Raw genomic sequence first — 110,353 nt, 5'->3', positions numbered from 1 at the left:
GGCGGGCGCTCCACGGCGGGCCTGCTGGGCCGCAACCTGGCGGGCGCGGTGGTCGGCGTGCGGGGGCAGTGGGGCAAGCTGAGCTATGACTTCTTCGCCGGCGCGCCGATCCGAAAGCCCGAGGGCTATCGCACGGCCAGGGTCACGCTGGGGTTCAACCTGAATGCAAGCTTCTGAGGGGCCAAATGCCGCATTCGATTCTCGATCGCTCATGCCTAGACTGATTCGCCGACCGCCCGCGCCTTACGGCATCAACGCGACATAAACGATGACTAGCCAGAACGAAACAGTAGTGAAGTCCGACCCCGCTTCAATGGGTTCTATTTCACCGATGCGCGTGTGCTTTTTGCCCCCGCGTGACACTTCATGGGGCGCTCTCGTGCGCGGCTTGTTGTTCTCTGAGGTGTACAGCATAGCGGCCGTCGTTCTCATGCTCTACACCGTGTTCAGGATACAGGGGCCGTGGTTCTATGCCGCGCTGCTTGCGCAGCTGGTACTGCATTTCTACATGACAACAGAGATCCTGATCAGCAACGATGAGATTGAACGCCTTACCGGCTATGGATTGATACGGCGCGAAGGGGTACTGCGGTTCTGCGGATATGTCCCGCGACGGCGTCGCTTGCGCACCCTTGGCTTCCCGATCCGGGCGATCGAGGAAATTGGCTCAGCTGCTGTTCTTGTTCATCTGTACGACGGCACCCAGGTCCAACTTCCCAAGCTGAGTCTGGAAGGTCAGCGCTTGTTCAAGAGCGTCTTTGAATCAATGAGTGCAGGAGCGGATGCCGAGGCGTTGAAAAAGCAATACGCGAGTCTTGCGCCCGGGATTCTTGTCACCTTGGAGTACAAGGAATCGCCGCAACTGCCGAAGTGGCGATATTGGACGTCAATGATCTTGCTGGTTCCCGGCCTCTATGTCGGATGGAAACTGTATGGGCTGTTGTTCCGGTGACGGTAGGGGAAAAGTGGGATTGGACCCGCCTCGACAATGCAGCACATCGGTGTTCAGAGGAACTTGGTCCAATGAGAGCGCACTCCATCCCGGCCACGACATCCCGACATTCCATGTCGGCGTAGATCGTATGGAGATATGGCCGCAGATGAAGGTGGAGAAGCGTCTGAGGAACGGGCCGGAGGACAACGTGTGGCATTACTTTCAGCTCACGGTTCAGAAACTTGCTGCGCGGTGAAGGCAAGAACTGCTTGGTTCCCGTCAATCCTGCGAGCGATATGGCCGGGGTCGCGCCGGGGTTCGACTTGAATGCGAATTTTTGATTAAGGGAGGATTCCAATGAAGGCAACGAAAGCAAAAATCTCCGCGAATGCGGCTGCCCTTCGATGTGGCGCACTCGGCATCGCCCTTCTCCTATCGGCATGCGTCACCCATCCACCGCTGACCGCAACGCAGCCGGAGGAAGCCGCAGTCTCGGCGCCACCGCTTAGCAGCTACGCCGCGGCCGATGGCCTCGTGCCAGTGGGCACGACGAGGATGCGTCTGAATTCGTATCCTGGCGGCCTTGAGCAGTTGCGCGTCGTGCGCCGTGATCACACGGGCCGGGCCGTGGCGTCGCAGGTGGCGCTCAACGTGGGTCTTGCAGTGGCAACAGGCGGGAGGGGAGGATTCGTGCAAAGCTTCTCCAAGGACGAGCTGATCGGCGACGCCGTCCCAGAACTGGCGGGGCAATCATGGGCCAGCAATCCCGGTCTGAAGGAGCTGCCGCAGGCGCTCGGCGAGATCGCCACCCGTGTCTATGCGGCCCGGGCGTGGAAGGAGCTGGAGCGGGGCCGAAAAGAAGGCGGATGGACGCGCGAAGACATGCTTGCTGCCGCGCAGCTGCCGGCCGAGGCCGACGCGCCGGTCAACCCCGGCGTGTGGCGGCTTGTCTATGAAAACCTGTCGGGACAAGACGAACTTTACCGCCTGCAGTTCAGTGCGGGGCTGGGCCTGGCAAGCCTGCGTTTTGGCCTGCCGCCCATGCCCGCCAACTGTTTCTACCAGTCCGAGCCGGTGACATGGACTGCTTGGCAAGCCGACGGCTGGCAGCGTTTGCGCGAGGAACGCCCCAAGGCCTTGGCCCAGTGCATCGAGACACTGGGGCAAACCAAAAGGCGCCTGTGGTGACGGATGGTTCTTCGCAGGAAGGAACTGCCCACGGGCGTGCGGCACCGGCGCCGTTTATGGAGTGTGGGGTGTTCCAGTCGGTGCATGAAACGATGCCATGGGAAGCGGGTCGTTGATGGCTGGCCGTACAGTGCAAGCCCCCGTCGAAATTCAGAAGCGCCGGCGCGTCCATGGCGGTGAATCGCAGGTGCGGCAATCCCACGCGATCGAGACAGTTAAGGGCCTCGGAGGTCGGGCTTCGGGCACTCGCAGCTGGCGATCGACACTCGTCGGGGCTCTGATCGGCCTCCTGGTCGCCCTGATGTTGCTCATGAAGTGGCTCGTGGGGTTCCAAGTCGAGGCGGCGGCGGAGCGCCGAGCGAAGGAAGCAGGCACACGCGCGGAGTTGGCTCGATGCTTCGAGCTGGCGTCACAGCGTGCGATTGAAACCTGTCGAACTGGGAAAGGTGCCGAGGCAAACCTCGACCCCAGATCGATCAAGAGCGATCGGCAATGAAGCAAGGGAAAGAAGTCAGCATGAATAAAAACTTCAAGGCCCTGGTGACTCTCGCATTGACCGCCGCGATGCTCGCGGGCTGCGCCGCCGCACCGTATCGCCTTCCCGGTACGGAGACGCAACCGTTGTCCAGCCTCGCCATCGTCGAGTCCGGGCCGCGCGCCGCGACGTATTTGGCTTCGATAGATGGGAAACAGGTCCCGCATGTACTCCGTCCGGTCGTCCGGTGGGAGCTCTCGCCCGGCGAGCACTCGGTAACAGTCGGACTCAGGACGCACCCGCAGTTCCGGGCCGACCACATCCGCCTGAAATTCGTGGCGCTTCCTGGTCGAACGTACGTGATCCAGTACGAGGTCAAAGCCTCATGGGGTCGCGGCACATGGCGTGGCTGGATCGAAGATGAAACCGGGGCTACCGTCTCCGTCCTGGACACCGATAAGTCAAGGTCGTGAAGAAAGAGAACGGGAAGACGTTGTTGCCCCGAATACACCGGCAATCCAGCGGATCGGTTTGAACGGTTCAGATTCTCAACTGGGCCACTTTTAAGGGCAGTTTTTTGTGAAGGAAAAGACGACCGTTGGCGGCTTCAACGCGGGGGTGTCCGGATTTCTGTGTGTGAGGCGGCTGGCCGGTTTTGACCGATTTCTCTAAGCCTTGTCGCGCGCTACGTGCGCAGTGGCTGGTTGATATCGCCGGCGCGCGGCGTCCACATGCGCAAGGGCGGGCGCCTGCAATGGGAGGGGTGATCCGCAGCCTAGGGGTGCGCAACGACACGCTGGATGGTGGCGCCGGCAACGCCACCGTCGGTTGCCTCGGCGGGATGACACGTATATCGATGGCGCAGGCAACGATACGCTGACCGGAAAGGGCACCACCTCGTCGGACGTGCATTCGCGAATTGATTCATCGCCTCTTCCAGTTGTGCGCCGCTCGCCGACCATCGGCCGTGGTGTGCGTTGATGGAGGTCTTGCGGAATCGCGGCTAGGCCACCCGGAGCGTTGGGACTTGCGCGTTTCGGGCAAGTTGGCCCAGGTAGTCCGCCCAGCGCTGCATCATGTCCTTGCGCTTGTCCATGAACTCTGCGCGATCGTAGGCCGTACCCAGCGGCCCGCTCTTGCCGTGAGCAAGCTGTGCCTCGATGACGTCGGGCGAAATGCCGTGAAGTTGCTCCGCCATGACCGTGCGGGCCATCGCACGAAAGCCGTGGGCGGTCATCTCGTCGTTGGTGTACCCCAGCCTTCGCAACGCGGCGTTCACGGTGTTTTCGCTCATGGGGCGTTCTCCCGTGCGGATGCTGGGGAACACGTACCGGCCATGTCCGGTCAGCGGCGCGATTTCCTCCAGCGTCTGCAGTGCCTGCGTCGCCAGCGGCACGAAGTGGGGACGGCCGTTGAGCTTTTCATGCCGTCGGCGCTTCATGTCCTGCGCCGGGATGGTCAGCATCGCCTTTTCGAGGTCGATCCAGGCCCATTCCATCGCACGGATGTTGCCGGGACGCTGGAAGAGCAGGGCGGACAGGAGGAGGGCCGCGCGGGTGATCGGCTGCCCGCTGTAGCCGTAGATGGCGCGCATCAACTCGCCGACCTTCTGCGGCTCCAGAACGGCGGCCATGCTCTTGGTAAGCACAGGTCGGAGCGCGCCGTGCAGGTCCGGGGCCGGATTGCTCGCGCACCGGCCGGTCTGCACACCGTAGCGGAACACCTGTCCGGCGCACTGGCGCAGGGTGTGGGCGGTCTCGATGACGCCCCGGCCCTCGGTGCGCTTGAGCGCGTGCAGAAGATCCCTGGCCTGGATCGAGGCAATCGGCAGCTTGCCGATGTAGGGGAACAGGTCCTTGTCCATGATGCGCAGCCAGCGCTCCGAATAGGACGTGCTCCAGCTGCTGGCCTTGGTGGCGTGGAATTCCCGCGCCAACGCCTCGAAGGTGTTGGCTGCTTCCACCGCCCGGGACAGTTTCTCTGCCCGCTTCGCGAGGCCGGGATCGACGTTGTCGGCAAGCAGCTCGCGGGCCTTGTCGCGCCGTTGCCGGGCCTTCGCAAGCGAGACCGCAGGGTAGACGCCCAAGGCCAGGGTCTTCGCCTTGCCGTTGAACCGGTAGTCCATGCGCCAGTACTTGCCTGCTGCCTTGACGCGCAGGTACATGCCGCCTCCGTCCGCGTAGCGCTCGCCGATCTCATTGCCCTTGTGCTTCACTTGCCTCACGAAAGTGTCTGTCAGCATTGGATTTTTCTCCTTGCTGTCGGTACCTGGCTTTGGCGGCAGCGCAGATACCTGCAGAAGTACCGACAAAGTACCGACAAGACATGCTATGCCCCGATCCGTCTCGGAGCAAAGAAAAACCCGCTTCTCCTCGAAGGAGAGCGGGTTTCAGGATGGTTCTGAGCTAATTGAAACTGGAAATTGGCCTGCCCGGAGGGGATCGAACCCCCGACAACCTGCTTAGAAGGCAGGTGCTCTATCCAACTGAGCTACGGGCAGATTCCGGGCCGAACGGAGCCCCGGATTCTACCCACATCCACCCTGGTGCCCGGGGTGCCGGAGGGCGCTCAGATCTGGACGAAATCGCCGACCGGCTCGAAGTTCTCGACGGCCCATGCGCGGAGCAGATCGAGTGTCTGCGCTTCCGACGGTCCGAAGGTCTGGTGCTGTGCCAGCGGCGTGGAATTGATCTCTTCCGTGGCAAGCAAGGGGCGGCGGCGGGGCATCCAGTACAGGGTGGCGGTGTGCGAGACGAGATCCTGTGTGACCTGGACCAGGCCGGTCTGGTTGCCGATCTTCAGTTCGTAGTAGGACACGGCCAACCCCGGTCGGTGATGATGTTGAATTCGACTGTACGCGAGGAATTCGCCGCCGGGATTGTTTTTGGCGCAGGCTGAAAAACAAGATGCCTGCAACAACGTGAGTCATTGCAGGCATTCGTATTTTTCTTGGTCGGGGCGAAAGGATTCGAACCTTCGACCCTCTGGTCCCAAACCAGATGCGCTACCAGGCTGCGCTACACCCCGACAAGCCTTCTATTCTAGCCCGAATATCCGGGCGCTCAGCGCTTCTCGTATTGGGTCTTGCCGAAAAGGATCTCGCGCTCCTTGTCGCCAGTGATCGGCTGGCGCAGATCGGCCAGCACTTTCACGCCGCGCTGCACGGCGGGGCGCGCGGCAATGCCGTCGAACCAGTCCTTCAGATGCGGATAGTCGGTGAGCGTGATGCCCTGGTTTTCCCAGCTGCGCAGCCACGGGAAGATCGCGATGTCGGCAATCGAATAGGTCTTGCCGGCAATGAACCGGTTCTTCGACAGCTGCTTGTCGATCACGCCATAGAGGCGCTTGGCTTCGTTGCTGTAGCGCTCGATGGCGTAGCCGATCTTTTCGGGGGCATACATGCGGAAGTGATGCGCCTGGCCGAGCATGGGGCCGACGCCGCCCATCTGGAACATGAGCCACTGCAGGACGTCGTAGCGCTCGCGGTCAGTCCTGGGCAGCAGCTTGCCGGTCTTGCCGGCCAGGTAGACGAGGATGGCGCCCGATTCGAACAGCGAGATCGGCTTGCCGTCCGGACCATCCGGGTCGGTGATGGCGGGGATCTTGTTGTTGGGGCTGATCTGGAGGAACTCGGGCGCGAACTGGTCGCCCTTGCCGATGTTGATCGGGCGGGCGTTGTACGGCAGGCCGCACTCCTCCAGCATGATGTGAATCTTGTGGCCGTTGGGCGTGGGCCAGGAATAGACCTCGATGGGCGATGCAGGCATGTCGCGGGCTCTCCGGTGTTGGGGTTGGTCGTGATGCGAGGCAGGCAGCATATACGCGGCCATCCGCACGCGTGCAGCGCCGGGAATTACGGACGCAGCACGGTCACGCGACGGCCGAGTTGGACGACAGGTGCTGGTGGATCAGCGCGACCACGGCCGCGCCTTCGCCGATGGCGCCGCCCACGCGCTTGACCGACCCCGAGCGCACGTCACCCACGGCAAAGACGCCCTGCACGCTGGATTCGAGCGCGGTGGAGGGCCGCGCCGGAAAGCCGCTGCTGGCCGCATCGCCGGTCAGCACGAAGCCGTGCTTGTCGACCGAGACGCCGCAGCCATCGAGCCAGCTGGTCTCGGGCTCGGCGCCCACGAAGAGGAAGATGTTGCGCGCGTCGCAGTCGTGTTCGTTGCCCGTGGTCTGGCAGCGCCAGGTTGCACCCGTCAGGCCTTCGCCGGAATCGCCGTTGAGCTTCACCAGTTGCGTATGGGGATGCAGCTCGATGTTGGGTGTGGCCTCGATGCGGTCGATCAGGTAGCGCGACATGCTGGCCGCGAGCGACGGGCCGCGCACCAGCACGTTGACCTTGGCCGCATGGCGCGACAGGAACACCGCGGCCTGTCCGGCCGAGTTGCCGCCGCCGACCAGCGCAACCTCCTGCTGCGCGCAGAGCTTGGCCTCGATGGCCGACGCCCAGTACCAGATGCCGCGGCCCTCGAACTCGGACAGCCTCGGCACATCGGGCCGCCGGTAGCGTGCGCCGCTTGCAATCACCACCGTGCGCGCGTTGATGGCGCGGCCGTCGGCCAGCATGATGCGCAGGGCGCCCATGGGGTTGTCGCGCGAGCAGTCCAGGGACATCACCTTGGCCGGGATCAGCATCTCGACGCCGAACTTCTGGGCCTGCACGAAGGCCCGGCCCGCGAGCGCCTGGCCCGAGATGCCGGTGGGAAAGCCCAGGTAGTTTTCGATGCGCGCGCTCGCGCCGGCCTGTCCGCCGAAGGCGCGGCAGTCGAGCACGATCACGCGCAGCCCTTCGGAGGCGGCGTACACCGCGGTCGCGAGGCCGGCGGGGCCGGCCCCGACCACCGCCACGTCGAAAAGCTCGTTGCGCTCCGCGGTGTCGACCATGCCCAGGCAGCGGGCCAGCGCGTCTTCGGCAGGGTTGACCAGCACCGAACCGTCGGGGCACACGGCCAGCAGCTTGCAGGTGCCGTACTGCTCCAGCAGCGCCGCGGCGCCGGGGTCTTCGGCCGCGTCGACCAGATGGTAGGGATGCCCGTTGCGGCGCAGGAAGTTCTCCAGCCGCGCCATGTCGGGCGACTCCGGCCGGCCGATCAGCACCGGCCCGCTGGCGCCGGATTCGATCAGCGCCACGCGCCGCAGGATCAGCGCGCGGGTGATGCGCTCGCCAAGGTCGGCTTCCGCCACCAGCAGCGCACGCAGCTGCGCGGGCGGCACGATCAGCGCTTCCACTTCTTCCTCGGCATGGCCGTCGACCAGGGCAGGGCGGCCGCTCAGCTGGCCGACTTCGGCAAGGAACTCGCCGGGGCCCTGGCGCACGATCGGCACCACGTGCCCGAGCCCGTCGCGCTGCGTGACCGCCACCACGCCCTTGAGCAGGACGAACATGCCGGGGCTGGTTTCGCCGGCGGTGAACAGCCGCTCCCCGCGGGCGAAGCGCTGCACGGTCCCGAAGTGCGCAATGCGCGCGATTTCGGTATCGCTCAGGACGGGAAAGGTCTGGTGAAGGCGGTTGTCGAAATTGCTGCTTGCGGCTGTGGCCATTGAGAAAACTCCATGTCGCGGACCCACCGCATTAGACATCCAGGCAGCCCCAAAACACGCGGTAACACCGTCATGCAAATGCAATGGGGCTGACATACCCGTTTCACCGCGGGTGCTGAGACTCCCTCAGCAGAAAGGGTCCCCATGAAAGAACTGCCCAACCCGACGTTCCCGCTGTCGCAGCTCGGATTGCGCGCCGCCCTGTGGCCCGCCCCTGCAACCACGCCCGCATCGGTGCCCGCTGCCGTGCTGGTGCCGCCGGTCATCGTCGATGCCAGGCAAGGCATCACCGTGAGCTGGGCCCGCCACCTGGACGACGTGCGCGCCGCGCAGCGCCTGCGCTACCAGGTGTTCGTCGGCGAAATGGGCGCCCGCGTGAGCACGCCGCTGGCCGGCCACGACATCGACCTGTTCGACGACTTCTGCGAGCACCTGCTGGTGCGCGAGGAACAGACCCAGCAGGTGATCGGCACCTACCGCGTGCTCACGCCTGCCCAGGCGCGGCGCGTGGGCAGCACTTACAGCGACACCGAGTTCGACCTGACCCGGCTGCGCGACCTGCGCGAGCGCATGGTCGAGCTGGGCCGCAGCTGCGTGCATCCCGACCACCGGCAGGGCGGGGTGATCCTTGCACTGTGGGGTGCCCTGGCGGGCTTCATGCACCGCAACAAGCTCGACACCATGATCGGCTGCGCGAGCATTCCGATGTCGCACAACGGCGTGACCAGCGGCGATGCGGCGGCCAGCATCTGGCGGCAGCTGTCGGCCAGCCACATGGCGCCGATCCAGTACCAGGTGCAGCCGCGCCTGCCGCTGCCGGTGGAGCGGCTCGATGGCGCGCTCGACGTCGAGCCACCCGCGCTCATCAAGGGCTACCTGCGCCTGGGTGCCAAGGTGCTGGGCGCCCCGGCCTGGGACCCGGATTTCAACACGGCGGACCTGCCGATGCTGATGCGCATCGACGACCTGCCGCCGCGTTACCGCAAGCACTTTCTCGGCGCATGAAGCCGGCGGCCGCCCGGCCCGGTGCCGGGCCGCCCGCCTCTTCGCCCGGCACGGGGCTGCCAAAAGGCGGTCCGCAGGCGTCACAAGACAGTCACGAAAACGTCACAAACGAGGGCGACACTGTCATATTTCAGCCTACATGTGCTCCCGTGCCGCTTGCTCCAGAATCAGTGCCCATGCAACCAGCTCCCGCTGACCGGACGTCCACGGTCGCGGCAACGGCCCTCGCGCTGCTCGACCGCGACCACAGCATCCTGTCCTTCAACGAGCGCGTGCTCGACTGGGCCCACAGGCCCGAAGTGCCGCTGGTCGAGCGCCTTCGCTATCTCTGCATCGTTTCATCGAACCTCGACGAGTTCTTCGAAGTCCGTGCCGCGCCGCACCTGATTGCCAGCAGCGCCGGCGACCAGAAGGGCGCCTACACGATCGAGTCGTTTGAGCGGCTGGCCGAGGCCGCCCACACGCTGGTGGCGCGGCAGTACGCGCTCTACAACGACGAGCTGATGCCGACCTTTGCAAAGCACGGCATCCACATCATTTCGCACGGCGAACGCAATCCGGCGCAGCGCAAATGGGTCAGCGAATATTTCGAGCGTGAAGTGCGCCCGCTGCTGATCCCTGTCGGGCTGGACCCGGCGCACCCGTTTCCGCAGGTGGCCAACAAGTCGCTCAACTTCATCGTGCGGCTCGGCGGCAAGGATGCCTTCGGGCGCGAGAACCCGATCCAGATCGTGAAAGTGCCGCGCGTGCTGCCGCGCGTGATCCGCATGCCGGCCAAGGTGTCGGACGGCAAGACGCTGTTCGTGGCGTTGTCGAGCGTGGTGCGCGCCCATCTGTCGAGCATGTTCCCGGGGCGCGAGGTGGGCGATTTCTCGCAGTTCCGCGTCACGCGGCATTCCGACCTTGCGGTCGACGAGGAAGACGTCAAGAACCTGCGCACCGCATTGCGCCAGGGGCTGCAGCACCGGCACTACGGGCAGGCCGTGCGGCTCGAGGTGTCGGCCAGCTGCGCGGAGTCGCTCGCGAGCTTCCTGCTCGCGCAATTCAACCTGCCGCAGCAGGCGCTCTACCGCGTGCACGGCCCCGTCAACCTGGCCCGGCTGACCCAGCTGATCGATCTGCTGGAGGAGCCGCAGCTGCTGTTTCCGCCGTACTCGGCTTCCTACCCGGTCACGCTGTCGCCGGCGCAGTCGTTCTTCGAGCGGCTGCAGCACGGCGACGTGCTGATCCACCAGCCCTTCGAGAGCTTCGACGGCGTGCTCGCGTTCCTGCGCGAGGCCGTGCAAGACCCGCAGGTGCTGGCCATCAAGCAGACCATCTACCGCACGGGCACCGATTCGGAGCTGATGGACCTGCTGCGCGAAGCCGTGCGCCGCGGCAAGGAAGTGACGGTGGTGGTGGAGCTCAAGGCCCGCTTCGACGAAGAGGCCAACATCAACTGGGCCGAAATGCTCGAGTCGATCGGCGCGCAGGTGGTGTATGGCGTGGTGGGCCTGAAGACGCACGCCAAGATGCTGCTGGTGACGCGTCGCGAGGGCAAGCAGATGCGCCGCTACGGCCATCTTTCCACCGGCAACTACAACCCGCGCACCGCCAGGCTCTACACCGACATCAGCCACCTGACGGCCGATCCGCTGCTCACGGCCGACATGGAAGCCGTGTTCGTGCACCTGGCAAGCCAGAGCCGGCTGCCCAAGCTCAACCGCATGTGGCTCGCGCCCTTCGACCTGCACAAGAACCTCGTCGCGCAGATCGACGCGCTGGGCCTGGCCGCCGCCGCTGGCGAGCCGACCCGCATCGTCGCCAAGATGAATGCGCTGACCGACGACGCGCTGGTGGCCGCGCTGATGCGCGCCGGCCAGAACGGCGTGAAGATCGACCTCATCGTGCGCGGCGCCTGCACGCTGCCCGCGCAGGTGCCGGGGCTGACCGACAACATCCGCGTGCGCTCGGTGATCGGGCGTTTTCTCGAGCACTCGCGCGTCTTCTACTTCCGCAATGGCGAGGACGAGTCGCTCTACCTGTCAAGCGCCGACTGGATGAACCGCAACATGATGCGGCGCATCGAGCTGGCCTGGCCGGTGACCGACCCCGGCCTTCGCCAGCGCCTGATCGACGAATGCCTGGTCGCCTACCTGCATGACGGCCGCGACGCCTGGGACCTGGGCGGCGACGGCATCTACACGCGCGTCGACCACGACACCCACTCCGGCGAAGCGGGTGCCTCGCGCATCGTCGAGGCGCACGGCGCGCAGGCCGCACTCATGAACAGGTATGCATCGCGAGGCCATCACCTCGATACACCCAGTGCATCCAGCAACTGACGATCGAAAGACGATAACCATGGACTTGATCTTCTGGCGCCATGCCGAAGCCGAGGACTGGACCGAGGGCTGCGACGACCTGCAGCGTTCCCTGACCGCGCGCGGCGAGAAGCAGGCCAAGCGCATGGCCAGCTGGCTCGACCGGCAGCTGCCGGATGGCACGCGCATCATCTGCAGCCCCGCGCGGCGCTGCGAGCAGACCGCGCTTGCACTCGGCCGCAAATACAAGCTGCGCGCCGAACTCGCCCCCGACACCACCGCCGAGGCCATGCTGGCCGCGGCCGGCTGGCCCAACGGCAAGTCGGTGGTGCTGATGATCGGGCACCAGCCTTCGGTGGGGCAGGCGATTTCGCTTCTTCTCGGCCTGAAGCAGGACAGCTGTCCGGTGCGCAAGGGTTCGCTCTGGTGGATCCGTACGCGCGAACGCGATGGCGACGTGCAGACCGTCGTGGTGACGGTGCAATCGCCCGAGCTCCTCTGAGCTGAAGGGATCCGCGGGCTGAAAATTTGCCCGAATCTGTAAACTAATTGACGAATTCGATGGGGCGTGGCAGTGCCATATAGGCACAATGATTGCATGAGATGCATTTGGACACAAATAGCATCTTTAACTTACATTCGCCTCCCCATGAAGACGCTTGTTTCGCTGCTGATCTCCGCAGCTCTGCTGGCCGGCTGCGCCACGAGCACACCCGAACCCGCGCCGCAGGTTCGCCACGACGCAACGCGGTCGATCACGAAGATCGAACTCGTCTACAACGAGCAGGACCAGCTGTCCGTGATGGATGGCGGCGGCTCCGCAATCATGGGCTGGGCCGGGATTTTCGGGCCTGTCGGCACGCTGGTGGCCCTTGGCGTCGAGGTCGGTACCCGGGTGACGCTGGCCAGCCGCATCGAGCGGCGCAGCAAGGAGTTCACGGCCGCCGTGAAAAGCAGCGGCGCGATGCCGCTCAACAGGCAGTTCGCCGAGCAACTGGCAGCGCGCCTGCGGACTGGGGGCCGGGAAGTGAAGCTGACACCCGCCGCGCGCATGGACGGCGAGCTCGCCCAGATGCAGGCGGCTGGATTCGAACCCACCCCGGGCTACAGCACCTTGCTCGTGCGGGTCACCACGACCTACGGAGCTCCCGACATGACGTCGAGCTTCAAGCCCTTCGTGGCGATCGAGCAGTCGCTGCAGGACGAGGAGCAGGTCGTTCTCCACCAGACCACCCACACCTCCGACCTGGAGGAGCCGGCCTACCTGGCATACGACGGCCTGCTGCAGGACTCGGCCAGGGCCCAGGACGGCCTGCGGCAAGGCCTTTCCCGGATCGTCCAGCCTGCCTATGCCGGCATGTTCGGCGAAGACGGGCCGCCGCGCCTCGGCAGTTCGGAAACCACCCGGACCGCCAGCCTCCACGCCAGGTGAAACGGCCGGGATAGCCGCATCCCGCGCTTGCGGGCAGGCGCTTTGTCATGGCCGCGGACAGAGGTGGCGGGGCGCTTGTCTCCCTGGAGAAGGTGCGCACCGCTCATGTGCGCAGGCGGCGCGATTCCTACAGTGACTCCATATCGGCCACATCACTGGGGAACACGCATGAAACTGCCCAACCCGCTGCCAAGAAGCTTCATGGACCTGCTGCGCCTGGACGCGGGCATGTCGTTGCAGAAGCTGACGTTCCTGCTCGTCGCCACCGCCCTGCTGGCGGGGTGTGCGGCCGATGCGTCCAAACCCACGCTGCAGGCCCGCCAGGAAGCCACCCGGTCGGCCGCGAAGGTCGAACTCATCTACAACGAGGAAGACCAGCTGATCGTCACGGATGGCGGCGGTTCGGGGCTGACGGGCTTTGCCGGACTTCTTCTGGGGCCCATCGGCGCGCTGGTGGCTCTCACCATCGACACCAACAGCCGGATGACCATGGCTGCCCGGACCGACCAGCGCAGCAAGGAATTCACGGCCGCGGTGAGGAACAGCGGCACGACCATGGCGCTCAACAGGCAGTTCGCGGAGCAGCTGGCAGCGCGCCTGCGGGAGAGCGGCCGCGAAGTGAAGCTGACGCCCTTCATGCGCGCCACCGGAGCGGCCAGCGAGATGAAGGTGCCGGAGCTCCAGCCCACGCCCGGCTACAGCACCTTGATCCTGCGGATCACCACGGCGTACGGCGCAGCCGATGCGACCTCGAGCTTCAAGCCCTTCATCTCGGTGGAGCAGCTGCTCAGGGACGAACGGCAATCCGTCGTGCACCAGACGGCCCATACCGCCGATGTGAGCGAGCCCACCTATTTCAGCTACGACGGCCTGCTCAAGGACACCGCGGTGGCCCACCAGGGGCTGAAGCAGGGGCTGGACCGGGTCGTGCAGCCCGCCTACGCCGGCATGTTCGGGGGCGACCAGCCGCACCCGGTTCCTGCGGAAACCACCCGCACTGCCGGCCTCGACGCGAAGTAACGCGAAGTGACGCGGCTCAGGCCCCGCTGAGCTCCACGCGCCAGTTGCTGGTCTTCTGCCAGGCCAGCACTTCTTCGCGCAGCAGGTGCGCGGATTGCGGATAGGCCTCGGCCCAGTCGGGCGCGCAGGCGATCGTGAAGGCTCTGGCGCCCAGCGCCGCAAGATGCAGCGCCTGCGGATCGGGATCGCGGCGCGCATGGCACAGGATCACCGCCAGGCGCAGCGACAGCAGCTGCATCACGAAGGTCTCGTCGTCGAGCGCGGCGTCGAGCTTGCGCAGCTTTCCGCGCTGGCCCAGCACCAGTTGGCCGAGCGCGTGCAGTTCGTTGACGGCAAAGCCGGGGGCGTCGGTGTTGTCCAGGATGTAGGCGCCATGCTTGTGATAGTCGCTGTGCGAGACCAGCATGCCGATCTCGTGCAGCTGCGCCGCCCAGCCGAGCTTGCGCAGCGCCCGCCCGGGGCGGCTGCCGGGGCTGCCGCCGCGCGCTGCGGGAGTGAGTTGCACAAACAGCGCCGCCGCGGTTTCGCCCACCCGCCTGGCCTGCGCCGCATCGACCGCGAACCGGCTCGCCAGCCGCGCCACGGTGGCCGTGCGCATGTCGGCCACGCTCTCGTCGCGCTCCAGCAGTTCATAGAGCACGCCGTGGCGGAGCGCACCCTGGGCGACTCTCATTTCCTCGATGTCGAGCAGGTCGAACACCGCGCGCAGCACGCTCACGCCGCCGCCGATGACGGGCTTGCGGTCTTCGCGCATGCCGTCGATGCGCAGCTTGTCGGTGCTGCCGGCCTTCAGGAGCCGGTCGACCAGCCAGTCGAGGCCGTCGCGGGTGATGAGCCCGGGCTCGCCGCCCGCGGCTGCCAGCACGTCGCCCACGGCGCCGATGGTGCCGGACGCGCCATAGGCCACGTCCCACTGGTCGCGGGTGTAGCTCGACAGCGCGTCGTCGAGCACTGCCTTGGCGGCCACCTCGGCGGCGCGGAATGCGCTCTGGGTGAAGAGGCCTTCCGCAAAATGCTTCATCGACCAGGCGACGCTGCCCACCCGGTACGACTCCATCAGCTCGGCGTCGAGCGCGCGGCCGATGATCATTTCGGTGGAGCGGCCGCCGATGTCCACCACCAGGCGGCGCTCGCGGTCGGAGGCGTCGGTGTGCGGCAGCATGTGCGACACGCCCTGGTAGATGAGGCGGGCTTCTTCCCGGCCCGGGATCACGTCGATGCCGAAGCCCAGGATGGTGCGTGCGCGCAGCAGGAATTCTTCGCGGTTACGTGCCTCGCGAAGTGTCTGGGTGGCGACGGCGCGCACCTGCGAGCGCTTGAAACCGGCCAACCGCTCGCCAAAACGGGCAAGCGCATCCCAGCCCCGCTGCATGGCCTCGGCCGTGAGATTGCGGGCGCTGTCCAGGCCGTTGCCCTGGCGGACCGTTTCCTTCAGGTATTCGGTGCGGTGGATCTGGCCGTGGTCGACCTGTCCGATTTCGAGCCTGAAGCTGTTCGATCCGAGATCGACTGCGGCGAGGCGGGTGCCGTTTTGCATGTAGTTGTCGTGGAAGAAGGCGGGTGACTTCGATCGTAGCGCCGTGGCGGGCGCGCGGCCTTCCGAATCGCCGGTGGCGAGGCTCGCAAGGCTAGGCGCGGCGAATGACGGTTGTGTGACAACGTCACACAAGCCATGGGAGAAACAGCGGCATTTTCCCTCGACAGCGGGGTGTCACACCGATGTCACACAAGCTTTCTAGAGTCCGTTCCAAGCCCGAAAGGGACTACTTCTTACTTCTAAAGGAAGCCTTATGAAAACGACTTTCAAATTTGCAGCTGCCGGCCTCGTGGCCGCGGTCTTCGCCCAAGTTCCTGCCTTCGCACAAGACGTGACCGGCGCTGGCGCCAGCTTCCCGGCGCCGCTGTACGCCAAGTGGGCCTCCGATTTCAACAAGGCCACCGGCGTCAAGATCAACTACCAGTCGGTCGGCTCGGGCGCCGGTCTCAAGCAGATCGAAGCCAAGACGGTCGATTTCGGCGCTTCCGACGCGCCCCTGAAGGACGAAGAACTCCAGGCCAAGGGCCTGATGCAGTTCCCCACCGTCATCGGCGGCGTGATTCCCGTGGTGAACATTCCCGGCATCAAGCCCGGCGAGCTGAAGCTCAACGGCCAGGTCCTGGGCGACATCTACCTGGGCAAGATCACCAAGTGGAACGACCCCGCCATCAAGGCGCTGAACGGCTCGCTGGCTTTGCCTGACGCCGCCATTGCACCGGTTCGTCGCGCCGACGGCTCGGGCACCAGCTTCCTGTTCACCAACTACCTGAGCAAGGTCAACGCCGAGTGGAAGACCAAGGTCGGCGAAGGCACGGCCGTGAACTGGCCCACCGGCGCGGGTGGCAAGGGCAACGAAGGCGTCGCAGCCTTCGTGAACCGCCTGCCCAACTCGATCGGCTACGTCGAGTACGCCTATGTCAAGCAGAACAAGATGACCTACGCCCAGCTGCAGAACGCGGCCGGAAACTTCGTCTCGCCCGAAGACACGGCCTTCAAGGCTGCAGCCGCCGCCGCCGACTGGAACAAGAGCTTCTACCAGGTGCTGACCAACCAGGCCGACAAGGGCGCATGGCCCATCACCGGTGCGACCTTCATCCTGATGCACAAGGTGCAGGACAAGCCCGCCAACGCGACCACCGTGCTCAAGTTCTTCGACTGGGCCTACAAGGGCGGCGACAAGACGGCCGACGAGCTCGACTACGTGCCGATGCCCGATGCCGTGAAGGCCACGATCGCCAAGGCATGGGGCGAAGTGAAGGACGCATCGGGCAAGCCGGTCGCGTTCAAGTAAGCAACCCCATCAAGCCCAGGACGGCGCAGCCATGAGCAGTACTTCGCTCGAGGATGCGCCGCTTTCGTCATTGCCGGAGCGACCCGTGTCATCCACCTATCCTGCCTCCGCATCCACGCTCGACCTCGCGGCCGAACGCGGCCGCGCCACCGCACCACCGCCCGCCAAGGCACCGCGTTCGGGCCCCATGGCCGACCGCCTGTTCGGCTGGGCCGCCAAGGGCGCCGCGCTGCTCACACTCGCGATGCTGATCGGCATCCTGCTGTCGCTGATTGCCGGCGCATGGCCCGCCATCTCGAAGTACGGCCTCGGCTTTCTGACCAGCAGCGTCTGGGACCCGGTGCAGAACGAGTACGGCGGCCTGGTCATGATCTACGGCACGCTGGCCACCTCGATCATCGCGCTGGTGATCGCGGTGCCGGTGAGCTTCGGCATTGCGCTGTTCCTGACCGAACTCTCGCCCAACTGGCTCAAGCGCCCGCTGGGCACGGCCATCGAACTGCTCGCCGCCGTGCCGTCGATCGTGTACGGCATGTGGGGCCTGCTGGTGTTCGGCCCGATTCTTTCCACCTGGGTGCAGCAGCCGCTGCAGAAGCTGCTTGCCGGCGTGCCTTACCTTGGCGCGCTGGTGTCGGGCCCGCCGGTGGGCATCGGCATTCTCTCGGCCGGCATCATCCTCGCGATCATGATCATTCCGTTCATCGCCTCGGTGATGCGCGACGTGTTCGAAGTGACGCCGCCGCTGCTCAAGGAGTCGGCCTACGGCCTTGGCTCCACCACCTGGGAAGTGGTGTCGAAGGTCGTGCTGCCCTACACCAAGGCCGGCGTGATCGGCGGCATCATGCTCGGCCTGGGCCGCGCGCTGGGCGAGACGATGGCGGTCACCTTCGTGATCGGCAACATGAACCAGCTCAACTCGCTTTCCGTGTTCGAGGCGGCCAACAGCATCACCTCGGCACTCGCCAATGAATTTGCCGAAGCCGGCGCGGGCCTGCACCAGGCCGCGCTGATGTACCTCGGCCTGGTGCTGTTCTTCATCACCTTCGTCGTGCTGACGCTCTCGAAGGTGCTGCTGGCCCAGATGAAGAAGAGCGAAGGAACCAAGTCATGAGTACGGCTCAAAACCTGCTGAGCGCCAAGGCGCTTGCCGAAGCGCGCCAGGCCAAGTTTGCCGCGCGCAACCGCGTCAACAAGATCGCGCTCACGCTGTCGCTCGCGGCGATGGTGTTCGGCGTGTTCTGGCTCGTCTGGATCCTGTGGGAAACACTGCGCCTGGGCCTGGGCGGCCTGGCGCTCGCCACCTTCACCGAGATGACGCCGCCGCCCAACGAGGTGGGCGGCATTGCCAACGCGATCTTCGGTTCGTTCGTGATGGTGGCGCTGGCCACCTTCGTGGGCACGCCGATCGGCATCATGGCCGGCATCTACCTGGCGGAGTACAACCCCAAGGGCTGGCTCTCGTCGGTGACGCGCTTCGTCAACGACATCCTGCTGTCGGCGCCGTCGATCGTGATCGGCCTGTTCGTCTATGCCGTGGTGGTGGCGTACTTCAAGACCTTCTCGGGCCTGGCGGGGGCGCTGTCGCTCGCGCTGATCGTGATTCCGGTGGTCATCCGCACCACCGAGAACATGCTGCAGCTGGTGCCGCCGGGACTGCGCGAAGCGGCCTATGCGCTCGGCACGCCGAAGTGGAAGGTCATCCTGAGCATCACGCTGCGCGCCGCGCGCGCCGGTGTGGTCACGGGCGTGCTGCTGGCGGTGGCGCGCATCGCGGGCGAAACCGCGCCGCTGCTCTTCACCGCGCTGAACAACCAGTTCTGGACCGCCGACATCAGCCAGCCGATGGCCAGCCTGCCGGTGACGATCTTCAAGTTCGCGATGAGCCCGTACGAAAACTGGCAGCAGCTGGCCTGGGCCGGCGTGTTCCTGATCACCGTGGCCGTGCTCGCCCTCAACATCCTGGCGCGAGTCCTCACGCGCAACAAACTCTGATTCAAGAAGAAGTAGCAACCATGCCAAATACCGTCGCACAACCGTCGCGCTCGAAGATCTCGGTCAAGGACCTGAACTTCTACTATGGCAAGTTCCATGCGCTCAAGGGCATCAACCTCGAGATTCCCGAGAACAAGGTGACGGCCTTCATCGGCCCGTCGGGCTGCGGCAAGTCGACGCTGCTGCGCACCTTCAACCGCATGTTCGAGCTCTACCCCGAGCAGCGCGCCGAGGGCACCATCGCGCTGGACGGCGAGAACCTGCTCACCTCCAAGCAGGACGTGGCGCTGATCCGCGCCAAGGTCGGCATGGTGTTCCAGAAGCCCACGCCGTTCCCGATGTCGATCTACGACAACATCGCGTTCGGCGTGAAGCTGTTCGAGAACCTGAGCGCGAGCGAAATGGACGACCGCGTGGAGTGGGCGCTCAAGAAGGCGGCGCTCTGGACCGAAGTGCGCGACAAGCTGCAGCAAAGCGGCTCGGGCCTCTCGGGCGGCCAGCAGCAGCGCCTGTGCATCGCACGCGGTATTGCCATCAAGCCCGAAGTGCTGCTGCTCGACGAACCCTGCTCCGCGCTCGATCCGATCTCGACCGCAAAGATCGAAGAGTTGATCGCCGAGCTGAAAAACGAGTACACCGTGGTCATCGTGACGCACAACATGCAGCAGGCTGCACGGTGCAGCGACTACACCGCCTACATGTACCTGGGCGACCTGATCGAATTCGGCGCGACGGAACAGATGTTCTTCAAGCCGCAGCGCAAGGAGACCGAGGACTACATTACCGGCCGTTTCGGCTGATGCCAAGGAGGCACATATGACTGAAAAACATCTCTCCAGCCAGTTCGACAGCGAACTCAACGGCGTGTCGTCGCGCGTGATGGAGCTCGGCGGCATGGTCGAGGCGCAGATCCACCAGGCGGTCTACGCACTGCTGCAGTTCGATCCCGACGCCGCCGACCGCGTGATGGAAACCGAGACGCGCGTCAATGCCATGGAGATCGAGATCGACCGCGAGCTGTCGTCGATCATCGCGCGGCGCCAGCCCACGGCGCGCGACCTGCGCCTCCTGATCGCCATCTCCAAGACCACGGCCAACCTGGAGCGCGTGGGCGACGAGGCCAACAAGATCGCGCGCATGGTCAAGTCGATCATCGAGAGCGGCTCGGCCCGCGCGCTGCCCTCGAACGAACTGCGCATCGCGGCCGACCTGGCCTCGGGCCTGCTGCGCACCGCGCTGGACGCGTTCGCGCGGCTGGACACGGCCGCGGCGCTGTCGATCCTGAAGGACGACGACCTGATCGACAAGGAGTTCGACGGCTTCGTGCGCAAGCTGGTCACCTACATGATGGAAGACCCGCGCACGATCTCGGCCAGCCTCGACCTGCTGTTCCTGGCCAAGGCCATCGAACGCATCGGCGACCACGCCAAGAACATCGCCGAATTCATCATCTACATCGTCAAGGGCGCCGATGTGCGGCACACTTCGATGCAAGAGATCGAATCGGCGCTGCAGTAACAGAGCGAGCGCAAGTCTCCAAGAAAGCATGAAGAAACCCCGAGTCCTGATCGTCGAAGACGAGTCCTCGATCGCCGAGCTGATCGCCGTCAACCTGCGCCACAACGGCTTCGAGCCGATCTGGTCGGAGGACGGCGCGGCAGCGCAACGCGAGATCGACGCCTTCCTGCCGGACCTGATCCTGCTCGACTGGATGCTGCCCGGCCAGAGCGGCCTGCAGCTCGCGCGCCAGTGGCGCAAGGACCCGCGCACCAAGGCCGTTCCGATCCTGATGCTCACCGCGCGCGGCGACGAGCCCGACAAGGTGGCCGGCCTCGATGCGGGCGCCGACGACTACATCACCAAGCCCTTCTCGACACAGGAAATGCTCGCGCGCATCCGCGCCGTGCTGCGCCGCCGCGCGCCCGAAGTGGTGACCGAACGCGTGGAAATCGGCGAGCTCGCACTCGACACCGCCACGCACCGCGTCACCTGGCAGGGCAATGCGCTCAAGGTGGGGCCGACCGAGTTCAAGCTGCTGGCCTATTTGATGCAGCACGCCGAGCGCGTGCACAGCCGGGCGCAATTGCTCGACAAGGTCTGGGGCGACCACGTCTACATCGAGGAACGCACGGTCGACGTGCACGTCAAGCGCCTGCGCGAATCGCTGGGTGCCGCCTCGCCGATGGTCGAGACGGTGCGCGGCGCGGGTTATCGCCTGACGGCCCAAGTCACAGTTTGAGCCGCGCTGCTTTCATGGGCCGCGGGCGCGGATAATCGCCCGCCATGCCTTTCCGTATTGCTACTTTTCTAATAGCGTCCCTCGTAATAGGAGCGGGTGCTGCAGCCATTTTCGGCTGGAAGTTCGGATGGCTGGGCGCCTGGCTGGGCGCCGTGCTGTGGCTCGCGCTCGATGCGTGGCGGGCCGAACGGCTGCTGCAGGTGCTGCGCAACAACGCGGCGGGCCTGCCGACCCGCGGTGCCGGTGTGTGGGGCGAGCTCTCGGAGCGCATCCGCAAGCTGCTGCGCGACCGCGAACAGCAGACCCGGCAGGCCGAAGACCGCCTGCAGGAATTCCTGGCCGCCATCCAGGCCTCTCCCAACGGCGTGATCCTGCTCGACGAGCAGGGCCGCATCGAGTGGTGCAACCAGACGGCGGCCGGCCAGTTCGGCATCGATGCCGAGCGCGATCTGCTGCAGCATCTTGCAAACCTGGTCCGCGACCCCGCCTTCGTGGCCTACCTGGCTTCGTGGAACTACAGCCGCGATGTGGTCATCGATGCCTCCGGCCCGGGGCAGGGGCACCAGCGCAGCCATCCGGTGCGCCTGTCGGTGCAGGTGCATCCCTATGCGGGCAACCGCCGCATGCTGCTGACGCGCGACATCACGGCGGTCGAGCAGGCCGAAGCGATGCGGCGCGACTTCGTCGCCAACGTTTCGCATGAGATCCGGACGCCGCTCACCGTGCTTGCGGGCTTTGTGGAAACGCTGCAGAACCTGCCGCTCGATGCGGACGAGCGCGCGCGCTACCTCTCGCTCATGAGCCAGCAGTCGCACCGCATGGAAACCCTGGTCAACGACCTGCTGACGCTCTCGCGGCTCGAGGGCAGCGCTGCGCCATCGGGCAACCAGTGGATCCGCATCCGTGCGCTGCTCGCCCAATGCGAAGACGAGGGACGGGGGCTGTCTGGCCGGCTCGTGCCGCAGGGGCACCGCCTTTCCTTCACGATCGAGGCCGAATCCGAGATTTCGGGCGCACCGACCGAACTGCAAAGCGCCATGTCGAACCTGCTGAGCAACGCCATCCGCTACACGCCGGGCGGCGGCGAGGTGGCGGTGAGCTGGCGGCTGCTGCCCGACGGGCGCGGCGAATACGCGGTGCGCGATACCGGCCCCGGCATTGCCGCCGAGCACATTCCGCGCTTGACCGAGCGCTTCTACCGCATCGACCGCAGCCGCTCGCGCGAAACCGGCGGCACCGGCCTGGGCTTGGCCATCGTGAAGCACATCGCGCAGCGGCATGGCGCCGAACTGCGGATCCAGAGCACGGTGGGCAAGGGCTCGCGTTTTGCGCTGGTGTTCCCGGCAACCCGCGTGCGGGAAGCGCGGCTGCTAGCGAAGTGAGCGGCGCATCGTCCAGCGCAGCAGCGCGCCGAACAGCAGGGCCGTGACCGCGAGCGCGCCCGCGCTCATGAGCCAGAACGCCAGCGGCGACTGCATTGCGGGCCACGGCCCCAGGCCGCGATAGGCCAGCAGGTAGCTGCCGCCCAGGCCGAAGCCCCAGAGCAGCGTGCAATAGACGACCAGCGGCACCAGTGTGACGCGGTAGCTGCGCAGCACGAACACGCACAGCGTCTGCAGCGCATCGGCAAAGTGATAGGCCGCCACCACCAGCAGCAGCGCCGCGGCCAGCGCGATGACAGCCGGGTTGTCGGAATACACGTGGGCCAGCCTGAAGCGCAGCGCCACCATGGCACCCGCGAAGAACAATGCGCAAAGGGCGGTGAGTTCGAAGCCCATGCGGCAGGCGCGGCGGGCCTTGACCGCATTCCCGGCGCCGAGCCAGAAGCTCACGCGCGCGCTGGTGGCAATGGCCAGCGAGAGCGGCACCATGTAGGCCACCGCAAGCAGGTTCGAGGCGATCTGGTGCGCGGCGGCCGCGGCCGTGCCCAGGCGCGCAATGAACAGCGCCATCAGGGTGAACGAGGTCACTTCCACCAGCACGGCCAGGCCGCCGGGAATGCCCAGGCTAGCGAACTGGCGGATCTGGCGCCAGTCGGGCGCTTCGATGCGTTCCCAGAGCCGGTAGTCGCGGTAGAAGGTGCTGCTGCGCAGCAGCCACACGGCGCAGGCCAGCATGGCCCAGTTCACGCACAGCGTGGCCCAGGCGCAGCCCACCAGGCCCATGGCCGGCAGGCCCGCGCCGCCGAAGGCAAACCAGATCGACAGCGGCAGCTTCACGCACAGCGAGCCCAGTTGGAGCCAGGTCACCACCTGCGGCTTGCCCAGGCTCTGGTTCAGGGTGCTGAACAGGCGGAACAGCAGGGCGGGAGGCAAGGCGAAGGCAAGCACCGCCAGGTAGGTTTCCACTTCGCCGCGCATCGCGGGCGGCACCTGGGTCCAGCGCAGCACCGCGCCCGGCAGCAGCAGCACGGCCATGCCGATCGCGATGGTGATGGCACTCAGGTAGAGCGACTGCCGCACCGAGCGGCCGACTTCGCTTCTCCGGTCCGCGCCGTGCAGCTCCGCCCAGACCGGCAGCAGCGCCTGCAGCACGCCCATCAGCGAGACGAACACGCTGATGAAGACGGCCGCGCCCACCGACAGCGCGGCGAGCGCGTTCTCGGAATAGCGGCCGGCCACGATGGTGTCCGTCACGCCGAACGCCATCACGGCCAGCTGGCCCACCAGCACCGTGCCGGCGTGCCGGGCAATCAGGCCTCGTTCTCCGATCACGTGCTACGGCGCAATCTTCTGGTAGAGCAACAGGTCATCGGTCGCGCTGCTGGGCCGCCGCAGCGTGCCGCTGAAACGCCAGTGCTCCAGGCGAATGATGGTGTGCAGCCGCTCGATGGTTTCGGGGCTGACCAGCAGCCAGGGGCAATCGGTGCCGAGCAGTAGCGGCTGCAGGTTGAACTGGCCATGATGCCGCAGCGCCGCGATGTGGGCGCGGCTCAGCGCGAGCTCGGCAATGCAGCTCGGCTGCCCGACGCGCTCGGCCACCGCACGCACCTGCGGGGCATAGCTGCGCGCATAGTCGATGGAAGGCAGCCACAGCGTCATCAGCAGCATCCAGCACAGCGCGGTGCCGCCGGCCGGCAGCACCAGCGTTTTCCAGAGCGCCGCGCGGTGGCGCCCAGTGCGCCAGCGCACCACCCAGCACCAGGTGATGGTGGCGGCCAGCGCGAGGACGAAGGGGACGGCCGAAAACTCGGGCACGAAGCCCGGCACCAGCCGCGCCACGCTGGCCGCCGGCTTGGGCGGCACGCCGGTCTGCATCGCGATCCAGTAGATCCATCCCAGCACGGCCAGTCCGCTGAAGAACAGCACGTTGAACCAGTCGATCAGCGCCGCCGCGCTGCGCCGGAAGGTCGGCAGGGCGAAGGCGGCCAGCGTAGCGAGTGCGGGCAGCGCCAGCAGCAGCGAACGGTCGGAATAGTCGGTGGTCCAGGTCGCGGCCAGCGGCACCAGCGCGAACCAGAACGGCAGCGCCACATGGCGCGCGGTGAGCTGGCGGCGCCAGCGCCACAGCGTCCAGATCGCGAGCGGCCAGACCGGCCAGGTGAACCACACCAGAAGCTTGGCCTGGCTGCGCACGTCGCTCAGCACCGAGGTGCTGCTCGGATGATGGCCCGGCAGCTGGATCTTCCATTGCAGCAGGCCCAGCCCGAGCGCCAGCGCCGCGGCCACCAGCGCGGCCGCGATCATCGTGGCGAGCGCACCACGCGTATAGCCGGGGCTTTCGTCGGAAGCGGCGTCGGCGGTGCGCCGCTCGTAGGCAATGAACAGCGCACTGCCCGCCGCCAGCGCCAGGCCGACCGTGGGACCGCCGCTCAAGGTCATGCCGATGGTGCCGACCAGCAATGCGATGACCGGGCCGATGCGGCGGTAGGGCAGTGCCGCCACGCCATAGAACAGATGCGACGCGAAATACAGCTGCGCCAGCGCGGGCGTGGTTTCATGGCCCAGCTGGGCGAGGCCGAGGCAGGCGATCAGCGCCAGCAGTCCGCCGTCGGCAATAGCGCGGGCGTAGTCGGTGGGCCGTGCCTCGCCGCCGAAGGCGAAGGCCACCGGCTGGGCCCGCGAGGTGCGCGCGAGGTAGTAGACGGCATACCACGTGGCGGTGAAAGTGCCCCAGAGCAGCAGCGCGAAGGCGATGCGCACCGCCAGGTCGGGGTGCACCCACGACGGCGCGATCTTGATGGCCCAGGCACCGATCCAGTACGGAATGAGTGCCGGCGTTTCGGGCCGCAGGCCCAGCAGCAGGGGGTCGAACCAGCGGGCGATGCCTTCGGTGTTGCGCGCCAGTTCGGCCATGTAGCCGAAGGAGGTGATGTCGGCGCTCTTCCAGGGGCCGCGACCCACCAGGCCCGGCAGGAGGTAGGCGGCGCACAGCAGCAGCAGTGCCAGGCGCGGCAGCCGGCGCACGGCGCTCTGGGCAACGATCGCGGGGGTGGGCTGATTCACAGGATGGGAACGAACGTCGGTCTTGGGAAAGAAAAAAAGGGCAGCGCGGTAAACCGGGCTGCCCTCGATGCGAAAGCGCGTGCTTTACTTGGAAGCAGCGCCGGTGGTCTTGCCGAAGCGGTTGCGGAACTTCTCGACGCGACCGCCCATGTTGTCGACCGACTTTTGCGTGCCCGTGTAGAACGGATGCGATTCGCTCGTGGTGTCGAGCTTGAACAGCGGCAGCTCGCGGCCGTCGTCGGTCTTGCCCATTTCCTTGGTGTTCGCGCACGAACGGGTCACGAACTTGAAGCCGTTCGACATGTCGACGAACAGGATTTCGCGGTAGTTCGGGTGGATGCCTTCTTTTGCCATGGTCTTTCCTTTGGGGTCGATGCGAGAGCCACAAGCGTGCCCAAGAGGGGCGCGCCGTTCCGGGGAGGGAAATCGCAGGGCAAGACGCCCGGCTGCACTTTTCGCGGAGCCAGCGATTATCGCATACTGTCTCGATTTGAGCGAAGGACGGCCCTCCAGATGACCCCCAGAACCCTGCGTGCCGGCCTCGTCGGCTATGGCTTTGCCGGCCAGACCTTCCATGCGCCGGTGCTTTCGGCCGTGCCGGGCCTCGAACTGGCGGCCGTGGCAAGCTCCCGCCCGCACAAGGTCCACGCCGACTGGCCCGGCGTGGCCGTGGTGCCCGATGCGGCCGCGCTCGTGGGCCGGCCGGACATCGACCTGGTGGTGGTGGCCACCCCCAACGCCCAGCACCACCCGATCGCCAAGGCGGCGCTGGAGGCCGGCAAGCACGTGGTGGTGGACAAGCCGTTCACGCTCGACGTGGCCGAGGCCAGGGAGCTCGAATTGTTGGCTCGGCGCAACAATCGCGTGCTGGCGGTCTACCAGAACCGGCGCTTCGACGCCGACTACCTCACGCTCAAGGACCTGCTGGCGAGCGGAGAACTCGGCCGGCTGGTGTACCTGGAATCGCATTTCGACCGCTTTCGCCCCGAGGTGCGCGACCGCTGGCGCGAACAGAAGGTCCCGGGCGCGGGCCTCTGGGTCGACCTGGGCTCCCATCTGGTCGACCAGGCGGTCCAGCTGTTCGGAACGCCCGACACGCTGCAACTCGACACCGCGGCCTTGCGTGACGGCGCGCAGGTCGAGGACTATTTCCACGCCGTGCTGCGCTACGAAAGCGGCCCGCATGCACCGCTGCGCGTGGTGCTGCACGCCACCACGCTCGCGGCCCATGCCGCGCCGCGTTACATCGTTCATGGCACGCGCGGCAGCTACATCAAGCACGGCGTCGATCCGCAGGAAGACGCGCTGCGCGCCGGCCAGCGGCCGCCGATGGCGGGGTGGGGTGCCGATCCGCAAGACGGCGAACTCGTGCTGCCCGCCAGCGACGGCGGCGAGCCGCAGCGCCGGGTCTGGCCCACGCGGGCCGGCAACTACCTCGAGTACTACGCCGCGGTGCGCGATGCGATCCTCGGCAACGGCCCGAACCCGGTGCCGCCCGAGCAGGCCGTCGCGCTGATGGAGCTGCTGGATCTCGGTGCGCGCAGTGCCGCTGAGGGCAAAGCGTTGCGCACATGAAAAATGCCCGCCAAAGGCGGGCATTCGTTCGTGGGGTGCCACCGATCCGGCTTTGCCGGTCGGTCAGCACCGCCCCCGGTAGGGGGAGGGCGTAGCGACACGAAGTGTCGCGCAGCCTGGGGGCGAGCAATAGTTACCCGCCGCGACGCATCATGTCGAAGAACTCGACATTGGTCTTGGTCGCCTTCATGTTCTTGAGCATGAGCTCCATCGACTCGATCTCGTCCATGTTGTACATGAGCTGGCGCAGGATGCGGGTCTTCTGCAGGATCTCGGGTGCCAGCAGCAACTCTTCGCGGCGGGTGCCGCTGCGGTTGAGCTGGATCGAGGGGAACACGCGCTTTTCGTACAGGCGGCGGTCCAGGTGGATTTCGGAATTGCCGGTGCCCTTGAACTCTTCGAAGATCACTTCGTCCATGCGGCTGCCGGTGTCGATCAGCGCGGTGCCGATGATGGTGAGCGAGCCGCCTTCTTCGACGTTGCGCGCGGCGCCCAGGAAGCGCTTGGGGCGCTGCAGCGCGTTGGAATCGACGCCGCCGGTCAGCACCTTGCCCGACGAGGGCACGACGTTGTTGTAGGCGCGGGCGAGGCGGGTGATCGAGTCGAGCAGGATCACCACGTCCTTCTTGAGCTCGACCAGGCGCTTGGCGCGCTCGATCACCATTTCGGCCACGTGCACGTGGCGCGCAGCGGGCTCGTCGAAGGTCGAGGCAATGACCTCGCCCTTCACGGTGCGCTGCATTTCGGTCACTTCTTCAGGCCGCTCGTCCACCAGCAGCACCATCATGTGCACTTCGGGGTAGTTGGCGCTGATGGCGTGGGCGATGTGCTGCATCATCACCGTCTTGCCGCTCTTGGGCGGTGCCACCAGCAGGGCGCGCTGGCCCTTGCCGATGGGGGCGATGATGTCGATGATCCGGCCCGTGATGTTCTCGTCGCTCTTGACGCCGTCGCGTTCCAGCTTCATCTGTTCCTTGGGGAACAGCGGCGTCAGGTTCTCGAACATCACCTTGTGCTTGTTCTGCTCGGGCGGACCGTCGTTGACCTTGTCGAGCTTGGTCAGCGCGAAGTAGCGCTCGCCATCCTTGGGCGTGCGCACTTCGCCTTCGATCATGTCGCCGGTGTGCAGGTTGAAGCGGCGCACCTGGCTCGGCGAGATGTAGATGTCGTCCGTGCTGGCCGTGAAGCTGGTGTCGGGGCTGCGCAGGAAGCCGAAGCCGTCGGGCAGGATTTCGAGCACACCGTCGGCAAAGACCTGTTCGCCGGCCTTGGCGCGCTTCTTGATGATCGCGAACATCAGCTCCTGCTTGCGCATGCGGCCGACGTTTTCGATCTCAAGCGCTTCAGCCTGCTTGAGGACTTCAGACACGTGGAGTGCCTTGAGTTCGTTTAAGTGCATGGAATGACCCCTTGCGGGGCAATCGATCGGAAAAACGGGGGGAGGTTTGATGTGAGGCGAGAGCTGCCTCACAAACCGGGGAACTCGAACCGGTTACCTCGAAGGGGCCGGTGATCTGTGGGAGATTATGACAGCAAAAAACCGTCCGGCCAACGCATTGCGCGCTGGCCGGGTGAAATGCCTCAGGCGAGCTGCTGGTCGATGAAGGCCGTGAGCTGCGCCTTGCTCATGGCGCCGACCTTGGTGGCGGCCAGCTGGCCGTCCTTGAACAGCATGAGCGTGGGAATGCCGCGGATGCCGAACTTGGCCGGGATGTCGCGGTTCTCGTCGACGTTGAGCTTGGCGATCTGCAGCTTGCCTTCGTAGGCGGTCGACACTTCGTCGAGGATGGGTGCGATCATCTTGCAGGGGCCGCACCATTCGGCCCAGTAGTCGACCAGCACGGGCTGGCTGGACTTGAGCACGTCGGCTTCGAAGGAAGAATCGGAGATGTGTTTGATCAGGTCGCTGGCCATGTGATGTGTCCTTGTGCGCAGAGAGTTTCGGTGCAGCTAAAGTGCTGGTCATTGTGACAGAAACCAAGGGGTGGGGTGCCATGCGGGAACGCTATGGCGCCGATAGCAAAAGCCCTTTGCGCGTTGCGCCTCCACGCCCTCCAACCCCTCGATAGAACATGAACGAAGGCCACCCCGTCCAGGCCCTGTGGTGCGACCCCGCCGACGGCGTCGTCGCGCGCATTGCCGGCGCCATTGCGCAGCACGGGCTGCATGCGGCGCGCACCGTGGTGCTGGTGCCGTATGCGCAATTGATGGGTGTGGCCCACGGCATGTGGTCGCGCTGCGGCAGCCCGGGCTTCGCGCCGCGCTTCGAAACCACGCGCAACTGGGCGCGCAGCGCGGGCGGCTTCCTGCCCACGGGCTATGACATCGCATTCGACATGGCGCGCGACCTGGTCACGGCGCAGGCGCTGCTGTCGCAGGCCGGCTTTGCCGCCGAACGCTTCGCGCTGGCCGGGCGCGTGGTCGAGCTGGCTTACCAGCTGGCCCCCCTGGCGGCCGCCGCGCTGCCCGAGGTGCGCGGCAGCGAATGGGCACAGCGCGCGGCCCACGTCGCCGAAGCGGGCAGCGAGTCGGAATGGTTCCGCATCGAGAGCGCACTGATCCGCGTCGCGGTGGCCTGGGCCGCCAATTCGGGCTACGCGACCGACGTACTGCTGCGCGACGCCGTCCGCGCGCAGGTCGATGCGCTGATTGTGCTCGAAGGCTTCCAGGCCGATCCGCTCACGCAGACGCTCTGTACCTTGTGGGGTGATCGCGCGATCCATCTCTCGCTGGTGCCGACAAGCCCTGCGGCCACCACGGCAGGCGCGCATGTCGCCGCCGACCCCGAGGACGAAGCCGAGCTGGCGGCCGCCTGCGTGCTGCGGCACCTGGCCGAGGGCCGTGCGCCGGTAGCGCTGATAGCGACCGACCGTGCGCTTACGAGGCGCATCGGCGCGCAGCTCCAGGCGCAGGGTGTCACGGCGCACGACGAAACCGGCTGGAAGCTCTCCACCACGCGCGCCGCCGCCACCGTGATGAGCGCGCTGCGCGCCTGTGCGCACGATGCCGGCAGCGACCAGGTGCTCGAATGGCTCAAGAGCGGCGCCGACGGCGATGCGCTCGCCACCCAGGCGCTCGAAGCCCGGCTGCGGCGCGAAGGCGTGCGCGAGTGGTCCGCCTGGTGCGGCCAGGCCGCGCGCAGCGAGAAGCCGCAGGACATCGCGCTGCTGCCTTTCACCGAAGCCGTCGAAGGCCGCCGCATGGCCATGGCCCGCTCGCGGCCCCTGGCCGACTGGCTGCGCGCGCTGCGCGAACTGCTCGAGGCCGGCGAGCAATGGGAGCCGCTCGCAACCGACATGGCCGGCGCCAAGGTGATCGGCGCCCTGTGGCTCGATGCGGATGCCCACGGCGACGACGACGAATTTCCCGGCGGACGCCACACCCTGGCCGAGTTCACGGCCTGGGTGCGCGACGTGCTGGAGGACGCGAGCTTCGTGCCGCCCGCCGGCAGCGAGGCGCCGCAGGTGGTGGTGCTACCGCTGCACCAACAGCTCGGCCGCGCGTTCGGCGCCGTGGTCATTCCCGGGTGCGACGACCGGCGCCTGCCCGCATCGCCCGAGCCGCCTGGCAACTGGAGCGCCGCCCAGCGCGCCGAACTGGGCCTGCCCGCGCGCGAGACGCTCGAGGCCGCGCAACGCTCGGCCTGGGCCGCGGCCTTGTGCAACCCGTGCTGCGAAGTGCTGTGGCGCCAATCCGATGCGAGCGGCGAGCCGGTGCGCCCCAGCCCGCTGGTGCAGGCGCTGCAGCTCGACCACGCCCTCCAAATGACGGCGGACCCGCGCACGCCGCGCGAGGTGGCGCTGCAGCCGACCGCCTACCCCACGCCGTCAGGCGCGCTGCTGCCACTGCGCAACATCTCCACCAGCGTCTACGAAGACCTGCGCCGCTGCCCCTACCGCTTCTTCGCGCTGCGACAACTGGGCCTGCGCAGCGCCGACGAACTCGATGCCGAGGTCGACAAGCGCGACTTCGGCAACTGGCTGCATGCCGTGCTGGGCCATTTCCACGAGGCGCTGAAAGAGAAGCCAACCAGCGATGCCGCCGAGCGCGTGGCGTACATCAGCGCGGCGGCCGAGCGCGCCACGCGCGAGTTCGGACTGTCCGATGCCGAGTTCCTGCCGTTCGCCGCGGCGTGGCCCGCAGTGCGCGACGGCTACCTTCAATGGCTTGCCGGACACGAGGCGAGCGGTGCCGTCTTCGCCGAATCCGAGCCCTGGATGGAGCAGCCGCTGGGCAGCCTGCAGCTGGTCGGCCGGCTGGATCGCATCGACCGCATGCCGGACGGCCAGGCCTTCGTGATCGACTACAAGACCGAATCGGCTGCGGTGACCAAGGAGCGCGTGAAGGATCCGACCGAGGACACGCAGCTCGCCTTCTATGCCGCGCTGGTGGCCGACGACACGCTGCGCGCGGCCTACGTCAACGTCGGCGAGAAGTCGTCCGGCACGCAGACCGTCGAGCAACCCGTGGTGGTGGAGGCGCGCGATGCGCTGGTGGCAGGCATCCTCGACGACTTCACCCGCATCGCCCAGGGCGCGGCGCTGCCGCCGCTGGGAGAGGGTGCCATCTGCGACTACTGCGCAGCGCGCGGGCTTTGCAGAAAAGATTTCTGGGAGATCGAACAGCCTGTACTTTCGTCTCCGACCGAGGGAGGGCCTGCGAAATGAACGGCGCCGCCTACGAACACAACGGCCGGCACGTCACGCGCGAGGCCTTCTACACCGTCGCCTGCGATCCGCGGCGCTCGGTGGCCGTCGAAGCCTGCGCCGGCGCGGGCAAGACCTGGATGCTGGTGTCGCGCATCCTGCGTGCGCTGCTCGAAGAGGGCGAATCCGCCTGCGAGCCGCACGAGATCCTGGCCATCACCTTCACCAAGAAGGCCGCCGGCGAAATGCGCGAGCGGCTCGACCAATGGCTCGAGCAGTTCGCCGAGCGCAGCCCCGAAGAGCTGGTGCGCGAACTCGTCGTTCGCGGTGTCGAACCCGCCGCCGCGCTCGCTGCCGTACCGCGCCTGCAGGGCCTCTACAGGCGCCTGCTCGAAGGCGGCCGGCCGGTGCAGTTCCGCACCTTCCACGCCTGGTTCGCCGGCCTGCTGCGCAATGCGCCGCTGGCGGTGCTGCGCGAACTCGGCCTGCCCGCGAACTACGAGCTGCTCGAGGACGATGCCGAGGCGCGCTCGCGCACCTGGCGCCCCTTCTTCGAAGCGGTGACGGCCGACAAGGAGGCGCTGGCCGACTACTACGCCGTCGTTGCCACTTATGGCCGGTCGCAGACCGCCAAGGCGCTGGGCGAAGCGCTCACGCGCCGGGTCGAATTCTCGCTGTCCGACCCGGCGTCGGCGGTGCAGCATTTCGGCGCACTTCATCCGTCGCTCGAGGGACTCGATCAGCCCACAGAAGCGCTGCGCGGTGAGCAGGCCAGGCGGCGCTGGCTCGACCGTGCCGCCGCACTCGGCCGCGAAGCCAACAAGACGCCGCAGAAAGCGGCCGATGCGATCATCGACGTGTTCGGCACCGGCGAGCCAGCGCGGGAATCGCTCGCGGCCGCACTCGCGCACCTGCGCAAGAATTTCTTCGTCGCCACCGAAGACCGGCTCAACAAGAACCTGCAGAAATACCCCGCCGCGCAGGAAGCAGAGGCCGAGCTCCAGACGCTCTGCGCCGCGCAGGCCCAGCACGCCGCTTGGCTGTACCAGCAGCGCATGACGCGCCTCACGCGCCTTCTGATCTCCGCCTTCGCCGAGGTCAAGCGCGCCCATGGCTGGGTCGACATGAACGACGTCGAACAGGCCGCGCAATTGCTGCTGGGCCAGTCGGCGCTGTCGGGCTGGGTGCAGGAACGGCTCGATGCACGCATCGCGCATCTGCTGATCGACGAATTCCAGGACACCAATCCGCTGCAATGGCAGGCGCTCTACGGCTGGCTCAGCGCCTACACCGGCGCGGGCGGGCGCGCACCGCGTGTCTTCATCGTGGGCGACCCGAAGCAGAGCATCTACCGCTTCCGCCGCGCCGAGCCGCAGGTGTTCATCGCCGCGAAGAAATTCGTGCGTGAAGGGCTGGGCGGCGAGCTGCTCAATTGCGACCACACCCACCGCAACGCGCGTGCGGTGGTCGGCCTCGTCAACCAGGCGATGCTGGCCGCGCAGGACGCCGGCGAGTTCGACGGCTACCGCGCGCACACCACCGAACGCAACGACCAGGGCGGGCTGCTCAAGCTCCCGCCCATCGATCGCGGCGCCCTCGATACGGCGGCCGAGGCCGCGCCCGCCGACGACGGCATGCTGCACTGGCGCGACAGCCTCGTCACGCCGCGGGTGCTGCCCGAAGAGCAGCTGCTGCAGAAGGAGTGCGAGCAGGCCGCGCGCTGGGTCGCGCAGCGCATTGCCGATGGCACGCCGCCGCGACAGATCATGGTGCTGGCGCGCCGCCGCAACCGGCTGTCTGCCATGCAGGACGCGCTGCGCCAGCGCCACATTCCCGTGCAGCAGCCCGAGAAGAACGAACTGCACGACGCCCCCGAAGTGCAGGACGTGGTGGCGCTGATCGATGCGCTGGTGTCGCCCGCGCACGACCTTTCTCTGGCGCGCGCGCTCAAGTCGCCGCTGTTCGGCATCGGCGACGATGCGCTGGTGCAGCTGGCGCTGCGCCAGCGCGAGCATCCCTCGTCGAGCTGGTTCGCGCTGATCCAGAAAGGCGAGGGCCTGCCGGCGGAACTGGTCGCGGCCGGCGCCAGGCTCAGGCAATGGCAGCGCTGGCTCGCTGCATTGCCGCCGCACGATGCGCTCGATGCGATCTTTCACGATGGCGACGTGCTGGCCAGGTTTGGCGCCGCCATGCCTTCGGCCATGCGACAGAGCGCCCTGGCCAATCTGCGCGGGCTGCTGGCGGCCTCGCTCGAGATCGAAGGTGCGCGCTTCGCCACGCCCTATGCGCTGGTGCGCGCGTTGCGCGCCGGCGGTGTCAGGGCGCCGTCCGTCGCCGTGCCTGATGCAGTGCAACTGCTCACCGTGCACGGCGCCAAGGGCCTCGAGGCCGACACCGTGCTCATGCTCGACTGCGACGCGCCGCCGCCGCGCGCCCAGACCATGGGCGTGCTGGTCGAATGGAAAGGCAGCGACAGCGCACCCACGCGCTTCGTGTTCCTGGCGAGCGAAAAAACGCCGCCGGGCTGCGCGGCCACGCTGCTCGAGGAAGAGCAGCGCGCGCGCCATCGCGAGGAGCTCAACGGCCTCTACGTCGCGACCACGCGGGCGCGCGAACACCTCGTGCTGTCGTCGGTGCAGCCGGCCCGGGCCAACGAGGGCAGCTGGTGGTCGCGGCTCGAATCGATGTGCGAGCCCGTCGAAGCCGATGAGCCGCTGCTCGCGCTGCCGGTGGAGACCGGGGCCGGCAGTTTCTCGATGAAGAAGATGCCCGTCCTCGCCCCTGCGGCCAAGGAACTTCCAGCCACCAGGAAAGCCGCCGGCGGTACCGTCGATGCACGGGCAGCCGCCTTCGGCCAGGCGATGCACCGGCTGCTCGAATGGGCCCTGCCGGGCGAGGCGCTGCCGCCCGCGCATGTGCGCGCCGCGGCCCGCGAATTCATGCTCGACGCGCAACAGGCGCGTGGCGCCGCGGTGCTGGCAGAGCGCATTCGCGCGGGCGCCGGCGCCTGGGCGTGGGATGAGCGCATGATCGACTGGCACGGCAACGAAGTGACGCTGGTCCACGAAGGCGAGACGCTGCGCATCGACCGGCTGGTGCGCGAGCGAGCCAGCGGTGCCTGGTGGATCCTCGACTACAAATCCGCTGCGCGCCCCGAACGGGACGCGGAATTGATCGCACAGATGCAGCGCTACCGCGCGGCCGTGCAACATGCCTATCCCGGTACCTTGGTGCGCGCCGCGTTCCTGACCGGGCAGGGCGAACTGGTAACTCTCGAATGACTCTTTCCCAAACCGTCGCCGTGATCGGCGGCGGACCGGCCGGCCTGATGGCGGCCGAAGTCCTGAGCGCGTCCGGCGTGCAGGTGCACGTCTACGACGCGATGCCCTCGGTGGGCCGCAAGTTCCTGCTGGCCGGCCGCGGCGGGCTGAACCTCACGCACTCGGAGCCCTTCGACGTGTTCATGACCCGCTTCGGCGAGCGCCGTGCGCAGCTCGAACCGATGCTCGCGCGCTTCGGTCCGCAGCAGGTGCGCGAATGGGCGGCCGGCCTCGGCATCGAGACCTTCGTCGGCACCTCGGGCCGCGTGTTTCCGACCGACATGAAGGCTGCGCCGCTTTTGCGCGCCTGGCTGCACCGGCTGCGTGCGGCGGGCGTGCAGTTTCATATGCGCCACCGCTGGCTTGGCGACTCATCGCTCGACACCGCCTCGCTGCGCTTCGCCACTTCGGCGGGCGAGGCCATCGTAAAGGCCGATGCGGTGGTGCTTGCGCTCGGCGGTGCGAGCTGGGCGCGGCTGGGCTCCGATGGCGCATGGGCGCCATGGCTGCAGGCGCGCGGTATCGACATTGCGCCGCTGCTGCCCGCCAACTGCGGCTTCGACGGGGCAGGGTGGAGCGAGCATTTCGCGAGCCGTTTCGCGGGCCAGCCCTTCAAGTCGGTCGCGATTTCGTTCACCGATAGCCAGGGCCGCCGCTTCGCGCGCAAGGGCGAATTCGTTGCCACCGCTACCGGCATCGAGGGCAGCCTGATCTATGCGGCGTCGGCCCTGCTGCGCGACGAGATCGCCGCGCACGGCAGCGCGACGCTGCTGCTCGATCTGCTGCCCGACCGCAGTGCCGAGCAGGTGCTGGCCGCCGTGAAGCATCCGCGCGGCGCCCGCTCGCTCAGCAGCCATCTGAAGAGCCGGCTCGGACTGGAAGGCATCAAGGCCGGCGTGCTGCACGAGGCGCTGAGCCGCGAAGCCATGCAGGACCCCGTGCAGCTGGCGGCGACGATCAAGGCCGTGCCGCTGCGGCTGGTCGCAACCCGGCCCATCGACGAAGCCATCAGCACCGCAGGCGGCGTGCGCTTCGAGACGCTCGACGAGCGGCTCATGGCAAGCGCGGTGCCGGGCGTGTTCGTGGCGGGGGAAATGCTCGACTGGGAGGCGCCGACCGGCGGCTACCTGCTGACGGCGTCGATGGCGAGCGGGGCGGCCGCGGCGCACGGAGCGATCAAGCAGCTGGGCTTTTGAAGGCATAACTGAATACTTTTGTATTGTTTATTGCACGCGCAAGGAATAAGCTGCGATCAGACAAAAAATAAAGGAGCAGCGATGACCAGCGTTCCATCGCCGCGCGCTGCGCGCGGGCTTGCTTATGCATCCCTGGTGTTCCTGGTTTGGTCCGGCGGTGACGCAGGAGGCGGCGCCCGCGCGCAGGGCGCAAATCCGACGCTGGCGGGCACGTCCGCATCGGCAAGCAAGCCGGCGCCACCAGACGGACAGCCGGCGTCCCTCATCAGTCCGTCCCCCGGCACCAAGTTCGCCAGCCGCAGCGCGACCTTCGTCTGGAACAACACGGGTGCCAACCAGTACGGCTTGACGATCCTGTCGGCCTCTTCGACGACACCCGTGGTGGACACATCGACAAGTGCGACAACGCTGACGGTGACAAACCTTCCCATCGACGGCGCGGGGCTCGTCGTCCGGCTGCGCTCCCGATTCAAGGGGAAGTGGCTGCCGGCCAACGAGTACCTGTTCACGGCAGCCGGATACACCGCGGCGCAATCGACCGCCGCGGTGAAGCCCTGGTCCGATCTGATCGCGCTGCCACTCGTGCCCGCATCGGCCGCCAACCTCCCCGACGGCAAGCTGCTGCTGTGGGCAGCCCGCTCGCCCACGAGCTTCAGCACGAGCAGCAGCGAGGCATACACCTACACCTCGGTGTTCGACCCCGTCACGCGAAGCGCCAGCCCGCTGGTGGTCACGGCCACCGGCCACCAGATGTTCTGCCCTGGCCTGAGCATGCTGGCCGATGGCAGCGTGCTGGTCAGCGGCGGCAGCGATGCGACGAAGACCTCGATCTACGACCCGGCGCTGGGCGGCTGGGTGACGGGTGCGCAACTCGGCATTGCACGTGCCTACCAGTCGAGCACGACAATGTCCGACGGCTCCGTGTTCACAGTCGGCGGGTCGTGGAATGGCGGGCAGGGCGGCAAGTACGGCGAGGTGTGGTCGGCCGACACCAAGACCTGGCGCACGCTGTCCGGCGTACCGGCCCACATGCCCGATGCGAGCAATGTCTCGAACCCGCCGCTGGCCGGACCGGACGCGGCCGGGGTCTACCGGGGCGACAACCACATGTGGCTGTTCGGCGCCGCCAACGGCTGGGTATTCCACGCCGGGCCTGCTGCCGCAATGCATTGGATCGACACGCGCGGCAGCGGCGCCATCCTGCAGGCCGGGCCACGCAGCGACGACCCCTACGCCATGACCGCCAGCGCCGTGATGTACGACATCGGCAAGATCCTCAAGCTCGGCGGCGCGCCCAACCACGACAGCGGCAACGCCTTCAAGACCGCCTACATCATCGACATCAGCGCGGGCGCGCCGACGCCACCCACGGTGCGCAAGCTTTCGCCGATGGCCTATGGCCGCACCTTTGTCAACAGCGTGGTGCTGCCCAACGGCGAGGTGTTCGTGATAGGCGGCCAGACGCAGCCCGTTCCGTTTTCCGACTCCTACAGTGTGCTGGCGGCCGAACTGTGGAGCCCGGCGCTGGAGAGCTTCATCACGGTGCCGCCGATGCAGAAGCCGCGCAACTATCACAGCGTGGCCCTGCTGCTGCCGGACGGACGCGTGCTGGCGGGCGGCGGCGGGCTGTGCGACTGTGCGGGCGACCACCCGGATGCGGAGATCTACACGCCCCCGTACCTGCTGGCGAGCGACGGTTCGCCGGCGTCCCGTCCGGGCATCACGGCCGCGCCGGCCAGCGCCACATGGGGGAGCCAGATCGCCGTGGCGACCGACCGCGCGGCGGCCCGCTTCGCGCTGGTGCGCATGGCATCGGCCACTCACTCGGTCAACACCGATCAGCGCCGCATCCCGCTGTCGTTCACGGGCACGGCGGGCAACTACCAGTTGAGCATTCCGACCGATCGCGGGACGGTGCTGCCGGGCAACTACATGCTGTTCGCGCTCGACAGCAGCGGCGTGCCGAGCGTGGCGCGCACCATCAACATCCGGTAGCGGCCGGCGTGCTCGCGAAGCCGAGGCTTTCGATGATGACGCTGGCGCTGGCGCTCGGAACCGCACTGGCCGCTGGCCCGGCGTGGTCCGGAAAGTCTGAAGCCGCCGTGCCTTCCTCGGTGGCGCGTGGCGCGCGCCTGTTCGATGGCACCGAGCCACTCGCCGGCACGCTGTCCGGCCACAGCGCACCGCTGCCGGGCGCAGCGACGCGCTGCATCCAGTGCCACGCGGGCCCCGGCAAGTCCACTGCCGCTGTCTCCGGTTTCGCGCCGCCGCTCGACCGGCGCCAATTGCGCGAAGTCCTCCCGCGCCGCGGCGGCCCGCCCGTCGCGTACGAGCGCGCATCCTTCTGCCGCACGCTGCGCACCGGCGTCGACCCGGCCCACGTCACGCTGCCCCGAGCCATGCCGCGCTTCGACGCCGACGAAGGCCAGTGCGCGGCGTTGTGGGACTACCTGACGCAAGCCCTTTCTCAATGAACCCAATGAACCCAATGAACGCGCGGGCCCCCTTCATATCCTTGCGGGTTGCATCCCGCGGGCGCCGGCGCCTGATTGCCGCCGGTGCACTGGCGTGGCTGGGTGTACCTGCGGCCCGCGCAAACAGCAGCATTGGCCCGGTGCTGCCGGCGGTGCCGGCTCCGGCCCTGCCGCTGCGGCGCCACGACGGCGCCACACCCATGCTCGCGGCGCAGTTGCGAGGCGCCCCAACCGCCGTTCAATTGATGTTTACCGGATGCAGCACGGTCTGCCCGATCCAGGGGGCCTTGTTCTCGACGCTGCAGGCGGCATTGCTGTCGGAGCGCAACACGGCGGTGCACCTGCTGTCGCTGAGCATCGACCCGCTGTCCGACGACCCTGTTGCACTGAGCGCCTGGTTGCGGCGCTTCGGCGCACGGCCAACGTGGAGCGCGGCGGCGCCAGCCCCCGAGGCACTCGAGACAATGCTCTCGCTGTTCACGGGAGGCGCGGCAGCGGGCGACCGCCATACTGGCCAGGTTTATCTGTTCGATCGCCACGCCCGGCTGGTCTGGCGAACCAGCGAGTTGCCGCCGACCGAAGAGGTCATGGCCGGACTGCGGCAGATTGGTTAGTTGGATGCAGCGGCTGCGGCGGGGAAGGCCTCAGAGCCGCGCTGCGACCCGGGTGTCGGCGAAAACGCTGCGCCCGAGCCAGCGCCAGAGGTCGCGGGTATCGGATTCCGTGCCGATGACGCGCAGGCGCCGCTCGAGCAACGCAGCCTCGGCGTCGAGATCGCCGGTCCAGATCTCGGTCAGCGTCCGCACGGTCGATTCGACGATCAGCGTCGGTTCCTCGCCGGGGTTGTCGCGGCAGAGGTCGGCGCTGCCCTGGTCGACCACCAGCCACCAGCGCCGCTCGCCCTCGGCTGCGTCGGTGAAGCGGAAGTGGATCACGATGCAGCGCGCGCGAGGACACTCGTCGATCCGCACGAAGCGGCGGACGTCCCACATCAGGAAGCCGGCATCCAACTGGTCGCGCTTGAGCCGGCTGCCGATCCAGCGCGCGCCCCAATGGCCCAGCGCCATCACGATCGGGCGCAATTCCTCGCCCGCTGCGGTCAGGTGGTATTCGGCCGTGCTGCCATCGCCCTGCACCCGCTTGACGACACCTACGTCCTCGAGCTTGCGCAGGCGCTGCGCAAGCAGCGAGCCCGACATGCGCGGCACGCCGCGCCGGATGTCGTTGAAGCGCGTGCTGCCGCACAGCAGTTCGCGCACCACCAGGGGCGTCCAGCGCTCGCAAAGCACCTCGGCGCCGCGCGCCACGGTACAGAACTGGCCGTAGTCGATCATGGTGCCAATTTAGTCCTTGAGGCGAGCCGAGGCCAGTACAAATTCTGGACTGGCGAACCTCGGGCTGCGCTGCCATTCTTGAGACTCCCTCACTCGATGGAGACCCATCATGACCACCGTCACAGCCCCGCCGGCATTCAACGCTGCCGCCTTCAAGACCACCACCCGGGCTCAGTGGCAAGCTGCCGCCGAGGCCTGGCATCGCTGGGGGCCGTTTCTCGGCCGCTGGCTGGGCGATGCAACGGAAACGATGTTCGACCTGGCCCGCATCGGGCCCGGCAGCCGGGTGCTCGACGTCGCGGCTGGTGCAGGAGAGCAGTCGATCGGTGCTGCGCGGCGCGCGGGCGCCAGCGGCCACGTGCTCGCGACCGACATCGCGCCGGCCTTGCTCGAGCGCGCGGCGGCGGATGCCAAGGCCGCGGGACTGTCGAACCTCGAGACCCTGGAACTCGACGGCGAGGCGCTCGACACGCTGCCCGCCGGCAGCTTCGACGCGGCAATCAGCCGCGTGGGCCTGATCTACTTTCCCGACCAGCAGCGCGCGCTCGCCGGCATGCGGCGGGCCTTGCGTCCGGGCGGGCGGGTGTCGGCGGTCGTCTACTCGACTCCCGAGCGCAATGCCTTCTTCTCGATTCCCGTAAAGATCATCCGCGAACGGGCGCGGCTTCCCGCGCCGCTGCCGGGCCAGCCCGGGCCCTTTTCGCTCGGTGCCGAGGGTGCGCTCGAGGCCGCGTTTGCCAAAGCGGGTTTGCGCGACATCGAGGTGCGCCGGGTGCCGTCGCCGGTGCGGCTGGCGAGCGCAGCCGAATGCGTGCGCTTCGAGCGCGAGTCCTTCGGAGCGCTGCACCAGATGATGGTCGGACTCGACGAGGCCGAGCGTGCGCGCACCTGGGATTCCATTGAAGAGGCGCTGCGGCAGTTCGAAAGCAGCGAAGGCTTCGTCGGACCCTGCGAGATGCTGGTCGGTGCCGCAAGCACGTGAAGGTGGGAGCAGGGCTCGCAGCCCTTCTTTCAGCGCGTGAATTCTTGCCTTGAGAACTCACGGCTTTTCGATGTTAGGTTGACGAGCCTTACCCCTGGCACTGACTACGCAGTTAGGGCTGCTTGGTTCCCCACCTGACCCGGTTGGCCACTTCACCATGCAGGGAGGCCCGTCAGCACTTATTGTAACCCCCCAGGCTGCGCGCACTTCGTGTCGCTTCGCCCACCCCCTGCTGGGGGCGACACCAGAGGCCCGGCAAAGCCGGTTCCTCGGTGTCCCACGAAAAAGAGGGGGCCATTTTGATTGCGGGGTGAGGGCAAGGGGCACCGCCGCGCCTTTTAGAATGCCCGCAATGTCTTATCTCGTGCTCGCTCGCAAGTTCCGTCCGAAAACCTTCGGTGAGATGGTCGGTCAGGGGCACGTGGTGCAGGCGCTCGAGAACGCGTTGACCACGCAGCGCCTGCATCACGCCTATCTTTTCACCGGGACGCGGGGCGTGGGCAAGACCACCGTCTCGCGCATCCTGGCCAAGTCGCTCAACTGCCAGGGGCCGGACGGGCAGGGCGGCATCACGGCCACGCCTTGCGGGGTGTGCCAGGCCTGCAAGGACATCGATTCGGGCCGTTTCGTCGACTACACCGAACTCGACGCGGCATCGAACCGCGGCGTGGACGAGGTGCAGTCGCTGCTCGAGCAGGCGGTCTACAAGCCGGTGCAGGGGCGCTTCAAGGTCTTCATGATCGACGAAGTGCACATGCTCACCAACACCGCGTTCAACGCGATGCTGAAGACGCTCGAGGAGCCGCCGGAATACCTCAAGTTCGTGCTCGCGACCACCGATCCGCAGAAGGTGCCGGTCACGGTGCTGTCGCGCTGCCTCCAGTTCAACCTGCGGCCGATGGCGCCCGAGACGGTGCTGGAGCACCTCACGGGCGTGCTGCAGGCCGAACAGGTGCCGGCCGAGCCGCAGGCGCTGCGCCTGCTGGCGCGCGCCGCACGCGGCTCGATGCGCGATGCGCTGTCGCTCACCGACCAGGCCATTGCGTTCGGCAACGGCGAACTGCTCGAAAACGGCGTGCGCCAGATGCTCGGCAGCGTGGACCGCGGCCATGTGTTCAAGCTGATCGAGGCGCTCGCGCAGGGCGACGGCCGGACGGTGGTCGACACTTCCGAGGCGCTGCGGCGCGACGGCATGTCCGCCGCGTCCACGCTGGAAGAAATGACCGCGGTGCTGCAGGCCATGGCCGTGCTGCAGGCGGTGCCGTCGCGGGCGGAATCAGCCGATTCGGCGACCGACCCCGATGCGGCCGATACGGCGCGCCTCGCGTCGCTGATGCCGGCCGACGAAACCCAGTTGCTCTATAGCCTGTGCCTGCACGGGCGCGGCGAACTGGGGCTGGCGCCTGACGAGTACGCGGCGCTGACCATGGTGCTGCTCAGGCTTCTGGCCTTCAAGCCTTCCAACGCGGCCGCTTCTTCGGCCTCCGCGGAAAAAAAAACTCTGAATGAAGCCGCCCGGGCGGTTTCGGTCCCTGCGCCCGTAGCGCCGGCTCATCAAGACACGGCGGCGATCGCCGCGCCGCCAGCGTCGATTTCCGTCGCTGCGCCGGTGCCACGGTCCAACCCGGTACCGGCCGGCCAGCGCCTGGCCGTGGTCAGCGAGCCCGTGCGGCCAAACGGGCCCCGGCCTTCCGCCGAGGCCGAACCCTCGGCGGCTGCCGAGGCGCCCCGGGTGCTTGCCGTTCCCATGCGCGTGCAGCCGCCGCCGAGCCAACGGGACGTGCCGCGCTCCGACGAGCAGCGCGGACCGGCGCCGCCGATTCCACCGAGCGAGGACGGCGACTTCTGGCACGCCACGGTCACGCAGATGATCGCGGCCGAGAGCATCAGCGCGCTGGCGCGCGAACTCGCGCTGCAGTCGCAGCTGGTGGCGCGCGACGTCGACCAGTGGATACTTCGCGTCGAGCGCGAACTGCTCAACCAGCCTTCGGCCCGCGAGAAGCTCACGGATGCACTGGCCGCGCTGGGCCACGGCGTTAAGCTCGCAATCGAGATCGGCGGCGTGGTCGACAGCCCCGCGCGCCGCAACAAGCAGGCGGCCGACGAGCGCCAGCGCGTGGCCGAAGAGGCCATCCGCAGCGATCCCGAAGTGCAGATGCTGATGCGCGAATTCGATGCGAAGATCGTGCCTGGAACACTCAAGCCCGCCTGACGGACGCCACTGAAAAACCGTGCCGGCTCTTGCGGCATTCGGCATCGGCCGCCATCTCTCTTATCCTTCCCCCATTCCAACCAATCAGGACCAACGATGTTCAACAAAGGACAACTGGCCGGCCTCATGAAGCAGGCGCAGGCAATGCAGGACAACCTCAAGAAGGCCCAGGAAGAACTGGCCACCATCGAGGTCGAAGGCGAGTCGGGCGCGGGCCTCGTCAAGGTCGTGATGACCTGCAAGCACGACGTCAAGCGCATCACCATCGACCCGAGCCTTTTGGCCGACGACAAGGACATGCTCGAAGACCTCGTGGCTGCCGCCTTCAATGCCGCGGTGCGCAAGGCCGAGGAAACCAGCGAGCAGAAGATGGGCAAGCTCACCGCGGGCATGCCGGGCCTCCCGCCCGGCATGAAGCTGCCGTTCTGAGCCATTGATGGCCGACGCCAGTTCGCTCGACGCCCTGGTCGATGCGCTGCGCCGCCTGCCGGGTGTCGGCGTCAAGTCGGCCTCGCGCATGGCCTTCCACTTGCTGCAGCATGACCGCGAGGGCGCGCAGCTGCTTGCGCGCGCCTTGCAGCAGGCGGCCGGCAACGTGCGGCATTGCGAACGCTGCAACACTTTCACCGAAGCGCCGGTCTGCAACGTGTGCCTGGACACGCGCCGCGACGCAGGCAAGCTCTGCGTGGTCGAGACGCCGGCCGACCAGGCCGCGCTCGAGCGCACCGGTGCCTTCCGCGGCTACTACTTCGTGCTGATGGGCAAGCTCAGCCCGCTCGACGGCATCGGGCCCAAGGACATCGGCCTGCAGAAGCTCTTCGACCGCGCGCTGGACGGCACCGTGAGCGAGGTCATCCTGGCCACCAACTTCACGGCGGAGGGCGAAGCCACCGCGCACGTGATCGGCGAAGCGCTCCGGCAGCGCGGCCTGAACGTGACGCGCCTCGCGCGCGGCGTGCCCGCCGGCAGCGAACTCGAATACGTGGATCTCGGGACCATCGCGCATGCCCTGGTGGACCGCCGATAGCGCGCAGCGGCCGCTGCAGCCGCTGTGCTGAACGGAGACAAGCAACCCCCATGACTTTTTCCTTGCTCACCGTCGCCTACTGGTGCGTGTTCATCGCATGCGGCCTGCCGTATTTCGCGGCATGGATCGCCAAGGCCGGCAGCTTCGGTCCGCGCGACAACGTGCAGCCGCGCGACTGGGCCGCAAAGCAAAGCGGCTGGCGCGCGCGCGCCAACAGCGCGCAGGCCAACAGCTTCGAGGGCCTTCCGTTCTTCATCGGCGCTGTGATCATTGCGCATCAGCTCGGCGCCGATCAGGCGCGGCTCGACATGCTGGCGGCGGCCTATGTCGTACTGCGTGTGATCTATATCGCGGTTTATATCAAGGGCATCGGCTCCGTGCGAAGTGCGGTCTGGGCACTCGGTTTCGTGGTCAATATCGCGATCCTTTTCATCGCGCGGTAAGAGCGAAAAAAGCCTCTGCGCCAGCGCGCAGCAGGCCGTTCGGCACAGGCCTCGTGGAGGTCTTCATGCTTACGTGGAAACCCGCACGGGATGACCCCGATGCAGGCAACGGGGGCGCACCCCTAAGCTCGATTCAGTCCACCAGAATCAAGCGCCCGCAGGATTGCTCCATGCTCCACCGCAGAACCCTCATGACAGTCTCCGCAGTCGCTGCGGCAACCATCGCGCTGCCGCGGGTCTTTGCGCAAGCCAAGCTCGAGAAGACGAAGATTTCCATCGCAGTGGGCGGCAAGGCGGCGTTCTACTATTTGCCGCTCACCATCTCCGAACAGCTCGGCTACTTCAAGGCCGAAGGCCTCGACGTCGAGATCTCCGATTTCGCAGGCGGCGCACGCGCGCTGCAGGCCGTGGTGGGTGGATCGGCGGACGTGTGCTCCGGCGCCTACGAGCACACCATCAACCTGCAGGCCAAGAACCAGTTTTTCCAGGCCTTCGTACTGCAGGGCCGTGCGCCGCAGATCGCGGTGGGCGTGTCGACCAAGAACATGGCGGGCTACACCGGCATTGCCGATCTCAAGGGCAAGAAGATCGGCGTCTCGGCGCCGGGCTCCTCGACCAACATGGTGGCCAACCTGGTGCTGTCGCGCGGCGGCCTCAAGGCCAGCGACGTGAGCTACATCGGCGTGGGCGTGGCGGCCGGCGCGCTCACGGCGCTGCGCTCGGGCCAGATCGACGCCATCAGCAACACCGACCCCGTCATGACCATGCTCGAGCAGAAGGGCGACGTGAAGATCATCAGCGACACGCGCACGCTCAAGGGCACGCAGCAGGTGTTCGGCGGACCGATGCCCGCGGCCTGCCTCTACGCGCCGGTCGACTTCATCCAGAAGAATCCCAACACCTGCCAGGCGCTGGCCAATGCCATCGTCCATGGCCTCAAGTGGCTGCAGACGGCCGGGCCGGGCGACATCATCAAGACGGTGCCCGAAACCTACCTGCTCGGCGACCGCGCGCTGTACCTTGCATCTTTCGACAAGGTGCGCGAATCGATCGCCACCGACGGCCTCGTGCCGGCCGACGGTCCCAAGACGGCGCTGACGGCCATATCGAGCTTCGACACGGCAGTGAAGCCCGACAAGATCGATCTCATGAAGACCTACACCAACGATTTTGCTAGGCGCGCGAAAGACAGGTTCAAAGCCTGACTCCGAACGTCCCCGCGACCCGGCCTCGGCCGGGTTTTTTCTTGTGGCGGCCAATGCCAGAATTCCTGCCAGACATGTCCGACTACGCACTCGAGCTTCTCTCCATCAGCTGCACCTTCCATTCGAAGGACGATCCGGGCCAGCGCTACACCGCGGTGGCCGACACCACGCTGCGCGTGCGGGCCGGGGAATTCGTCTCGGTGGTGGGCCCCACGGGGTGCGGCAAGTCGACCTTGCTGAACGTGGGCGCCGGCTTGCTCGAGCCTTCGTCGGGCACCATCAAGGTCTTCGGCCAGACGCTGGCGGGCGTGAACGCACGCGCAGGCTACATGTTCCAGACCGAAGCACTCATGCCGTGGCGCAGCGCCATCGACAACGTGATGGTGGGACTGCAGTACCGCGGCGTGCCCGACGCCGACGCACGCGAGCAAGCCGAGGCCTGGCTCTCTCGCGTGGGCCTCTCGGGCTTTGGCGACCGCTATCCGCACCAGCTCTCGGGCGGCATGCGCAAGCGTGTGGCGCTGGCGCAGACGCTGGTGCTCGACCCCGACATCATCCTCATGGACGAGCCCTTCAGCGCGCTCGACATCCAGACGCGCCAGCTGATGGAAAACGAGGTGCTCGAACTGTGGAGTGCCAGGAAGAAGGCAGTGCTTTTCATCACGCACGACCTGGACGAGGCCATTGCGATGAGCGACCGCGTGGTGGTGCTGTCGGCCGGCCCGGCCACGCATCCGATCGGCGAGTTCGCCATCGACCTGGCGCGCCCGCGCGACGTGGCCGAGGTGCGTACGCAGCCGCGCTTCGTCGAGTTGCATAGGCAGATCTGGGAGGTGCTGCGCGACGAAGTACTCAAGGGCTACGCGCAGCAGCTGAGGAAGGCCGCATGATGCCGCGCCTGAACGAACGCAATGCGCGCTTCTGGCAGCTGGTGCTGCTCGCGATCATCCTGGTGGGCTGGCACCTGGCGTCGCGCAATCAGCAGATCGCCTTTTTCCTTGGCGAGCCGATCCAGGTGGCGGGGCGCATCTGGAGCTGGTTCCTGCCGTTCGAGGTGCCGCCGAACCTGCTGTTCCCGGAGGGCCTGAAAGGCAATGCCGACATCTACCGGCACCTGGGCACCACGCTGCTCGAGACGGTGCTGGCCTTCGGCATCGGCACCGTGCTGGGCCTGGCCTGCGGGCTCTGGCTGGCGCTGGCGCCCACCGCGAGCCTGATCCTCGACCCCTACATCAAGGCCGCCAATTCGATGCCGCGCGTGATCCTCGCGCCCATCTTCGCGCTGTGGTTTGGCCTCGGCATCTGGAGCAAGGTGGCGCTGGCCGTCACGCTGGTGTTCTTCATCGTCTTCTTCAACGTCTACCAGGGCGTGCGCGAGGTGAGCCCGGTGGTGCTGGCCAACGCGAAGATGCTTGGCGCCAACCAGCGGCAGCTGCTTCGCACGGTCTACCTGCCTAGCGCGACGAGCTGGGTGTTCTCGAGCCTGCACACCTCGGTGGGCCTGGCCTTCGTGGGCGCGGTGGTCGGCGAGTACCTGGGTTCGGCGCGCGGCGTGGGCTACCTGATCCTCCAGGCCGAAGGCACCTTCGACGTGAACACCGTCTTTGCCGGCATCGTGGTGCTGACGGCCTTCGCGCTGTTGCTCGACGGCCTGGTTGGCCTGATCGAGAAGCGGCTGATGAAGTGGCAGCCGCGCAGCGGGGAGACCGAAAAACTCTAGCGCTGCGTTGCGCCGGCTTCAGCGCTTTTTCTTCTTCGACGGCGTGCCGCCGCGCTTCTCGCGCACGACCTGCTTGCCCGCCGGCGACTTCACCACGTTGCTGCCGCGTGCAGCCACCGCCTTCACCGGGCTGCCGCCGCGCTTGGCGGCAACGTCGGCCCGGCCGCGCGCCCGTGCCGCGCCCGTGCCGACGCGCGCTTCGGGCGCAGCGCGGACCGGCAGGTACACCACCACGCTGTAGCCGCGCTTGAACGAATGGTTGAGCTTGACGTCGTTCCACTCGGCCACGCTGTCGGGCTTGAGCTTGTAGCGGCGCGCGATGCTGGCCACGCTGTCGTTGCGTCCCGCCTTGACGGTGGTGCGGCGATTGACGATTTCGGGCTGGAAGCTCAGATGGCCGCTATCGGCCACCAGCGCCGTCACGTCTTCCTTGACGCGGGCGCCGCGCGGCACGATGAGCGTCGAGCCGGCCTTGATGAGCATGCGCGGCGGGATGCTGTTGAGCGCGCGCAGGTCGGCCTCGCTCATGCCCGAGCGCTGGGCCGCATCGGCTACCGTCATGGTGTTGGGAACCACCCATGCCGTCCAGCTGGCGTACTGGCCTTGGGAGTACGCATCGAAGTTGCGCTGGAACACGGCCGCGTTGTCCCAGGGCAAGAGGATCTGCGGCGTGCCGGCCGCCAGTAGCACCGGCTTGTGCGCGGCCGGGTTGAGGGCGCGGAAGTCCTCGAGCCGGATGTCGGCCAGCTTGGCGGCCAGTTCGACGTCGAGGTCGCGCGTGAGCGTCACGGTCTGGAAGTAAGGGTGGTTCGCGATCAGCGGCAGTTCGGTGTTGAACGCCTGCGGATTGGCCACGATGTTCTTCACCGCCTGCAGCTTGGGCACGTAGAGCCGCGTTTCGGCCGGCATGGAAAGATCGCTGTAGGTGGTGGGCAGGCCCAGGCGCTGGTTCTTGGCGATGGCGCGGCTCACGCTGCCTTCGCCCCAGTTGTAGGCAGCCAGGGCGAGCTGCCAATCGCCGAACATGCCGTAGAGCTTTTGCAGGTAGTCGAGTGCGGCGCGCGTCGAGGCCACCACGTCGCGCCGGTCGTCGCGGAAGATGTTCTGCTTGAGGTCGAAGTCGGTGCCGGTGGCGGGCATGAACTGCCACATGCCCGCGGCGCGCGCGCTGGAAATGGCCTGCGGGTTGAACGCGCTCTCGATGTACGGCAGCAGCGCGAGTTCGGTCGGCATGTTGCGCCGCTCGAGTTCCTCGACGATGTGGAAGATGTACTTGTTCGAGCGCTCGGTCATGCGCTGGATGTAGTCGGGCCGGGTGGCATACCACTGCTCGCGGTCGCGCACCAGGTCGCTTTCGAGGTTCGGCATCTTGAAGCCGCGGCGGATGCGGTCCCACATGTCGGCGGGCGGCGCCAGCGTGACGACGCTCTGCGAATGGGCTTCGCTGCTGGTGATCGGGGTGAGCGGTCCGCCCGGGTAGACCGGCGCCGCGCTGCCGGAGGCCTTGGCGCCGGTGCCGCCGGCGGCGGGTTGCACGGATGTGGTGGAGGAGGAAGACGAGCTGGTGGTGCCCGCGCAGCCCGCGAGCAACAGTGAGCCTGCAAGGCAGACAGCAGCGATAAGTTTCATCGGAAGTCGTTTTTCCATTGGCGCAGCGCAGCGAACACGTCGGCTTCGGCCGCATCGGCGGAAAGCTCGGCGTGCTCGCGCACCGCTCTAAGGACAGTGGCTTCGCGGCTGCGAAGAAAAGGGTTGATCCGGCGTTCGGTGGCCAGTTGCGAGGGCAGCGTGGGCTGCCCCTGCGCGCGCAGGCTTTCGCAGTACGCGCTGTAGTGAGTCAGATCGGCATTGCCGGGTTCCACCGCGCGGGCGAAACGCAGGTTAGCAAGTGTGTATTCGTGTGCGCAGCACACGCGGGTGTCGCCCGGCAGCGCGGCGAGCGCATCGAGCGAAGCCAGCATTTGCGCCGGCGTGCCTTCGAACAGCCGGCCGCAGCCGCCGGAGAACAGCGTGTCGCCGCAAAAAAGAAGCGGCGCCCGGCCTGCGCTTGCGGGCAGGAAGTAGGCGATGTGGCCGGCCGTGTGGCCCGGCACGTCGATGACCTCGAAGCGCAGCCCAAGCACCTCGGCGCTGTCGCCATGCGACAGCGGCTTGAAGGGCTCCGGAATGCGTTCGCGCGCCGGGCCGAAGACCGGTGCGCCGGTGGCCGCATGGAGCGCGGCCACGCCGCCGGTGTGATCGGGGTGATGGTGCGTGACTAGAATCGCGGCGAGCTGCAGCTTGTCGCGCGCCAAGGCGTCGAACACCGGTTGGGCGTCGCCCGGGTCCACCACGATCGCGTTGGACCCGTCCTGCAGCATCCAGATGTAGTTGTCAGCGAAGGCGGGCAGCGGAACAAGGGTCATGAGCGGTCAAATTATAGGTTTGCAGGATTGGTTCGCGACCCCCCCCGGCCGCTACCTGCTCGCGTGGGAGCAGGCCCAGTTCGACGAGGCCGTGGCGGATATTTTCGGCTACCACGCGCTGCAGCTCGGCGCCGCCGGAGTCGATGGCCTGCGCACCAACCGCATGCCGCATCGATGGCTGGCCCTGCCCGAACCCGGCCAGCCGTCCGGCAGGGCTGCGCTGTTCACCGATTTTGCGGCGCTGCCGTTTGCCGCCAACAGCCTCGACCTGGTGGTGCTGCCGCATGCGCTGGAGCTGAGCCAGGACCCCCATGCGGCCTTGCGCGAAGTGGAGCGGGTGCTGGTGCCCGAGGGCCGCGTGGTGATCTGCGGGCTCAATCCGGCCAGCCTCTGGGGCATGCGGCAGCGCCGCGCGCACCTGTACCGCAAGCTCGGTTTCGGCGATCTCTTTTTGCCCGAAGGCGGCGAGTTCATCGGCTACTGGCGCATGCGCGACTGGCTGCGGCTCCTGAGCTTCGAGGTGGAGTCGGGGCGCTTTGGCGTCTACCGGCCCGCGGTGCGCAGCGAGGCGTGGCTCGAGCGCTGCCGCTGGATGGACGCCGCCGGCGAGCGCTGGTGGCCCATCTTCGGCGCGGTGTACTTCCTGGTGGCCGTCAAGCGGGTGCGCGGCATGCGCCTGCTGAGCGCCGATTGGCGCCGTGCAGCGGCGCGCGCCACCGCGCCGGTACCCATTGCGGGCAAGATGCACAAGGCCAAGGCCGACCGCGCCGATTGAATATTGAAATATTGAAAGAAGAAGGAAAAGAGCGTTTTGAACGAAGTCGTGATCTACACCGATGGTGCGTGCAAAGGCAATCCCGGCCCCGGCGGCTGGGGCGCGTGGCTCAAGTCAGGCGCCACCGAAAAGGAACTGTTCGGCGGCGAACTCAACACCACCAACAACCGGATGGAGCTCACCGCCGTCATCGAGGGCTTGGCAGCGCTCAAGCGGCCCTGCAAGGTCATCCTCTACCTGGACAGCCAGTACGTGCGCATGGGCATCACCGAATGGATCCGCGGCTGGAAGGCCAAGGGCTGGCGCACCTCGACCAAGCAGCCGGTCAAGAACGTCGAGCTCTGGCAGAAACTCGACAAGCTGGTGGCCGAAGGAGGCCACGTGATCGAATGGCGCTGGGTCAAGGGCCACTCGGGTGATGTCGGCAACGAGCGTGCCGACATGCTCGCCAACAAGGGCGTCGACAAAGCCCTGGGCCGGATCTGAGCCTTCCCCATTCGTGGAACACCGAGGAACCGGCTTTGCCGGGCCTCTGGTGTTGCCCCCGGTAGGGGTTGGCGAAGCGACACGAAGTGCGCGAAGACTGGGGGCGAGCTAAGTATCCAGCATCATCACGTCGACTTCGTCGCCCGCGGCCACGTTGCCCTGGTCGTGATGCAGCACCACGAGCCCGTTGGCCTCGACCATCGAGCTCAAAACGCCGGAGCCCTGGTTGCCGGCAATGCGAACCTCGGGCAGCGCACCGGCCACCGCCCGCACGAAGCCGCGCTGGTACTCGGTACGGCCCGGTTTTTTGCGGATGGAGCTCGCGGCGCGCGCGCGCAGCAGTGGTGCCGGCGCGGCGGCAATCTCGTGGCAGCCCATCATGCGCAGCAAGGCCGGCCGCACGAAGGCGAGGAAGGTGACCATGACGGCCACCGGATTGCCGGGCAGCCCGAAGAGCACCGCCGAGCCTGGCTGCGGCGGGGTGCGGGGAATGAGCCCGACGGCCATCGGCCGGCCGGGGCGCATCGCCACGCGCCAGAAAGCCATGTCGCCGAGCTGCTGCATCACGGCGCGCGTGTGGTCGGCGGCGCCGACGCTCACGCCGCCGCTGGTGATGATGGCGTCGGCCTGGCCCGCGGCCTGCTGCAGCGTGGCGGCGAGCGTGGCCGGATCGTCGCGCACCAGGCCCAGGTCGATCACTTCGCAGCCCAGCCGCGTGAGCAGGCCGAACACCGTGTAGCGGTTGCTGTCGTACACCGCGCCTTCGCGCGACGGCTCGCCGAGGCTCAGGATCTCGTCGCCGGTCGAGAAATAGGCCACGCGCAGCCGGCGCAGCGCGGGCACCGAAGGCAGCCCCAGGCTGGCGACCATGCCCAGCGCGGCGGGCGACAGGCGCTCGCCGCGCCGCAGGGCCGGCCGTCCCTGCATGAGGTCTTCGCCCGCGAAGCGGCGGTTGTCGCCGCGCCGAAGCACCTTGGCGGGAAAGCGTACGCGGTCGCCGTCGACCTTGCAGAATTCCTGTGGGATCACGGTGTCGAGCCCTTCGGGCATGACCGCGCCCGTCATGATGCGAACCGCGTCGCCGGCCGCCAGCGCGCCGCGCCAGGCCGTGCCCGCCAAGGCGGTACCCACGACGCGCAGTTCGATCGAGGCGTCCGTGGGCGAATCGTCCCGCAGGATCGCGCCGTCCAAGGCAAAGCCGTCCATCGCGGAGTTGTCGTGCGGCGGCACGCTGACCGGCGAAATGATGTCTTCGGCCAGCACGCGGCCGAGCGCTTCGCGCAACGCGACCTCTTCGCGTTCAGACACCACGGCGGGCGCCACCAGTTGCGCCAAAAAGGCCTGGACGCCCTGGACGCTCAATGCCTGGGGGTCATAGCCGGCAAGGGCGGCGGCAATGTCGGCGATGCGGCTCATCGGTTTTCCAGCGCGTGCAGTTCGGCCAGCGTGTTGGCATTGAAGAAGGCGTCGGGCGCATCGCCGGGCCGGTCGAAGGGCACGAGCACCGTGCGGTGCTGAGCGGTCCAGGCGTCGATCTTGCGGCCGCCGGACTGGGTGAAGTTCACCAGGCTTTCGAGCAGCGCGGTGTGCAGCAGGCAGAACACCGGCTGCGGCCGCAGCACCGGCGCCGCGCCGGGCTCGGCGGCGGCCTCGGGCGCGCTGACCATGGCGATTTCCGCGTCGCTGGCCACCAGGGCCTCGGCGAGCCGGCTTGCCAGATCGAGCGGAAACAGCGGCGTGTCGCAGGGCACGGTGAGCAAGTAGGGCGTTTCGCAGCGTTCGAGGCCGGTCAGGAAGCCTGCCAGCGGGCCGGCATAGTCGGCCAGGCTGTCGGGCCACACCGGAACGCCGAAGGACTCATAAGCTGCCAGGTTGCGGTTGGCATTGATCATGACCTCGCCCACCTGCATGCCCAGGCGCAGCACGGCATGCATGGCGAGCGGCGACCCGTTGAAGTTCTGCAGGCCCTTGTCGATGCCGCCCATGCGCGAGCCGCGGCCGCCGGCCAGCAGCAGGCCGGTGATCTCGCCGGGGGAAATGGAATCTTGTGTTTTTGGGGTCATCCGCCGATATAGCTCATTTCGACGCGGCGCGGCGCGGGGTCGTTGGCATCGTGCTCGCCGCTTTCGGGGCCGCGGAGCGCGCGCAGTTCGGAATAGCGGTCGGCACGGCCCTGCCAGATGTGGCCGATGGCGGAGCCGATGTCCTCGTCGGTGGCCGTGCCGCGCAGCAGGGGGCGCAGGTCGTGGCCCGCGCTCGCAAAAAGGCAGAGGTAGAGCTTGCCCTCGGTGGACAGGCGCGCGCGGCTGCAGTCGTGGCAGAAGGCCTGGGTCACGCTGCTGATCACGCCAATTTCACCGCCGCCGTCGGCGTAGGCCCATCGCTGGGCGGTTTCGCCCGGCGCGCTGGGCTCGAGCGGCACCAGCGGAAACTCGGCGCCGATGCGCGCAATGACCTCGGCCGACGGCAGCACCTCGTCCATGCGCCAGCCGTTGGTGGCACCCACGTCCATGTATTCGATGAAGCGCAGCACCACCTTGCCGCCATGGTGGTCGCGAAAGTAGCGCGCCATCGGCAGGATTTCCTGCTCGTTGGTGCCGCGCTTGACCACCATGTTCACCTTCAGCGGACCGAGGCCCGCGGCCAGCGCCGCCTCGATGCCGGCGAGCACGTCGGCCACCGGAAAATCGACGTCGTTCATGTGGCGGAACACCGCGTCGTCCAGGCTGTCGAGGCTCACGGTCACGCGCTGCAGGCCGGCGGCGGCCAGTGCGGCTGCCTTGCGCTGCAACAGCGAGCCGTTGGTGGTGAGCGTGAGCGCGAGCGGTTCGCCGCCCGGGGTGCGGATTTCGGACAGTTGCGCGATCAGCGCCTCGATGTTCTTGCGCAGCAGCGGCTCGCCGCCGGTGAGGCGGATCTTGCGCACGCCATGGGCCGCGAACAGGCGAGCGAGGCGGGTCATTTCCTCGAAGCTCAGCAGCGCGCTGTGCGGCAGGTACTGGTAGTCCTTGTCGAACACGTCCTTCGGCATGCAGTAACTGCAGCGGAAATTGCAGCGGTCGGTCACGCTGATGCGCAGGTCGGTCAGCGGCCGGCCCAGGCGGTCGAGCAGCCGCCCGGTGGCGGGCACGGCAACGTCCGGGACCGCCACGGCGGGGCGCGCGCGGCCGATCTCGGAGAGCGGAATGACGGTGGTGCTTTTGCGGTTCATGGGGCAACGGGCAATTTACTCCATCGGGCATGGGCAAATCCGAAAAGGGCTACTTCGAAAGGCAACTCGTTGGCTGGACGGCATTGTTGAGAATTACTATCATTCGCTCGCCCGAGTACGCAGCACTCGAATGGACGCAAAGGGCTCTTTCAACCCAAGGAACTTGCGAACCGTGTCTTCCATGCTGCGCGCCGATCTTTCCGCACGCCAGCGCTTCGGCCTGGCGATCATCTCTGTCGGCGCACTCGCGCTGATGTTCCGGTTCTTCCGATTCGTGCATGCAGACCCGGTGGTCTGGAGCGCCTTGCTTGGCGGCTCGGTTGCCGCGCTGGCCACCGCGCTCGGCACGCTGCCGGTGCTGTTCTCGCAGAAGCTGCCCGACCGCCTGCAGGACACGCTGTTCGGCTTTGGCGCCGGCGTGATGCTGGCGGCCTGCGCCTTCTCGCTCATCATTCCCGGTCTGGAGGCCGCCCGGTCGGCGCAGGTATTCGGCGGCGGCAGTTGGGCTGCGGGCGGCGTCGTCGGCTCGGCCATTCTGCTGGGCGGCGCCGCGCTGATGCTGCTGGACCGCGTGCTTCCGCACGAGCACTTCATCAAGGGCCTGGAGGGCCAGGCCGCGCATCGGCTGCGGCGGACCTGGCTCTTCGTGTTTGCCATCGCGCTGCACAACCTGCCCGAAGGTCTGGCGATCGGCGTGGGCTACGCGGCCGGCAACGGGCTGCGCGCCGATGCGCTGGCCACTGGCATTGCGATCCAGGATGTGCCCGAAGGCCTGGTGGTGGCGGTGGCGCTGCTGGCCGCAGGCTACCGGCGCGGGTTCGCGGTGCTCATCGGGATGGCTTCCGGGCTGGTCGAGCCGCTGGGCGCCGTGGCGGGAGCGGCCGTGATCGGCCACTCGGTCATGCTGCTTCCGTGGGGCCTCGGTTTTGCGGCGGGCGCGATGCTGTTCGTGATCAGCCACGAGATCATCCCGGAATCGCACCGCAAGGGGCACGAGAGCTTCGCGACCAGCGGGCTGATGCTCGGCTTCGTGCTGATGATGCTGCTGGACACAGCACTCGGGTAGAACCGGCTTTCTTCAGCCGTGCTTGATGGCCACCGTCTTGAGCGTGGTGAAGCCGTAGAGCGCCTCGAAGCCCTTTTCGCGCCCGTAGCCCGACGACTTGACGCCGCCGAACGGCAGCTCCACGCCGCCGCCGGCGCCGTAGTTGTTGATGAACACCTGGCCGCTGCGAACCCGCTTGGCCATGCGGAACTGGCGCGCGCCGTCGGTCGTCCAGACACCGGCCACGAGGCCGAACTGCGTGGCGTTGGCGAGCGCCACCGCTTCGTCCTCGTCGGCGAACTGCATCGCGGCGAGCACCGGGCCGAACACCTCTTCCTGCGCCAGACGGTGGTTCACCGGCACGTCGCGCAGCAGGGTGGGGGCCTGGTAGAAGCCGGTTTCGGGCGCCTCGTCGACCACGATGCCGTGGGCCACCATCGGAATGCCCGCCACCTGGGCGTCGCTCAGGAAATCCCATACGCGCTGCTGCTGCGTCTGGCGGATCAGCGGGCCGACATCCAGGTCCATGGCTGCGGGGCCGACGCGCAGGGCCTCGAAGGCACGGCCGAGGCGCTCGAGCAGTGGCTCGTAGATGCCGCGCTGGATCAGCACGCGCGAGCCGGCCGAGCAGGTCTGGCCGGCGTTCTGCACGATGGCGTTGATGATCACCGGAATGGCCGCGTCGAGGTCGGCATCGGCAAAGATGATCTGCGGGCTCTTGCCGCCAAGCTCGAGCGTGACCGGGCAATGCCGCTCGGCCGCCACCTGCTGGATCAGCGTGCCGATCTTCGGGCTGCCGGTGAAGCTGATGTGGTCGATGCCTTCGTGCCGCGCAAGCGCGTCGCCCACTTCATGGCCATAGCCTGTCACGATGTTGAGCGCGCCGGCCGGGAAGCCGACTTCGGCCGCGAGCTGCGCCACGCGAATGAGGGAAAGGCAGGCATCTTCGGCCGGCTTCACCACGCACACGTTGCCGGCGGCCAACGCACCGCCCACGCTGCGCCCGAAGATCTGCATCGGGTAGTTCCACGGAATGATGTGGCCCGTGACGCCGTGCGGCTCGCGCCAGGTGAAGACGCTGTAGCCGTCCTGGTAGGGAATGGTCTCGCCGTGCAGCTTGTCGCAGGCGCCGGCATAGAACTCGAAATAGCGCACCAGCGCGAGCGCGTCGGCCCGGGCCTGCTTCACGGGTTTGCCGCAATCGCGCTGTTCGATGAGCGCGAGTTCGTCGACGTGCTCGGCAACCTTCTGCGAGAGCTTGTAGAGCAGGCGGCCGCGGTCGGCTGCGCTCACCTTGTGCCAGACACCTTCGAAGCAGTCGCGCGCCGCGCGCACGGCGGAGTCGATGTCGGCGGCATTGCTGCGCTGGATTTCGTCGAAAGGCTGGCCGTCGGACGGGTCGAGCACCTGCAGGGTGCGGCCGGAGGATGACGGGACGTCGGCGTTGGCGATGAAGTTGAGTTGCATGGGACGGGATTTTGCACCCGCTACCGGGGCGCGCCCGGCCGCGGCAGCGCCCGGACCGCGTTGAGCATGCGCTCCACGTGCTTGTCCGGATTCAGGTTCTGGTAGTAGTACGCGACGGTGCCGTTCGGCGCGATCACATAGGACAGGCGGTTGGCGAAGTCGGGCCGGGTCTGCATCAGGGCGTCGAAGCCGTTGATCACGGATTTCGATTCGTCCGAGGCCACCGGAAAACGGCTCTGGCACGACTTGACCGAGAACTTGGAGAGCGTGTCGATGTCGTCGGCCGACACGCCGATGACGGTGGCGCCGAGCGCGGCGAACTGGTCGATGGCTTCGGCGAAAGCATGGGCTTCGATCGAACAGTCGCTGGAGTCGGCCGCCGGAAAGAAGTACACCACCACCGGTCCCTTGGCCAAGGCATCCGCCAGCGAATAGCGGAAGGTCTTGCCGCCCAGCGCGGCGGTGGCGATGAACTTGGGTACCGGGTCGCCGATGTCCAGAGCGGCCCCGGCGGGGAATGCCAGCCCGGCTGCGACCGACATCAGCGCGATGCGTGAGAGGATCGGTCTTGCCATGGTGTAACTCCGAGCAGGGGTGAAACGAATTCTAGGATGCCATCATGAACCCTCTCTGGACCCGACTTCTGCGGATCTGTCTTGCCGGCGCCATCGCCGCGGCGCTGGCGGCCTGCGGCTCGCTGCCGCCGGCGCGCGAGCGGGCGGCAGTGAATGCCGCCGCGGTCGATCCGTCCACCACGCTGGCAAGGATCGCGGCGGCCTCGACGCCGCCCGGCGAGCACTCGGGCTTCAGGTTGATGCCGCTCGGCGTGTACTCGCTGGACGCGCGCGTCCAGCTTGCAGAGCGCGCTCAGCGCTCGCTGGCGGTCCAGTACTACCAGTTCGAGAACGACGCCACCGGCCGCCTCCTCATGCGCGCGCTGCGCGAGGCCGCCGCGCGCGGGGTGCAGGTGCGGCTGCTGGTGGACGATCTCTACACCGCCCGGAGCCAGCAACTGCTGCTGGCGCTTTCGGACACGCCCAACGTGCAGGTGCGGCTGTTCAATCCGTTCTGCTGCGGGCGCAACGGTTTTCTCTCGCGCTTCCTGGCCTCGCCGCACGAGATCGGGCGGCTCAACCACCGCATGCACAACAAGCTGTTCATCGCCGACGGCGTCATGGCGGTGGTGGGCGGGCGCAACATCGCCGACGAGTATTTCGTGCTGAGCGAGGCACAGAACTTCATCGACATGGACGCGCTGGTGGTGGGCAAGGTGCTGCCGCAGCTCGAATCGATCTTCGATGCCTACTGGAACAGCGAGCAGGTCTGGCCCATTGCCGACATCGTGCGAGGCCAGGGCGGCCGCACGCCCACGGTCGCCGACTTCGACGCCTGGATCGGCATGGCGGCGCCGCCGCCGAAGATCGTGCTTCCGCCGTCCGACATCCTGGGCTACGGACCGATCGCGGAAGAACTCGACGGCGGCCGCATGGGGCTGCTGTGGGGCGAGGCCCGCGCCATCGCCGATCCGCCTACCAAGCCCACCACAATGACCGAGGACGAGGCCATTGCCACCAGCGTGACGATGAAGGTCTGGACGCTGCTGATGGATGCCAAGTTCGAGGTCGACCTGACCTCTCCCTATCTGGTGCCCGGCGAACGCGGCATGGCGGCATTCGAGGACCTGGCCAGGCGCAAGGTCAAGCTCACGCTGCTGACCAACTCGCTGGCCGCCAACGACGAGCCGCTGGTGCACACCGGCTATGCGCGCTACCGCGAGCGGCTGCTCAGGAGCGGTGCCGACCTGTACGAGCTGAGCCCGCAGCGCACCACCGCGGGCGAGCGATTCGGCATGTTCGGCAAATCGCTGGGGCGGCTGCACTCCAAGACCGCCGCCATCGACAAGACGCGCATCTTCATCGGCTCGATGAACCTCGATCCGCGCTCGGCGAGCCAGAACACCGAGATGGGCGTGGTGGCCGACAGCCCGCAGCTGGCGCGCGAGATGCTGCGCGTCATCAACATCAGCAAGCTGCAGAACTCGTACCGGCTGCGTCTTGCCAAGGACACCGGCACCCTGCAGTGGCTCACGACCGATGGCGAAAAGGAAGTCATCCTCACCTCGGAGCCGGAATCGAGCTTCTTCCAGCGGCTGCACAACCTGATCATTGCGCCTCTGGTTCCCGAAATGCTGCTGTAGCCTCGGGGGATGGCGCAAAGCTTCATTTCGTTATCGGCCCTGCAGGTGATGTTCTGGGGGCTGATCTTTTTCGGCGGCATCTATCTGGGGTTCGGTGCTCTCAACTGGCTGTTGACGCGCCGGGTGCTGCCCGCGCTCGGCATCGGGCGCGTGCTCGACCCGCGGCCGCTGCAGCCGGGGCAACTGCGCCGCGAAATGGCGCAGTCAGGCGTGTCGGTGCTCGTGTTCGGGCTGGGCATGGTGTTTCCGTGGGGCTTGCTTCAGCTGGGCTGGGCGCGGCTCGATGCCGACGCGGGCTGGCGCCAGATCGCCATCGAAATCCTGGTGCTCGCGTTCTGGAACGACGTTCACTTCTGGCTCAACCATCGGCTGCTGCACACGCGCTGGCTGCGGCGCTTTCACGGGCCGCATCACCGCTCGGTCGTGACCACGCCGTGGGCGACGTACAGCTTCCATCCGATCGAGGCGGCCATGCTCGGCAACGTGATCCTGCTGCCGATGCTGCTGCACGACTTCAGCTTCTGGTCGCTCGCGTCGGTGCCGCTGTTCAGCCTGTTCTTCAACAGCATCGGGCACTCGAACTACGACTTCTTTCCCCGGGCGTCGTACAGCCACTGGTTTGCCGCGAGCCGCCGGCACCATCTGCACCACGCCTGCCACAGCGGCAACTACGGCTTCCAGTTCACTTTCATGGACCGGTTGTTCGGCACGCGTATTGCCGCCGATGCGGCCGAGCCGCAGTTCCTGGCCTTCCGCGAGAAGCAGCAACGCCAACAGCAGCATGGCACGCCGGCCTGAGGCGCCGCGCCGGCCGGCGCGCCTTCGCCATTGGCGCGACTGGCAAAGCCTTGCGTACCTGGTGGCGCTTCCAGCGGTGGCGGCCTGGCAGTGGGTGCATGGCTTTGCCGTGCTGCTCTACGCGCCGATGCTGTTCCTCACGCTTGGCGTGGGTGTGATCCACCACAACCATGTGCACCTGCGCATGTGGCGCGGGCGGCGCATGAACCGGATCACCGACTTCTGGATCACGCTGCTGCAGGGTCACCCGACCTTCGTCTTCTGGCCCGCGCACGTGGCCAACCACCATCGCCACCGGCATGGGCCGCAGGATGTGGCGCGTACCTACCGCTTCGGCGGCGACACCAACCATCTGCGGGGCTACCTGCTGCATCCGTTCCAGGCCGTGTGGGTGCTGGCGCCGGTGTTCTTCGGCTGGCTCGGCCGGCTTCGCAGGCACCGGCCGGGGCCCTGGCGCTACTGCATGGCGCAATACGCGCTGTGGCTCGGCAGCTGGAGCGCGCTGCTGCTGCTCGACTGGCGCAAGGCGCTGCTGCTGGTGATCGTGCCGCAGCTGCACGGACTGCATTGGCTGCTGGCGACCAACTATCTGCAGCATGCGCATGCCGATGGACGCCGGCCCGGGCCGGGCGCGGAGGCACGGCGCGATACCACGGGTACCCGCCTGAACTACGCGCGCAATTTCGAGGGGCTGGTGAACCCCTTGCTGTTCAACATCGGCCTGCACACCGCACATCACGAGAACCCGCATGTTCATTGGTCCGAGCTCACGCAACTGCACCGCACGCGCTACCGCGCGCAGGTCGACCCCGCGCTCAACGAGCAGGGGCTGCTGCCCTACATGGTTCGCGTTTTCGTGCTGGGAGCGCTGTGGCCGCGTTTTCGCAGCCGCTCGCTGATGCCGTCCGTGCCCCTGCCGCCCGAGTCTTCAACCCACTGAACCATGCCCGTCCCATTCCAACGCGTCTACATCGAGAGCGCCGGCTACTTCATGCCCGGCGAGCCCATTCCCAACGAGCGCATGGACGCCTACATCGCGCCGCTCAACCGGATGTCGGAGCGCATCAAGCGGCGCATCCTGGCCGAGAACGGCATCCTCACGCGGCACTATGCGATCGACGAGGAAGGCATGACGCGCCACACCAATGCGCAGCTGGCGGCAGGCGCGATCCGCGACTGCCTGCGGCGCGGCGGCGCCGAGCTGTCGCGCGTGTCGCTGCTGGCCAGCGGCTCTTCGGGTGGCGACGCGCTGATGCCGGGCTTCGCCAACATGATCCAGGGCGAACTGGCGGCGCCGCCCATGGAAACGCTGTCGGTGCACGGCATCTGTGCCGCGGGCGTGTCGGCCATCCAGTCGGCCGCGCAGGGCATCGAGCTGGGAGCGCACCGCACTGCGCTCGCGGTGGCCAGCGAAATGCCGTCGCGGCTTTTCAAGCGCTCGCGCTTCGCGGCACGCGGCTACGAAACCGACTTCGATTCGCACTTCCTGCGCTGGATGCTCTCCGACGGCGCGGGCGCGCTGCTGCTGTCCGACGGCACGCCCGCGCTGGCCGGCAGCCCCGGCCTGCGCCTGCGGCTCAAGTGGGTGCACCAGCGCGCGTTCTCGGGGGACTATCCGGTCTGCATGCAGCTGGGCCTGACCGAGGACCGCGCACGCGGCCATCTCGATTTCGGCTCTTGGGCCGAGGCGGAGGCGGCGGGTGCCTTGTCGCTGCGGCAGGACATCCGCCTGCTGCCGCACCTGTTCGACATCGGCATCCATGAATACGCAACGCTGGTGCAGGGCGGTTGGCTCGATCCGAAGCGGATCGACCACTTCCTGTGCCACTACTCGTCGGAGAAATTCATTCCCGTGGTCGAGGACCTGATGGCCAAGGCCGACCTTGCCATTTCGCGCGAGCGCTGGTGGAGCAACCTGGCCTGGCGCGGCAATACGGGGGCCGCGTCGATCCTGATCATGCTGTCGGAGTTTCTGCACACCAAAGCGCTGAAGCCCGGGGAACAGATCTTCTGCTACGTGCCGGAATCGGGGCGCTTCATGGCCGCCTACATGCTGCTGGAGGTTGAGGCTTCCGATGCGCCCGCCGGGGCGTTGGCCGTTCCGCGCACGATGGCGGGCGCGACCCCGGACGACGCAGCCGCGATCGCGCCGCCGCATGATCCGGCCGCCGCGCCCGAAGGCCTTGGCGCACTGCTGACCGAACTGGCTGGCATCTGGCACGACTACCGCTCGCGCGCCTGGCGCACGCCGCTGATCCGCCAGATCCGCGAGCGCCGCCTTGCCTTGCCCGACTACCTGAACTGGATGGAGCAGTGGATCCCGCAGGTGCGCGAAGGCAGCCGCTGGATGCGCGAAGGCGCCGCTTCGCTGACAGGGCCCTATCAGGCGCTGGCCGCGCTGATCGACGTGCACGCAGGCGAGGAGCAGGACGACTTCAACATCCTCTTCAGCGACTACCGCAAAGCCGGCGGCACCGTCGCGCGGATCGACGATCTGCGCCGCAACCCCGGCGGAGAGGCGCTCAACGCCTACCTGCACGGCCTGGCCGCCACGCGCAACCCGATCGGCCTGCTGGGCGCGATCTACATCATCGAGGGCACGGGCCAGCGCATCGTTCCCGCGCTGCTGCCGCTGATCAAGGCCGGCCTGAAGCTGCCGCCCGACGCCTTCCGCTTTCTCGAATACCACGGCCACAACGACGAGAACCACCTGAACCGCTGGCTCGCCGCGGTCGAGATGGTGATGGCCGTGGAAGGCGGCGAGGGCGCCGAAGGCCGGAGCCGGGCGGCCCGCCAGATCATCGATACGGCGCGCCACACGGCCGCGCTGTACCTGATGCAGTTTCAGCACATCACGGAGCGAATGCCACATGAGCCGAACGCCTGATTTTCTCGCGAAGGAGCACGACGAGCGCGATCCCAGTCCCTGGCTCGCGCTCTACCTGGACCAGAGCACGCCGCTGCCCGACGAGGTCAAGGCAGCGTGGCTGGCCGACTCGAGCTCGGCCTCGCGCCAGTACCTGCTGCCGTTCCTGCGGCCGGTGGCGCGGCTCACGATCATCCTGATCCAGGTGGTGAAAGTGTTCGTGCCACGCAACTGGTCGCATTCGAAGCTGCTGCACCAGCTGCTGGCCTGGGGGCTGAAGCGCTTCGTCTCGCCGGAAGCGAACTGGCTGATCCTGCGGCACTTTCACCTCGGCTCGCAGGTGCTGAGCTTCATCGGGCGCAACTCGCCGGCGCCCGTAGGCACCTCGCCGCTGGAGCCGGCCGACATCGATGCCCTGAAGGACGAGACCTTCCTGAAGCACGACCTGAATCTCTTCAACTTCGTGATCCGGCTGAACCAGGCGCTGCGCGACAAGGGCCTGGTGCTGGGCAAGGCGCCCCAGGTCGATTTTTCGATGATCAGGGACCCGGGCTTGCGGCTTTCGGACATGCCGCACGGCAGGCTCAACTTCCTCGACCTGCAAAGCGCCATCGAACTTTTCACGCCGCTGTACCAGCTGATGCTGACCGACAACGACTTCTGGCGCGCCGCCAATTCGCTGCAGCTGGATGAAACCATCGGCATCTATGCGGCCACCTTGCTGGGGGCTCCGGAACACCTCATCCTGGTGAACAACAAACATCCGCTGGTGCCGCTTTCGACCCTGCGGGCCGGGCACCGGCTGGTCATTCACGGGCTGTCGACAGAGATGCTGCACAGCCTGCTGCGGCGCATGCAGGCCGCGCACGGAGCGACCCCCACGCCGCAGCAGCCACTTGCATAAGCGTATGCTGCCCCCAGATGCAATCCATGAACACGACCCATAATCCGTCTCCCAAGACCGATCTGGCAGTGACCCACGTGCTGGCTCAACTGCTGGAGCGGCTTGAGCACAGCGCCGTTCCCGTAGGCGCCGAGCAATACCGCTCGGTGGTAGAACACCTGGTGCACGAATTCAACGACGTTGAACCGGGCGCCGACTTGGGCCGTCTGCTCGACGCCTATCCTGCCGCCGCCGAGGTCTACGAAAACCTCAATTACCAACATGCCGGCCTCTGCCGCTCGGCGCTCGACACGGCGCTTGCAGCCGAAGTCAGCGCGAGAGAAGCCATTGCACGCGCCATGCGCTACACCGAACCGAAAAAGGACAAAGCCGATGGCCAAAGCTGAGGTCAAGACCGCCGTTGTGGCCGATGGCCTGCGTTACAAGTCGAAAGCACCGGGCTCGCCGTTCCGTGCCTCGGCGTCGTTCAGCGGGGCGACCATGTCCTGCTTCATGTGCGGCAAGCACCGCGTACGGTCGCAATTGCGCACCCGCCAGGTGCTGGGCAAGTCGCAGACCGTTTGCGCACCCTCGTGCAAGGCGCTCGACGAATCCCTTGAATAAACCGGATTCGCCGGCCTAGCAGGGCCGCGCGACGCCTTGGCGACATGATCGAGCGCGCGCATCGCAGATTTTCTTTCCAAATCCGCTGCAATCGATATACAGTTGGAAACAATTGATGCATTTATTGCGTCAGTAAAAAGTTCTAATTTGTAGTCGATGGCAAATGATTTTGTGTATATGCAATAACGCCCGATGCCGGGCGATTTGCGGAAGGAATCTGCAATGAACAAGTCGCGCCACGTGGTCATGCAGGTGGTCAAGCGTTCCTCCGGCAGTGCGACGCACCATGTGGAATTCCTCATGGACAACATTTTTGCGGAGCGCCTGCGCCAATTGCGCTCGTTGGTTCCGCCGCTGGGCAGCCTCAACAAGCAGCGCGACCTGGTGATCGACAAGGTGCGCGCGCGCCTTCCGAACGCCATCTGGCGCACCGGAAGCCATGTCGACGAGAGCGTGGAGGGCTCCTGCATCGTCATTGCGGCAGAAGGCTCCTTCAATTGCGGCGGCAAGGACCGCAATACGCGCGAAAAGCTGGTGACCTACAACTTTTCGATTTCGCGCCTGATCGAATTGCACGCCGAACGTCCCGACGGCGAAACCCTCTACATCCGCGACGGCACCTTTGCCAACGACGAGCCGGCCGAGTCGGCCGCGGGCCTGTGGGTGGCGTCGCTGACCGAACAGGAAACCGTGATGCGCATTCCGGATGCTCCTTCGGACTTCGATACCCTGCACGACCTGGCGATGCGCCCCGAACAGCGGGCGGCCGTCGCCCCTCCCACCCACAGGGCCAGTTTTTACTGAAGAGCCTCGGCCGCCGCGCCTACCGGCGTGTATTGCGCGCGGTTGTTCTCGAGCCAGCGTGCCGACAGGCTGCTGTCCTGTTGCGCCGGATGGAAATCGGCGCGAAAGTAGCTGCGCCAGGCCTGCCAGTTGCCTCTGAGCAGGCCGCCTCTGCCAAGCAGGATGCGCGCGGCGCTCTTCCAGGTCGCCCATTTCCACAGCTGGCCTTCGCGGCGCAGGTTGTCGACGGTCTGGCGCATCAGGTCGCCCAGGAACATCAGGGTCACGCGGCGGAACCAGCGCTTGCGCCAGGCGTCGGATCCTTGCGCGGCCGTGTAGATGTCGAACGCCACGGCCTTGTGCTCCAGCTCTTCGGCGCTGTGCCAGAGCCACATGGTGCGCAGCCGCGGCTCGGCGCCGTCGAGCACTTGGGGGTGGGCGAGCAGCCATTCGGCGAACATGGCGGTGAAGTGTTCCGTGGCCGCGGTGGCTGCCAGCGCATGGCGCGGATCGGCGCCCTCCATCAGCTGCATGCGCCCGGCAGCGCGGGGCGTCCAGCCGTCCACCAGGCCCTGGTCCTGCAGGTGGGCGTTGAAAAGCGAATGGATGCGGCGGTGCGTGGCCTCCTGGCCGATGAAGCCGCGCACATCGGCGCGAAGCTCTTCCTGCGCTTGCGCCGGCAGCGTGGCCACGGCGTCGCGCACGGCATCGATGAAGAACTGCTCGCCAAACGGAAAGCTCATCGACAGCGCATTGAAAAAGGCGGTGGAGAATGCGTCGCCGCCGCACCAGTTGCGGTCGAACGGCGTTTGCAGGTCGATCAGAAGGCGGCGCACGACAAGGTCGGTCATGGCAGATATTCCTTGGAAAAATGCGATTCGGTACACACTCGTACCAATTTCCTGGAATGGTGCGCGCCGGGACTGGTACCGTCAAGTACCAATGCGTAGGAAAATGTCTTCTCCATGAGCATCGCAACCGAAAAACCGGCGTTTGCCGACGCCCCCGCAGAACCGGCCCACGAGCATTACGCCCGGTTGCTGGAAGGCATGGCGCGCGCTGTGGCCACCAAGGGCTACGCGGACACCACAATTGCCGACGTCGTGCGCGAGGCCGCCGTTTCGCGGCGCACCTTCTACGAGCATTTCACGACCAAGTCGGAGTGCCTGATCGCGCTGTACGAGGCGGCCAGCAAGCTGGCGCTGCGCGCGGTGAGCGAAGCCTTCGATCCGGCCCAGCCCTGGCATGCGCAGGTGGAGCGGGCGATCGCCGCGTATTTCGACTACCTTGCGCAGGACCCGGCGCTGCTGCGCACGCTGTTCGTCGAGATCCTCGGCCTAGGCATGCCGGGGCTGGCGGCGCGGCGCCGGGTGAACGGCGAAATCGCCGGCTTCATCCAGGCGGCCATCAACAGCGGCGGTGGCGCGCACAACGGTCCCGTGGCGCACCTGACGAGCGAAATGGCGATGACCGTGGTGGGCGGCATCAATGAACTGGTGCTCCAGGCCATCGAACAGGACCGGGTGGGTGAGCTCGGCCAACTGGTGCCGCCGGCCACGCGCCTGGTGCGCGCGGTGGCGGCAGAGAGTGCCAGGTAGCAAGAGAACGTCAGGCGGGCCTGGCCTGCGCCGGGTCGTAGAAGAACTCTTCCTGGGCGATGCGCTCGCCCTCCCAGCGCTGCCAGGCGAGCTCTTCCATGCGCATGGCCTTGCCGTCCTTGAAGCGGAAATCGAAGACCCAGCGGATCACCACGTGGTCGCCGTTCACGAACATCGGGCGCACGCAGGTCGAAACCACCGAGGCGGTGCGGTCCAGCGTGGCCTGCTCCCGCGCAACCAGCGTGCTGCGGCCGCGCCGGGGCTCGGCCTGGTTCTCGCGCATGGTCGCGTCCTCGGTGTAGTAGTTCTCGATGGCCTGGGCGTGCGCGCCGCTTTCCACGGCGGCGATGAAGGCTTCGAGTCTTTCTGCGGAGGGCATCAGGCCTTGACCTTCACTTCGACGCGGCGGGCTTCGTTCGGGGGGCCATCCGCCTGGGTCTGCTCGGGCTTGGCAAGCTCGATCTTGTCCGCGGGGGCGCCGGCGGCCTTGAGCGCATCGCCCACGGCCATGGCGCGCTGCTTGGCGAGTTCGGCGTTCTTGGCCGGATCGCCGCTCGCATCGTGGTAGCCGCTCACGAGCAGGACGCTGCCGCTCTGCACGGCCTTGATGACGTCGGCCAGCGCCTCCTTGGCATTGGGCGCGACCTCGGCCTTGCCGCTCTCGAAGTAGAACTTCACCACGCCGTTCTCGACCTTCACGGCCGCGGCCTCGGCGGCTGCCACGGCGCCGGAGGCCACTGCTGCCGCGGGCGTTGCGGACGCGGACGGCTGCGCAGCAGCAGGCACTGCGGGCGCCGAAGAAGCGGCCGGCGCAGTGGCGGCCGGCGGCGTCTCGACCTTGTGCGGCACGGCCGCGGCCGCATCGCCGCCGTGGAACTTGACCACCAGCGGCACGATCAGCAGCGCCACGATGTTGATGATCTTGATGAGCGGATTCACCGCCGGGCCGGCCGTGTCCTTGTAGGGGTCGCCCACGGTGTCGCCGGTGACGGCCGCCTTGTGCGCCTCCGAGCCCTTGCCACCGTGGTGGCCGTCCTCGATGTACTTCTTGGCGTTGTCCCATGCGCCGCCGCCCGTGCACATCGAGATGGCGACGAACAGGCCGGTGACGATGGTGCCCATCAGCAGGCCGCCCAGCGCCTTCGGTCCGAGCACCAGCCCGACCAGGATCGGCACCACCACCGGCAGCAGCGAGGGAATCATCATTTCCTTGATGGCCGCGCCCGTCAGCATGCCCACGGCCTTGCCGTACTCGGGCTTGCCGGTGCCTTCCATGATGCCGGGGATCTCGCGGAACTGCCTGCGCACCTCCTCGACCACCGCTCCGGCCGCCCGGCCCACGGCTTCCATGGCCATGGCGCCGAACAGGTAGGGGATCAGCCCGCCGATGAAGAGGCCGACGATCACCATCGGGTCGCTCAGGTTGAAGCTGATGTTCAACCCGAAGCTCTCCAGCTTGTGCGTGTAGTCGGCAAAGAGCACCAGCGAAGCGAGGCCGGCTGAACCGATGGCGTAGCCCTTGGTCACGGCCTTGGTGGTGTTGCCCACGGCGTCGAGCGGGTCGGTGATGTCGCGCACGCTCGCGGGCATCTCGCTCATTTCGGCGATGCCGCCGGCGTTGTCGGTGATGGGGCCGTAGGCGTCGAGCGCCACCACGATGCCCGCCATGCTGAGCATGGCCGTGGCAGCCACCGCAATGCCGAACAGCCCCGCAAGCGCATAGGAGGCCATGATGGCGATGCAGACGAAGATCACCGGCCATGCCGTCGAGCGCATCGAGACGCCAAGGCCCGCGATGATGTTGGTGCCGTGGCCCGTGGTGGAGGCCTGCGCAATGTGCTGCACCGGCTTGTACTGCGTGCCGGTGTAGTACTCGGTGATCCACACCAGCGCTGCCGTCAGCGCCAGGCCCACGAAGCAGGCGCCGAACAGCTTGAGCTGGCTGCCGCTCGGGGCAATGGCGTTATCGGGAATGATCCAGCTCGTGACGAACCAGAATGCGATCAGCGACAGGATGCCCGCGACCGCCAGGCCTTTGTAGAGCGCCGGCATCACGTTGGTCATGCCCGGAGAGGCCTTGACGAAGAAGCAGCCGATGATCGAGGCGATGATCGACACGCCGCCCAGTGCCAGCGGATAGAGCACCGCGTTGAGCGGCGCTGCCGTGACCATCAGCGCGCCCAGCACCATGGTGGCGATCAGCGTGACGGCATAGGTCTCGAACAGGTCGGCCGCCATGCCGGCGCAGTCGCCGACGTTGTCGCCCACGTTGTCCGCAATGACGGCCGGATTGCGCGGATCGTCTTCAGGAATGCCCGCTTCGACCTTGCCCACCAGGTCGGCGCCCACGTCGGCGCCCTTGGTGAAGATGCCGCCGCCCAGCCGCGCGAAGATCGAGATCAGCGACGAGCCGAAGGCAAAGCCGATCAGCGGATTGAGAATGGCCGAGAGGCTGCGGTCCGGCGTGAGGTTGCCGTTGCCCGCCAGGAACCAGTAGAAGACCGAGACCCCCAGGAGGCCCAGCCCTACCACCAGCATGCCCGTGATGGCGCCGCCGCGGAACGCGACATCGAGCGCCGGGCCGATGCCTTGCGTGGCCGCCTGCGCGGTGCGCACGTTGGCGCGTACCGACACGTTCATGCCGATGAAGCCGCAGGCGCCCGAAAGCACCGCGCCCACCACGAAGCCGATGGCCGTGGTCGCGTCCAGGAAGATGCCGATGAGAATGGCCAGGACCACGCCGACCACCGCGATGGTGGTGTACTGCTTGGCGAGGTAGGCCGATGCGCCGGCCTGGATGGCCGCCGCGATTTCCTGCATCCGCGCGTTGCCGGGATCCTTGGCGAGAATCCAACTTCGAGCCCAGAAACCGTAGCCGACGGCCACGAGGCCGCAGACGATGGCGAGTATCAGGGGGGTGTTGCCGATCATGCTTTGCTTCTCCATTCGTTCGTTGTGACTAGTGGAGACGGACAGCATGGGTCCTGCGCGCAACGCGTACGGGACCCAGGTTTTCCGTCGCGTTGCTTCCTCGAAGCTCGCAGCACCGAGGTGCGGAGCCGATTGGCCAACAGGTGCAATTTACAGGCAAAAACAAGAACGCGTGCGACCGGGCCGTGACACGGAAAGTAAACTCCGGGTTTGTCCCCATCTCTCCTCATACTTTTCAACTACTCGAAAACGTCATGTCCTTCGACAAAGTCTCCCCCGGCAAGAACATCCCCGACGCCTTCAATGTCGTGATCGAAATCCCGATGAATGCCGACCCGATCAAGTACGAAGTCGACAAGGAATCGGGCGCGATCTTCGTGGACCGCTTCATGACGACCGCGATGTACTACCCGGCCAACTACGGCTACGTGCCGCAGACGCTGTCGGGCGACGGCGACCCGGTCGACGTGCTGGTGATCGCGCCGTACCCGCTGCTGCCCGGCGTGGTGGTGCCGTGCCGCCCGCTCGGCATCCTGATGATGGAAGACGAAGCCGGCGTCGACGGCAAGGTGCTGGCCGTGCCCACCGACAAGGTGCTGCCGATCTACAGCCACTGGAAATCGGTCGACGACGTGAACCCGATGCGCCTGAAGGCCATCAGCCACTTCTTCGAGCACTACAAGGACCTGGAAGCCGGCAAGTGGGTCAAGGTGCTGGGCTGGGAAGGCATCGACGCGGCCAAGAAGGAAGTCGTCGACGGCATCGCTGCCTACAAGAAGTAATCAGCTGCCTCAGCCCTGGGCCGCGTCGCCGGCCAGCCGCATCCACTCGCGATTGACGGAGCGGGCGTGCGAGTTCCAGTGGCGCGCGGCCTGCTGGAGTTCGCTCCATTGGCGCTGCGCGCCGGCGGCGTCGCCTTGCTCAGCCAGCCAGGCAATGTATCGGGCGCGGGCCTCGACCGTGTTGTACTGGCTCAACGCGGCCTCGAAGGCCTCGCGTGCCTCTGCGTGGCGCCCGTCAGCAGCGAGCGCGCGGGCGCCGAGCACGGCGACTTCGTCCCTGCGGTAGTCGTCGCGCGAGACGCGCAGGGCTTGGAGCGCCTGCAGCGCTTCGCGGCCTGAAGCCGCGCCGCCCGCAGCCAGCAGCGCGCTGGCCAAGCCAAATTGCAATTCAGGATCGGATGCGAGCGGGCCTTTCAGGGCGTCGCGATAGTGTCCGACCGCATCGGCAGCCTGGCCCCTGCCGAGCGCAGCCTTGGCGAGGCGCAGCTTGTTCTGGGCGGTGGGGGCCAGATTGTAGGCCTGCGTGGCCGCGCGGTACTCGCGCTCGGGGTCGATGAGGTCGATGGCCGCGCTCGCCACCTTGCCCGCGGTACGCTGCATGCGGGAAGCAGGCAGGTACTCGACCACAAAGTACACGATGCTGCCCAGCAGAGGGAAGCTGAAGAGAATGATGAGCCAGTACATCTGCTTGCCATGGCGCATTGCATGCACGGCGAAGAACAGCGCAATGAGGATGTGCAGCCCCAGTCCGACGAACGGCATCGGCTTCTTTCTGTTGTTGTACCGGGCGCGTTTATAGCAGCCCCGGATTGCAGCGAACCGACCGCAATCCGCCGCGCCTCAGCTGGCCTTGAACGGGCTGCGTTCGCCCAGGTGGTCCATGTAGTTCTCGATGCCTTCGCCCTCGCGCTCGAGAAAGCGCTCGACCGCGTCGGCGAAGCCGGGGTGCGCCAGCCAGTGGGCGCTGGTGGTCTTCACCGGCATCAGTGCGCGCGCCATCTTGTGCTCGCCCTGCGCCCCGCCTTCGAAGCGCCGGGCGCCATGCGCAATGCACCAGGCCAGTGGCTGGTAGTAGCAGGCCTCGAAATGAAGGCAGTCGACGCGCTCCACGGCGCCCCAGTAGCGGCCGTAGGCCACCAGCGCATCGTCCCCATGGGTGGACAGCGCGATCAGGCTTGTGGCAATCGGCTGTCCCTCACGCTCCGCGACGAACAGCAGCCAGGCTTCGGGCATGGTGTCGGCCATGCGCTGGAAAAAGTCGCGCGAAAGATAGGGTGGGTTGCCATGCTCGCGATAGGTGCGCGCATAGCAGCGGTAGAAGAAATCCCAGTCCGATGGGTCGATGTCTGCGCCGCGCGACCAGCGAAAGGTCACGCCGGCCTCGGCCACCTTGCGGCGCTCCTGGCGGATCTTCTTGCGCTTGTCGTGGGACAGGCTGGCGAGAAAGGATTCGAAATCCGCGTAGCCGGCTGTTTCGCCCGCTTCGCCCGTTTCCCCCGGGGCGGCATTCGCCCAGTGGAACTGCACCGTGTTGCGCAGCATCAGGCCCGCTTCGGTGCAGGCGGCAATGTCGGCGTCCGCGCCGAACAGCAGATGCAGCGACGAGAGTTCTTCCTTCCTGCACCAGGCCACCAGTGCCTGCACCAGCAGTGTGCGGTCTTGCGCATCGCGGGCCAGCAGGCGTGCGCCGGGCACCGGCGTGAACGGCACGGCCACCACTGCCTTGGGATAGTAGGCAAGCCCGTGCTGTTCGTAGGCATTGGCCCAGGCCCAGTCGAAGACATACTCGCCATAGGAGTGGGTCTTGATGTAGGCCGGGCAGGCCGCCCGCAACTCGTCGCCGCGCCACAGGGTAATGAACTGCGGCATCCAGCCGCTTTCGGGCGAGGCGCTGCCGCTGTCATGCAGTGCCGCGAGGTATTCGTAGCGCATGAAGGGCGAGGGCTGCGCCTCGGCCGCGAGGAGGGCGTTCCATGCTTTCGGGTCCAGGTCCGACAGCGACGCCACCACCCGAATGACATAATCGTTCAAGCCTTTTTCTTCCTTCCGTATGACGCTCAAGCTCGCCATCGCGCAACTCAATTTTGTGGTGGGCGACCTCGCCGGCAACGCCGGGAAAATCGTCGATGCCGCACGCCAGGCCCACGCCCAAGGTGCGCGTCTTCTGCTGACGCCCGAACTCTCGATCGCCGGCTATGCGGCAGAGGATCTTTTCCTGCGTCCCGCCTTCACCGAAGCTTGCGATGATGCCGTGAAAGGCATTGCCGCCGCGCTGGCCGATCTCAAAGACATGGTCGTGGTGGTGGGGCATCCGACCGGCGGCAGCCTGCGCAGCCGCTCGGTGGCGGTGCAGATGCGCTACAACGCCGCCAGCGTCATCAAGGAAGGCCGCATCCTCGAAACCTACGCCAAGCGCGAGCTGCCGAACTACCAGGTGTTCGACGAGCGCCGCTATTTCACGCCGGGGCAGGGCACCTGCGTGTTCGAGGCCGGCGGCGTTTCGGTGGGCGTGCTGATCTGCGAAGACGCCTGGTTCGACGAGCCGGCCGAACTGGCTCGCACTGCGGGCGCCGAAGTGCTGGCCGTCATCAACGCCTCGCCGTATCACGTCGGCAAGGAAGGCGAGCGCGTGGCGCGGATGGCCGACCGCGCCCGCGCCGTGGGCCTGCCGCTGGTCTACGCGCACCTGGTGGGCGGGCAGGACGAAGTGGTCTTCGACGGCGCCTCCTTTGCGCTGCAGGCCGACGGCGCGCTGGCCATGCAGGCCGAGAGCTTCAAGGAGAGCCTGGTCTTCATGCAGCTGGAGCGCTCACCCCAGGGCGTGGGTGTGGTGGCGGCACCTTCAGCCATCGCCGCGCCGCGCGAAGCGGAAGCCCAGCTGTGGGACGCACTGGTACTGGGCGTGCGCGACTACATCGGGAAGAACGGATTTCCCGGCGCCATCCTGGGGCTCTCGGGCGGCATCGACTCCGCATTGGTGCTGGCCGTCGCGGTCGACGCACTCGGCAAGGACAAGGTGCGTGCCGTCATGATGCCTTCGCCCTACACCGCCGACATCAGCTGGATCGACGCGCGCGAAATGGCCACCCGCCTGGGCGTGCGCTATGACGAGATCTCGATCAAGCACACCTTCGAGTCGTTCAAGGGAGCGCTCGCTGATGAGTTCAAGGGCCTGCCCGAAGACACAGCCGAGGAGAACATTCAGGCCCGCATCCGCGGCACGCTGCTGATGGCGCTGTCGAACAAGTTCGGCTCGGTCGTTCTCACCACCGGCAACAAGAGCGAGATGGCCACCGGCTACTGCACGCTCTATGGCGACATGGCGGGCGGCTTCGCGGTCATCAAGGACCTGCTGAAGACCACCGTGTTCGCGCTGGCCCGCTGGCGCAATGCCCACGACCCATACGGCACGGGTGCCTCGCCCATTCCCGACCGCATCATCACGCGGCCCCCGAGCGCCGAGCTGCGGCCCGACCAGACCGACCAGGACAGCCTGCCGCCCTACGACATCCTCGACGGTATCCTGGCACGCTACATGCAGGACGACGAGGGCATCGACGAGATCATCGCCGCCGGCTACGAGCGCGCGGTGGTCGAGCGGGTTGCACGGCTCATCAAGATCAATGAATACAAGCGGCGCCAAGCGCCTGTGGGCATTCGGGTGACCCACCGGAGTTTCGGCAAGGATTGGCGTTACCCTATCACCAGCAAGTTCAACGAAACCGCCGGAGCGCAAAAACCATGAAGCAGATCACCGCCATCGTCAAACCCTTCAAGCTCGAGGACGTACGCGAAGCCCTGGCTGAGGTGGGCGTTACCGGCCTCACAGTGACCGAGGTCAAGGGCTTCGGGCGCCAGAAGGGGCATACCGAGCTCTATCGTGGTGCGGAATACGTGGTCGACTTCCTGCCGAAGATGAAGGTGGAAGTGGTCGTCAACGAAGGCGACGTGGAGCGCTGCATCGAAGCCATCGTCAATTCCGCACGCACCGGCAAGATCGGCGACGGAAAGATCTTCGTCACCGGCGTGGAGCGCATCGTGCGCATCCGCACCGGCGAGGAAAACGAAAACGCAGTGTAGAAGGCTCTCCCCCGGTCTTCGCGCACTTCGTGTCGCTTCGCCTACCCCCCGCCGGGGGCAATACCAGCGGCCCGGCAAAGCCGGTTCCACGGTATTCCTGGAAAACCCTCGCCTTGTTGGACTACAGGTTTTCGGCCAGGCGGTCGTCGCGGGGGTGCAGCGGCACTTCGGCGCGCAGCGCGCTGAGCAGTTCGGTGGGATTGGTGCCGGTGCGGATCAGCTCCATCTGCCAATCGCCCATGAAGCCCTCGCGCACGCTGTGCGCCAGGAAGCCCAGCAGGCCGTCGTAGTAGCCGGCGGTATTGAGAATGCCGGTGGGCTTGTCGTGGTAGCCCAGCTGGCGCCAGGTCCAGATCTCGAACAATTCCTCGAAGGTGCCGATGCCGCCCGGCAGCGCGACGAAGGCATCGGCGCGCTCGCCCATCATGGCCTTGCGCTCGTGCATGGTGTCGACCACGTGTAGCTCGTCGCACAGGGGATTGGCCAGTTCCCGGTCGACCAGCGCCTTGGGAATGATGCCGACGACCCGGCCGCCGGCATTGCGGGTGGCTTCGGCCACTGTACCCATCAGGCCGGTGCGTCCGCCGCCGTAGACCAACTGGCCACGGTGCTGGCCGATCCACTGGCCGACCGCTTCCGCAGCCCTGGAAAATTCCACTCGCTCGCCGGGGCGCGAGCCGCAATACACACAGATCGAAAATTCAGGATTCATGCCGCCATCATGCCTCTTGCGGCGGGCGTCTTCATGACGCGAAGTGCTGCCACAGCGCCGCCAGCCAGATGCCCCCGCACAGCGTGAGCGACAGCAGCACGGCGGCGCTTCCCATGTCCTTGGCGCGCTTGGAGAGGTCGTGCCATTCGGGGCCGATGCGGTCGATGGCGGCCTCGACCGCGGTGTTGAGCAGTTCGACGATCATCACGAGGATGGCGCTGCCGGCGAGCAGGGCTACTTCGACCCAGCTGCGGCCGAGCCAGAAGGCCGCCGGGATCATCACGATGGCCATGATGGCTTCCTGGCGGAACGCCGGCTCGCTCCAGCCTGCGCGAAGGCCATGCAGCGAGATCAGGGTGGCATGCCACACGCGCTCCAGGCCCTTGCGGGCCTTCTGCGGGTTCACGGCGGGGTCGGGAAGTTTGGGCAAGGCACTCATCGGCGGCTCATCGGCTTGGAGGTTATGAGCCGCGTACCGGCCCAGGCGTCGTGCCAGAACTGGCGCTCGGGGTGAAAGCGCGCCAACAATGCCCAGACGGCGACCCATCCGAAGATCAGCACCGTGGATTCTCCGCCCGAAAGCTTGAAAGGCGCGATGGCGGCCAGCGGCGGCAGGAACCAGATCCAGCTGAGCAGGTAGCGCGCGAGGGCGCGGGTCTGGGTGATGGGGCGCCCATGCGCATCGACGATGCGGATGTTCCAGGTCTTCATGGCCAGCGTCTGCCCGCGCGCCCAGAACCAGACGAAATAGACGCCGAACACCACGAACAGGAAGGCCTGGAGCAGGTGCCGGCGGGAATCCATGGCATCCCGCATCTGGCCGAGCGTGCTGAACAGCCAGCCCGCGACGAACACCACCGCGAACAGCAGCATGCCTTCATACAGCCAGCATGCCATTCGCCGCCACAGGCCGGGCACTATCAGAAGAGGAGCGCTGGAGGGAGTGTCTGCGAGCGATGAAGAGGGATTCGATTCCGAGAACTCGGAAGAATTTGAAGCCATCGAAACCTTGGGAATCAGGGGGGCGAGGACTGCTCGGCGCCACGGCCTGCAGGGTTGGAGGCGGCCGCCGATGATGGCAGGGGTACCTGGGCCTCGGCAGGAATTGGCTGCAACGCCGCCCCGGACGCGTCGGGCGGGGAGGGTGTGGACACGGCGGAAGGGCCGCGTTCCGGCGGCGACGCCACCATGACGGCGGCGGCAGGCCCTGCGGCTGGAAGGGGCGAGGCAGGCGGGGCCAGCATGATGCGGGGCGTGTGCTGCCCCGCCGGCGTCACGGCTGGCACCGTCACCAGCTTCTGCGCAGGAATCGGACGCACCGGAATGGCGGCGCCGCGCGGCTTGGCGGGGGCGCGCTCCGCCAGCCGGCGCTTTTCTTCCTCGCTCAGGGCCTGGTACTGCTCCCACTTGGCCTTGCGTTCGTCGGCAGGCACGCGCTTCACCTCGGCAAAGTTGAGGCGCGCCTGGGCCCGCTGCTGATTGCTCAGGGCTGCCCATTCGATCATGCGGCTGTGCAGGGTGGTTTGGTCATCGGCCGACATGTTCGCGTAGTTGCGTGACAGTGCCAGCCATTTGCGCTTGTGCCCCGGGTGCAGGGCGTGCCAATGCGACGCGAGCGGCCGCAGCGCCTGCTGCTGCTCCGCGGTGAGTTCGCTCCAGTACGGCTTGGTTGCCGGAGCGGTCTTCGAAGCCGAAGAAGCCGAGGCCGTTGCCGCCTGCGCGGCACCGCCGGCAGATTTGAGCGGCGGCTCGGAACGAGGCTGGGCGCCGGCGAGCGTCAGGCCGAACAACGCAGCGGCAAGCGCGCCTCCCCAAATGACTGCGCCCGACGTTGGCGGGCGCAGCGGGCGAGGCGTATCGGTGCGGGAAACGGGAGGACGTCGCATTCGTTCAACAGAAAGATGACTCAGTCGGAGGCGCCATCAGCCTTGAGGAACTGGGCAAAACCAGGGTCGGTGTAGGCGGCAGGGGGGAGATCGTCCGTTAGCAGGGCGGAATCGACTTCCGCCAGTTCGCTGGCCCGATCCTCGTCCTGCATCACGCTGATGGTGATCAGCCCTGCAACCAGCGCAAGCAGGGGCACCACCGAGCCGATGCGGGTCCACCAGCCGCCACCCATTGTTGCCACGTGCCCGGACTGCATGACCACCGAGGCCGACCGCAACTGCGGCGCCTGCTTGCGCATGGCGACGGCTTGTGCGCGCGCCACCCGCAGCCGCTCGCCGATGTCGTGCGGCAGCTCCTGGTTGCCGTCAGACAGCCGTGCAGCCACGCGCCGGCCGAATTGATCCTCGGCAGCAAAAGAAGAGGTTGGAACCTTAGTGTTCATAGCGAAATTCCCTTGGCTTTGAGCGCCTTGCTCAGGGCGTGCACGGCCCGCGAACAATGGGTTTTGACGCTGCCTTCGGAGCAGCCCATTGCAGCGGCCGTCTCCGCCACATCCATTTCTTCCCAGTAACGCATCAGGAAAGCCTCGCGTTGACGACCAGGCAAAGCCGCGATCTGTTCTTCGATCTCGTGGAAGATCTGGGCGCGGCGGGTCGTGTCCTCGGCACTCTCCGTTTCTCTGGAGTCGGTTGGCGAGACGAAGTTCTCCAGCAGGTCGAAATCCCCGTCGTCTCCGGCGGATTCGAAGTCGCCGAGGTTGGAGAACAGGGCGCGGCGGGTCTTCTGCCGGCGGAACCAGTCGAGCGTGCAATTCGAAAGAATGCGCTGGAACAGCATCGGCAGCTCTTCCGGCGGCTTGTCGCCGTAGTGCTGCGCCAGTTTCATCATGCTGTCCTGCACGATGTCGAGCGCCGCCTCCTCGTCCCGCACGTGGTAGACCGAGCGCTTGAAAGCACGCCGTTCGACGCTCTTCAGAAAGTCGGAAAGTTCTTGTTCAGTGGCCAAGCGAGAGGGGGCGCCGCGGGCGCCGCGTGGGAAATGGGGATGTCGGGAAGCGCTTGTGTTTTTCTGCCGCGGATTATGCCCCGTGCCTTTTCACGGGGATTCCTGCGCGGTGGCGGGCTCATCAATGTCATAATCCGCGCTGCAAGTCAAAAGGCAAACGGGTCAAGGTCCGGCGGAACATCAGTCCGCTCATGGCTTTGGCCTCAAGTCCTGGCGCGGCCCCACAAGGGCTGGCAAGGGGCACCCAAGGTTTTTCGTTCCCGAAAAAACTCCAAAGGTTGATCATGGAAATCTCGAAGGCGGAACTCGCTTCCGCAGCAGCCGCGTCCTCTGGCGCCGGCAACCCAACACAAGAACTCATGGGCGCTGAAGTGCTGGTCAAGGCACTGCAGGCCGAAGGCGTCCAGTACATCTGGGGCTATCCCGGCGGCGCGGTTCTATACATCTACGACGCGTTCTACAAGCAGGACACCATCCAGCACGTGCTGGTACGCCACGAGCAGGCGGCCGTCCACGCGGCCGACGGCTACGCGCGCGCCACCGGCGAGGTCGGCGTGGCGCTGGTCACCTCCGGCCCCGGCCTGACCAATGCGGTCACCGGCATCGCCACGGCGTACATGGACTCGATCCCGATGGTGATCATCTCGGGCCAGGTACCCACCGCCGCCATCGGCCTGGACGCCTTCCAGGAATGCGACACCGTGGGCATCACCCGTCCCATCGTGAAGCACAACTTCCTCGTCAAGGATCCGAAGGATCTGGCCATGACGATGAAAAAGGCCTTCCACATCGCACGCAGCGGCCGGCCCGGCCCGGTAGTGGTGGACGTGCCCAAGGACGTTTCCTTCAAGAAGGTGGCCTACGCCGGCTATCCCGACAAGGTCGAGATGCGCTCGTACAACCCGGTGCGCAAGGGCCACGGCGGCCAGATCCGCAAGGCACTGCAGCTACTGCTGAACGCCAAGCGCCCCTACATCTATACGGGCGGCGGCGTGCTGCTGGGCAACGCCTGCAACGAACTGCGCACGCTGGTCGACATGCTTGGATATCCTGTCACCAACACGCTGATGGGCCTGGGCGCGTACCCGGCGAGCGACCGCAAGTTCCTGGGCATGCTGGGCATGCATGGCACCATCGAAGCCAACAACGCAATGCAGAACTGCGACGTGCTGCTGGCCGTGGGCGCGCGTTTCGACGACCGCGTGATCGGCAATCCCAAGCACTTTGCGACGAACGAACGCAAGATCATCCACGTCGACATCGATCCGTCGAGCATCTCCAAGCGCGTGAAGGTCGACATCCCGATCGTCGGCGACGTGAAGGACGTGCTCACCGAGCTGATCTCGATGATCCGCGAGAGCACCACCAAGCCCGACGCCGGTGCGCTGGCCGACTGGTGGAAGACCATCGAGACCTGGCGCTCGCGCGACTGCCTCAAGTACGACCGCGGCAACAAGGACGTGATCAAGCCGCAGTACGTGGTCGAAACCCTCTGGAACATGACCAAGGACGCCGACGCGTACATCACGTCGGACGTGGGCCAGCACCAGATGTGGGCTGCGCAGTACTACCGCTTCGACGAGCCGCGCCGCTGGATCAACTCGGGCGGCCTGGGCACCATGGGCGTGGGCATTCCGTACGCCATGGGCATCAAGCTCGCGAAGCCCGATTCGGAAGTGTTCACCATCACCGGCGAAGGCTCGGTGCAGATGTGCATCCAGGAACTCTCCACCTGCCTGCAGTACAACACGCCGATCAAGATCTGCTCGCTCAACAACCGCTACCTGGGCATGGTGCGCCAGTGGCAGGAGATCGAATACTCCGGCCGCTACAGCCACAGCTACATGGATGCGCTGCCCAACTTCGTGAAGCTGGCCGAGGCCTACGGGCACGTTGGCATGCTGATCGAGCGTCCGCAGGACGTGGAGCCGGCGCTGCGCGAAGCACGCAAGCTCAAGGACCGCACGGTGTTCATGGATTTCCGCACGGACCCCACCGAGAACGTGTTCCCGATGGTCAAGGCCGGCATGGGCATCACCGAGATGCTGCTGGGCTCCGAGGATCTCTAGGTAGAGCGAAGCCACAAGTTCCCGCGTCCGAAGGACCGGGTTATCGTCCAATTCTTTGACGAATCTATTGCCCGCCGAGCCCGCGCATTACCGTGCACGGGGGAGGGCGGCGAAAGCGAAAGCTTCCGCGCAGGCGAAAAGAGGAGTCACGCAAACATGAAACACATCATCGCAGTGCTGCTGGAAAACGAGCCGGGGGCTCTTTCCCGCGTGGTGGGCCTGTTCTCGGCCCGTGGCTACAACATCGAATCGCTCACGGTCGCCCCGACCGAGGACGCGAGCCTCTCGCGCATGACCATCGTCACCGCCGGCTCGGACGACGTGATCGAGCAGATCACCAAGCATCTCAACCGGCTGATCGAAGTGGTGAAGGTCGTCGACCTGACCGAAGGCGCGTACACGGAGCGCGAACTCATGATGGTGAAGGTGCGCGCAGTCGGCAAGGAGCGCGAGGAAATGATGCGCATGGCCGAGATCTTCCGCGGCCGCATCATCGACGTCACGGACAAGAGCTACACCATCGAACTCACCGGCGACCACGGCAAGAACGACGCTTTCCTGGAAGCGATCGACCGTAGCGCTATCCTCGAGACTGTCCGCACCGGTGCCAGCGGCATCGGGCGCGGCGAGCGCATCCTGCGCGTGTAGGGGGTGAAGATCCCCTCAGTTCCACTGTTCTAAACCAACACACGAGGAGAAGGTAATGCAAGACTTGCTGGGCTTCGAGAAGATGGTCACCCCGATCGTCATCCGGATACTGTATTTCCTGGGGTTGCTGGTGGTATTGATTTCCGGCGTGGGCGCGCTTTTCAGCGGCGGCTTCAAAGGCATTCTTACCGGCTTCGCCATCTTGATTTTTGGCGCGATCATGGTTCGCGTCTACAGCGAATTGCTGATCCTGCTGTTCCGCATTCACGACAACCTCGTGTCCATCAACCAGCAAATGAAGGACCGGAATCCCTCCGGCCAACTGTGAGTGAACGCACCCCCGCGCAGGGGGTGCCAGAGATTAAATAGGAAAGACGCATCATGAAGGTTTACTACGACAAGGACGCCGACCTCAGCCTCATCAAGGGCAAGACGGTCGCAATCATCGGTTACGGCTCGCAAGGCCATGCGCATGCGCAGAACCTGAACGACAGCGGCGTCAAGGTCGTGGTCGGCCTGCGCAAGGGCGGTGCCTCCTGGCCCAAGGTCGAGAAGGCCGGCCTCAAGGTCGCCGAAGTGGCCGACGCCGTGAAGGCCGCCGACGTGGTCATGATCCTGCTGCCCGACGAGCAGATCGCCAACGTCTACAAGAACGACGTGGCACCGAACATCAAGGAAGGCGCTTCGCTGGTCTTCGCGCACGGCTTCAACGTGCACTACGGCTTCGTTCAGCCGCGCGCCGACCTCGACGTGTGGATGGTCGCTCCCAAGGCCCCCGGCCACACCGTGCGCAGCACCTACACGCAAGGCGGCGGCGTGCCCCACCTCGTGGCCGTGCACCAGGACAAGACCGGCAAGGCGCGCGACCTCGCGCTGAGCTACGCCACCGCCAACGGCGGCGGCAAGGCCGGCATCATCGAAACCAACTTCCGCGAAGAAACCGAAACCGACCTGTTCGGCGAACAAGCGGTTCTGTGCGGCGGCACGGTCGAGCTGATCAAGGCCGGTTTCGAAACGCTGGTGGAAGCCGGCTACGCGCCCGAAATGGCGTACTTCGAATGCCTGCACGAGCTCAAGCTGATCGTCGACCTGATCTATGAAGGCGGCATCGCCAACATGAACTACTCGATCTCGAACAACGCCGAATACGGCGAGTACGTCACCGGCCCGCGCATCGTGACCGAAGAGACCAAGAAGGTCATGAAGCAAGTGCTCAAGGACATCCAGACCGGCGAATACGCCAAGAGCTTCGTGCTGGAAAACGCTGCCGGCGCTCCCACGCTGATCAGCCGCCGCCGCCTGAATTCCGAGCACCAGATCGAAGTCGTCGGCGAGAAGCTGCGCGCGATGATGCCGTGGATCAAGAAGAACAAGCTGGTCGACCAGACCCGCAACTGATCCGCCAATGAAGCGGGTGCCGCGGCACCCGTTTTCCGAGGGCCACCCGCTGGGGTGGCCTTTTTTCATGAGGGGGCGAACCATCCCCCTGAACTACACTGCGAACCCATGCGATTTACAGACCAGCAAGCTATCGGATGGATAGCTGTTCGCGCGGTGCCCACGAGGGACGGAGGCAAATACCATGCATGACGACACGGTTCCCGACGAAGTGCCGCCGCGCAAGCGCCGCAAGGGCATCTACATTCTGCCGAACCTGTTCACGCTCGCTGCGCTGTTCGGCGGCTTCTATTCGGTCGTGATGGCGATGAACGCGCGCTTCGATCTTGCGGCGCTCGGCGTCTTCGCCGCAATGATCCTCGACAGCCTGGACGGCCGCGTGGCCCGCATGACCAACACGCAGAGCGCGTTCGGCGAGCAGATGGATTCGCTGTCGGACATGGTGTCGTTCGGTGCCGCTCCTGCGCTCATCGCCTACGAATGGTCGCTCAAGGGCCTGGGCCGCTGGGGCTGGATCGCGGCCTTCGTCTATTGCGCCTGCGCGGCGCTGCGGCTGGCGCGCTTCAACGTCAATACCGGCGTGGTCGACAAGCGCTGGTTCCAGGGGCTGCCGTCGCCGGCGGCGGCGGCGCTCGTGGCCGGCTTCATCTGGCTCATGACCGAGTGGGGCAAGCGCGGCGGCGAGGTGCTGTATCTCTCGTGGACGCAGATCACGTGGATCACCTTCGCGTTCACGCTCTATGCCGGACTTTCGATGGTCACCAATGCGCCGTTCTACAGCTTCAAGGACGTCCAGATGAAGAGGAGCGTGCCTTTCGTGGTGATCGTGCTCATCGCGCTCGGCATCGCGGTCATCAACATCCATCCGCCGACGGTGCTTTTCGGCCTCTTCGTGGCCTATGGCCTGAGCGGCTATGTGGTCTATGCGTGGCGCAAGGCCAAGGGGCAGCAGGCGAGCGTGATCAGCACCTCGACCGAAGAGCCCGACGAGCGGGGCTTGCATAACTGAAGCCGGCTTGTGCTACATTCGCAACCCTCATGACCAAGATTTCGCTGCTGGCCCTACTAGCCCTCCCTCACGGGCGGAGACGGTAGCGCACGCGCAAATCCCTCACCACGGCCCGTTCGCACCAGCAACGGGCCGTTTGTCTTTGGGGTTGCTGGTTGATTCCAACCATCACAGAGAAATCGACATGCTGAAGCAACCTCAAGCCAAATACCGCGCATTCGCCCCGATCGGCCTCAAGGACCGCACCTGGCCCGATGCCGTGCTGACCAAGGCCCCGATCTGGCTGTCGACCGACCTGCGCGATGGCAACCAGGCGCTGGTCGAGCCGATGGACATCGCGCGCAAGATGCGCATGTTCGAGACGCTCGTGGCCATCGGCTTCAAGGAAATCGAAGTCGGCTTTCCCTCCGCCTCGCAAGTCGAATTCGACTTCGTGCGCAAGCTCATCGAGGAAGACCGCATTCCCGACGACGTGACGATCCAGGTGCTGACGCAGGCGCGCGACCACCTCATCGCGCGCACCTTCGAATCGCTGCAGGGCGCACCACGCGCGATCGTTCACCTCTACAACGCCGTGGCGCCCGTGATGCGTCGCGTGGTGCTTGGCATGAACGAAGACCAGATCGTCGAACTCGCGAGCAGCCATGCGCGCATGTTCAACGAATTCGCCGCCAAGCAACCGGCCACGAAATGGACCTTCCAGTATTCGCCCGAAATGTTCTCGGGCACGGACGTCGTGTTCTCCAAGCGCGTGGTCGACGCGGTGACGGAGGTCTGGGCGCCGACGCCAGAGCGCAAGTGCATCGTCAACCTGCCCACCACGGTCGAGCATTCCACGCCGAACATCTTTGCCGACATGATCGAGTGGATGCACCGCAACCTCGCGCGCCGCGATTCGATCGTGCTGTGCGTGCACCCGCACAACGACCGCGGCACCGGCACGGCGGCTGGCGAACTGGCGCTGATGGCGGGCGCCGAGCGCATCGAGGGCTGCCTGTTCGGCAACGGCGAGCGCACCGGCAATCTCGACCTTGTGAACGTCGCGCTCAACCTCTACACGCAGGGCGTTTCGCCCGAACTCGATTTCTCGAACATCGACGAGATCCGCGCGACGGTCGAGCACTGCAACCAGATCCCGGTGCATCCGCGCCACCCGTATGTGGGCGATCTCGTCTACACCTCGTTCTCGGGTTCGCACCAGGATGCAATCAAGAAGGCCTTCGCGGCACGCAAGGACGGCGACATCTGGGACATGCCCTACCTGCCGATCGACCCGAAGGACGTGGGCCGCAGCTACGAGGCCGTGATCCGCGTCAACAGCCAGTCGGGCAAGGGCGGCATGGCCTACCTGCTCGAGAGTGAATACGGCCTCGAGATGCCGCGCCGCCTGCAGATGGAATTCATGCAGGCCGTGCAGCGCGTGATGGACGTGGCCGGCAAGGAGCTCACTGCCGCCGACCTCTGGGAGCTGTTCGTGCGCGAATACGGCCTTGAGGCCGCGCATTCTTTGCAGCACCGCGTGATCGAGGAAGAAGGCGAGGGCGCCAGCGCCTCGGTGGTGCTGCGCGGCGACCTGCCCTGGGACGGCGAGATCTGCGCCATCGAAGGCCGCGGCAACGGGCCGATCGACGCCTTCACGCAGGCACTGAGCAAGGCCACCGGCCATACCGTGCGCGTGATGGACTACCACCAGCACGCCATCGGCGCGGGTGCCGATGCCAAGTCGGTGGCGTACCTCGAGCTGCGCGTGGACGAGGCCCAGACGCTGTTCGGCGTGGGCATCGACGCGAACGTGATCTCGGCTTCGCTGAAGGCCATTGTCTCGGGCGTGCAGCGCGCGCGGACCCGCGGCGCGCACAGCGCACAATCGGTGGTTGAGCTCGCCTGACGCCGTTCCCCGCCGTACGCGCAAGGTGCCAACGAACCAAGGAGATCCACGATGACCGACCAACTCATTATTTTCGACACCACCTTGCGCGACGGCGAGCAATCGCCCGGTGCCTCGATGACGCGCGACGAGAAGATGCGCATCGCCAAGCAGCTCGAACGGCTCAAGGTCGACGTCATCGAAGCGGGCTTTCCAGCCAGCTCGAACGGCGACTTCGAAGCCGTCAAGGCCATTGCCGACATCATCAAGGAGTCGACGGTGTGCGGCCTGTCGCGCGCCAACGACCGCGACATCTCGCGCGCGGCCGAGGCACTCAAGGGCGCGGCGCGCGGGCGCATCCACACCTTCATCGCGACTTCGCCGCTTCACATGGAAAAGAAGCTGCGCATGTCGCCGGACGAAGTGCACGAGCAGGCGAAGCTCGCCGTGCGCTTTGCGCGCAATCTGGTGTCCGACGTGGAGTTCAGCCCCGAGGACGGCTACCGCAGCGACCCCGATTTTCTCTGCCGCGTGCTGGAGACCGTGATCAACGAGGGCGCGACCACCATCAACGTGCCCGACACCGTGGGCTACGCCATTCCCGAGCTCTACGGCAACTTCATCAAGATGCTGCGCGAGCGCGTGCCCAACAGCGACAAGGCGATCTGGTCGGTGCATTGCCACAACGACCTCGGCATGGCGGTGGCCAACTCGCTGGCGGGCGTGAAGATCGGCGGCGCGCGCCAGGTCGAATGCACCATCAACGGCCTGGGCGAGCGCGCGGGCAACTGCTCGCTCGAGGAAGTGGTGATGGCGGTCAAGACGCGCAGGGACTACTTCGGCCTGGACCTCAACATCGACACCACGCACATCGTGGCTGCGAGCCGCATGGTGAGCCAGACCACCGGCTTCGTGGTGCAGCCCAACAAGGCCGTGGTGGGCGCCAACGCCTTCGCGCACGCCTCGGGCATTCACCAGGACGGCGTGCTCAAGGCCCGCGACACCTACGAGATCATGCGGGCCGAAGACGTGGGCTGGGCCGCCAACAAGATCGTGCTTGGCAAGCTCAGCGGGCGCAATGCATTCAAGCAGCGTCTGCAGGAACTGGGCGTGACGATGGCTGGCGAAGCCGACATCAACGCCGCCTTCTCGCGTTTCAAGGAACTGGCAGACCGCAAGTCCGAAATTTTCGACGAGGACATCCTTGCGCTCGTCAGCGCCGAAGAGCATTCGAACGTTGACGAACAGTTTGCTTTTGTCTCACTCTCGCAGCACAGTGAAACCGGCGAACGTCCCCAGGCCAAGGTTGTTTTCACCGTTCAAGGCAAGGAAGTCACCGGTGAATCCGACGGCAACGGCCCGGTCGATGCTTCTCTCAAGGCCATCGAATCGCACGTCAGGAGTGGTGCGGAGATGGTGCTTTACTCTGTCAACGCGATAAGTGGCTCGACAGAAAGCCAAGGAGAAGTTACAGTTCGGTTACAAAATGCGGGGCGGGTGGTCAATGGTGTCGGGGCAGATCCGGACATCGTGGTCGCATCGGCAAAGGCTTATTTGAGTGCGCTCAACAAGTTACAGAGCCAAGCTGAGAAAGTGGCGGCACAAGGTTAGGTGACGGGCGGTTCTTGTTATTCGATTGAAGAACAGGACGCAAGTAACTGATATTGCGTGCCTTTTTTGATTTGGATACACTGCGGTTCTCAATTTCGCCGCTGGAGATTTATTAATGCCTGAAACCCGCCCCCGCCGAGTTTCCAGCCAGCGGTTCTTGCCCGCAGTCAAATTCGTCGCCGTCGCGCTCTGCGCCACGGCGTTTTTGCTGTCCGGTGCACAGGCCGCCAAGAAGGAAAAAACAACCGCAGCCAAGACCGCCGTGGCCAAGAAGGCCAAGGGGCCGGTGCCGGTGGAAGTCAAACGTTCCGCCAAGGCGCCGCGTGGCGGCAAGGCCGATCGAAGCGAGAAGGTCGTTCGTGGCGGCCGCAACGTGGTGGCCTCCATTCGCCAGAAGAACGGCAAGACCGTGGTTGCCGTGCAACGCCGCTCGGTGGTTCGCGTCGAAACGCCCGCGCGCCAGTCCTTCGGGCAACTGGCCGGTCTGCACGGAACCGATGACGTGCTCGACCTGAAGTCGAGCGTCGCGCTGGTGATCGACCAGGACACGCACGAAGTGCTGTTCAGCAAGAACGACCATGCGGTGCTCCCGATCGCATCGCTCACCAAACTGATGACCGGCCTGCTGATCAGCGAAGCGCATCTTCCGAACGACGAGCTGATCACCATCACGCAGGACGACGTCGACACCGAAAAGGGCAGCCGTTCGCGCCTGACGGTCGGCACCACGCTGTCGCGCGGCGAACTCCTGCACCTGGCCCTGATGTCGAGCGAAAACCGCGCGGCGCATGCACTGGGCCGCACCTATCCCGGTGGCCTCGCAACCTTCGTGAGCATCATGAACGCCAAGGCGAAGATGCTCGGCATGAAGGACACGCGCTACGTGGAGCCCACCGGCCTGTCGAGCCGCAACCAGTCGAGTGCGCAGGACCTCGCGCTGCTCGTCAATGCCGCCTATTCCGACGCCACGGTGCGCTCGCTGTCGACTTCGCCTGAATACCAGGTCGAGGTAGGCAACCGCGTGCTCCAGTTCAACACCACCAACCGTCTCGTGAAGAGCCCGGATTGGGAAATTGGCGTGCAGAAGACGGGCTACATCTCCGAAGCCGGCCAGTGCCTCGTGATGCAGGCCAAGGTGGCGGGGCGCAAGCTGATCATGGTGTTCCTGGATTCGGCCGGCAAGTTCAGCCGTATTGCCGATGCGGAACGCGTTCGACGCTGGGTCGAGGCCACCCATGCCTCGACGGGCTCGCCGGCTGCATCGCGCAGCGCTGCGGCCTACCAGGTCGCCGGCTGATCGAACCCACCGTCCTGAACAGGGGCGGCAGTCGAGAACCGCCGGCGGGACCAGCCGATCAGCCCCCGCTGGGGCCTGAAGCGATGCTGGTGCCGATCGCCGCCGGGCCCGCGGCCGCCGCGGCTGCGGCATCCTTGTAGCCAAGCGCCCCCGAGATTTCGTTGGCCGTGGCCTGCAGCTTGGGCAGCCATCCTTCGTCCAGCCGGTCTGCGGGCGCGGAAATCGACAATCCCGCCACCAGTTTGCCCTGGTCGTCGTAGATGCCGGCGGCCATGCAGCGCACGCCCAGTTCGAGTTCCTCGTTGTCGCGTGCGATGCCGTACTGGCGCGCCTTCGACAGTTCACGCTCGAGCGCAGGCAGTTGCGTGATGCTGTTGCGCGTGTGGCCGGCCAGGCCGGTTCGCGTGGCGTAGCTGCGCACGCGCTGCGGATCGTCGGCCGCCAGGAACAGCTTGCCGGTGGAGGTCAGGTGCAGGGCAGCCCGCCCGCCGATGGCGCGCACCACCTGCATGCCCGAACGCTCGCTGTACGAGCGCTCGATGTAGACGATCTCGTCGCCCTGGCGCATGCTGAGGTTGACGGGCTGCTGGGTCAGCTTGTGCAGCTCGCGCATCGGCCCCAGCGCGGCGTCGCGCACGTTGAGCCGGCCCTTGACGAGGTTGCCGAGTTCCAGCAGCCGCATGCCGAGCCGGTAGCTGCCGGCCTCGGGCCGGTCGACGAAGCGGCCGACCGCCAGGTCATTGAGGATGCGGTGGGTGGTGGAGGGGTGCAGGCCCGTCTTCTCGCTGATTTCCTTCAGCGAAATGGCCTCCTCGCGGGAGGCGAGCACGTCGATCAGCGCGAACATGCGCTCGATCACCTGGATGACTGGAACGGCAGGAACGTCGGATTGGTTTTTTCTCATGGCGCGATGCGGTGTGGACCGGGCGCCATTTTACTTTGTGAAATCGGATGGTGCTTGCCAGCGTCCGTCGATCAGCAGTTCGTGCGGCGCAAAGCGCGCCTTGTAGTTCATCTTGGCGCTGCCTTCGATCCAGTAGCCGAGATAGACGTGCGGCAGGCCGAGCTTGCGCGCCTGCTCGATCTGCCACATCACGCTGTAGGTGCCGTAGCCGGCGCTGCTGTCGGGTTCGTAGAAGGTATAGACCGCGGAGATGCCGTCGTTCAGCACATCGAGGATCGACACCATCTTGAGCGCGCCCGCCGTGCCGTCCGGCAGCGTCTCGCGGAATTCGACCAGCCTGGAGTTGACCCGGCTCTGCAGCAGGAACTGGGTGTACTGGTCAATGCTGTCGTGGTCCATGCCGCCGCCGGCGTGGCGGCCGGTCTGGTAGCGCAGATAGAGCTTGTAGTGCTCGGGCACGAAGCACAGCTTGAGCACGCGCGCCAGCAGGTTCTTGTGCTGCTTCACGGCGCGGCGCTGGCTGCGGCTGGGCTGGAAGCTGTCGACCAGCACGCGCAGCGGTATGCAGGCGCGGCAACCGTCGCAATAGGGCCGGTAGGTGAACATGCCGCTACGCCGAAAGCCGCTGAGCACCAGGTCGGAGTAGGCGTCGTTGTGGATCAGGTGGCTGGGCGTGGCCACCTGCGAGCGGGCCTGGCGGTCCGGCAGGTAGCTGCAGGGGTAGGGCGCCGTCGCGTAGAACTGCAGCGTGTGAAGCGGAAGATCCTTGAGGTGCGTCACGTCGGTCCGGAAGGTCGCGCGGAAAGGAGTTCTGCCCAGTATACGGGCTCGAAATGCCACTGTGGCCCCGGTTGTTCCCGGGCCTTGGCCACGTGCGCCACGAAGCGGCTGCGCGACATTTCGCGGGCTCCCAGGCTGGCCAGGTGGGAGGTGTTCTGCTGGCAGTCGATCATCTTCACCTGGAAGCGGCGGCACAGGCACACCAGTGCAGCCAGCGCGATCTTGGAGGCGTCCGGGCGGCGCGTGAACATCGACTCGCCGAACACCGCGCGCCCCAGCCCCACGCAGTAGAGGCCGCCTGCGAGCTTGCCGTCGATCCAGGTTTCCACACTGTGCGCGTGGCCGGCCCGATGCATCGCCATGTAGGCTTCCACCATGTCCGGCACGATCCACGTGCCCGATTGGCCGGTGCGGGGCGATTGAGAGCAGGCCGCGATGACCGAGGCGAAATCGTGGTCGATGCGCACCTCGCAGCCGGCGGTCCGGGTGAAGCGGGCCAGCGTCTTGCGCAGCGACCGGTGGAGCTTGAATTCGGCCACCTGCAGCACCATGCGCGGGTCGGGGCTCCACCAGAGAATCGGCTGGTCTTCGCTGAACCAGGGGAACACGCAGCGGCCGTAGGCATGCACCAGGGTGTCGACGTCGAGCGCTCCGCCGGCGGCGAGCAGCCCGGGTACGGGATCGTGCTCGCCCCAGGCGGAGGCGGGGTCGGGCAGTGCGTCGCCGGGTTCGAGCCAGGGCAGTTGTTGCATGGCCGTAGGTATACACGGCTTCGCCCACGCTTCGGCCGAGGCCGGGAAAATGCCCGTCCTGCAGCGGGAAGGGCAAACGATTGCGGCCCGCGCGCCACAGGCGCCGCCCGTGAAGCGCACAAGACTATCCGAAGCCCATATAGTGCTGCTTCCCCCATTTGCACTCCATGCGGACCCGCCGGGCCAGCGTTGCCCGGCCGAGGCCCGCCCAAGAGGACCACGTTGACCACTGATTCCACCCCCACGCGTTTCGGCAGCGGCCAGGCAGTGCGCCGCCTCGAGGACGAGAGCCTGCTGTCTGGTGCAGGCCGCTATACCGACGACGTCGCGCTTCCCGGCCAGACGCATCTCGTCTTTCTTCGGTCCCCCTATCCGCATGCGCGCATCGTGTCGATCGACACGGCCGCCGCCACCGCCATGCCCGGCGTGCTGCGTGTGATCACCGGCTCTGAACTGGCCGAAGCCGGCGTCAAGCCGATGCCGGGCGCCGTGGGCTTCAAGCGGGCCGACGGCAGCGACTGCGCCAGCCCCCCGCGCCTGGCCATGGCGCATGGCACAGCCCGCTTCGTGGGTGAGGCCGTGGCCGCGGTGGTGGCCGAAACCGTCCAGCAGGCGCGCGATGCCGCCGAGGCGGTGATGGTCGACTACGAAGCGCTTCCCATGGTGGTCGACCTCGCAAGCGCCACCGCCGACGGCGCGCCGCTGCTGTGCGAGGAAGCCACCGGCAACGTCGCCGCTGAAATGCGCCACGGCAGCAGCGACGCTGCAACGGCCGCCTTTGCCAAGGCGAAGCACGTGGTAGCGCTCGACGTGGTCAACCAGCGCGTGGTTGCGCTGACCATCGAGCCGCGCTCGGTGCTCGCGGCGCCTGACGCCGAATCCGGCCGCCTCACCATCCGCATGAGCACGCAGATGCCTTCGGGCGTGCGTGATTCGATCTGCGCCGCCATCGGCCTCGCGAAGGAAAAGGTGCGCGTGGTGGTGGGCGACGTGGGCGGCGGCTTCGGCATGAAGACCGGTGCCTATCCGGAGGACATTGCCGTTGCGTTTGCGGCGCTGCAGGTCGGGCGTCCCGTGAAGTGGGTGGCCGACCGCAGCGAGGAGTTTCTTTCGAGCGCGCACGGCCGCGACATCGAAGCCAGGGCCGAACTCGCGCTCGATGCGGACGGAAAGATCCTTGCGCTGCGCATCAGGACGCTGGCCAACGTCGGTGCCTATGCCACCGGCACCGGCGTTGCGATCCAGCTCCTGATCGGCCCGTGGGTGCAGACCAGCGTCTACGACATCCAGACCATCGACTTCCATTTCAAGGCGGTGCTCACCAACACCGCGCCCACGGGCGCCTACCGCGGCGCAGGCCGTCCCGAGGCGATCTTCACCATCGAGCGCCTGATGGACGAGGCCGCCCGCCAGACCGGCATCGACCGCATCGCGCTGCGCCGCCGCAACTTCATCCGCCCCGAGCAGATGCCCTATAAGAACCCGATGGCGCAGACCTACGACACCGGCAAGTTCGAGTCGGTGATGGACCAGGCGCTGGCGCTGGCCGACTGGCAGGGCTTCGAGGCCCGTGCTGCCGAGTCGGCGAACAACGGCAAGCACCGCGGCCTGGGCATTGCCACCTTTCTCGAATGGACCGGCGGCAATGTGTTCGAGGAGCGCGTCACGGTCTCGGTGCAGGCCGATGGCGTGATCGAGGTGTTCTCCGCCGTCAATGCCATGGGGCAGGGCATTGCCACCTCGCTTGCGCAGCTGGCGGTCGATGCCTTCGGCGTGCCGATCGAGAAGGTGCGCGTCGTGCTCGGCGACACCGACCGTGGCGACGGCTTCGGCAGCGCCGGTTCGCGCTCCCTCTTCACCGGCGGCTCGGCGGTCCGCATCGGCGCCGAACGCACCATCGACAAGGCGCGCGCGCTCGCGGCCCAGGAGTTCGAAGCCGCCATCGACGACATCACCTACACCCGCGGCGTCTTCACCGTGGCCGGCACCGATCTGGAGCTCGACCTGTTCGCGCTGGCGGGCAAGCAGCCCGAGCGCGAGATCTTCGTCGACTCCACCAGCACTGTGGCCGGGCCGACCTGGCCCAACGGCTGCCACGTCTGCGAGATCGAAATCGATCCGCCCACGGGCGAGATCAGCGTGGTGGCCTACAGCTCGGTCAACGACGTGGGCCGCGTGATCAACCCGATGATCGTTCGCGGCCAGCTCGAGGGCGGCGCGGTTCAGGGCATCGGCCAGGCGCTGTACGAGCAGGTGGTGTACGACAACGAAACCGGCCAGCCGCTCACCGGCAGCCTCATGGACTACGCCGCGCCGCGTGCGGACATCGTCCAGGCCATGTTCCACATGGAAATGGACGAGTCGACGCCGTGCGCCAACAACCCGCTGGGCGTGAAGGGCGTGGGCGAGCTGGGCACCATCGGCGCCACGCCGGCCATCGTGAACGCCGTGGCCGATGCCTTTGCGCGCAACGGCCTTGCGGCGAGCGCTCCGCGCCTGCACATGCCGCTGAGCCCGGCGCGCGTGTGGCAGGCGATGCACACCATCGACTGAGCATCTTCAGGCCGGGTGATCGAAGGGCGCACACACCATGCTCGTCACCACCGAACTGCAGACCGACGCGATCCGCGTGTCGAGCTACCGCTGTGACGCGGGTCCTGGAGCGCAGCCGTTCACCGAGATGCACTCGGACTATTCGGTTTCGTACGTGCGCAAGGGCAGCTTTGGCTACCGCACGCGCGGCAGCGCTTATGAGCTGGTGGCCGGTTCGGTGCTGGTGGGCTGTCCAGGCGATGAATACGTCTGCACCCACGACCACCATGTCTGTGGCGACGAATGCCTGGCGTTCCATCTGTCGCCGGGCTTCGTCGACCTGATCGGCGGCGACCAGCGGACCTGGCGCACGGCAGGGCTTCCGCCGCTGCCCGAACTGATAGTGCTCGGCGAACTTGTGCAGGCCGCGGTCGAGGGGCAGAGCGATGCGGGACTCGACGAGCTGGGCATGTGGTTCGCGAGCCGTTTCGTCAAGGTGATGGAAGGGCGCAGCAAACCCACGCCGCAATCCGCCGCGGCACGCGACAGGCGCCGTGCGGTCGATGCGGCGATGTGGATCGATGCGAACTCGCATGACGACATCGGCCTCGAAACTGCGGCGTCCGAAGCGGGACTGAGTTCGTTCCACTTCCTGCGCCTGTTCTCGCAGGTGCTCGGCGTCACGCCGCACCAGTACCTGGTCCGCTCGCGCCTGCGCCGCGCGGCGCGGCTGCTGGCGGACGACGAACGGCCCGTAACCGACGTGGCCTTCGACGTCGGTTTTGCCGACCTGAGCAACTTCGTTCGCACCTTCCACCGCGCGGCCGGGGTATCGCCGCGTGGCTTTCGCCAGGCCGCCAAGGGCGATCGCAAGATTTTCCAAGACCGCCTGGCCGCGCTGTTCAATGATGACCGCCTGATCCACCCATCGAGCAGAAAGTCATCGCCATGTACGACCACATCGGACTGAAAGTCGGAGACCTTGCCGCGTGCCGGCGCTTCCACGAGGCGGCCTGCCCCTGAAGGCGCACAACCATGGCAACGATCTACAAGGAATTCATCGTCGAAGCCGATGCCTCGCGCGTCTGGGACGCGCTGCGCGACTTTGGCGCCGTGCACACGCGCCTTGCACCCGGTTTCCTCACCGGCTGCGAGTTGGACGGCAAGGGCGCGCGCATCGTCAGCTTTGCCAACGGCCTGGTGGCGCGCGAACTGCTCGTGGGCATCGACGAGCCCAACCGCCGGTTGGCCTACACCGTGACCGGCGGCAAGGCCAGCCACCACCATGCCTCGGCCCAGGTGTTCGCACTGGGCGAAGGGTGGTCGCGCTTTGTCTGGATCACCGACGTGCTGCCCGACGAACTGGCCGCCTACATCGAACCGATGATGGCGCAGGGTGGCGTGGCGATGAAGAAGACGCTCGAGGCGGCCGGCTAGAAGTCTTCGAGCGGCAGGCCCACGTAGTTTTCCGCCAGCGCGGTGGAGGCGGCGTGCGAATGCACGAGGTAGTCGAGTTCGGCTTCCTGGATCTTCTGGCCGAAGGCGCCGGTCTCGGGGAAACGGTGCATCAGCGAAGTGAACCACCACGAGAAGCGCTCCGCCTTCCAGACGCGGCGCAGGCAGAGGTCGGAATACCGGTCGAGCGCGGAGGCCGATTTCTCGCCGTAGAAGATCTCGAAGGCGCGCGAGAGGTAGCCCACGTCGGCCGTCGCAAGATTGAGCCCCTTGGCGCCGGTCGGCGGCACGATGTGCGCGGCGTCGCCGGCCAGGAACAGCGCGCCGAAGCGCATCGGCTCGGCAACGAAGCTGCGCAGCGGCGCAATGCTTTTCTCGAGCGAGGGACCGGTCACCAGCCGCTCGCGGGCCTCGGGGTCGAGCCGTGCGCGCAGCTCGTCCCAGAAGGCCTCGTCGCTCCAGTTCTGGACCTTCTCGTCGGCCGGCACCTGCACGTAGTAGCGGCTGCGGTGCGCGCTGCGCATGCTGCACAGCGCAAAGCCGTGCTCGGTATTGGCGTAGATCAGTTCGTGCGACACCGGCGGCACGTCGGCCAGCACGCCGAGCCAGCCGAAGGGATAGATCTTCTCGTAGGTCTGGATGGCGTCGGCCGGCACGCTGGCGCGGCTCACGCCGTGGTAGCCGTCGCAGCCGGCGATGAAGTCGCACTCGATCTCGTGCGCCTGGCCGTCTTTCTCGTAGCGCACGTGCGGGCGTTGCGAATCGAAGTCGTGCAGGCTGACGTTGGCGGCGCTGTAGATGGTGGCAAGGCCCTCGGCCGAACGCGCTTCCATGAGGTCGCGCGTCACTTCGGTCTGGCCATAGACCGTGACCTGCTTGCCGTTTGTCAGGCCGTGCATGTCGATGCGGTGCCGCGCGCCCTTGAACAGCAGTTCGATGCCTTCGTGCGGCAGCCCTTCGGCCTTGGCGCGCGCATCGACGCCCGCGCGCGCCAGCAGGTCCATGGTGACCTGCTCGAGCACGCCGGCGCGGATGCGCCCGAGCACGTAGTCGCCGCTCTGGCGCTCGACGATGATGTTGTCGATGCCGGCCTTGAAAAGCAGCTGTCCGAGAAGCAGGCCTGCCGGGCCTGCGCCGATGATCGCGACCTGTGTGCGCATGTTCGTGTCTCCAATGGGTTTTCCGGGAGCGTAGGACGTGCGCGGCCGGCTGTCGCGGCGTGCGGCAAGGCTCTGTGCGATCATGCGAATGGCTGCGCGATCATCGCGCAACACTTCGCAGATTGACCGAAATGACCATCGCCAAGGCCGACTTCATCGAGGGCATCGCCAAGGGAATGGCGGTGCTCGAAAGCTTCGACACCGAGCGCCAGCGCCTCAACGCCACGCTGGCCGCCGAGCGCGCCGGCCTCACGCGTGCCGCTGCGCGCCGGCACCTGCTCACGCTGGCCCACCTGGGCTACCTGGAGACCGACGGCAGCTATTTCTGGATGGCGCCCAAGGTGCTGCGTTTCTCGGGCAGCTATCTGGCCTCGTCGCGCCTGCCGCGCGCGCTGCAGCCCACGCTGAACCGGCTGGCGGCGCAGACCGGCGAATCGTTCTCGGCCGTGGTGCTCGATGGCGAAGAGGCGGTCATCATTGCCCGCAGCGGCGCCTACGGCACGCCGACCCGCGTGCTGGCCTATGGGCTGCACCTTGGCGCCCGCTTGCCGGCGCATGCCACCTCGACCGGGCGGGTGCTGCTCGCGGCCATGGCGCCGGCCCAGTTCACACAGTGGCTCAAGGGGCGCCACCTCGCACGGCTCACGCCGCACACCACCACCCAGGCGCGCGGCCTGCGCCAACTGATCTCCCGCGTGCGCAAGGACGACTACTGCTTTGCCAGCGAAGAGCACGAGCTCGGCGTGCAGGCGCTCGCGGTGCCGCTGCGCGACATGCAGGGCCGCACGGTGGCCGCGCTCAACGTGGTGCTGTCCGGTACGCGCTACCAGGAAGAGACGCTCCAGCGCGAGATGCTGCCGCTGCTCTTCGAGGCGGCGCGCGAAGTGCGGTCGCTGCTGTGAGGTGAACTTCCACGCGGCCGCCGCCTCGAATCCCGAAACGGACCAAACAACACCATGCGACTCCTGCTTCTCGAAGACGACGTGATGATCGGCGAGGCCGTGCTCGACCTGCTGCGCGCCGAGCAGTACGCGGTGGACTGGGTGAAGGACGGCGAGGCGGCCGAGTCCGCATTGCGCACCCAGCAGTACGACCTCGTGCTGCTCGACCTGGGCGTGCCGCGCCGCGACGGGCTCGAGGTGCTGCGCAGCCTGCGCGCCCGCAAGCAGCGCATGCCGGTGCTGATTGCCACCGCGCGCGACTCGGTGCAGCAGCGCATCGAAGGGCTCGATGCGGGCGCCGACGACTACGTGCTCAAGCCCTATGACCTCGATGAGCTGCTGGCCCGCATCCGCGCCCTGCTGCGCCGGGCCGCGGGGCGCGCCGAGCCGGTGTACGAGCACATGGGCGTGAGCATCAATCCCGCCACGCGCGAGGTCGCGGTGGAGGGGCAGCCGGTGGTGCTTTCGGCGCGCGAATGGGCCGTGCTCGAGCCGCTGATCGCACGGCCCGGCATGGTGCTGTCGCGCGCCCAGCTCGAGGAAAAGCTCTACAGCTGGAAGGACGAGATCAGCAGCAATGCGGTCGAGGTCTACGTGCACGGCCTGCGCAAGAAACTCGGTGCCGAACTGATCCGCAACGTGCGGGGCGTCGGCTACATGGTGCCAAAGGCATGATCCGCGCGCTGACCGGATCGCTGCGCGCGCGCCTGCTGTGGTTCTTGCTCGCGGCCATCGTGCTGGCTGCCGGCGCGCAGGCGCTGGTCGCCTACCGCACGGTGCTGAAGGAGGCCGACGACATCTTCGACTACCACATGCAGCAGATGGCGCTGTCGCTGCGCGCCGGCCTGCCGCCGAGCGCGGCCGTAGGCGGCCTGGGCAGCGGCGAGCAGAACTTCGAGTTCGTGGTGCAGGTGTGGACGGCCGACGGCGTGCGCATCTTCGAATCGGCCGAGCAGGCCGCGCTGCCGCAACTGGCGGTGCTGGGCTTTGCCGACGTGCGTGCGCGCGGCACCACCTACCGCGTGTTCTCGATGCAGACGAGCGGGCTCGTGATCCAGGTCGCGCAGGACATGGCGGCGCGCCGCAACATGGCCGGAGCGCTGGCCCTGCGCACGATCGCGCCGGTGGCGTTGATGGCGCCGCTGCTCATGCTGGTGGTGTGGTGGGTGGTGAGCCGATCGCTCGCGCCGGTGGCGCGCGTGCGCGGGCAGGTTGCCTCGCGACAGGCCGACGATCTTTCCCCCGTGAGCGAGGAGAACCTGCCCGACGAGGTGCGCCCGCTGGTGCAGGAGCTCAACCTCCTGTTCGACCGGGTGCGGCATGCCTTCGATGCGCAGAAGCACTTCGTTGCCGATGCGGCGCATGAATTGCGCTCGCCGCTGGCCGCGCTGAAGCTGCAGGTGCAGGGCCTGCAGCGCGCGTCCGATGCCGCGTCGCGCGAGCTGGCCGTGAGCCGGCTGGTCGCTGGTATCGACCGCGCGACGCGCCTGGTCGAGCAGATGCTCGCGCTGGCCCGGCACGAAGCCAGCATGGCTGCGGGGGCCAAGTCCGAACCGGTCGACCTGGCCGAAGTGGCCCGCCTGGCCATCTCGGACGCGGTCGCGGCGGCGCAGGTCCGGCGCATCGACATCGGCATCTCGCATGCCGACCCGGCCGTGGTGAACGGCCAGCCCGAGGCGCTGCGCATGCTGCTGCGCAACCTGATCGACAACGCCGTCAAGTACACGCCCGAAGAGGGGCGCGTCGACGTCGGCATTGCAAGCCTGGGCGCGGCGGTCGAGTTGAGCGTGGACGACAGTGGCCCCGGCTTGCCGGAGGAAGAGCGCGAGCGCGTGCTCGACCGCTTCTACCGCTCGGGCGAGCCGCAGGCGCCGGGCAGCGGGCTCGGGCTGGCCATCGTGAAGTCGATCGCGCAGATGCATGGCGCCACGGTGGCGCTCGCGGCATCGCCGACGCTGGGCGGCCTGCGGGTGCTGGTGCGCTTTGCCGCCAAGGCCTGAATCGCCGCGCGCGGTTCGTTTAAGCCGCGCTTAAGCCAGCGGACCGACATTCCTTTCATCGTGTTTGCGTGCAGACGCATTGAAAGGAACGCTAGAAATGAACACCCGCCTGACTTCTCCCCATGCCCTGGTGCTTGCCTTGGCGACCGCCGGCGTGATCGGTGCCGTCGGTGCCGGCGCCTACACCAGTGCCCGCGCCGTGAACGCGCCGACCACCAACGCCACGAGCGTGGCGCCCGCGGCCATGGTGACGCTGCCCGACTTCTCGACCATCACTTCGCGCGACGGCCCCGCGGTGGTCAACATCAGCGTGACCGGCACCGCCAAGGCGTCCGAGGACCAGGCCGCGGCCGAGATGCAGGGCATCGATCCGGACGATCCGATGTTCCAGTTCTTCCGCCGCTTCCAGGGCCAGATCGCTCCACGCGCCCAGCAGCGCGAAGTGCCGGTGCGGGCGCAGGGCTCGGGCTTCATCGTGAGTCCTGACGGCATCATCATGACCAACGCGCACGTCGTGAAAGACGCCAAGGAGGTCACCGTCAAGCTGACCGACCGGCGCGAATACCGCGCGAAGGTGCTCGGCGCCGACGCCAAGACCGACATCGCGGTGCTCAAGATCGATGCGAAGAACCTGCCCACGCTTGCGCTCGGCAACACCAAGGACCTGAAGGTCGGCGAATGGGTGCTGGCCATCGGCTCGCCCTTCGGCTTCGAGAGCACCGTGACGGCCGGCGTCGTGAGCGCCAAGGGCCGCTCGCTGCCCGACGACAGCTACGTGCCGTTCATCCAGACCGACGTCGCGGTGAACCCTGGCAATTCCGGCGGCCCGCTGCTCAACACGCGCGGCGAAGTGGTCGGCATCAACTCGCAGATCTACAGCCGCAGTGGCGGCTACCAGGGCGTGTCCTTCGCCATTCCGATCGATGTGGCGGTGCAGGTGAAGGACCAGATCGTCGCGACCGGCAAGGCCACGCATGCGCGTCTTGGCGTGGCGGTGCAGGAAGTGAACCAGGCCTTTGCCGACTCTTTCAAGCTCGATAAGCCCGAGGGCGCGCTGGTCTCCAACATCGAGAAGGGCGGCCCCGGCGACAAGGCCGGCCTGAAGGCGGGCGACGTGATCCGCAAGGTGGACAACCAGCCCATCGTCTCGTCGGGCGACCTGCCCGCGGTCATCGGGCAGCAGGCGCCGGGCAAGAAGGTCACGCTCGAAGTCTGGCGCCAAGGCGAGCGCCAGGAGCTTTCGGCCAAGCTCGGCGATGCGAGCGACAAGCCCGCGCAGGTTGCCAGGAACGAGAGCGCGGCGGGGCAGGGCAAGCTCGGCCTTGCGCTGCGGCCGCTGCAGCCGCAGGAAAAGCGCGAAGCCGCCATCGAGAACGGGCTGCTCGTCGAGGATGTGGCGGGCCCGTCCGCCATCGCCGGCGTGCAGGCGGGCGATGTGCTGCTGGCCATCAACGGCACGCCTGCCAAGAGCCTGGAGCAGGTGCGCGAGGTGGTGGCCAAGGCCGACAAGTCGGTGGCGCTGCTGATCCAGCGCGGCGAAGACAAGATCTTCGTGCCGGTGCGGATCGGGTGAAGCCCGCGCCAGGACAAAAAAAGATGGCGTCATCCGCGGGCGGCCTTTCGGCGCACATCCTGCCCACGTCGGCCACCATGATCGGCGTGTGCATGACCGTGATGTCGATCGGCCACCTGGGCCCGCGCGACGACCTGCGGCTCCTGATCGACCGCCTGCTGGCCATCGACGCGCTGGTCTTCCTGGCCAGCGCGCTGCTGTCTTTCATCTCGATGCGCTCGCGCAGCTCGGGCGTGCGGCTGGAGGCCTGGGGCGAGATGGTTTTCATCGCGGGCCTTGCGTTGCTGGCCCTGGGCGCGGTGACGCTGGCGTTTGCGCTGCGCTGAGGCTGGCGCCCGGCTCAGGATTCCTTGTTGCCCGAATCCTTGTCGGGAACCTGCGCGTCGAGTTCGTCCTTGATGGACTTGTTGCCCCGAAGGGCCAGGAAGAGCACGGCACCCAGGCCAATGGCAACAATCACGGCAATGAATCCGCCGTCGAAGGCCCACCACCAGAACAGACCGCCCGCAACAAGCAGCAGCGCGGTGATGAGTAGAGATTTCAAGTGCATGACGCGAGGCGATAGTACGTTGGCGCTAATGTACGCGTCGTTACCGTTCGGCGCCCAATTTGTATTCTGGGATATACCCTCTTTTTTGCTTTGCCGCGGGGACGTAGCACTCCATCGCTGGGTCTTGTGCGGCCCGTTCCTACATCGGCCGGGCAGCGAGCCCCGTCCCAGACCGGAAGAACCTGAAGCGAGTGAAGGGGGCGGTCACCCGTACGCCAATGCGAGTTCCGTGATTCCTTCCGAGGTGATCTTCACGACCACCGCAGATTCGTAGTTCCTGAACGAACTGCGAAGATCGAGCGGCGGGGAGATGTCGGCTTCGACACAGCCCAGGGCCTTGAGCGTCGCGATGGCCTGGATCAACTCCGGATCCCGAACATGAACCGGGAACCTGGCATGTTCGAGTTCGAGCAGGTACTCAATGGGTGTAGCTGGCACGATGGGAACATCATGGCCCAACCGTGGCGGCTTGTGTTCAGTCTGCGTTGATGAGATTCGTGCGGATCACCCTACAGGCGTCGGACGGGGCGCATGGCCAACAGGATCGGTGCTCAGATCGGCCGCACGTCGAAGAACGCTTCATCGGTGTCCCCAAGATCGCGAAAGCCGGCGGTTCGGGCTGCGTCGTAGGCCTTCATCCATCGCCTGGCGAGCGCCATCTCTTCTCTCGTGAGGTCGGTTTCGCTGGATTCGCTGGCATTGTGGAACGCGCGCAGCGCACGCATGACGTCGCCGCCGAGCTGCCGGTCGAGCTCGCGCCGGAAGCGCTGCTCCGAGACCTTGACGGCGTCGGCTGCCGGGTGCGGGTAGTCGGCAAGCCGCACGATGTAGGCAACCCGGGGTTCGGGCTCGATGTCTTCGAACCTGAAAGGCGGGTCTTCCGGGGCATCGGCCTGCGGGAGCGCGACCTCTTGGATTGGAGCCGCAGCCTGGGGATAAAAAAGTTCGGCCTGATTCATGTTCATTTCTCCTCCGCCTTCTTGCTGGAAAGCGCCTGACCTTCGAACGGGTATCTCGACCCCCGCATCAAACCTGTATGAATATACAGTAATATAAAAACCCCGAGCCAATGCTCGAACCCTCTTTTGCAGTTGCCCCCGGATCTTGGTTTTGCGGGGCCCTTGGCGGCATCGCCAGGGATTCCGCCCAGCCGCGTGCTGGGCGTTTTTTTGTCTGATGGCGACCGGACAGTCGAGGTTGTCCGACCTGCCGAAGTCCGGCTGGCATTTCTCAACCAGCAGGCGAGGTCCATGAAGACCTACAAGGCCGCGATGGCCGCCGGACTGCTCGAGTTGCAGAAGGTGGTCGAGGATCTCGACGTCGGGCCGCGAAAGGATGAGCCCGAGCCCGGGAAGGCGAAGAAGAGCGGCTCTGTCTTCGGCTTCGGATTCGGGCTGCCGAGATGGAGTGAGGCGCCCCCAAAAGGAAATGCCCCGCTACCTTGTGAGTAGCGGGGCATCCAGAGGCCTTGCGGCATGTAGTGGCTCCTCGACCTGGGCTCGAACCAGGGACCTACGGATTAACAGTCCGGCGCTCTACCAACTGAGCTATCGAGGAACAAGCCTCAAATTATAGCGTGGTTTTTTGCGTCGTTTGAGCGCGCCAATGCGGACGCAATAAATTTCTGAAAATTTTTCGAATCCGAGCTCAGAGCGACACGCTCAACCCCAAGCGCAGCGTGCGCGGCGCACCTGGAAAGAGATAGACGTGGCCGAACTGATAGGGCGATTCCTTCCAGTAGCGGCGGTCGAACAGGTTGTCGATGGCGATGCTCCAGCTCGTGTTCACGCCGCGCAGCCGGGTGTCGTAGCGCAGCACCGCGTCGACGCGCGTCCATGAGGGCAGGGTGATCGAACCATCGGGCAGTACGTTGCGGCGGCCTTCATGCGAGAGCTGTCCGAGCAGTTCGAGGCCGGGCACCGAAGCCACGCGGTAGCCGGCCTGTGCACGCAGCACCTGCTTGGGCACGTTGGTGGGCGACTGGCCGTTGGTCGCGGGCTCGGCGGTGCTTCCGCGGCGCTTGGCATCGATCAATGTCACGCTGCCCGCAAGGCGCCAGGGTCCCGTGTTCCACTGTGCGCCCGCTTCGAGCCCGCGGTGCACGGCGCTGCCGTCGTAGCGTCCGTCGCAGGGCGTGGTGCCGAGCCGGTTGCAGGCGTCGAGGTTCGTCATCGGGCGCTTGATGTCGAACCATGCGAGTTGCCAGGCGAATGCGTCGCTGCCGCCCTTGAGGCCCAGCTCCCACTGGCGCGACGTCAGCGCGGGCAGCGCTTCGCCCGCGTTGTTGTACTGCGAGCCCTTGTTCGGCACCACTTGCGACTCGACGCCCTTGCCCCAGCTCGCATAGGCCAGGAGGCCCGGCTGGATGGCGAAGCTGGCGGCCATCCATGGCGTGGTGATGCCATCCTTGTAGCCGGTGGGACGCGTGCCATCGGTGCGGATGCTGTCGCGGTCCAGCCACGTGTGGCGCACGCCGAGCCAGGTGGTGAAGCGGCTGTTCCAGCGGATCGCGTCCTGCACCGAGAGCTCGGTGGAACGTTCGTCGCGGTTGGTGTTGGCGTCGGTCAGCGTGGGGTCGGGCGGCACGATGGCCGTGGCCCAGATGTTGCCGGTGCCCACGTAGTTGTAGGCCTGGTCCTGGAAGCGGTTGCGCACGCGGCTCGCGAGCAGGCCGAAGCCGAGCTCGTGCCGCACGCTGCCGGTCATCACGTTGCCCTTGAGGTTGAGGCTGCCGGCCGTTTGCGTGCGCCGCTCGTTCTCGCTGCGGAAGTCGTAGAAGTCGAAGGTGCCGTCGGGGCAGTAGCGGTCGTAGTTGCCTTCGGCGCCGCAGCCGAAGGCGTAGGCCAGGCGGTCGTCGGTCCTGAGCCTTTGCTGGCCGACCTGCGCGCTCCAGCGCCAGTCGGCATTGAGCGCCTGGCTGAAGCGCACGCTGCCGGTGAGCGCGTTGAATTCCGAAGGCTGCGACCACGGCTGGTTGTTCAGGTTGATCTTGGGATCGACCGGCGCGGGCAGCGTGCTGCCCAGCAGGCTGAAGCCGTTCTGGCTCGGCTGCGTCTTGTGGCTGCGCTCGATCTCGAACTCGAGCACCGAATCGCGCGTGATGCGCCAGTCGCCCGCCAGCGAGAACATGTTGCGGTTGCCGTCGAGGCTGTGCACGAGCGGCTTGAGGTTTTCGTTCGCGACGTTGAGCCGGTAGCCGAACTCGCGGTTCGCACCGAAGCGCCCGCCCAGGTCGAGCGCGCCGAGCACGCTGCCGCGGCTGGTGGTTTCGATGCGAAGCGTGCGCAGGTCCTGCTCGGTGGGCCGCTTGACCACGTAGTTGACCAGCCCGCCCGGCGCACTGGTGCCGGCCTGGATGCCGCTGGTGCCGCGCAGGATCTCGACGCGCTCCTTGTTGTCGAGCGGGATCGATGTCTCTGCGCTGATCGGCAAGCCTTCGCGCCGGTAGTTGAAGCGGTTGTCCAGCACGAAGCCGCGCACGGTCAGGTAGTCCCAGTAGCCGGCCGAGTTGTAGGCATCGGTCACCGAGGAGTCGAACTGCGTGAGGTCGGCGAGGCGTCGCGCGCCGCTCGTGCGCAGCTGCGCGCTGTCGACCACGGTGGCCGAGAGCGGCAGCTCGCGCAGCGGCACGTCGCCGAAGCCGCTCACATCGGCTTGCGGGGCTGCGCTGCTTTCGTTCACCGTGATGGCGGGCAGATCGGTTGGTTGCTGGGCCTGCACGCCGCCGGCCGCCAGAAGAAGAAAGGCGATGGCCGCTGCATGGGAGACCGGCGACAGCGGCCAGGATCGGAATTGCTTTTTTGTCATTGGTTCGTTCATGCGGAGCCGGCGCTCATGGCCGCCATCCATTGCGCGGCCGTGGCCTCGGGATCTTCAGCGGCGACAAGCGCGCGCACCACGGCGACCGAGCCGACGCCCGTGGCCAGCACCTCGGGCAGGCGCACGGCATCGATGCCGCCGATGCCCACCTGCGGATAGCCGCGCAGGAGGCGCGCATAGGCCGCAAGCCGCGCCACGCCCTGCGGTGCGGTCGCCATCTTCTTGAGGGTGGTCGGATACACCGCGCCCATCGCGATGTAGCTCGGGCTCACCGCATCGGCGCGCACCATCTCGGCATAGCCGTGGGTGCTGACGCCGAGCCGCAGGTCCGCATCGCGGATCTGCTGCACTTGCGCGGGCGCGAGCGCGTCGAGGTCTTCCTGGCCCAGGTGCACGCCGTAGGCGCCCGCGGCAATGGCCGTCTGCCAGTGGTCGTTGACGAAGAGCAGTGCGCCCGTGCCGCGCACGGCATCGACCGCGGCATGCACTTCGCGCTCGGTGGCTGCCGCGTCGTCCGACTTGAAGCGCAGCTGCACCGTGGGAACGCCGGCGCGCGCCATGCGGCCGACCCATGGCGCATCGGGCAGCACGGCGTAGAGGCCGAGCCGTTCGGGGCAGGGCGCGAAGGCGTCGTCGCGTTCGCTAGGCGGGAACGCGCGCATGCCGAAATCGGCGGGCGTCTCGGGCCACTGGTTGGCATCGAAAGCGCCGGTGCGCACGGTCTGCGCCTGCCAGGCCCGCGCCAGGCATTCGGCATCGATCTCGATGAAGCCGAGCGCCGTGCAGGCCCGCTTCGCGCCGCGGTACACCGGCTCGTCCGAGGAAAAGCGGCCCGCCGAAATGGTCGCGGGCGTGTTGGTGCCGAAGCGCAGCCCATGCGCAGCGACGATCGCCTGCGAGATGGCGCGGGAGTCGATCGACGTGCTCATTGGATGACCTTCGTGCTTCGCACTGCGGTGCGAGCTTGCTTGGGGCGGCCCGGCGCGGCGCTCATGGTGCGTGATGCCAGAAGGGCGTGCCGAGCACCGGCGTGCTGGGCTGTGCCGAGTCCTGCGCGGCCATGGCACCGGCGCGGTGGGCGGCGCGGCCGGCCTGCACGGCGTCGGCAAAGGCGCCGGCCATCGATACCGGGTCTTGCGCCAGCGCCACGGCGGTGTTGAGCAGCACGCCGTCGTAGCCCCATTCCATCACCTGGCAGGCATGCGAGGGCAGTCCCAGTCCCGCATCGACCAGCATCGGCACGCTGAGCCGCTCGCGCAGCAGCTGCAGCGCGTAGGGATTGACGGGCCCGCGGCCGGTGCCGATAGGCGCCGCCCAGGGCATCACGGCCTGGCAGCCGACGTCGACCAGCCGCTGGCACAGCACGAGGTCCTCGGTGCAGTAGGGCAGCACCTGGAAGCCGTCGCGGATCAGCTGAGATGCGGCATCGACGAGGTTCAGCGTGTCGGGCTGCAGCGTGTAGTCGTCGCCGATGAGTTCGAGCTTGATCCACGGCGTGTCGAACAGCTCGCGCGCCATCTGCGCGGTGGCAATCACTTCCTGCACGCTGTGGCAGCCGGCGGTGTTGGGCAGCACGGGCACCGCGAGCCGGCGCAGCAGCTCCCAGAAGCCGTTGCCGCTGTCGCTCGCGCCGGGGCTGGCGGACTGGCGGCGCAGCGAGGCCGTCAGCATGGCGGGCTGGGCGCGCTTCACCGCGGCTTCGAGCAGGTCCGGCGAGGGGTAGCGCGCGGTGCCCAGCAGCAAGCGGCTCTGGAAGGTCTGGCCGTAGAGAACCAGCGGATCGTTGTCCGGAATTGCAGATGCGGTCTTCATGGTGCGTGTTGTCTCCATCTCTGTGGGTTGCTTGTTCAGCCGCCGGTCACGGGGCGGATCACTTCGATGCGGTCTTCGGGCTGCAGTGCGCGCGCCGCATGGGCCGAGCGCGGCACGAACTCCCGGTTCACGGCCACCGCGAACGGCGGCACGGCATCGAGTGCGGCCAGCGCGTCGATCACGGTGGCGCCGTCCTGCAGCGTGTAGGGCTTGTCGTTGATCAGGACATTCATCGTCATGCTTGGGATGTCTCCAGGCCGAGCTTCTGCGCCAGTGCCGAGCGGCCGTGCACGAGCAGCTCCATGGCTGAATCGAGCACGGCGGGCGCGATCATGAAACCGTGGCGGTACAGGCCGTTGATCTGCAGCACGCGCGGCTGCGGCTGCCGGATGGCGGGCAGGTTGTCGGGCAGCGTGGGCCGGCATTGGGTCGCGATCTCGAGGATGCGGGCTTCGGCGAAGCCGCTGTGCACCGCGTAGGCCGCGCTCAGCAGCTCGAGCGTGGAGCGCACGCTGGCGGGCGACATGTCGTCCGACTCGATCTCGGTCGCGCCGATCACGAACACGCTGCCCGGCTTGGGTGCGATGTAGAGCGGATAGCGCGGATGCACCAGCCGCGTGGGCCGCTGCAGCGTCACCTCGGGCGCATGCACGCGGACGACTTCGCCGCGCACGCCGCGCAGCGCGTTCCACTGCGGCTTGGCACCGAGGCCGCGGCAGTCGATCACCCAGTCGGGCTGGCCCGGCGTGCCCGGAGAAAAATCTCCGGGCGTGCGTGGCGACTGCCAATGCAGCTTCACGCCGGGGCTGGCCTGCAGCGTGGCAAGCAGCGAAGCCAGCAATGCACGGTTGTCGAGCTGGCCCTCGCCCGGAAGGAACAAGCCTTGCGCGAAGCGCTGGCCGAGCGACGGCTCGAGGGCGGCAATGCCGCTGCCGTCGAGCGTGCGCATCGGCGCGAGCTCGGGCACCTGCGTGCCGGTGCGCGCCAGCACGCGCGCGAGCCGCGCGGCCTCGGCGGCGTCCTGACGGTGCCACAGCACCAGCGTGCCTTCGCGCTGGAAGAACACGGGCTGCGCCAGCGGCGCCAGCAGCTCGGGCCAGCGGCCCAGCGCGTACTGCCCCATGCGTACGACCGGCACCGGTGCCACGGCCGATTCGGCCAGCGGCGCGAGCATGGCGGCCGCCACGCGCGCGGCAGCGCCTTCGGCCTCGGGGCTGCCCGCCTCGAACAACTCGACCTTGCAGCCGGCCCGCGCCAGCGTGACCGCGAGCAGCCGGCCCATGAGGCCGGCGCCGAGGACGGCGGCGGATTGGAATGGGAGGCTCATGGCCTTGCTCCTTCCCCCGCTGGGGGAAGGCTGGGATGGGGGCGGGCAGAGCGCTCGGTAGACACGCCGCTTGCCCCCACCCCAGCCCTCCCCCGGGAGGGGAGGCAGAAAGGCAGGGCCGGTCGCCGATAATTTTCAGCATGACCCCAGCACTTTCCAACGCGCCCCAGGCGCCCCTGCGCTATGCACGCGTGCTCTCGATCGCCGGCTCCGACAGCGGCGGCGGTGCCGGCATCCAGGCCGACCTGAAGACCTTCGCGGCGCTCGGCTGCTACGGCATGACGGCCATCACCGCGCTCACCGCGCAGAACACGCTCGGCGTGTCGGGCATCCATGGCGTGCCGCCGGCTTTTCTCAAGGCGCAGATCCAGGCGGTGGTCGAGGACATCGGCGTGGATGCGGTCAAGCTCGGCATGCTGCACGCGCCCGAGGTGGTCGAGGTGGTGGCCTGGGCCATCGATCACTACCGGCTGCCCAACGTGGTGCTCGACCCGGTGATGGTCGCCACCAGCGGCGACCGTCTGATCGCCTCCGAAACCGTGCAGGTGCTGGTGCGCGAGCTGTTCCCGCGCGCCGTGGTGGTCACGCCCAACCTCGACGAAGCGGCCTTGCTGATCGGCCATGCGATCGACGGCATCGATGCGCTCGACGATGCGGCCGACGAATTGCTGGCGCTCGGCGCGCAGGCCGTGCTGCTCAAGGGCGGGCACCTGCCAGGCGACGAGGTGGTCGACGTGCTGCTGCGGTCCGACGGCACTCGCAAGCGGCTGGCCTCGCAGCGCATCGCGAGCCGCAACCTGCATGGCACGGGCTGCACGCTGTCGTCCGCGATTGCCGCGCATCTGGCGCTGGGGCTCGCGTTGCCCGAGGCCGTCGAGCGCGCGCGCGCCTACATCCTCGGCGCGATGGCCGCCGGTGCGCATGTGAAGACCGGCGCGGGACACGGTCCGCTCAACCACGGCTTTGCGCCAGTGCCGACGCACCGCCTGCCGCCGTCGGCGTAGCCTTGGGCCGGCTGGCCCAGGCCAGCAGGAAGGTCGCCGCCAGCGTCGGCAGTGCCGAGCCGAACTGCGGCGCCCACTTGGCGAGCGCGTGGTAGGCCGCGATGCCCGCAATCCAGATCAGCGCCGCGCCCAGGTCGACCCGGCGCGTGCCCACCGACGAAACCGCCTGGCCCGTGCCCAGCCGCCCCAGGATCACGCCGTAGAGCGGCACGAACACCGAACTCAGCATCAGCAGGAACGGCTCGATCGTGTGCATCGGCAGCACCAGCGCGAGCGCGGTGCACAGCGCCGCCAGCAGGAGGCCCCAGCGCCGCACGCTCCAGCGCGGCAGCAGGCTGTGGGTGGACACCGAGCCCGAATACATATCGCCGTACGCGTTGTCGAGCTCGTCGATCAGGATCAGGCCCAGCGCCACCAGGCCGCCTTGGGCGAGCAGCAGGGCGGTGACCAGGCCGGTGCCCGGTTCGGCCACGCTCACCACCATCACGCCGAGCGCATAGCACCAGACGTTGGCCAGCGCATAGCCGATCCAGGTGCCGCTGAAGGCGCTGCCGAGGCCGCCTGCGCTGCGCTTGCCGTGGCGCGCGTAGTCGGCCACCAGCGGCAGCCATGAGACAGGCATCGCAATCACCAGGTCGAGCGCGCTGAACATGCCCATGCCCCCGTTGCCGGGGCGCGCCCAGAAGGCGTCAAGTCCCTTGGCTTGCAGGCGCGTTGCGAACTGCCATGTCAGCCAGAGCAGAGAAAGCACCACCAGCGGCAGGCCGAAGCGGCTCACGAAGCGCCGCACCAGCTTGACCATGGAGCCCGCCAGGAGCGCCAGCAGCACTGCGCCCCAGAGCAGCGTGGTGAGGGCGCCGCCCAGGGGCCCGCCGAGCGCCAGGCCGAAGGCCTGTTGCCCGATCGCCTGCGTGCCCTCGCGCATGATGACGAGCTCGAAAGTGGTCCAGCCCACCAGCTGCACGATGTTGAGCAGCACCGGAAGCCGTGCGAACGCGCTGCCGTAGGTGGCGCGCATCAGTCCGGCGCTCGCCAGGCCGCTCTCGCAGCCGAGCCGCGCGGTCCAGGCCAACAGGCCCGCGCCGATCAGCGAGCCCAGCACGATCGCGATGGCCGCGTCGCGCGTGCCCACCGCCGGCACCAGGTAGGCGCCGATCTGCATCACCAGCAGCCCGACGCCCAGGCTGAACCAGAGCGATGCGTGGTCATGCCAGCCGAACACGCGCTGCGACGCGGGCAAGGGCACGAGCGCCTCGTTGGCGGAAGAAAGTTCGTCGTCGTATGCCATCCAGTTGCTCCAGTGCAAAAGGTTTGGCAGGTGGGCGAGGCTCCGGCGGTGGAGCCATCGCGCGAGACAACGCGACAGGCCGCCGGACCAGCTTCCCTGCGCGAGGATTACCTCAGTCAGGTTCAAAGGGACTCTCTCAGTCAGCCCCGGAACGGATCCCGGTTCGACACCCCTAGCGGTGGTGCTCCGCGCCGTGGCGCAAAGCGGGAACTATTGTACGAGCCTGTGCGCCCAGCCTCCAAACCATGGATGATGGTCCGGATATGGCAATCCGCATGCCGCCACTTCGAGGATGTGTTCCATGAGCGATTCCGCAATCGACCAGTCCCTTGCCCAGGCCTTCCAGCGCTTCACCGGGGCCAACCCGGCCAGCCGGCGCCAGTTCGAGGCGCAGGCGCGCTACATGCCCGGCGCCAACAGCCGCTCGGTGCTGTTCTACGCACCGTTTCCGCTCACCATCGCCAAGGGCGAAGGCGC

Annotated in this window: 107 protein-coding genes, 3 tRNA genes, 1 other RNA gene, 1 pseudogene and 1 riboswitch (2 of these 113 only partly in view); of the genes and pseudogenes, 66 read left to right on the top strand and 46 right to left on the bottom strand. The window is 66.8% G+C overall.

Annotation, left to right across the window (positions count from 1 at the left end; all coding sequences use genetic code 11):
- From L1081_RS09040 to L1081_RS09020, 5 genes and pseudogenes are all read left to right on the top strand, one after another.
- A protein-coding gene (locus L1081_RS09040) for a ShlB/FhaC/HecB family hemolysin secretion/activation protein (RefSeq protein ID WP_489416111.1) crosses the window boundary here: on the top strand, positions 1-177 show its 3' portion. It extends 1,542 nt beyond the left edge of the window; 177 of the gene's 1,719 nt are visible here — the last part of the coding sequence; its start codon lies beyond the left edge, outside the window; it ends in the stop codon at positions 175-177.
- Positions 178-268: 91 nt separating this feature from the next.
- Positions 269-952 (top strand): hypothetical protein, encoded by a 684-nt coding sequence (locus tag L1081_RS09035; protein ID WP_489416110.1) that lies wholly within the window; start codon positions 269-271, stop codon positions 950-952.
- Between the two features lie 339 nt (positions 953-1,291).
- Positions 1,292-2,122, top strand: coding sequence for a hypothetical protein (locus L1081_RS09030; protein WP_489416109.1), 831 nt, complete (start codon positions 1,292-1,294; stop codon positions 2,120-2,122).
- Between the two features lie 492 nt (positions 2,123-2,614).
- Positions 2,615-3,070: a hypothetical protein gene (locus L1081_RS09025; protein WP_489416108.1), complete on the top strand. Its 456-nt coding sequence runs from the start codon at positions 2,615-2,617 to the stop codon at positions 3,068-3,070.
- Between the two features lie 189 nt (positions 3,071-3,259).
- Positions 3,260-3,361: pseudogene (locus tag L1081_RS09020) on the top strand (AbiEi antitoxin N-terminal domain-containing protein); the annotation flags it as partial.
- A gap of 239 nt (positions 3,362-3,600) precedes the next feature.
- Here L1081_RS09020 and L1081_RS09015 read toward each other — a convergent pair.
- The 6 genes from L1081_RS09015 to L1081_RS08990 form a co-directional block, all read right to left on the bottom strand.
- Entirely contained in the window at positions 3,601-4,839 is a 1,239-nt protein-coding gene (locus L1081_RS09015) for a phage integrase central domain-containing protein (RefSeq protein ID WP_489416107.1), read from the bottom strand.
- Between the two features lie 181 nt (positions 4,840-5,020).
- Positions 5,021-5,097: transfer RNA gene (locus tag L1081_RS09010), tRNA-Arg, on the bottom strand.
- Positions 5,098-5,165: 68 nt separating this feature from the next.
- Positions 5,166-5,414: a hypothetical protein gene (locus L1081_RS09005; RefSeq protein ID WP_489416106.1), complete on the bottom strand. Its 249-nt coding sequence runs from the start codon at positions 5,412-5,414 to the stop codon at positions 5,166-5,168.
- 133 nt (positions 5,415-5,547) lie between these two features.
- Positions 5,548-5,624, bottom strand: a tRNA-Pro gene (locus L1081_RS09000).
- A 35-nt stretch (positions 5,625-5,659) separates the two neighbouring features.
- A complete protein-coding gene (locus tag L1081_RS08995; protein ID WP_319432167.1) occupies positions 5,660-6,364 on the bottom strand; it encodes a glutathione binding-like protein in 705 nt (234 codons plus the stop codon).
- A 103-nt stretch (positions 6,365-6,467) separates the two neighbouring features.
- Complete coding sequence (locus L1081_RS08990) at positions 6,468-8,147, bottom strand: FAD-dependent oxidoreductase (protein WP_489416105.1); 1,680 nt, start codon at positions 8,145-8,147, stop codon at positions 6,468-6,470.
- A gap of 144 nt (positions 8,148-8,291) precedes the next feature.
- On the opposite strand from L1081_RS08990, the gene L1081_RS08985 reads away from it, so the two are divergent.
- The 5 genes from L1081_RS08985 (at position 8,292) to L1081_RS08965 (ending at position 13,907) form a co-directional block, all read left to right on the top strand.
- Entirely contained in the window at positions 8,292-9,152 is an 861-nt protein-coding gene (locus tag L1081_RS08985; protein WP_489416104.1) for a GNAT family N-acyltransferase, read from the top strand.
- The gene (gene ppk1, locus L1081_RS08980) at positions 9,149-11,476 is read left to right on the top strand and encodes a polyphosphate kinase 1 (RefSeq protein ID WP_489416103.1); all 2,328 of its coding nucleotides are present in this window, start codon (positions 9,149-9,151) and stop codon (positions 11,474-11,476) included. Before L1081_RS08985 ends, ppk1 begins: the two co-directional genes overlap by 4 nt.
- 19 nt (positions 11,477-11,495) lie before the next feature.
- Positions 11,496-11,957 (top strand): SixA phosphatase family protein, encoded by a 462-nt coding sequence (locus tag L1081_RS08975; RefSeq protein WP_319432176.1) that lies wholly within the window; start codon positions 11,496-11,498, stop codon positions 11,955-11,957.
- A gap of 147 nt (positions 11,958-12,104) precedes the next feature.
- The gene (locus L1081_RS08970) at positions 12,105-12,887 is read left to right on the top strand and encodes a hypothetical protein (RefSeq protein WP_489416102.1); all 783 of its coding nucleotides are present in this window, start codon (positions 12,105-12,107) and stop codon (positions 12,885-12,887) included.
- A 168-nt stretch (positions 12,888-13,055) separates the two neighbouring features.
- Positions 13,056-13,907 carry a hypothetical protein gene (locus L1081_RS08965; protein WP_489416101.1) on the top strand — a complete coding sequence of 284 codons (852 nt, stop codon included), beginning with the start codon at positions 13,056-13,058 and terminating at the stop codon, positions 13,905-13,907.
- 16 nt (positions 13,908-13,923) lie between these two features.
- On the opposite strand, the gene L1081_RS08960 is transcribed toward L1081_RS08965, so the two are convergent.
- Positions 13,924-15,444 (bottom strand): Ppx/GppA phosphatase family protein, encoded by a 1,521-nt coding sequence (locus L1081_RS08960; RefSeq protein ID WP_489416100.1) that lies wholly within the window; start codon positions 15,442-15,444, stop codon positions 13,924-13,926.
- A 253-nt stretch (positions 15,445-15,697) separates the two neighbouring features.
- Here L1081_RS08960 and pstS point away from each other — a divergent pair, with 253 nt between their 5' ends.
- Genes pstS through phoR form a run of 7 tightly spaced genes read left to right on the top strand, consistent with a single transcriptional unit; the run spans position 15,698 to position 22,348 of the window.
- Positions 15,698-16,735: a phosphate ABC transporter substrate-binding protein PstS gene (gene pstS, locus L1081_RS08955; RefSeq protein ID WP_489416099.1), complete on the top strand. Its 1,038-nt coding sequence runs from the start codon at positions 15,698-15,700 to the stop codon at positions 16,733-16,735.
- A 31-nt stretch (positions 16,736-16,766) separates the two neighbouring features.
- Positions 16,767-17,846 (top strand): phosphate ABC transporter permease subunit PstC, encoded by a 1,080-nt coding sequence (gene pstC, locus L1081_RS08950; protein ID WP_124957732.1) that lies wholly within the window; start codon positions 16,767-16,769, stop codon positions 17,844-17,846.
- A complete protein-coding gene (gene pstA, locus L1081_RS08945; RefSeq protein WP_489416098.1) occupies positions 17,843-18,727 on the top strand; it encodes a phosphate ABC transporter permease PstA in 885 nt (294 codons plus the stop codon). Before pstC ends, pstA begins: the two co-directional genes overlap by 4 nt.
- A 20-nt stretch (positions 18,728-18,747) precedes the next feature.
- Positions 18,748-19,527 carry a phosphate ABC transporter ATP-binding protein PstB gene (pstB, locus tag L1081_RS08940; RefSeq protein ID WP_021007056.1) on the top strand — a complete coding sequence of 260 codons (780 nt, stop codon included), beginning with the start codon at positions 18,748-18,750 and terminating at the stop codon, positions 19,525-19,527.
- A 16-nt stretch (positions 19,528-19,543) separates the two neighbouring features.
- A complete protein-coding gene (phoU, locus tag L1081_RS08935) occupies positions 19,544-20,245 on the top strand; it encodes a phosphate signaling complex protein PhoU (RefSeq protein ID WP_012747426.1) in 702 nt (233 codons plus the stop codon).
- A gap of 28 nt (positions 20,246-20,273) precedes the next feature.
- Positions 20,274-20,966 carry a phosphate regulon transcriptional regulator PhoB gene (phoB, locus tag L1081_RS08930; RefSeq protein WP_021007058.1) on the top strand — a complete coding sequence of 231 codons (693 nt, stop codon included), beginning with the start codon at positions 20,274-20,276 and terminating at the stop codon, positions 20,964-20,966.
- 44 nt (positions 20,967-21,010) lie between these two features.
- A complete protein-coding gene (gene phoR / locus L1081_RS08925; protein ID WP_489416097.1) occupies positions 21,011-22,348 on the top strand; it encodes a phosphate regulon sensor histidine kinase PhoR in 1,338 nt (445 codons plus the stop codon).
- Here phoR and L1081_RS08920 read toward each other — a convergent pair.
- The 3 genes from L1081_RS08920 to L1081_RS08910 form a co-directional block, all read right to left on the bottom strand.
- Positions 22,337-23,680 carry an MATE family efflux transporter gene (locus tag L1081_RS08920; RefSeq protein ID WP_489416096.1) on the bottom strand — a complete coding sequence of 448 codons (1,344 nt, stop codon included), beginning with the start codon at positions 23,678-23,680 and terminating at the stop codon, positions 22,337-22,339. The genes phoR and L1081_RS08920 overlap by 12 nt on opposite strands.
- Before the next feature lie 3 nt (positions 23,681-23,683).
- Positions 23,684-25,411: a hypothetical protein gene (locus L1081_RS08915; protein WP_489416095.1), complete on the bottom strand. Its 1,728-nt coding sequence runs from the start codon at positions 25,409-25,411 to the stop codon at positions 23,684-23,686.
- An 84-nt stretch (positions 25,412-25,495) separates the two neighbouring features.
- On the bottom strand, positions 25,496-25,765 hold the full coding sequence (locus L1081_RS08910) for a type B 50S ribosomal protein L31 (protein ID WP_007836661.1): 270 nt from the start codon (positions 25,763-25,765) through the stop codon (positions 25,496-25,498).
- A 159-nt stretch (positions 25,766-25,924) separates the two neighbouring features.
- On the opposite strand from L1081_RS08910, the gene L1081_RS08905 reads away from it, so the two are divergent.
- Positions 25,925-26,986: an oxidoreductase gene (locus tag L1081_RS08905; RefSeq protein WP_489416094.1), complete on the top strand. Its 1,062-nt coding sequence runs from the start codon at positions 25,925-25,927 to the stop codon at positions 26,984-26,986.
- Positions 26,987-27,119: 133 nt separating this feature from the next.
- On the opposite strand, the gene rho is transcribed toward L1081_RS08905, so the two are convergent.
- Both rho and trxA read right to left on the bottom strand, forming a co-directional pair.
- Complete coding sequence (rho, locus tag L1081_RS08900) at positions 27,120-28,385, bottom strand: transcription termination factor Rho (RefSeq protein WP_021007063.1); 1,266 nt, start codon at positions 28,383-28,385, stop codon at positions 27,120-27,122.
- 182 nt (positions 28,386-28,567) lie between these two features.
- Entirely contained in the window at positions 28,568-28,900 is a 333-nt protein-coding gene (trxA, locus tag L1081_RS08895; RefSeq protein ID WP_012747433.1) for a thioredoxin TrxA, read from the bottom strand.
- 158 nt (positions 28,901-29,058) lie between these two features.
- Between trxA and L1081_RS08890 the strand changes: the two genes are divergently transcribed.
- From L1081_RS08890 to L1081_RS08865, 6 genes are all read left to right on the top strand, one after another.
- Complete coding sequence (locus tag L1081_RS08890) at positions 29,059-31,653, top strand: PD-(D/E)XK nuclease family protein (RefSeq protein ID WP_489416093.1); 2,595 nt, start codon at positions 29,059-29,061, stop codon at positions 31,651-31,653.
- A complete protein-coding gene (locus tag L1081_RS08885; protein ID WP_489416092.1) occupies positions 31,650-34,913 on the top strand; it encodes a UvrD-helicase domain-containing protein in 3,264 nt (1,087 codons plus the stop codon). The genes L1081_RS08890 and L1081_RS08885 overlap by 4 nt, the downstream gene beginning before the upstream one ends.
- On the top strand, positions 34,910-36,148 hold the full coding sequence (locus tag L1081_RS08880; protein WP_489416091.1) for a TIGR03862 family flavoprotein: 1,239 nt from the start codon (positions 34,910-34,912) through the stop codon (positions 36,146-36,148). The genes L1081_RS08885 and L1081_RS08880 overlap by 4 nt, the downstream gene beginning before the upstream one ends.
- Positions 36,149-36,229: 81 nt before the next feature.
- Positions 36,230-38,143 (top strand): galactose oxidase-like domain-containing protein, encoded by a 1,914-nt coding sequence (locus L1081_RS08875; RefSeq protein WP_489416090.1) that lies wholly within the window; start codon positions 36,230-36,232, stop codon positions 38,141-38,143.
- A gap of 32 nt (positions 38,144-38,175) precedes the next feature.
- Positions 38,176-38,622 carry a hypothetical protein gene (locus L1081_RS08870; protein WP_489416089.1) on the top strand — a complete coding sequence of 149 codons (447 nt, stop codon included), beginning with the start codon at positions 38,176-38,178 and terminating at the stop codon, positions 38,620-38,622.
- 5 nt (positions 38,623-38,627) lie between these two features.
- Positions 38,628-39,236, top strand: coding sequence for an SCO family protein (locus tag L1081_RS08865; protein ID WP_489416088.1), 609 nt, complete (start codon positions 38,628-38,630; stop codon positions 39,234-39,236).
- A 30-nt stretch (positions 39,237-39,266) separates the two neighbouring features.
- Here L1081_RS08865 and L1081_RS08860 read toward each other — a convergent pair whose 3' ends face one another.
- Positions 39,267-39,956 (bottom strand): HxlR-like winged helix-turn-helix transcriptional regulator, encoded by a 690-nt coding sequence (locus tag L1081_RS08860; protein ID WP_489416087.1) that lies wholly within the window; start codon positions 39,954-39,956, stop codon positions 39,267-39,269.
- A gap of 109 nt (positions 39,957-40,065) precedes the next feature.
- Between L1081_RS08860 and L1081_RS08855 the strand changes: the two genes are divergently transcribed.
- Complete coding sequence (locus L1081_RS08855; RefSeq protein ID WP_489416086.1) at positions 40,066-40,938, top strand: methyltransferase domain-containing protein; 873 nt, start codon at positions 40,066-40,068, stop codon at positions 40,936-40,938.
- Positions 40,939-41,015: 77 nt separating this feature from the next.
- Here L1081_RS08855 and ffs read toward each other — a convergent pair.
- Positions 41,016-41,112: signal recognition particle sRNA small type (ffs, locus tag L1081_RS08850), an RNA gene on the bottom strand.
- Between the two features lie 178 nt (positions 41,113-41,290).
- On the opposite strand from ffs, the gene dnaX reads away from it, so the two are divergent.
- The 7 genes from dnaX (at position 41,291) to L1081_RS08815 (ending at position 47,545) form a co-directional block, all read left to right on the top strand.
- Positions 41,291-43,150 carry a DNA polymerase III subunit gamma/tau gene (gene dnaX / locus L1081_RS08845; RefSeq protein WP_489416085.1) on the top strand — a complete coding sequence of 620 codons (1,860 nt, stop codon included), beginning with the start codon at positions 41,291-41,293 and terminating at the stop codon, positions 43,148-43,150.
- A 96-nt stretch (positions 43,151-43,246) separates the two neighbouring features.
- Positions 43,247-43,579, top strand: a complete 333-nt coding sequence (locus L1081_RS08840) for a YbaB/EbfC family nucleoid-associated protein (protein ID WP_012747441.1) — start codon at positions 43,247-43,249, stop codon at positions 43,577-43,579.
- A gap of 7 nt (positions 43,580-43,586) precedes the next feature.
- A complete protein-coding gene (gene recR / locus L1081_RS08835) occupies positions 43,587-44,177 on the top strand; it encodes a recombination mediator RecR (RefSeq protein ID WP_025569363.1) in 591 nt (196 codons plus the stop codon).
- A 50-nt stretch (positions 44,178-44,227) separates the two neighbouring features.
- Positions 44,228-44,620, top strand: coding sequence for an MAPEG family protein (locus L1081_RS08830; RefSeq protein ID WP_489416084.1), 393 nt, complete (start codon positions 44,228-44,230; stop codon positions 44,618-44,620).
- Between the two features lie 170 nt (positions 44,621-44,790).
- On the top strand, positions 44,791-45,825 hold the full coding sequence (locus tag L1081_RS08825; RefSeq protein WP_489416083.1) for an ABC transporter substrate-binding protein: 1,035 nt from the start codon (positions 44,791-44,793) through the stop codon (positions 45,823-45,825).
- Between the two features lie 74 nt (positions 45,826-45,899).
- Positions 45,900-46,715, top strand: coding sequence for an ATP-binding cassette domain-containing protein (locus tag L1081_RS08820; RefSeq protein ID WP_489416082.1), 816 nt, complete (start codon positions 45,900-45,902; stop codon positions 46,713-46,715).
- The gene (locus tag L1081_RS08815) at positions 46,712-47,545 is read left to right on the top strand and encodes an ABC transporter permease (protein ID WP_012747446.1); all 834 of its coding nucleotides are present in this window, start codon (positions 46,712-46,714) and stop codon (positions 47,543-47,545) included. The genes L1081_RS08820 and L1081_RS08815 overlap by 4 nt, the downstream gene beginning before the upstream one ends.
- 18 nt (positions 47,546-47,563) lie before the next feature.
- On the opposite strand, the gene L1081_RS08810 is transcribed toward L1081_RS08815, so the two are convergent.
- Both L1081_RS08810 and gloB read right to left on the bottom strand, forming a co-directional pair.
- Complete coding sequence (locus L1081_RS08810) at positions 47,564-49,174, bottom strand: transglycosylase SLT domain-containing protein (RefSeq protein ID WP_489416081.1); 1,611 nt, start codon at positions 49,172-49,174, stop codon at positions 47,564-47,566.
- Positions 49,171-49,950 (bottom strand): hydroxyacylglutathione hydrolase, encoded by a 780-nt coding sequence (gloB, locus tag L1081_RS08805; protein ID WP_489416080.1) that lies wholly within the window; start codon positions 49,948-49,950, stop codon positions 49,171-49,173. The genes L1081_RS08810 and gloB overlap by 4 nt, the downstream gene beginning before the upstream one ends.
- On the opposite strand from gloB, the gene L1081_RS08800 reads away from it, so the two are divergent.
- Positions 49,949-50,725 (top strand): class I SAM-dependent methyltransferase, encoded by a 777-nt coding sequence (locus L1081_RS08800; RefSeq protein WP_319442159.1) that lies wholly within the window; start codon positions 49,949-49,951, stop codon positions 50,723-50,725. The two genes, gloB and L1081_RS08800, sit on opposite strands and share 2 nt — an antisense overlap.
- A 36-nt stretch (positions 50,726-50,761) precedes the next feature.
- Complete coding sequence (gene rnhA / locus L1081_RS08795; RefSeq protein WP_012747450.1) at positions 50,762-51,211, top strand: ribonuclease HI; 450 nt, start codon at positions 50,762-50,764, stop codon at positions 51,209-51,211.
- 108 nt (positions 51,212-51,319) lie between these two features.
- On the opposite strand, the gene moeA is transcribed toward rnhA, so the two are convergent.
- Genes moeA through moaA form a run of 3 tightly spaced genes read right to left on the bottom strand, consistent with a single transcriptional unit; the run spans position 51,320 to position 54,422 of the window.
- On the bottom strand, positions 51,320-52,627 hold the full coding sequence (gene moeA, locus L1081_RS08790; RefSeq protein ID WP_489416079.1) for a molybdopterin molybdotransferase MoeA: 1,308 nt from the start codon (positions 52,625-52,627) through the stop codon (positions 51,320-51,322).
- Complete coding sequence (mobA, locus tag L1081_RS08785) at positions 52,624-53,274, bottom strand: molybdenum cofactor guanylyltransferase MobA (RefSeq protein WP_489416078.1); 651 nt, start codon at positions 53,272-53,274, stop codon at positions 52,624-52,626. Before mobA ends, moeA begins: the two co-directional genes overlap by 4 nt.
- Complete coding sequence (gene moaA / locus L1081_RS08780; RefSeq protein ID WP_489416077.1) at positions 53,271-54,422, bottom strand: GTP 3',8-cyclase MoaA; 1,152 nt, start codon at positions 54,420-54,422, stop codon at positions 53,271-53,273. Before moaA ends, mobA begins: the two co-directional genes overlap by 4 nt.
- A gap of 181 nt (positions 54,423-54,603) precedes the next feature.
- Between moaA and L1081_RS08775 the strand changes: the two genes are divergently transcribed.
- Positions 54,604-55,488, top strand: a complete 885-nt coding sequence (locus tag L1081_RS08775; RefSeq protein WP_489416754.1) for a ZIP family metal transporter — start codon at positions 54,604-54,606, stop codon at positions 55,486-55,488.
- 12 nt (positions 55,489-55,500) lie between these two features.
- On the opposite strand, the gene L1081_RS08770 is transcribed toward L1081_RS08775, so the two are convergent.
- Both L1081_RS08770 and L1081_RS08765 read right to left on the bottom strand, forming a co-directional pair.
- The gene (locus L1081_RS08770; protein ID WP_012747454.1) at positions 55,501-56,934 is read right to left on the bottom strand and encodes an aldehyde dehydrogenase family protein; all 1,434 of its coding nucleotides are present in this window, start codon (positions 56,932-56,934) and stop codon (positions 55,501-55,503) included.
- 20 nt (positions 56,935-56,954) lie between these two features.
- Positions 56,955-57,509, bottom strand: coding sequence for a redoxin domain-containing protein (locus L1081_RS08765; protein WP_489416076.1), 555 nt, complete (start codon positions 57,507-57,509; stop codon positions 56,955-56,957).
- A 44-nt stretch (positions 57,510-57,553) separates the two neighbouring features.
- Between L1081_RS08765 and L1081_RS08760 the strand changes: the two genes are divergently transcribed.
- The 8 genes from L1081_RS08760 to L1081_RS08725 all read left to right on the top strand — a co-directional run bounded on the left by L1081_RS08760 (position 57,554) and on the right by L1081_RS08725 (position 65,106).
- Entirely contained in the window at positions 57,554-59,131 is a 1,578-nt protein-coding gene (locus L1081_RS08760) for a phospholipase D-like domain-containing protein (protein ID WP_489416075.1), read from the top strand.
- Between the two features lie 9 nt (positions 59,132-59,140).
- Positions 59,141-59,929 carry a sterol desaturase family protein gene (locus tag L1081_RS08755; RefSeq protein ID WP_489416074.1) on the top strand — a complete coding sequence of 263 codons (789 nt, stop codon included), beginning with the start codon at positions 59,141-59,143 and terminating at the stop codon, positions 59,927-59,929.
- On the top strand, positions 59,913-60,869 hold the full coding sequence (locus L1081_RS08750) for a fatty acid desaturase (protein ID WP_489416073.1): 957 nt from the start codon (positions 59,913-59,915) through the stop codon (positions 60,867-60,869). The genes L1081_RS08755 and L1081_RS08750 overlap by 17 nt, the downstream gene beginning before the upstream one ends.
- 3 nt (positions 60,870-60,872) lie before the next feature.
- Positions 60,873-62,816 carry a 3-oxoacyl-[acyl-carrier-protein] synthase III C-terminal domain-containing protein gene (locus L1081_RS08745; RefSeq protein WP_489416072.1) on the top strand — a complete coding sequence of 648 codons (1,944 nt, stop codon included), beginning with the start codon at positions 60,873-60,875 and terminating at the stop codon, positions 62,814-62,816.
- Entirely contained in the window at positions 62,800-63,699 is a 900-nt protein-coding gene (locus L1081_RS08740; RefSeq protein ID WP_489416071.1) for a DUF6999 family protein, read from the top strand. Before L1081_RS08745 ends, L1081_RS08740 begins: the two co-directional genes overlap by 17 nt.
- 17 nt (positions 63,700-63,716) lie before the next feature.
- Positions 63,717-64,085: a hypothetical protein gene (locus tag L1081_RS08735; protein WP_319442171.1), complete on the top strand. Its 369-nt coding sequence runs from the start codon at positions 63,717-63,719 to the stop codon at positions 64,083-64,085.
- Entirely contained in the window at positions 64,072-64,302 is a 231-nt protein-coding gene (locus L1081_RS08730; RefSeq protein WP_012747462.1) for a hypothetical protein, read from the top strand. The genes L1081_RS08735 and L1081_RS08730 overlap by 14 nt, the downstream gene beginning before the upstream one ends.
- A gap of 222 nt (positions 64,303-64,524) precedes the next feature.
- Entirely contained in the window at positions 64,525-65,106 is a 582-nt protein-coding gene (locus L1081_RS08725) for a hypothetical protein (protein WP_489416070.1), read from the top strand.
- Here the strand turns inward: L1081_RS08725 and L1081_RS08720 are convergent.
- A complete protein-coding gene (locus L1081_RS08720; RefSeq protein WP_489416069.1) occupies positions 65,100-65,936 on the bottom strand; it encodes a metal-dependent hydrolase in 837 nt (278 codons plus the stop codon). The two genes, L1081_RS08725 and L1081_RS08720, sit on opposite strands and share 7 nt — an antisense overlap.
- A gap of 114 nt (positions 65,937-66,050) precedes the next feature.
- Here L1081_RS08720 and L1081_RS08715 point away from each other — a divergent pair, with 114 nt between their 5' ends.
- Positions 66,051-66,683, top strand: a complete 633-nt coding sequence (locus tag L1081_RS08715; protein WP_489416068.1) for a TetR family transcriptional regulator — start codon at positions 66,051-66,053, stop codon at positions 66,681-66,683.
- 10 nt (positions 66,684-66,693) lie between these two features.
- Here the strand turns inward: L1081_RS08715 and L1081_RS08710 are convergent, their stop codons facing one another.
- Both L1081_RS08710 and L1081_RS08705 read right to left on the bottom strand, forming a co-directional pair.
- Complete coding sequence (locus tag L1081_RS08710; RefSeq protein ID WP_489416067.1) at positions 66,694-67,062, bottom strand: nuclear transport factor 2 family protein; 369 nt, start codon at positions 67,060-67,062, stop codon at positions 66,694-66,696.
- Entirely contained in the window at positions 67,062-69,614 is a 2,553-nt protein-coding gene (locus tag L1081_RS08705) for a sodium-translocating pyrophosphatase (RefSeq protein ID WP_489416066.1), read from the bottom strand. Before L1081_RS08705 ends, L1081_RS08710 begins: the two co-directional genes overlap by 1 nt.
- A gap of 254 nt (positions 69,615-69,868) precedes the next feature.
- Between L1081_RS08705 and ppa the strand changes: the two genes are divergently transcribed.
- Positions 69,869-70,396 carry an inorganic diphosphatase gene (ppa, locus tag L1081_RS08700; protein WP_021007095.1) on the top strand — a complete coding sequence of 176 codons (528 nt, stop codon included), beginning with the start codon at positions 69,869-69,871 and terminating at the stop codon, positions 70,394-70,396.
- A 9-nt stretch (positions 70,397-70,405) separates the two neighbouring features.
- Here ppa and L1081_RS08695 read toward each other — a convergent pair whose 3' ends face one another.
- Positions 70,406-71,158, bottom strand: a complete 753-nt coding sequence (locus L1081_RS08695) for a hypothetical protein (RefSeq protein WP_489416065.1) — start codon at positions 71,156-71,158, stop codon at positions 70,406-70,408.
- A gap of 78 nt (positions 71,159-71,236) precedes the next feature.
- On the bottom strand, positions 71,237-72,427 hold the full coding sequence (locus tag L1081_RS08690) for a GNAT family N-acetyltransferase (RefSeq protein ID WP_489416064.1): 1,191 nt from the start codon (positions 72,425-72,427) through the stop codon (positions 71,237-71,239).
- Between the two features lie 19 nt (positions 72,428-72,446).
- On the opposite strand from L1081_RS08690, the gene L1081_RS08685 reads away from it, so the two are divergent.
- Positions 72,447-74,141: an NAD+ synthase gene (locus L1081_RS08685; protein WP_489416063.1), complete on the top strand. Its 1,695-nt coding sequence runs from the start codon at positions 72,447-72,449 to the stop codon at positions 74,139-74,141.
- Positions 74,138-74,476, top strand: a complete 339-nt coding sequence (locus tag L1081_RS08680; RefSeq protein WP_012747471.1) for a P-II family nitrogen regulator — start codon at positions 74,138-74,140, stop codon at positions 74,474-74,476. Before L1081_RS08685 ends, L1081_RS08680 begins: the two co-directional genes overlap by 4 nt.
- Before the next feature lie 121 nt (positions 74,477-74,597).
- Here L1081_RS08680 and L1081_RS08675 read toward each other — a convergent pair whose 3' ends face one another.
- Genes L1081_RS08675 through L1081_RS08650 form a run of 6 tightly spaced genes read right to left on the bottom strand, consistent with a single transcriptional unit; the run spans position 74,598 to position 78,080 of the window.
- The gene (locus tag L1081_RS08675) at positions 74,598-75,188 is read right to left on the bottom strand and encodes an LOG family protein (protein WP_319432289.1); all 591 of its coding nucleotides are present in this window, start codon (positions 75,186-75,188) and stop codon (positions 74,598-74,600) included.
- A gap of 31 nt (positions 75,189-75,219) precedes the next feature.
- Complete coding sequence (locus L1081_RS08670) at positions 75,220-75,627, bottom strand: diacylglycerol kinase (RefSeq protein WP_489416062.1); 408 nt, start codon at positions 75,625-75,627, stop codon at positions 75,220-75,222.
- The gene (locus L1081_RS08665; RefSeq protein ID WP_489416061.1) at positions 75,624-76,190 is read right to left on the bottom strand and encodes an RDD family protein; all 567 of its coding nucleotides are present in this window, start codon (positions 76,188-76,190) and stop codon (positions 75,624-75,626) included. Before L1081_RS08665 ends, L1081_RS08670 begins: the two co-directional genes overlap by 4 nt.
- Before the next feature lie 14 nt (positions 76,191-76,204).
- Entirely contained in the window at positions 76,205-77,074 is an 870-nt protein-coding gene (locus L1081_RS08660; RefSeq protein WP_489416060.1) for a DUF3106 domain-containing protein, read from the bottom strand.
- A 20-nt stretch (positions 77,075-77,094) separates the two neighbouring features.
- Complete coding sequence (locus L1081_RS08655) at positions 77,095-77,517, bottom strand: DUF3619 family protein (RefSeq protein ID WP_489416059.1); 423 nt, start codon at positions 77,515-77,517, stop codon at positions 77,095-77,097.
- Complete coding sequence (locus tag L1081_RS08650; protein ID WP_012747477.1) at positions 77,514-78,080, bottom strand: RNA polymerase sigma factor; 567 nt, start codon at positions 78,078-78,080, stop codon at positions 77,514-77,516. Before L1081_RS08650 ends, L1081_RS08655 begins: the two co-directional genes overlap by 4 nt.
- Positions 78,081-78,364: 284 nt before the next feature.
- On the opposite strand from L1081_RS08650, the gene L1081_RS08645 reads away from it, so the two are divergent.
- The 8 genes from L1081_RS08645 (at position 78,365) to L1081_RS08610 (ending at position 87,979) form a co-directional block, all read left to right on the top strand.
- On the top strand, positions 78,365-80,149 hold the full coding sequence (locus L1081_RS08645) for an acetolactate synthase 3 catalytic subunit (protein WP_489416058.1): 1,785 nt from the start codon (positions 78,365-78,367) through the stop codon (positions 80,147-80,149).
- A gap of 156 nt (positions 80,150-80,305) precedes the next feature.
- Positions 80,306-80,797 (top strand): acetolactate synthase small subunit, encoded by a 492-nt coding sequence (gene ilvN / locus L1081_RS08640; protein WP_012747479.1) that lies wholly within the window; start codon positions 80,306-80,308, stop codon positions 80,795-80,797.
- A 55-nt stretch (positions 80,798-80,852) separates the two neighbouring features.
- Positions 80,853-81,125, top strand: coding sequence for a DUF4282 domain-containing protein (locus tag L1081_RS08635; protein WP_489416057.1), 273 nt, complete (start codon positions 80,853-80,855; stop codon positions 81,123-81,125).
- Between the two features lie 53 nt (positions 81,126-81,178).
- Entirely contained in the window at positions 81,179-82,195 is a 1,017-nt protein-coding gene (gene ilvC, locus L1081_RS08630; RefSeq protein ID WP_093019123.1) for a ketol-acid reductoisomerase, read from the top strand.
- A 184-nt stretch (positions 82,196-82,379) separates the two neighbouring features.
- The gene (pssA, locus tag L1081_RS08625) at positions 82,380-83,204 is read left to right on the top strand and encodes a CDP-diacylglycerol--serine O-phosphatidyltransferase (protein ID WP_489416056.1); all 825 of its coding nucleotides are present in this window, start codon (positions 82,380-82,382) and stop codon (positions 83,202-83,204) included.
- Positions 83,205-83,388: 184 nt separating this feature from the next.
- Positions 83,389-85,092, top strand: coding sequence for a 2-isopropylmalate synthase (gene leuA / locus L1081_RS08620; protein ID WP_489416055.1), 1,704 nt, complete (start codon positions 83,389-83,391; stop codon positions 85,090-85,092).
- A gap of 51 nt (positions 85,093-85,143) precedes the next feature.
- Positions 85,144-86,682, top strand: coding sequence for a 2-isopropylmalate synthase (locus L1081_RS08615; protein WP_319442185.1), 1,539 nt, complete (start codon positions 85,144-85,146; stop codon positions 86,680-86,682).
- A gap of 115 nt (positions 86,683-86,797) precedes the next feature.
- Positions 86,798-87,979, top strand: a complete 1,182-nt coding sequence (locus L1081_RS08610; RefSeq protein ID WP_489416054.1) for a serine hydrolase — start codon at positions 86,798-86,800, stop codon at positions 87,977-87,979.
- 58 nt (positions 87,980-88,037) lie between these two features.
- On the opposite strand, the gene L1081_RS08605 is transcribed toward L1081_RS08610, so the two are convergent.
- The 3 genes from L1081_RS08605 to aat are packed head-to-tail and all read right to left on the bottom strand — an operon-like array spanning position 88,038 to position 90,415.
- Positions 88,038-88,883 (bottom strand): IclR family transcriptional regulator domain-containing protein, encoded by an 846-nt coding sequence (locus tag L1081_RS08605; RefSeq protein ID WP_489416053.1) that lies wholly within the window; start codon positions 88,881-88,883, stop codon positions 88,038-88,040.
- A gap of 30 nt (positions 88,884-88,913) precedes the next feature.
- A complete protein-coding gene (locus L1081_RS08600; protein ID WP_489416052.1) occupies positions 88,914-89,663 on the bottom strand; it encodes an arginyltransferase in 750 nt (249 codons plus the stop codon).
- Positions 89,660-90,415, bottom strand: a complete 756-nt coding sequence (aat, locus tag L1081_RS08595; protein WP_489416051.1) for a leucyl/phenylalanyl-tRNA--protein transferase — start codon at positions 90,413-90,415, stop codon at positions 89,660-89,662. The genes L1081_RS08600 and aat overlap by 4 nt, the downstream gene beginning before the upstream one ends.
- Before the next feature lie 222 nt (positions 90,416-90,637).
- On the opposite strand from aat, the gene L1081_RS08590 reads away from it, so the two are divergent.
- The 3 genes from L1081_RS08590 to L1081_RS08580 all read left to right on the top strand — a co-directional run bounded on the left by L1081_RS08590 (position 90,638) and on the right by L1081_RS08580 (position 94,384).
- A complete protein-coding gene (locus tag L1081_RS08590; protein ID WP_489416050.1) occupies positions 90,638-92,968 on the top strand; it encodes a molybdopterin cofactor-binding domain-containing protein in 2,331 nt (776 codons plus the stop codon).
- A gap of 37 nt (positions 92,969-93,005) precedes the next feature.
- Positions 93,006-93,917: a helix-turn-helix domain-containing protein gene (locus tag L1081_RS08585; RefSeq protein ID WP_489416049.1), complete on the top strand. Its 912-nt coding sequence runs from the start codon at positions 93,006-93,008 to the stop codon at positions 93,915-93,917.
- A gap of 65 nt (positions 93,918-93,982) precedes the next feature.
- The gene (locus L1081_RS08580) at positions 93,983-94,384 is read left to right on the top strand and encodes an SRPBCC family protein (protein ID WP_489416048.1); all 402 of its coding nucleotides are present in this window, start codon (positions 93,983-93,985) and stop codon (positions 94,382-94,384) included.
- On the opposite strand, the gene pobA is transcribed toward L1081_RS08580, so the two are convergent.
- On the bottom strand, positions 94,381-95,562 hold the full coding sequence (pobA, locus tag L1081_RS08575) for a 4-hydroxybenzoate 3-monooxygenase (RefSeq protein WP_489416047.1): 1,182 nt from the start codon (positions 95,560-95,562) through the stop codon (positions 94,381-94,383). The two genes, L1081_RS08580 and pobA, sit on opposite strands and share 4 nt — an antisense overlap.
- 131 nt (positions 95,563-95,693) lie before the next feature.
- Between pobA and L1081_RS08570 the strand changes: the two genes are divergently transcribed.
- The 5 genes from L1081_RS08570 (at position 95,694) to L1081_RS08550 (ending at position 100,402) form a co-directional block, all read left to right on the top strand.
- Positions 95,694-96,464, top strand: coding sequence for an IclR family transcriptional regulator domain-containing protein (locus L1081_RS08570; RefSeq protein WP_012747493.1), 771 nt, complete (start codon positions 95,694-95,696; stop codon positions 96,462-96,464).
- Positions 96,465-96,518: 54 nt separating this feature from the next.
- Entirely contained in the window at positions 96,519-97,178 is a 660-nt protein-coding gene (locus L1081_RS08565) for a response regulator (protein ID WP_012747494.1), read from the top strand.
- A complete protein-coding gene (locus tag L1081_RS08560; RefSeq protein WP_489416046.1) occupies positions 97,175-98,503 on the top strand; it encodes an ATP-binding protein in 1,329 nt (442 codons plus the stop codon). The genes L1081_RS08565 and L1081_RS08560 overlap by 4 nt, the downstream gene beginning before the upstream one ends.
- A 97-nt stretch (positions 98,504-98,600) precedes the next feature.
- Positions 98,601-100,076 (top strand): Do family serine endopeptidase, encoded by a 1,476-nt coding sequence (locus tag L1081_RS08555; protein ID WP_489416045.1) that lies wholly within the window; start codon positions 98,601-98,603, stop codon positions 100,074-100,076.
- A 23-nt stretch (positions 100,077-100,099) separates the two neighbouring features.
- Positions 100,100-100,402, top strand: a complete 303-nt coding sequence (locus L1081_RS08550; protein ID WP_012747497.1) for a hypothetical protein — start codon at positions 100,100-100,102, stop codon at positions 100,400-100,402.
- Positions 100,403-100,416: 14 nt separating this feature from the next.
- Here L1081_RS08550 and L1081_RS08545 read toward each other — a convergent pair whose 3' ends face one another.
- The 3 genes from L1081_RS08545 to L1081_RS08535 all read right to left on the bottom strand — a co-directional run bounded on the left by L1081_RS08545 (position 100,417) and on the right by L1081_RS08535 (position 101,585).
- Positions 100,417-100,626 carry a hypothetical protein gene (locus tag L1081_RS08545; RefSeq protein ID WP_489416044.1) on the bottom strand — a complete coding sequence of 70 codons (210 nt, stop codon included), beginning with the start codon at positions 100,624-100,626 and terminating at the stop codon, positions 100,417-100,419.
- A 204-nt stretch (positions 100,627-100,830) separates the two neighbouring features.
- On the bottom strand, positions 100,831-101,064 hold the full coding sequence (locus L1081_RS08540) for a hypothetical protein (RefSeq protein WP_145743679.1): 234 nt from the start codon (positions 101,062-101,064) through the stop codon (positions 100,831-100,833).
- Positions 101,065-101,177: 113 nt separating this feature from the next.
- Positions 101,178-101,585 carry a hypothetical protein gene (locus tag L1081_RS08535; protein WP_489416043.1) on the bottom strand — a complete coding sequence of 136 codons (408 nt, stop codon included), beginning with the start codon at positions 101,583-101,585 and terminating at the stop codon, positions 101,178-101,180.
- Between the two features lie 291 nt (positions 101,586-101,876).
- Here L1081_RS08535 and L1081_RS08530 point away from each other — a divergent pair, with 291 nt between their 5' ends.
- Complete coding sequence (locus L1081_RS08530; protein WP_489416042.1) at positions 101,877-102,077, top strand: hypothetical protein; 201 nt, start codon at positions 101,877-101,879, stop codon at positions 102,075-102,077.
- A gap of 30 nt (positions 102,078-102,107) precedes the next feature.
- Here L1081_RS08530 and L1081_RS08525 read toward each other — a convergent pair.
- The 6 genes from L1081_RS08525 to L1081_RS08500 all read right to left on the bottom strand — a co-directional run bounded on the left by L1081_RS08525 (position 102,108) and on the right by L1081_RS08500 (position 107,584).
- Positions 102,108-102,183: transfer RNA gene (locus L1081_RS08525), tRNA-Asn, on the bottom strand.
- Between the two features lie 90 nt (positions 102,184-102,273).
- Entirely contained in the window at positions 102,274-104,445 is a 2,172-nt protein-coding gene (locus tag L1081_RS08520) for a TonB-dependent siderophore receptor (protein WP_489416041.1), read from the bottom strand.
- On the bottom strand, positions 104,442-105,374 hold the full coding sequence (thiE, locus tag L1081_RS08515) for a thiamine phosphate synthase (protein WP_489416040.1): 933 nt from the start codon (positions 105,372-105,374) through the stop codon (positions 104,442-104,444). Before thiE ends, L1081_RS08520 begins: the two co-directional genes overlap by 4 nt.
- 61 nt (positions 105,375-105,435) lie before the next feature.
- Entirely contained in the window at positions 105,436-106,257 is an 822-nt protein-coding gene (locus tag L1081_RS08510) for a thiazole synthase (RefSeq protein ID WP_489416039.1), read from the bottom strand.
- Between the two features lie 35 nt (positions 106,258-106,292).
- Positions 106,293-106,496: a sulfur carrier protein ThiS gene (thiS, locus tag L1081_RS08505; RefSeq protein WP_489416038.1), complete on the bottom strand. Its 204-nt coding sequence runs from the start codon at positions 106,494-106,496 to the stop codon at positions 106,293-106,295.
- Positions 106,493-107,584 (bottom strand): FAD-dependent oxidoreductase, encoded by a 1,092-nt coding sequence (locus L1081_RS08500; protein WP_489416037.1) that lies wholly within the window; start codon positions 107,582-107,584, stop codon positions 106,493-106,495. The genes thiS and L1081_RS08500 overlap by 4 nt, the downstream gene beginning before the upstream one ends.
- 140 nt (positions 107,585-107,724) lie before the next feature.
- Here L1081_RS08500 and thiD point away from each other — a divergent pair, with 140 nt between their 5' ends.
- Positions 107,725-108,588, top strand: coding sequence for a bifunctional hydroxymethylpyrimidine kinase/phosphomethylpyrimidine kinase (gene thiD / locus L1081_RS08495; protein ID WP_489416036.1), 864 nt, complete (start codon positions 107,725-107,727; stop codon positions 108,586-108,588).
- On the opposite strand, the gene L1081_RS08490 is transcribed toward thiD, so the two are convergent.
- Entirely contained in the window at positions 108,536-109,876 is a 1,341-nt protein-coding gene (locus L1081_RS08490; protein ID WP_489416035.1) for a cytosine permease, read from the bottom strand. The two genes, thiD and L1081_RS08490, sit on opposite strands and share 53 nt — an antisense overlap.
- A gap of 76 nt (positions 109,877-109,952) precedes the next feature.
- Positions 109,953-110,060: riboswitch (TPP riboswitch) on the bottom strand.
- Between the two features lie 117 nt (positions 110,061-110,177).
- Here L1081_RS08490 and L1081_RS08485 point away from each other — a divergent pair.
- On the top strand, positions 110,178-110,353 hold the beginning of the coding sequence (locus L1081_RS08485) for an aminotransferase class III-fold pyridoxal phosphate-dependent enzyme (RefSeq protein WP_489416034.1). It continues 1,129 nt past the right edge of the window; the window shows 176 of its 1,305 coding nt (coding positions 1-176); its start codon is at positions 110,178-110,180; its stop codon lies off the right edge, out of view.

The organism is Variovorax sp. MSC1_012 (assembly GCF_023667525.1).
Taxonomy (GTDB): Bacteria; Pseudomonadota; Gammaproteobacteria; order Burkholderiales; family Burkholderiaceae_C; genus Variovorax; species Variovorax beijingensis_B.
Note: the sequence above shows the minus strand (reverse complement) of the source record. Positions and strands in the feature narration are given on the sequence as shown.

Excerpts from the sequence above, each read along its gene's own strand:
- L1081_RS08890 (WP_489416093.1), top strand. The coding sequence starts at position 29,059 with ATGAACGAAGGCCACCCCGTCCAGGCCCTGTGGTGCGACCCCGCCGAC.
- L1081_RS08870 (WP_489416089.1), top strand. The coding sequence starts at position 38,176 with ATGATGACGCTGGCGCTGGCGCTCGGAACCGCACTGGCCGCTGGCCCG.
- L1081_RS08815 (WP_012747446.1), top strand. The coding sequence starts at position 46,712 with ATGATGCCGCGCCTGAACGAACGCAATGCGCGCTTCTGGCAGCTGGTG.
- phoB (WP_021007058.1), top strand. The coding sequence starts at position 20,274 with ATGAAGAAACCCCGAGTCCTGATCGTCGAAGACGAGTCCTCGATCGCC.
- L1081_RS08825 (WP_489416083.1), top strand. The coding sequence starts at position 44,791 with ATGCTCCACCGCAGAACCCTCATGACAGTCTCCGCAGTCGCTGCGGCA.
- pstS (WP_489416099.1), top strand. The coding sequence starts at position 15,698 with ATGAAAACGACTTTCAAATTTGCAGCTGCCGGCCTCGTGGCCGCGGTC.
- L1081_RS08510 (WP_489416039.1), bottom strand. The coding sequence starts at position 106,257 with ATGAAGACCGCATCTGCAATTCCGGACAACGATCCGCTGGTTCTCTAC.
- L1081_RS08665 (WP_489416061.1), bottom strand. The coding sequence starts at position 76,190 with ATGGCTTCAAATTCTTCCGAGTTCTCGGAATCGAATCCCTCTTCATCG.
- L1081_RS08995 (WP_319432167.1), bottom strand. The coding sequence starts at position 6,364 with ATGCCTGCATCGCCCATCGAGGTCTATTCCTGGCCCACGCCCAACGGC.
- L1081_RS08715 (WP_489416068.1), top strand. The coding sequence starts at position 66,051 with ATGAGCATCGCAACCGAAAAACCGGCGTTTGCCGACGCCCCCGCAGAA.
- L1081_RS08545 (WP_489416044.1), bottom strand. The coding sequence starts at position 100,626 with ATGCACTTGAAATCTCTACTCATCACCGCGCTGCTGCTTGTTGCGGGC.
- L1081_RS08810 (WP_489416081.1), bottom strand. The coding sequence starts at position 49,174 with ATGAAACTTATCGCTGCTGTCTGCCTTGCAGGCTCACTGTTGCTCGCG.
- L1081_RS08860 (WP_489416087.1), bottom strand. The coding sequence starts at position 39,956 with ATGATCGACTACGGCCAGTTCTGTACCGTGGCGCGCGGCGCCGAGGTG.
- L1081_RS08800 (WP_319442159.1), top strand. The coding sequence starts at position 49,949 with ATGAGCGGTCAAATTATAGGTTTGCAGGATTGGTTCGCGACCCCCCCC.
- L1081_RS08880 (WP_489416091.1), top strand. The coding sequence starts at position 34,910 with ATGACTCTTTCCCAAACCGTCGCCGTGATCGGCGGCGGACCGGCCGGC.
- aat (WP_489416051.1), bottom strand. The coding sequence starts at position 90,415 with ATGCAACAACTGCCCTGGCTCGAACCCGGCGACGCACTGCCCGACCCC.
- phoR (WP_489416097.1), top strand. The coding sequence starts at position 21,011 with ATGCCTTTCCGTATTGCTACTTTTCTAATAGCGTCCCTCGTAATAGGA.
- L1081_RS08610 (WP_489416054.1), top strand. The coding sequence starts at position 86,798 with ATGCCTGAAACCCGCCCCCGCCGAGTTTCCAGCCAGCGGTTCTTGCCC.
- L1081_RS08820 (WP_489416082.1), top strand. The coding sequence starts at position 45,900 with ATGTCCGACTACGCACTCGAGCTTCTCTCCATCAGCTGCACCTTCCAT.
- L1081_RS08775 (WP_489416754.1), top strand. The coding sequence starts at position 54,604 with ATGCTGCGCGCCGATCTTTCCGCACGCCAGCGCTTCGGCCTGGCGATC.
- L1081_RS08735 (WP_319442171.1), top strand. The coding sequence starts at position 63,717 with ATGCAATCCATGAACACGACCCATAATCCGTCTCCCAAGACCGATCTG.
- L1081_RS08730 (WP_012747462.1), top strand. The coding sequence starts at position 64,072 with ATGGCCAAAGCTGAGGTCAAGACCGCCGTTGTGGCCGATGGCCTGCGT.
- pstB (WP_021007056.1), top strand. The coding sequence starts at position 18,748 with ATGCCAAATACCGTCGCACAACCGTCGCGCTCGAAGATCTCGGTCAAG.
- L1081_RS08680 (WP_012747471.1), top strand. The coding sequence starts at position 74,138 with ATGAAGCAGATCACCGCCATCGTCAAACCCTTCAAGCTCGAGGACGTA.
- L1081_RS08695 (WP_489416065.1), bottom strand. The coding sequence starts at position 71,158 with ATGCCGTTCGTCGGACTGGGGCTGCACATCCTCATTGCGCTGTTCTTC.
- L1081_RS08555 (WP_489416045.1), top strand. The coding sequence starts at position 98,601 with ATGAACACCCGCCTGACTTCTCCCCATGCCCTGGTGCTTGCCTTGGCG.
- L1081_RS08645 (WP_489416058.1), top strand. The coding sequence starts at position 78,365 with ATGGAAATCTCGAAGGCGGAACTCGCTTCCGCAGCAGCCGCGTCCTCT.
- L1081_RS08770 (WP_012747454.1), bottom strand. The coding sequence starts at position 56,934 with ATGCAACTCAACTTCATCGCCAACGCCGACGTCCCGTCATCCTCCGGC.
- L1081_RS08985 (WP_489416104.1), top strand. The coding sequence starts at position 8,292 with ATGAAAGAACTGCCCAACCCGACGTTCCCGCTGTCGCAGCTCGGATTG.
- L1081_RS09035 (WP_489416110.1), top strand. The coding sequence starts at position 269 with ATGACTAGCCAGAACGAAACAGTAGTGAAGTCCGACCCCGCTTCAATG.
- L1081_RS08975 (WP_319432176.1), top strand. The coding sequence starts at position 11,496 with ATGGACTTGATCTTCTGGCGCCATGCCGAAGCCGAGGACTGGACCGAG.
- L1081_RS08970 (WP_489416102.1), top strand. The coding sequence starts at position 12,105 with ATGAAGACGCTTGTTTCGCTGCTGATCTCCGCAGCTCTGCTGGCCGGC.
- L1081_RS08740 (WP_489416071.1), top strand. The coding sequence starts at position 62,800 with ATGAGCCGAACGCCTGATTTTCTCGCGAAGGAGCACGACGAGCGCGAT.
- L1081_RS08675 (WP_319432289.1), bottom strand. The coding sequence starts at position 75,188 with ATGAATCCTGAATTTTCGATCTGTGTGTATTGCGGCTCGCGCCCCGGC.
- L1081_RS08855 (WP_489416086.1), top strand. The coding sequence starts at position 40,066 with ATGACCACCGTCACAGCCCCGCCGGCATTCAACGCTGCCGCCTTCAAG.
- L1081_RS09015 (WP_489416107.1), bottom strand. The coding sequence starts at position 4,839 with ATGCTGACAGACACTTTCGTGAGGCAAGTGAAGCACAAGGGCAATGAG.
- pssA (WP_489416056.1), top strand. The coding sequence starts at position 82,380 with ATGCATGACGACACGGTTCCCGACGAAGTGCCGCCGCGCAAGCGCCGC.
- L1081_RS08660 (WP_489416060.1), bottom strand. The coding sequence starts at position 77,074 with ATGCGACGTCCTCCCGTTTCCCGCACCGATACGCCTCGCCCGCTGCGC.
- ppa (WP_021007095.1), top strand. The coding sequence starts at position 69,869 with ATGTCCTTCGACAAAGTCTCCCCCGGCAAGAACATCCCCGACGCCTTC.
- moeA (WP_489416079.1), bottom strand. The coding sequence starts at position 52,627 with ATGAGCCGCATCGCCGACATTGCCGCCGCCCTTGCCGGCTATGACCCC.
- pobA (WP_489416047.1), bottom strand. The coding sequence starts at position 95,562 with ATGCGCACACAGGTCGCGATCATCGGCGCAGGCCCGGCAGGCCTGCTT.
- L1081_RS09030 (WP_489416109.1), top strand. The coding sequence starts at position 1,292 with ATGAAGGCAACGAAAGCAAAAATCTCCGCGAATGCGGCTGCCCTTCGA.
- thiE (WP_489416040.1), bottom strand. The coding sequence starts at position 105,374 with ATGAGCACGTCGATCGACTCCCGCGCCATCTCGCAGGCGATCGTCGCT.
- ilvC (WP_093019123.1), top strand. The coding sequence starts at position 81,179 with ATGAAGGTTTACTACGACAAGGACGCCGACCTCAGCCTCATCAAGGGC.
- L1081_RS08875 (WP_489416090.1), top strand. The coding sequence starts at position 36,230 with ATGACCAGCGTTCCATCGCCGCGCGCTGCGCGCGGGCTTGCTTATGCA.
- L1081_RS08670 (WP_489416062.1), bottom strand. The coding sequence starts at position 75,627 with ATGAGTGCCTTGCCCAAACTTCCCGACCCCGCCGTGAACCCGCAGAAG.
- L1081_RS08910 (WP_007836661.1), bottom strand. The coding sequence starts at position 25,765 with ATGGCAAAAGAAGGCATCCACCCGAACTACCGCGAAATCCTGTTCGTC.
- L1081_RS08830 (WP_489416084.1), top strand. The coding sequence starts at position 44,228 with ATGACTTTTTCCTTGCTCACCGTCGCCTACTGGTGCGTGTTCATCGCA.
- L1081_RS08530 (WP_489416042.1), top strand. The coding sequence starts at position 101,877 with ATGAAGACCTACAAGGCCGCGATGGCCGCCGGACTGCTCGAGTTGCAG.
- pstC (WP_124957732.1), top strand. The coding sequence starts at position 16,767 with ATGAGCAGTACTTCGCTCGAGGATGCGCCGCTTTCGTCATTGCCGGAG.
- ilvN (WP_012747479.1), top strand. The coding sequence starts at position 80,306 with ATGAAACACATCATCGCAGTGCTGCTGGAAAACGAGCCGGGGGCTCTT.
- L1081_RS08685 (WP_489416063.1), top strand. The coding sequence starts at position 72,447 with ATGACGCTCAAGCTCGCCATCGCGCAACTCAATTTTGTGGTGGGCGAC.
- moaA (WP_489416077.1), bottom strand. The coding sequence starts at position 54,422 with ATGAACCGCAAAAGCACCACCGTCATTCCGCTCTCCGAGATCGGCCGC.
- L1081_RS08635 (WP_489416057.1), top strand. The coding sequence starts at position 80,853 with ATGCAAGACTTGCTGGGCTTCGAGAAGATGGTCACCCCGATCGTCATC.
- L1081_RS08570 (WP_012747493.1), top strand. The coding sequence starts at position 95,694 with ATGACCATCGCCAAGGCCGACTTCATCGAGGGCATCGCCAAGGGAATG.
- L1081_RS08905 (WP_489416094.1), top strand. The coding sequence starts at position 25,925 with ATGACCCCCAGAACCCTGCGTGCCGGCCTCGTCGGCTATGGCTTTGCC.
- L1081_RS08990 (WP_489416105.1), bottom strand. The coding sequence starts at position 8,147 with ATGGCCACAGCCGCAAGCAGCAATTTCGACAACCGCCTTCACCAGACC.
- pstA (WP_489416098.1), top strand. The coding sequence starts at position 17,843 with ATGAGTACGGCTCAAAACCTGCTGAGCGCCAAGGCGCTTGCCGAAGCG.
- L1081_RS08565 (WP_012747494.1), top strand. The coding sequence starts at position 96,519 with ATGCGACTCCTGCTTCTCGAAGACGACGTGATGATCGGCGAGGCCGTG.
- L1081_RS08745 (WP_489416072.1), top strand. The coding sequence starts at position 60,873 with ATGCCCGTCCCATTCCAACGCGTCTACATCGAGAGCGCCGGCTACTTC.
- L1081_RS08840 (WP_012747441.1), top strand. The coding sequence starts at position 43,247 with ATGTTCAACAAAGGACAACTGGCCGGCCTCATGAAGCAGGCGCAGGCA.
- gloB (WP_489416080.1), bottom strand. The coding sequence starts at position 49,950 with ATGACCCTTGTTCCGCTGCCCGCCTTCGCTGACAACTACATCTGGATG.
- L1081_RS08655 (WP_489416059.1), bottom strand. The coding sequence starts at position 77,517 with ATGAACACTAAGGTTCCAACCTCTTCTTTTGCTGCCGAGGATCAATTC.
- mobA (WP_489416078.1), bottom strand. The coding sequence starts at position 53,274 with ATGACCCCAAAAACACAAGATTCCATTTCCCCCGGCGAGATCACCGGC.
- L1081_RS08755 (WP_489416074.1), top strand. The coding sequence starts at position 59,141 with ATGGCGCAAAGCTTCATTTCGTTATCGGCCCTGCAGGTGATGTTCTGG.
- L1081_RS08605 (WP_489416053.1), bottom strand. The coding sequence starts at position 88,883 with ATGAGAAAAAACCAATCCGACGTTCCTGCCGTTCCAGTCATCCAGGTG.
- rho (WP_021007063.1), bottom strand. The coding sequence starts at position 28,385 with ATGCACTTAAACGAACTCAAGGCACTCCACGTGTCTGAAGTCCTCAAG.
- dnaX (WP_489416085.1), top strand. The coding sequence starts at position 41,291 with ATGTCTTATCTCGTGCTCGCTCGCAAGTTCCGTCCGAAAACCTTCGGT.
- L1081_RS08750 (WP_489416073.1), top strand. The coding sequence starts at position 59,913 with ATGGCACGCCGGCCTGAGGCGCCGCGCCGGCCGGCGCGCCTTCGCCAT.
- L1081_RS08615 (WP_319442185.1), top strand. The coding sequence starts at position 85,144 with ATGACCGACCAACTCATTATTTTCGACACCACCTTGCGCGACGGCGAG.
- L1081_RS08725 (WP_489416070.1), top strand. The coding sequence starts at position 64,525 with ATGAACAAGTCGCGCCACGTGGTCATGCAGGTGGTCAAGCGTTCCTCC.
- L1081_RS08965 (WP_489416101.1), top strand. The coding sequence starts at position 13,056 with ATGAAACTGCCCAACCCGCTGCCAAGAAGCTTCATGGACCTGCTGCGC.
- L1081_RS08720 (WP_489416069.1), bottom strand. The coding sequence starts at position 65,936 with ATGACCGACCTTGTCGTGCGCCGCCTTCTGATCGACCTGCAAACGCCG.
- thiD (WP_489416036.1), top strand. The coding sequence starts at position 107,725 with ATGACCCCAGCACTTTCCAACGCGCCCCAGGCGCCCCTGCGCTATGCA.
- L1081_RS08885 (WP_489416092.1), top strand. The coding sequence starts at position 31,650 with ATGAACGGCGCCGCCTACGAACACAACGGCCGGCACGTCACGCGCGAG.
- L1081_RS08710 (WP_489416067.1), bottom strand. The coding sequence starts at position 67,062 with ATGCCCTCCGCAGAAAGACTCGAAGCCTTCATCGCCGCCGTGGAAAGC.
- L1081_RS08500 (WP_489416037.1), bottom strand. The coding sequence starts at position 107,584 with ATGAGCCTCCCATTCCAATCCGCCGCCGTCCTCGGCGCCGGCCTCATG.
- L1081_RS09025 (WP_489416108.1), top strand. The coding sequence starts at position 2,615 with ATGAAGCAAGGGAAAGAAGTCAGCATGAATAAAAACTTCAAGGCCCTG.
- L1081_RS08760 (WP_489416075.1), top strand. The coding sequence starts at position 57,554 with ATGAACCCTCTCTGGACCCGACTTCTGCGGATCTGTCTTGCCGGCGCC.
- L1081_RS08490 (WP_489416035.1), bottom strand. The coding sequence starts at position 109,876 with ATGGCATACGACGACGAACTTTCTTCCGCCAACGAGGCGCTCGTGCCC.
- phoU (WP_012747426.1), top strand. The coding sequence starts at position 19,544 with ATGACTGAAAAACATCTCTCCAGCCAGTTCGACAGCGAACTCAACGGC.
- L1081_RS08520 (WP_489416041.1), bottom strand. The coding sequence starts at position 104,445 with ATGAACGAACCAATGACAAAAAAGCAATTCCGATCCTGGCCGCTGTCG.
- L1081_RS08585 (WP_489416049.1), top strand. The coding sequence starts at position 93,006 with ATGCTCGTCACCACCGAACTGCAGACCGACGCGATCCGCGTGTCGAGC.
- L1081_RS08550 (WP_012747497.1), top strand. The coding sequence starts at position 100,100 with ATGGCGTCATCCGCGGGCGGCCTTTCGGCGCACATCCTGCCCACGTCG.
- L1081_RS08535 (WP_489416043.1), bottom strand. The coding sequence starts at position 101,585 with ATGAATCAGGCCGAACTTTTTTATCCCCAGGCTGCGGCTCCAATCCAA.
- recR (WP_025569363.1), top strand. The coding sequence starts at position 43,587 with ATGGCCGACGCCAGTTCGCTCGACGCCCTGGTCGATGCGCTGCGCCGC.
- L1081_RS08560 (WP_489416046.1), top strand. The coding sequence starts at position 97,175 with ATGATCCGCGCGCTGACCGGATCGCTGCGCGCGCGCCTGCTGTGGTTC.
- L1081_RS08765 (WP_489416076.1), bottom strand. The coding sequence starts at position 57,509 with ATGGCAAGACCGATCCTCTCACGCATCGCGCTGATGTCGGTCGCAGCC.
- leuA (WP_489416055.1), top strand. The coding sequence starts at position 83,389 with ATGCTGAAGCAACCTCAAGCCAAATACCGCGCATTCGCCCCGATCGGC.
- L1081_RS08580 (WP_489416048.1), top strand. The coding sequence starts at position 93,983 with ATGGCAACGATCTACAAGGAATTCATCGTCGAAGCCGATGCCTCGCGC.
- trxA (WP_012747433.1), bottom strand. The coding sequence starts at position 28,900 with ATGGCCAGCGACCTGATCAAACACATCTCCGATTCTTCCTTCGAAGCC.
- ppk1 (WP_489416103.1), top strand. The coding sequence starts at position 9,149 with ATGAAGCCGGCGGCCGCCCGGCCCGGTGCCGGGCCGCCCGCCTCTTCG.
- L1081_RS08960 (WP_489416100.1), bottom strand. The coding sequence starts at position 15,444 with ATGCAAAACGGCACCCGCCTCGCCGCAGTCGATCTCGGATCGAACAGC.
- L1081_RS08705 (WP_489416066.1), bottom strand. The coding sequence starts at position 69,614 with ATGATCGGCAACACCCCCCTGATACTCGCCATCGTCTGCGGCCTCGTG.
- L1081_RS08865 (WP_489416088.1), top strand. The coding sequence starts at position 38,628 with ATGAACCCAATGAACGCGCGGGCCCCCTTCATATCCTTGCGGGTTGCA.
- thiS (WP_489416038.1), bottom strand. The coding sequence starts at position 106,496 with ATGACGATGAATGTCCTGATCAACGACAAGCCCTACACGCTGCAGGAC.